General features: G+C 44.4%; 51 protein-coding genes, 1 tRNA gene, 1 pseudogene and 1 riboswitch. Of the genes and pseudogenes, 19 read left to right on the top strand and 34 right to left on the bottom strand.

Annotated features, from left to right (window positions below):
• Window positions 1-608 (bottom strand): hypothetical protein (locus tag A3IK_RS0104720; RefSeq protein WP_020558830.1); only part of this gene is annotated, 608 nt, incomplete at its 3' end.
• Window positions 609-803: 195 nt separating this feature from the next.
• Window positions 804-1,379 (bottom strand): hypothetical protein, encoded by a 576-nt coding sequence (locus A3IK_RS0104715; protein ID WP_245539454.1) that lies wholly within the window; start codon window positions 1,377-1,379, stop codon window positions 804-806.
• A 674-nt stretch (window positions 1,380-2,053) separates the two neighbouring features.
• On the opposite strand from A3IK_RS0104715, the gene A3IK_RS0104705 reads away from it, so the two are divergent.
• Window positions 2,054-3,244, top strand: a complete 1,191-nt coding sequence (locus A3IK_RS0104705) for a S1 family peptidase (RefSeq protein WP_020558827.1) — start codon at window positions 2,054-2,056, stop codon at window positions 3,242-3,244.
• Window positions 3,245-3,310: 66 nt separating this feature from the next.
• Here A3IK_RS0104705 and A3IK_RS0104700 read toward each other — a convergent pair whose 3' ends face one another.
• From A3IK_RS0104700 to rpsB, 17 genes are all read right to left on the bottom strand, one after another.
• A complete protein-coding gene (locus tag A3IK_RS0104700) occupies window positions 3,311-4,102 on the bottom strand; it encodes a hypothetical protein (RefSeq protein WP_020558826.1) in 792 nt (263 codons plus the stop codon).
• A gap of 124 nt (window positions 4,103-4,226) precedes the next feature.
• Window positions 4,227-4,793, bottom strand: a complete 567-nt coding sequence (gene rnhB / locus A3IK_RS0104695; RefSeq protein ID WP_020558825.1) for a ribonuclease HII — start codon at window positions 4,791-4,793, stop codon at window positions 4,227-4,229.
• Entirely contained in the window at window positions 4,784-5,335 is a 552-nt protein-coding gene (locus A3IK_RS0104690) for a hypothetical protein (protein WP_020558824.1), read from the bottom strand. The genes rnhB and A3IK_RS0104690 overlap by 10 nt, the downstream gene beginning before the upstream one ends.
• Window positions 5,336-5,350: 15 nt before the next feature.
• The gene (gene lpxB / locus A3IK_RS0104685; RefSeq protein ID WP_020558823.1) at window positions 5,351-6,502 is read right to left on the bottom strand and encodes a lipid-A-disaccharide synthase; all 1,152 of its coding nucleotides are present in this window, start codon (window positions 6,500-6,502) and stop codon (window positions 5,351-5,353) included.
• Between the two features lie 15 nt (window positions 6,503-6,517).
• Window positions 6,518-7,294, bottom strand: coding sequence for an acyl-ACP--UDP-N-acetylglucosamine O-acyltransferase (gene lpxA, locus A3IK_RS0104680; protein ID WP_020558822.1), 777 nt, complete (start codon window positions 7,292-7,294; stop codon window positions 6,518-6,520).
• Entirely contained in the window at window positions 7,291-7,740 is a 450-nt protein-coding gene (gene fabZ, locus A3IK_RS0104675) for a 3-hydroxyacyl-ACP dehydratase FabZ (protein ID WP_020558821.1), read from the bottom strand. The genes lpxA and fabZ overlap by 4 nt, the downstream gene beginning before the upstream one ends.
• A gap of 4 nt (window positions 7,741-7,744) precedes the next feature.
• A complete protein-coding gene (lpxD, locus tag A3IK_RS0104670; protein ID WP_020558820.1) occupies window positions 7,745-8,806 on the bottom strand; it encodes a UDP-3-O-(3-hydroxymyristoyl)glucosamine N-acyltransferase in 1,062 nt (353 codons plus the stop codon).
• Window positions 8,807-8,809: 3 nt separating this feature from the next.
• Window positions 8,810-9,451 carry an OmpH/Skp family outer membrane protein gene (locus A3IK_RS0104665; RefSeq protein WP_020558819.1) on the bottom strand — a complete coding sequence of 214 codons (642 nt, stop codon included), beginning with the start codon at window positions 9,449-9,451 and terminating at the stop codon, window positions 8,810-8,812.
• A gap of 99 nt (window positions 9,452-9,550) precedes the next feature.
• Window positions 9,551-11,833, bottom strand: coding sequence for an outer membrane protein assembly factor BamA (gene bamA, locus A3IK_RS0104660; RefSeq protein WP_020558818.1), 2,283 nt, complete (start codon window positions 11,831-11,833; stop codon window positions 9,551-9,553).
• Window positions 11,834-11,835: 2 nt separating this feature from the next.
• Entirely contained in the window at window positions 11,836-13,203 is a 1,368-nt protein-coding gene (gene rseP / locus A3IK_RS0104655; RefSeq protein ID WP_020558817.1) for an RIP metalloprotease RseP, read from the bottom strand.
• Window positions 13,204-13,210: 7 nt separating this feature from the next.
• Window positions 13,211-14,380, bottom strand: a complete 1,170-nt coding sequence (ispC, locus tag A3IK_RS0104650) for a 1-deoxy-D-xylulose-5-phosphate reductoisomerase (protein WP_020558816.1) — start codon at window positions 14,378-14,380, stop codon at window positions 13,211-13,213.
• Entirely contained in the window at window positions 14,377-15,189 is an 813-nt protein-coding gene (locus A3IK_RS0104645) for a phosphatidate cytidylyltransferase (RefSeq protein WP_020558815.1), read from the bottom strand. Before A3IK_RS0104645 ends, ispC begins: the two co-directional genes overlap by 4 nt.
• Complete coding sequence (gene uppS, locus A3IK_RS0104640) at window positions 15,182-15,922, bottom strand: polyprenyl diphosphate synthase (protein WP_020558814.1); 741 nt, start codon at window positions 15,920-15,922, stop codon at window positions 15,182-15,184. Before uppS ends, A3IK_RS0104645 begins: the two co-directional genes overlap by 8 nt.
• Window positions 15,922-16,479, bottom strand: coding sequence for a ribosome recycling factor (frr, locus tag A3IK_RS0104635; protein WP_020558813.1), 558 nt, complete (start codon window positions 16,477-16,479; stop codon window positions 15,922-15,924). The genes uppS and frr overlap by 1 nt, the downstream gene beginning before the upstream one ends.
• Window positions 16,480-16,483: 4 nt before the next feature.
• The gene (pyrH, locus tag A3IK_RS0104630; protein WP_020558812.1) at window positions 16,484-17,203 is read right to left on the bottom strand and encodes a UMP kinase; all 720 of its coding nucleotides are present in this window, start codon (window positions 17,201-17,203) and stop codon (window positions 16,484-16,486) included.
• Between the two features lie 111 nt (window positions 17,204-17,314).
• Window positions 17,315-18,202: a translation elongation factor Ts gene (gene tsf / locus A3IK_RS0104625; RefSeq protein ID WP_020558811.1), complete on the bottom strand. Its 888-nt coding sequence runs from the start codon at window positions 18,200-18,202 to the stop codon at window positions 17,315-17,317.
• Between the two features lie 68 nt (window positions 18,203-18,270).
• A complete protein-coding gene (gene rpsB, locus A3IK_RS0104620) occupies window positions 18,271-19,059 on the bottom strand; it encodes a 30S ribosomal protein S2 (protein ID WP_020558810.1) in 789 nt (262 codons plus the stop codon).
• A 193-nt stretch (window positions 19,060-19,252) separates the two neighbouring features.
• Here rpsB and map point away from each other — a divergent pair, with 193 nt between their 5' ends.
• Window positions 19,253-20,050: a type I methionyl aminopeptidase gene (gene map, locus A3IK_RS0104615; protein WP_020558809.1), complete on the top strand. Its 798-nt coding sequence runs from the start codon at window positions 19,253-19,255 to the stop codon at window positions 20,048-20,050.
• The gene (glnD, locus tag A3IK_RS0104610) at window positions 20,047-22,686 is read left to right on the top strand and encodes a [protein-PII] uridylyltransferase (RefSeq protein WP_020558808.1); all 2,640 of its coding nucleotides are present in this window, start codon (window positions 20,047-20,049) and stop codon (window positions 22,684-22,686) included. Before map ends, glnD begins: the two co-directional genes overlap by 4 nt.
• A 55-nt stretch (window positions 22,687-22,741) precedes the next feature.
• Here the strand turns inward: glnD and A3IK_RS0104605 are convergent, their stop codons facing one another.
• The 3 genes from A3IK_RS0104605 to pckA all read right to left on the bottom strand — a co-directional run bounded on the left by A3IK_RS0104605 (window position 22,742) and on the right by pckA (window position 33,393).
• The gene (locus A3IK_RS0104605; RefSeq protein ID WP_020558807.1) at window positions 22,742-26,533 is read right to left on the bottom strand and encodes a cadherin domain-containing protein; all 3,792 of its coding nucleotides are present in this window, start codon (window positions 26,531-26,533) and stop codon (window positions 22,742-22,744) included.
• 766 nt (window positions 26,534-27,299) lie between these two features.
• On the bottom strand, window positions 27,300-31,094 hold the full coding sequence (locus A3IK_RS0104600; protein WP_020558806.1) for a cadherin domain-containing protein: 3,795 nt from the start codon (window positions 31,092-31,094) through the stop codon (window positions 27,300-27,302).
• A gap of 688 nt (window positions 31,095-31,782) precedes the next feature.
• Entirely contained in the window at window positions 31,783-33,393 is a 1,611-nt protein-coding gene (gene pckA, locus A3IK_RS0104595) for a phosphoenolpyruvate carboxykinase (ATP) (protein ID WP_040848692.1), read from the bottom strand.
• 242 nt (window positions 33,394-33,635) lie between these two features.
• Here pckA and A3IK_RS0104590 point away from each other — a divergent pair, with 242 nt between their 5' ends.
• The 3 genes from A3IK_RS0104590 (at window position 33,636) to A3IK_RS0104580 (ending at window position 36,221) form a co-directional block, all read left to right on the top strand.
• On the top strand, window positions 33,636-34,790 hold the full coding sequence (locus A3IK_RS0104590) for a pyridoxal phosphate-dependent aminotransferase (protein WP_020558804.1): 1,155 nt from the start codon (window positions 33,636-33,638) through the stop codon (window positions 34,788-34,790).
• An 11-nt stretch (window positions 34,791-34,801) separates the two neighbouring features.
• The gene (locus A3IK_RS0104585; RefSeq protein ID WP_020558803.1) at window positions 34,802-35,578 is read left to right on the top strand and encodes an amidohydrolase; all 777 of its coding nucleotides are present in this window, start codon (window positions 34,802-34,804) and stop codon (window positions 35,576-35,578) included.
• A gap of 64 nt (window positions 35,579-35,642) precedes the next feature.
• Complete coding sequence (locus A3IK_RS0104580; RefSeq protein ID WP_020558802.1) at window positions 35,643-36,221, top strand: Uma2 family endonuclease; 579 nt, start codon at window positions 35,643-35,645, stop codon at window positions 36,219-36,221.
• Window positions 36,222-36,239: 18 nt separating this feature from the next.
• Here the strand turns inward: A3IK_RS0104580 and A3IK_RS0104575 are convergent, their stop codons facing one another.
• Window positions 36,240-37,736, bottom strand: a complete 1,497-nt coding sequence (locus A3IK_RS0104575; RefSeq protein ID WP_020558801.1) for a B12-binding domain-containing radical SAM protein — start codon at window positions 37,734-37,736, stop codon at window positions 36,240-36,242.
• A gap of 259 nt (window positions 37,737-37,995) precedes the next feature.
• Entirely contained in the window at window positions 37,996-39,411 is a 1,416-nt protein-coding gene (xdhA, locus tag A3IK_RS0104570) for a xanthine dehydrogenase small subunit (protein ID WP_020558800.1), read from the bottom strand.
• 163 nt (window positions 39,412-39,574) lie between these two features.
• Between xdhA and A3IK_RS0104565 the strand changes: the two genes are divergently transcribed.
• The 6 genes from A3IK_RS0104565 (at window position 39,575) to A3IK_RS0104540 (ending at window position 45,811) form a co-directional block, all read left to right on the top strand.
• Window positions 39,575-40,144: a Uma2 family endonuclease gene (locus A3IK_RS0104565; protein WP_020558799.1), complete on the top strand. Its 570-nt coding sequence runs from the start codon at window positions 39,575-39,577 to the stop codon at window positions 40,142-40,144.
• Between the two features lie 55 nt (window positions 40,145-40,199).
• Window positions 40,200-40,454 (top strand): UPF0175 family protein, encoded by a 255-nt coding sequence (locus tag A3IK_RS0104560; protein WP_020558798.1) that lies wholly within the window; start codon window positions 40,200-40,202, stop codon window positions 40,452-40,454.
• Window positions 40,455-40,633: 179 nt separating this feature from the next.
• A complete protein-coding gene (locus tag A3IK_RS0104555) occupies window positions 40,634-42,145 on the top strand; it encodes a PcfJ domain-containing protein (protein WP_020558797.1) in 1,512 nt (503 codons plus the stop codon).
• Between the two features lie 125 nt (window positions 42,146-42,270).
• A complete protein-coding gene (locus A3IK_RS0104550) occupies window positions 42,271-43,800 on the top strand; it encodes an ABC transporter ATP-binding protein (RefSeq protein ID WP_020558796.1) in 1,530 nt (509 codons plus the stop codon).
• Window positions 43,797-44,879, top strand: a complete 1,083-nt coding sequence (locus A3IK_RS0104545; protein ID WP_020558795.1) for an ABC transporter permease — start codon at window positions 43,797-43,799, stop codon at window positions 44,877-44,879. The genes A3IK_RS0104550 and A3IK_RS0104545 overlap by 4 nt, the downstream gene beginning before the upstream one ends.
• The gene (locus tag A3IK_RS0104540) at window positions 44,879-45,811 is read left to right on the top strand and encodes an ABC transporter permease (protein ID WP_020558794.1); all 933 of its coding nucleotides are present in this window, start codon (window positions 44,879-44,881) and stop codon (window positions 45,809-45,811) included. Before A3IK_RS0104545 ends, A3IK_RS0104540 begins: the two co-directional genes overlap by 1 nt.
• Window positions 45,812-45,894: 83 nt before the next feature.
• Here A3IK_RS0104540 and A3IK_RS0104535 read toward each other — a convergent pair whose 3' ends face one another.
• From A3IK_RS0104535 to A3IK_RS0104520, 4 genes are all read right to left on the bottom strand, one after another.
• Window positions 45,895-50,361 (bottom strand): beta strand repeat-containing protein, encoded by a 4,467-nt coding sequence (locus tag A3IK_RS0104535; protein ID WP_020558793.1) that lies wholly within the window; start codon window positions 50,359-50,361, stop codon window positions 45,895-45,897.
• Between the two features lie 341 nt (window positions 50,362-50,702).
• Window positions 50,703-56,984: a cadherin domain-containing protein gene (locus A3IK_RS20155; protein ID WP_083915663.1), complete on the bottom strand. Its 6,282-nt coding sequence runs from the start codon at window positions 56,982-56,984 to the stop codon at window positions 50,703-50,705.
• Window positions 56,985-57,216: 232 nt separating this feature from the next.
• On the bottom strand, window positions 57,217-57,822 hold the full coding sequence (cobO, locus tag A3IK_RS0104525; protein WP_020558791.1) for a cob(I)yrinic acid a,c-diamide adenosyltransferase: 606 nt from the start codon (window positions 57,820-57,822) through the stop codon (window positions 57,217-57,219).
• A 27-nt stretch (window positions 57,823-57,849) separates the two neighbouring features.
• On the bottom strand, window positions 57,850-59,700 hold the full coding sequence (locus A3IK_RS0104520) for a TonB-dependent receptor domain-containing protein (protein WP_020558790.1): 1,851 nt from the start codon (window positions 59,698-59,700) through the stop codon (window positions 57,850-57,852).
• 64 nt (window positions 59,701-59,764) lie between these two features.
• Window positions 59,765-60,003: riboswitch (cobalamin riboswitch) on the bottom strand.
• A gap of 237 nt (window positions 60,004-60,240) precedes the next feature.
• Between A3IK_RS0104520 and A3IK_RS0104515 the strand changes: the two genes are divergently transcribed.
• Together A3IK_RS0104515 and A3IK_RS20150 are read left to right on the top strand one after the other, a co-directional pair.
• Window positions 60,241-61,932, top strand: a complete 1,692-nt coding sequence (locus A3IK_RS0104515; RefSeq protein WP_020558789.1) for a glycoside hydrolase family 26 protein — start codon at window positions 60,241-60,243, stop codon at window positions 61,930-61,932.
• A gap of 141 nt (window positions 61,933-62,073) precedes the next feature.
• On the top strand, window positions 62,074-63,477 hold the full coding sequence (locus tag A3IK_RS20150) for a glycosyltransferase (RefSeq protein WP_020558788.1): 1,404 nt from the start codon (window positions 62,074-62,076) through the stop codon (window positions 63,475-63,477).
• A 160-nt stretch (window positions 63,478-63,637) separates the two neighbouring features.
• Here A3IK_RS20150 and pnp read toward each other — a convergent pair whose 3' ends face one another.
• A complete protein-coding gene (gene pnp, locus A3IK_RS0104505) occupies window positions 63,638-65,719 on the bottom strand; it encodes a polyribonucleotide nucleotidyltransferase (RefSeq protein WP_020558787.1) in 2,082 nt (693 codons plus the stop codon).
• A 291-nt stretch (window positions 65,720-66,010) separates the two neighbouring features.
• The gene (rpsO, locus tag A3IK_RS0104500; protein ID WP_020558786.1) at window positions 66,011-66,280 is read right to left on the bottom strand and encodes a 30S ribosomal protein S15; all 270 of its coding nucleotides are present in this window, start codon (window positions 66,278-66,280) and stop codon (window positions 66,011-66,013) included.
• Between the two features lie 637 nt (window positions 66,281-66,917).
• Here rpsO and A3IK_RS21480 point away from each other — a divergent pair.
• The 3 genes from A3IK_RS21480 to A3IK_RS20145 all read left to right on the top strand — a co-directional run bounded on the left by A3IK_RS21480 (window position 66,918) and on the right by A3IK_RS20145 (window position 81,036).
• Entirely contained in the window at window positions 66,918-72,173 is a 5,256-nt protein-coding gene (locus tag A3IK_RS21480; RefSeq protein WP_211209409.1) for a beta strand repeat-containing protein, read from the top strand.
• 220 nt (window positions 72,174-72,393) lie between these two features.
• A complete protein-coding gene (locus A3IK_RS21660; protein WP_020558784.1) occupies window positions 72,394-78,105 on the top strand; it encodes a cadherin domain-containing protein in 5,712 nt (1,903 codons plus the stop codon).
• Window positions 78,106-78,192: 87 nt separating this feature from the next.
• The gene (locus A3IK_RS20145; RefSeq protein ID WP_020558783.1) at window positions 78,193-81,036 is read left to right on the top strand and encodes a GEVED domain-containing protein; all 2,844 of its coding nucleotides are present in this window, start codon (window positions 78,193-78,195) and stop codon (window positions 81,034-81,036) included.
• 70 nt (window positions 81,037-81,106) lie between these two features.
• Here A3IK_RS20145 and A3IK_RS0104480 read toward each other — a convergent pair whose 3' ends face one another.
• Both A3IK_RS0104480 and A3IK_RS0104475 read right to left on the bottom strand, forming a co-directional pair.
• Window positions 81,107-81,949 (bottom strand): ABC transporter six-transmembrane domain-containing protein, encoded by an 843-nt coding sequence (locus A3IK_RS0104480; RefSeq protein ID WP_051081543.1) that lies wholly within the window; start codon window positions 81,947-81,949, stop codon window positions 81,107-81,109.
• A gap of 32 nt (window positions 81,950-81,981) precedes the next feature.
• The gene (locus A3IK_RS0104475) at window positions 81,982-82,428 is read right to left on the bottom strand and encodes a MarR family winged helix-turn-helix transcriptional regulator (RefSeq protein ID WP_020558781.1); all 447 of its coding nucleotides are present in this window, start codon (window positions 82,426-82,428) and stop codon (window positions 81,982-81,984) included.
• A gap of 330 nt (window positions 82,429-82,758) precedes the next feature.
• Here A3IK_RS0104475 and A3IK_RS0104470 point away from each other — a divergent pair, with 330 nt between their 5' ends.
• Window positions 82,759-83,022 carry a type II toxin-antitoxin system Phd/YefM family antitoxin gene (locus tag A3IK_RS0104470; RefSeq protein ID WP_083915664.1) on the top strand — a complete coding sequence of 88 codons (264 nt, stop codon included), beginning with the start codon at window positions 82,759-82,761 and terminating at the stop codon, window positions 83,020-83,022.
• Complete coding sequence (locus tag A3IK_RS0104465; protein WP_020558779.1) at window positions 83,003-83,272, top strand: Txe/YoeB family addiction module toxin; 270 nt, start codon at window positions 83,003-83,005, stop codon at window positions 83,270-83,272. Before A3IK_RS0104470 ends, A3IK_RS0104465 begins: the two co-directional genes overlap by 20 nt.
• Window positions 83,273-83,486: 214 nt before the next feature.
• Here the strand turns inward: A3IK_RS0104465 and A3IK_RS0104460 are convergent.
• Window positions 83,487-83,562 (bottom strand) — tRNA-Thr (locus A3IK_RS0104460).
• Between the two features lie 68 nt (window positions 83,563-83,630).
• Window positions 83,631-83,903, bottom strand: a pseudogene (locus tag A3IK_RS18515) (hypothetical protein); the annotation flags it as partial.

Raw genomic sequence — 83,903 nt, 5'->3', positions numbered from 1 at the left:
CGCTCTAATTTATCCCCATTGCTACAGGTCGCAGTGTCTTTTAGACCTAGATCGATGCCGACTTCGCCCGTAGCAGTCAATTCAATATTGGGTACTTCTACGACAATATTGAAGTACCAACGGCCTCGTGCCTCTTGGGAGAAAGAGCCTGAACGAAACTCGTATTGAGCTAGGTTATAACTATCCCATACCTTAAAGAAGTGTCCCGCATAGCGTACTTGTCCATTTTTCCAAACCGCAGCACCTTTTTTAAACGGTATCCAACCTAAGGAGCGTTTAGAACCACTCGAGACTCTCCAACGCAGTTTGCTTTTCTTGAATTGCTTACGCGCTTTTTCGTGAACGGCTATCGTTTCTTGAATNGTCGAGGAGTGNANNATAAAGCCTCGTTCGGCTTTCATGCCTTTGAGTTGGCTTTGTAGATCATACGCACTGAGATAAAGTGAGTGAAAACCAAACTCTGGAATGAAAAAGTGAGAATAATAGGCGGTTTCTTCATTGGCAGCATTCCACACCTGATTCACCTCAAACGCCATACGTTCAAGAATAGGCTTGTGCTTATCCTTGATGCGAACTTTGAGGGTTTTGAGGTGAGTGGCTGATTTCATGATATTGATTATACTACAAAAGTTGCTAACTGCTATTACTGTAGTACTACCCTTCATCGGCTGTCGCCGATCGCCTTATATCCCCTAGCTAAAGCAAGGGGCTTTACGGCTGGTTCGGTAAAAATCTAGAATAAACCATGAGAAAGATTATGAATACTTCCTCATGGCATGTATTTTCTAAATCCTCTCTTTTGGTTAATGGAACTGAACAAGCGGCTCATTACCTACTACTACCTCTAAAGCCAGCTCACCTTCACGCAAACTCACTGGTTTACCACTAATTTCTTTATTAGCAAGCGAGTTATTAATAAGCTGGCGAACTTCTGCTTCTGTAGGAATAGCTGCACCCTCTCCGACTTGTAAAGTTACCTCAATAACATCTGAAGCAAATTTAGGCCCCGCTATAAGGTTTTTATAACCTGCATTTCCAAGAGCTTGTGCAACCAAGCTAGCACGCTCCCCATCTTCGTCCATTGAAAAACGCCCACTAGGCGCTCGACTGGTATCATAAAAGGGTAGGCTTATCATAAGCATTTCATCCGTTACAGGAGCGCTTATGATGACTGATGAATCACCAGTAGGTAACATCCTATCCGATATAGCCGTGTCAAATCGCCCTTGTTGAAAATTTAGCGTATCCCCCGCCGATAATCTCCCATCTCCATTAGTATCAACCACCTCTTTGAGCAGAATATGGCCTACCTCTTGAGAACGATTAGGATTATAAGTACGCCATGCTGCTGCTAATGCATCCTGTGTATCTTGACCCAAAGTCAGTCTTGATGCTGATGGAGTATTTGAAGATATAGGTTGATTAGACCCNTGCATCCCTTTGATCAGTTGAGTTAGTAGAGCAATGAGTTGATTCAGCAATTGCTTCGTTGACGAGCTGGATCTGTAGTTAATGAAAGGATTTGCGGTCTGGGCATATCCTTTATGATCTCTACTGATAGCACTGCTATTAGGTGCATAGGGGAAATAATTAGGAATAAACATAGCAAGCTCCATAGTGTATTAACCACTATAAAGCATAGAAAAGTAAAAATATCTTTACCGTTTCGACACCACTTTATCAGGCTAACGGTAGGTTTTCGTTAGATGAGATGTTTAGATCTACTCACGCCCCACATAACGTCCGCACTGGGGCAAAACTCTTACTCAAGCATAATGACTTACAGCATTGGGCTATTTTTTTACAAATAGTATTAATAATGCGTGTTTTTTAAGCATAATTACGTTAGCATTCAATTTCTATTAAGAGTTTCATGAAAATTACTCAAGAGGATATGCTATGTGTTATCAAAAAATTGCTTTTCTCGCGTTTTTTATTATCTCTTCTAATCTAGTGTTTGCAGCACAAGAACCACCTCCCACTCCCAGCCCTCAGCCCTCAGCCCTCAGCCCTCAGCCCTGATGGTTCTGTAAATATTGTTAATGATGAAGCCATGTCTAGGCAAACCGATGCTATGGTTATTGCTAGAGAATTGGGGATTGAAAAAAATATTGTACTGGATGCACTTGATTTCCAAGACAAGTTTTATAAGTTATTCACTACCATAGAAAAAAACTATCCCGAAACTATTGCTAGTGTTCGACTAGATCGGCTTCCGGCTAAAAAGGGTTATATCAGTTTTGTTGGTGAGAACATACCTTTAGAGATCGAGTCACTAATCGCGGCTATTGTTGGGCAAAGCGGTAAAGTCGCTGTTATCAGTGGGAAAAAATTCTCTAGAAAACAGAGAACAGATCGTGTGAAGCAAGTATCTAAATCCCTCTCAAAAACACATAAAAACATGATAGTTTCCATTGATCCTGAAACGGAAAAAATGATAATTAAGATTTTTCGCCCCAGTAAAGATAAATCCAAACCACCTACTGCTAGAGAGACTGCTTTAATCATCAATGAAAATGCACTAAATAAAAACAAAAATTTCAAGGTGAATGAAAGCGAGCTTCAGATTGAAACTATTGAAAAAGATGGACCTTTTATAGAGCTCCATGCAATACATAGAGGTGGCAGTAAAATTCAAAATAGCTTAGACGCCTACTGCACCTCTGGATTTACAGTTTATAAATCTTCTCCTTATATTTATGGTATGTTAACAGCAGGTCATTGCCTAGAGCCGTATGGTATGAATTGGTTTTATGATTACAGTATGGCGGTTTGGGGTTACTTAGGATATGGTCAAGCTGATGTGGGCACTTCTGGTGACGCAGGATTTCAATCTCTTGGCCTCAACTCTACAGGTTACTACGATTTTGCCACTCCATACTTCCACACAAGATACTATAACTACTATACTAACCAATATGTTAATGAGAGCAGACCTGTATACGGGTCTATGTGGCCAGTTGTAAATGCCTATGTCTGTCGATTTGGTCGGGTAACCAATATAGAAAGCTGTGGGTATATTACTCATATTGATCTGGATATAACTATAGAGAATATAGATTTTGGTAATATGGTACTTACTAGCAACGCTACCTCCCAGAAAGGGGATAGTGGTGGCCCTTGGTACTCCGGTAATTACGCATTGGGAACCAATACTGGCAATTATTATGGTTATGGGGTTTTTATGCCCATTCACGAGTCCCTCTCTCTTCTTAATGTCAATCTATCTACTACCAGCCCATAAATACTAACAATACATGATAGGAAAGAATGACTCTTTCCTATCATGTACACCAGATAAATAAGGTAATTAGCTAAGTTCCCCAAGCGGTTCATTACTGACTACCACTTCTAAATTCAGCTCACCCTCTTGTAACAGAACGGGCTTACCTCCAATTTCTTTATTAGCAAGAGAATTATTAATCAGCTGGCGAATGTCTGCTTCTGTAGGAATAGGCTCACCCTCACCTACCCGTAAAATTACTCTAATAATATCGGAAATAGGTTCTGGTCCTGCCATAAAATCCCTATAACCTAGCGCTCTAAGAGCTTGTGCAACCAAACTACCTCTATCCCCATCCTCATCCTGTGAAAAACGACCACTAGGCGCTCGACTAGTGTCATAAAAGGGTAGGCTTATCAAGAGCATTTCATCGGTGACAGGCGTGCTTATAATGACTGATGGGTCATCAGTTGGTAGCACTCTATCCACTCCAAGAGGAAGCTGACCCTGCTGAAAATTGAGTGTATCCCCCGCCGATAATCTCCCATCTCCATTAGTATCAACCACCTCTTTGAGCAGAATATGGCCTACCTCTTGAGAACGATTAGGATTATAAGTACGCCATGCTGCTGCTAATGCATCCTGTGTATCTTGACCCAAAGTCAGTCTTGATGCTGATGGAGTATTTGAAGATATAGGTTGATTAGACCCTTGCATCCCTTTGATCAGTTGAGTTAGTAGAGCAATGAGTTGATTCAGCAATTGCTTCGTTGACGAGCTGGAGTTAATAAAAGGATTTGCAGTCTGGACATACCCTTTATGCTCTCTACTGATAGCACTGCTATTAGGTGCATAGGGGGAATAATTAGGAATAAACATAGCAAGCTCCATAGTGTATTAACCACTATGGATAATAGGCTGGTTTAGTGCTCTTGACTGTTTAGATAAGGCTTTATCAGGCTAGCGGTAGGTTTTCGTTAGATGAGATGTTTAGACCTATTCACTAAAACCCCACATAACGTCGCACCGGAGCAAAACTCTTACGATGAATTGGCAAAATCCCATAGTGAGCCAATGCGGCAAGATGTGCTTTGGTTGGATAGCCTTTGTGCTGGGCAAAACCGTATTGAGGATACAGTTTATCCAACTCAATCAGCTCCGCATCACGCGTAACCTTAGCCAAAATCGAGGCGGCACTAATCGCAGGTTCCGTCGCATCACCCCCGATAATGGCTTGGGTGGGGCAATTAAAGGCCGGATATTGATTACCATCGACCAGTATTTCGGTCGGTTGAATGCTTAAACCTGCCACCGCCCGCTGCATGGCTAAAAAGGTGGCTTGTAGAATATTGAGCTGATCAATCTCTTCCACTTCAGCCCGCCCTAATGACCATGCTAAGGCTCGCTCACGAATTAAATCCGCCAACAGCAGGCGTTTTTTCTCGGAGAGCTTTTTAGAATCTGCTAACCCTTGAATCGGGCGTGAAGGGTCTAAAATAACAGCAGCAGTCACCACCGCCCCCGCTAATGGCCCACGCCCGACCTCATCAACTCCAGCGATTAAACGCATGTGCCCGGCTGACGCAGTGTGAAAATAGAGGCAGGCGGAATATTAAAAAATACCGTCGCACTACGCTCAATATGAAAGCCTTTCTTTCTGAGTTTTTGGAATAGCTCAATTTGACTCACTAAGGGGATATAGCTCATTTGAATAATAGTCGAGCCTTGCTCTAAAGCAGCCGCAAATTGTGTCACCAGGCGCTCAGAAAAAAACGGCCCTGTCACTGGCATACAAGACACAATCAAGCTATTGGCTAAACCATAACGGCTTTCATCCAGCGGGAGATCAAAAAAGTCGCCCCCTAAGATATCGGTTTTACGCCCAAAACGCTCTTTAAATAACGCCACAAAATCGGGGTGCTTTTCTACAAAACTAAAAGGGATATCGGCGTCAATAAAATATTGCGCCACCACCCCGCTACCTGTGCCAACAAATACACCTCGCGGATAAGCGCCAAAATGAGTGCCGGCAACCTCAAACATTTTGGCTCCAAATTGATCTGACGAACTAATAATCGAGCCAACATCCTTAAATTTGGTTATATAGGCCATACCCATCATCCTTTCTTATAGATTAAATTGTTGCACAATAGCTGCTGCAGCGGTTGCACTGGCTTGTTGCTTGAGTTGCTGTTGCAGGTTTTGAAATTGATTCAGATAATAATCGCGCTCTTCAGGTGTTAACGCCATGAGTTTTTCTATTTCACTCACACTATTTTCTATGGTGACTTGTTCTTGTAATAGCTCTGGAACCAAGCGCTCATTGGCTAGATTATTGGGTAAGGTGACATACTTAACCTTTAATAATTTAAACGTGCGTAATAACCACGCCGTGAGCGGCGCTACTTGATACGCCGCAACCATTAAACGCCCGCTTAACATGCCCTCTAATACCGCTGTACCCGAGGCTAGCAGTATATAATCCGCTGCCTGCATGACAGTACGTGACTGCCCTTCTATTACGATTAAATCCAATTCTGGAGTCTGTGCTAAGCATAATTGCTGAATTAATTGCTGAGCTTTAGGGTGAGCGGCTGGAATAATAAAAGAACATTCGGGGTGGCGTTGCTTCAGTTGTTGAGCGGCTTGTAAAAAGGTGGGCAGCAAGCGCTTTATCTCGCCTAGACGACTACCAGGTAAAAGGGCAATAACCTTACTGCCTGAAGTCGCTACACCTAATGTTTGGCGTGCAATGCTACGATCACCGTCCCACACTATTTCATCAGCTAAGGGGTGTCCGACAAAGACTGCTTTAATCTGATGGCGGCGATAAAACTCGACCTCAAAAGGGAATAAGGTCAGCATTAGATCAATCGCGCCCTGCATTTTTTTCACCCGCCCTTGTCGCCACGCCCAAACCGAGGGGCTAACATAGTGTACGGTTTTAATGCCTTGAGCGTGTAAACGCTTAGCGAGGGGTAGATTAAAATCGGGTGCATCTACACCAATAAATAAATCAGGGGGATTCTGTGTCCAACGCTTAATTAGCTCGCGCCGAATTTTGAGTAGCTCAGGTAAATGCTTGAGGACTTCCACCAAGCCCATAACTGACAGAGTTTCCATAGGATAAAGCGAACGACAGCCCGCTGCCTGCATTTCAGTGCCTGCAATACCTTCAAAAACTAAGTCTGGATTTTGAATCTGGAGTGCTTTAATCAACCTAGCGCCCAGCAGATCGCCCGAAGTCTCGCCCGCGACAATGGCTATACGCTTGATCATGCCTTATTTACACACTTACCGAATCAGGCCGCGCTCACTCTGGCGGCAGAAAGCCAATAATAGTTGAATTTCGGGGAATTGTCCCATTTCTGTTTCAATTTGGCTTAATGCTTCGTTTAGGGTTAGGTGTTGTCGATAAAGTAAACGGTGGGCATTTTTAATGCGTGAAATAGCCTCTGGCTCAAAACCACGGCGTTTCAAGCCTTCGGCATTAATACTACGCGGCTCGACGGGGCTACCATAGGCCATGGTATAAGGCGCAATATCCTTCCCGACCGCACTTCCCATACCCGTGAAAGCGTGCTCACCGATATGGCAAAATTGATGGACTAAGGTAAAACCACCTAAGATGACATAGTCATGAATGGTGACATGCCCCGCCAACGTCGCACTATTAGCAAAAATAGTGTTATTGCCCACGATACAATCATGTGCAATATGCACATAGGCCATGATCCAATTATCATTGCCTAGGATGGTTTTACCTTTATCCTGAGTCGTGCCGCGATTAAAGGTACAGCACTCTCGGATCACATTACGATCACCAATAATTAGCTCAGTCTGTTCACCTGCATATTTTTTATCCTGTGGCTCAGCACCCAGAGAGGCAAAGGGAAAAATACGATTCTCTTGCCCAATGGTTGTAGGCCCCTCAATCACAACATGAGAGGCAATCTGAGTCCCGCGCCCGATCTTTACTTTAGCCCCAATAACACTATAAGGACCAATTTCAACCTCGGTATCTAGCTCAGCACTAGGATGAATAACAGCAGTAGCATGGATTAAGCTCAAATAGCACCTTCTTTGGCAGCACACATGAGTTCAGCAGAAGCAACGACCTTGCCCTCAACCGTCGCTTTGGCATCGAAAACCCAAATAATACCTTTGCGATTCTTAAGCTCCACTGACAATACCAGTTGATCACCCGGAACGACCTGCTGTTTAAAGCGTGCCTTATCCACACCGACCAACATATAGAGCACACCTACACGCGGCTCTTCGCCCATGGTTCTAAAACCTAACAGCCCTGTGGCTTGGGCAAGGGCTTCAATAATTAACACACCCGGCATCACGGGCTGACTAGGAAAATGCCCATTAAAAAATGGCTCATTACAAGTCACATTTTTAATCGCTGTCAGACGTTCACCTTCTACACACTCCAACACCCGATCCACTAATAAAAACGGGTAACGATGGGGTAAATAGTTTTTGATTTCGTTGACATTCATCGTCGACATGCTGTTACAGTTCCTTATGATCCGGCTGCAAGGCAGCCATTTGCTTTTCTAATTCTGCTAAACGCCGTGCCATTTTATCTAACTGATGAAAGCGCACCGCATTTTTGCGCCATTGGCTATTTTCCTGAATAGTAGTACCCGCTGAATACACCCCAGCGTGGCGAATCGAGTGAGTCACCATACTCGTTGCGGTAATAATGACATGATCAGCAATCTCTAAATGACCACCAATCGCACACATCCCTGCAATTCGGCAAAAGCGCCCAATTTTGGCACTTCCTGCAATCGCTGTACAGGCTGCCACCGCAGTATGTGCACCAATTTCGGTATTGTGTCCCACCTGAATCAGGTTATCGAGCTTTACCCCATCCCCAATACGTGTCACACCTAATGCAGCACGATCAATGGTAGTATTCGCCCCAATCTCAACATCATTACCTAAGACAACTTTGCCCACTTGTGGAATTTTGTACCAAGTCCCATCACGCTGAGGCGCAAAACCAAAACCATCCGCCCCTAATACCGCACCAGAATGAATAATACAGCGCTCACCCACTTCTGTATCATCCGCCAAAGTAACATGAGGATGTAATAAAGTATCAGCACCAATGCGACACCCTGCACCTATTACCGTATGCGCTCCAATAATCGCATTTGCCGCAATTTCTGTACCCGCACCAATGACTACATAAGCACCAATATGCACCCCATCTGCAATACTCACGTGCTCGCCCATAACGGCGGTAGGATGTATAGCACTAGGAAAGGCTTTTGGGGGGTAAAATAAAGTCACTACTTGGGCATAGGCTAAGTAGGGATCTTTATGAATTAAACAATCACCCGAATACTCGGCTGCTAAATCGGGCGGTAGAATTAAAGCACCCGCTTTGGTACTGGTTAAAAACTGCCGATATTGCCCCCCGCGAATATAGCTCAACTCATGAGCCTGCGCTAAATCAACCGCCGCAACCCCTGAAATTAATTTATTTGGATCAGTGGCCTTTAATTCCGCCCCACAATAGGTAGCAATTGATTCTAACGTTTTAGCCAATGCAACAGTAGACATAAACTAGTGTTCCTTAGTAATAGGCGTATTAGTATTATTTGATTGGTTATTAAATTGTTGTTGTAGATACTCTAATACTTGATCAGTAATATCGACTTGGGGACTAGCCGCAATATAGTCATTCTCTTTTAATACAATATCGATCTTATTTTGTATGCGTATTGTATTAATGGCATCGACTACTTGTTTTTGTACTAAACCTAATTGCTCATCACGGGCGAGACGTAATTCCGCACGATAATCCTCTACGGCTCGCTCATAATTACGCTGCCGACTACGTAAATCACGGTCTTTTTGTAAGCGCCCCTCTTCTTCTAATTGAGACAATTGATCTTGTAGTTCTTGTATAGCCCGCTGCTCGCGCTCTATCTCCGCCTCAACTGGGGCATATTTTTGTTTTAGCTTTTCAGTTGCTGCTGCAGATTGTGGTGCTCGATTTAATAATACCCCCACATTCACCGTCGCAACGACGGTACGCGAAGGAATCACAGCTATTTTAGGTTTAGGCGGAATGGGTTTAGGCGCATTAGGCTGCGTATCAACGACTACAGGGGGGCGCGGGGATGGCTCAGGCTCGGCTTGTGCTCTAAAGACACCAATAAAGACGACAACCACCAACAGCAGACTAAGAATAAACCAACGCATAAGTACTCCCTGTCTTCATTACGGATCTTCAAGTACGCATTAACTCAATTCACGTCCTTGTGACTATGAGTTTTTCGCTTAAGAAAGGCTCTGATATTACTAGAAATTAGCCCCTAAACTAAACTGTAATACTTGTTTGTCATCGCCATCTTTGGCATTTAAAGGCCGAGCCACACTAATCTCTAAAGGACCAAAAGGTGAAACCCACACCGCACCTAAGCCAACAGATGCCCGCAGATCTTTAGCTTTAAAGGCACTGGTATCCTCAAACACATTACCCACATCCACGAAAGCACTCATCTTCAAGCCTTTCATATCCTTTGCGAAGGGTACTGGGAAATAAACTTCCGCAGTCGAGGCAAATAATACATCCCCCCCCATAGCATCACCATTACTATCCAAAGGGCCTAGGCTATTAGAGTCATAACCCCGTACCGTACCAATACCCCCCGCTGTATATTTCTCAAAGAAAGGTAAGTTATCTAAATCCTTACGTCCCTTACCTAGGCCGATTTTACCCTTTAAAGCAAAGGTAAAATCGCTATTAATTTCTTTATACAACGCCCCATCATAGCCTAATTTAGCATATTGCAGATCACTACCGGGAATAGCCGCTTGCACTGACACCCGATGACGTTGCCCACTAGTAGGGAATAGCGCACGATTACGCGTATCATGTACATAACTTAACGTCGCTGGTAATTGACGGTATTTAAGCCCATGCTTATCGGTAAACTCTTTAATATGCGTAGCAGGATCTGAGCCTAGGACAATTTCCCGTTTTTCAGCACCGAATTTAAAGTGAAAAGCATCATTTTCACCAATTGGAATAGCATAGCTTAGATCAGCACCTATCCGATTAGAGATATAACTCGAAATATCATCTTTCTCGGCATTGTATTTATTATAATAAATATTAAAGCCGCGACTGACCCCTTCATTGGTATAAAACGGATTATTATAACCAATTCGGAAGTTACGATTAGCTGAGCTATTATCAAAAGCGATTTCTAGCTCTTTTCCGGTACCCATGAAGTTATCTTGTTTTAACTCAGTATTAAACAAGATACCGCCCGATTGTGAATAACCTGCCCCAATACGAAACTGATTCGACGAGCGCTCGGTAATTTCGATTTTTAAGTCTACTTGATCGGAAGTGCCAGCAACGGGTTCTGGCGTAATATTAACATCCTCTACATAAGCTAAGCGCTGTAGACGGGTTTTAGAGCGTTCAATTAATTCTTTAGATAAAGGCGCACTTTCTAATTGGCGAATCTCACGGCGATAGACTTCATCTTTAGTGCGATTATTACCGCGAATATTAATCCGTCTGACATAAACCCGTTTGCCCGGATCAACGACTAGCTGCAAATTAACAATGCGATTGGCTTCATCAATTTGTGGCTCTAGCCCTATGCGAGTGAAAGCAAAGCCTTGCTTACCTAGTGCATCTTCAATATTTTTCCGCGTTAATTCTAAATTCTTTTGCGAAAAGACTTGCCCTGATTTCAGTGCCACCAGTTTATCTACTTGGGGCTGGGATAATTTAGAATTACCCCCCACACCGACACGACCGAGACGATATTGTGCGCCTTCTTTAATCGTGATTTTAATTTTAATGCCCTGTTTCGTGGTGCCGGGCAAGGTATCAACCGACACCACTTCAAATTTGATATAGCCTCGATCACGGTAAAAAGCCGCGAGCTTATCTAAGTCAGCCGCTAATTTTTCCCGCGAGTATTGATCACGAGTACTAAAGAATGAAATCCCTTTTTTAACCCCTGACTCAAATTGACCTAGTAATACGGCATCGGAGAAAGCCTGATTACCTACAATATCAAGGCTCTCAATACGAGTACCGCCCCCTTCATTGATTTTAATATCAACGGCATTGCGTCCCTGACCTAAAGAACGGCTGGAAATATTGACAGTGGCATTATAAAGCCCCTGCCCTTGATAAGCTTTCACCAACTCTTCTTCCGCTTTGGCGAGTGCTTGCTTATCTAAACCATTGCCTTTAGCAATATTAAGCTTTTTTAGAAACTCTAAAATATTAGCGGTGGGTAATTTTTTATTACCACTAATATTAATTTCTCCGATTGCTTGGCGCTCAATGACTTTTACAATCAAAATACTCCCGCGCCTAGCGAGCTTTACATCCTCAAACAAACCTGTTTGATAGATGACTTGTGATAATTCATTTGCCTGAGATTCATCAAAACGTTGCCCTGCTCGTACTGGAATGTATTGCATCACAGCTTGTGGTGTTAAGCGCTGTAACCCCTGTACTTCAATCCCTTTGATTACAAAACTAGCAGACCATGCAGGTTGGCTAACCACCAAGGCACTAGCAACGGAAAGACGAATTAGTTGTTTATTCATGATTATCTGATCAACCGCATTAAATCGTTATACAAGGCCAAAACCATCAAGCTACCAATAGCTGTCAAGCCGACACGCATGCCCAATTCCTCTACCCGTTGAGACACAGGCGAGCCTTTTATCATTTCTACTATGTAAAACAGCAAATGCCCGCCATCCAACATCGGAATAGGTAACAAATTTAAAATACCTAAACTTATACTAATAATGGCTAAAAAACCGATAAAGTAGGTTAATCCCGACTTTGCTGCTTCCCCTGAAAACTGCGCAATAGTTAAAGGCCCACTAATATTGGTCAGTGAAACCTCGCCCGTGAATATACGTCCCATTAATTGAACGGACATCACAGTAATGCGTTGGGTTTCCTCAAGACCACGCACTAGCGCATCGATCACGCCATAGCGTTGGGTAAATTGCAGCTTCTCTACCACCTCAGGCGGACTACGCTCAGTGAGACCCACGCCCATCGTAAAGATTTTTTGACCATTGACCTCTTGTAACTGGGGGGTAATATTGAGGTTAGTGACACCCGAAACACGCTCTACCTTGACCTCTAGCGTTTTGCCCTCACTCGCACGCACCAAACGGATCACATCTTCACTCATACCAATCGGTGTATGATTAATTTCTAGAATTTTATCATTGGCTTGAGCACCTGCTTGTTCTGCGGGACTATTGGGAAGAATACCGCTGGCATAAACCGCTAATTGAGGTGCCCAACTACGTAAACCTGCTTTTTGAAAATAATCGCGCTCATCCGCTAGCATGGGAATATCGGTTAAATCGAGAGAACGAGTTGTACGTTGCCCTTGTTGGGTTTCCACCTCAACACTGACTATAGGATCAGCTAGATATTGCTCTAAGAGCATTTGGCGTGCATCTTGAAAACTAGCAACCTCTTGTCCCGCCACAGCAACGATTTTATCGCCCACCTGAAAGCCAGCAGTAGCAGCAGGCGTATTCGGTAGAGCACTCACCAGAGCAGGATAAGCCGGTATACCGATGCTAAACATCAGCGTATATAAAAGACCTGCCAAGATAAAATTCGCAATCGGGCCTGCGGCGACAATAGCAAAACGCTTCCATACAGGTTGACGGTTAAAGGCACGATGTACTTCACTAGGATCGACCTCGCCCTCCCGTTCGTCTAACATCTGCACATAGCCCCCTATAGGAAAGGGTGCTAAAGCATATTCGACTTGATCGGCATCTTTACCACGTTTTGACCAAAAGGGCTTACCCATACCAATGGAAAAGCGCAGCACTTTTACGCCTAATTTACGCGCAACCCAATAATGTCCAAATTCGTGAACCGTTACTAAAATACCAATAGTAACCAAAAAGGCGGGGATAATAATTAGCAAGTCCATGGCATCACTACATTTTTTTATTTTTTATCCAAGATAGTGCCGCTTCACGGCTGTCCTTGTCCTGAATAAAAATAGTTTCCAAAGTCGTTGGGGTTCCAGAGCAAGCCTGAGCCAGTACTTGTTCAATCAATCGCGGTATATCCAAAAATCCAATCTGCTGATTTAAAAATGCTTGCACCGCTTCTTCATTCGCGGCATTCAGTGCAATCGTTGCATAGCCTCCCGCTTGATGCGCTTCAGCCGCGAGGCGCAAGCACGGAAAACGTACTAAATCGGGACGCTCGAAGTCTAGACGCGCCAACTGGAAGAAATCTAAGGGTTCAACCCCTGACGGAAGTCGCTCTGGATACCCTAACGCATAAGCAATCGGAGTACGCATATCGGGATTACCTAATTGTGCTAAGACCGAGCCATCACAATAAGTTACCATTGAATGAATCGTACTCTGGGGATGTACGACTACTTCAATCTGCTCCATTGGCATATTAAATAACCAACAGGCCTCAATGGTTTCTAACCCTTTATTCATGAGGGTGGCAGAATCCACCGATATCTTTTTTCCCATACTCCAATTAGGATGAGCCACCGCTTGAGCCGGCGTTATACTCGCTAAACGCTCTTGCTCCCACGTTCTAAAAGGCCCACCAGATGCCGTCAACAATAACTTCTGAACACCCTGTTGTCTATTTTGCGTCGGTAAACACTGAAATATCGCATTGTGCTCACTATCAATCGGCAATAATTCTGCCCCTGCGCTTTGCACTGCATCCATAAACAGTTGACCTGACATGACTAGCGCTTCTTTATTTGCCAGTAATACCCGCTTACCCGCTTGAGCAGCGGCAAGCGTTGGCCTTAAACCGGCTGCGCCAACAATAGCTGCCATCACATAGTCAGTATCAGGATGAGCTGCAATGAAGCTTAAAGCCTCCTCGCCTGCGAGCACTTCTGTCGGTATATCAACTTGTTTCAGTAGGGCTTGTAACTGCTCGGCTGCATTGACTTGAGTCAGTACCGCATAACGGGGTTTAAAGGCTTGGCATTGAGCAAACAAGCGCTCGATATTCTGGCTGGCGGATAAAGCAAATACTTTAAAACGCTCAGGATGTTGGGCTATCACATCTAGGGTGCTCACTCCAATACTGCCGGTTGCACCTAGAATCGTGACGCTTTTCATAGACCGCTCCTAATCCACCATAAGCCAAGAGAAAATACTGGTAATGCCGCTAATAAGCCATCAATGCGATCTAGAATCCCTCCATGCCCCGGTAAAAGCTGACCGCTATCTTTGACGCCTGCTTCACGCTTGACCATGCTTTCAAATAAATCGCCCGCAATGGAAAAAATAACGACTATTAATGACAACACCACAAAGGCAATACTTTGTCCGAGTGAAAAACCCAATACTAACGCCCCAGCAATAGCCCAAATAGTACCTAAAGCCAATGCTCCATAAGCCCCTTCACGGGTTTTACCCGGACTTAATTCCGGCGCTAATTTAACTTTGCCAAACCGTTTGCCCGTAAAGTACGCGCCCGTATCAGCGACCGCTACTAAGCCAATCACATAGAGGACATACCCCACCGATAAGGCATTTAGGTGGCTGAGTGCATACCAAGCAATGCTGAGCACTAAAATGCCCAACATAGGTAATAACCACAGATAATCACGATAAAAACGGGTGTGTTGGCGATAATGCCATAACAAACCTAAAATGCCTCCCCATACCATCACACCCACCACTACCACAGGCATGACCGGGGGCTGCATTAATAATAACAGCAGGGCTAATACGAGTGTGGGTAACATAGCGACTAAGCGCTGGGGCATAAAACGGTAACCCACCAGTGCCGCCCACTCCCAACTACCTAAGCCTACTATGACCACTAAAGACAGCACCGCAAATACCGTCGGCGGTAACAGCAATAAGGCTGCGAGTACAATGGCGACTAGAATAATACCTGTAATAACCCTTTGCTTAAGCATGGTCGGTTCCTTGCGTGATTTGCTCACCTGTCATACCAAAACGGCGCTGACGTTTGGCAAAATCAACAAAAGCAGCTTGTAAATCTTGCTCATTAAACTCAGGCCACAACTTATCAGTAAAATACAGTTCAGCATACGCCAATTGCCACAATAAGAAATTACTAATGCGACACTCTCCCCCCGTGCGAATAAACAAATCGGGTTCAGGTACATTTAGCTCTGCGGTACTAAGATAGGGGGCTATAGACTGCTCTGTTAAAGTCAGGGGATCGGCCTGAGGATGAGCCTTCAGATAGGCTTGCACAGCATGAATAATATCCCAACGCCCCCCATAATTAGCCGCTATTAAGAGGCGCATTCCCGTGCAGTGCGCGGTTTTGGCTTCGGTTTGGCTAATTTTGGCTTGTAGATTAGGGGAAAAAGCGTGGCGATCACCGATAAAATGGAGCCGAATATTGTGTCGGATCAGCCCCTCTGCTTCACGGTCAAGCACAGTCATAAAAAGCGACATTAAACCAGAAACCTCGTCCTCAGGACGCTTCCAGTTTTCGCTACTAAACGCAAACAGGGTGAGACACTCGACCCCTGCTTGGCTACAACCGCGAATCACTTTACGAGCCGCCTCAACGCCCCGCTGATGACCTAAGAGGCGCGGTAATAAACGTGCTTTCGCCCAGCGCCCATTACCATCCATCACAACCGCCACATGGCGGGGTCGTTGGGATTGAGTCATTACACCGCCATCAAGTCTTGTTCTTTACGCTCTAAAACAACATCCACTTCTTTGATATATTGGTCAGTGACCTTTTGCACCGCATCTTGTCCGCGACGCTCTTCGTCTTCGGAAATTTGCTTATCTTTTTGCAGTGCTTTCAATTTATCATTCGCATCACGGCGGATATTGCGAATCGCAACCCGTGCCCCTTCTGCCTCGCCACGGACGACTTTTACTAAGTCCTTACGGCGCTCTTCGGTTAAGGGGGGTAACGGTACACGAATGGTGGTTCCTGCACTATTAGGGTTTAGGCCTAAATCAGAATTCAAAATCGCCTTTTCAATCACGGCTACCATGGGTTTTTCCCACGGAGTCACCGTGAGTGTACGGGCATCTTCTGCCGATACATTCGCCACTTGGCTCAAAGGTACGGGGGAACCGTAATAATCAACAGTAATATGATCCAATAAACTCGGATGAGCACGTCCGGTACGAACTTTAACAAAAGCGGCTTTCAGTGCCTCAATACTTTTCTGCATACGCACATCGGCGTCTTTTTTAATCTCATCTAACATAAACTTAAACCTCTACCAGAGTACCTATCGCTGCTCCCTGCACAATAGCACTGAGAGCATTCGCTGCAAACATATCAAACACACATAGGGGGAGTCGATTATCCCGACACATTACCATGGCGGTTAAATCCATCACTCCTAACTGTTTAGCAATGGCTTCATCAAATTTTAGCTGGTCATAACGCACCGCATCCGCATGCTTAGCGGGGTCTTTGGTATAAATACCATCGACCTTAGTCGCTTTTAATAGCAAATCAGCTTCCAACTCTACCGCTCGCAAACTCGCTGCAGTATCGGTGGTAAAAAAAGGATTGCCTGTCCCTGCGGCACAAATCACCACAGCACCAGCTTGTAAACGGCGTCTAGCCTCATGAGCATTAAAACGTTCACTCATGCCTTCAATCGTCATGGCAGTCATAATGTCACAACGACCACCGAGTTGCTCGATACAATCTTGCATGGCAATTGCATTCATCACGGTTGCGAGCATGCCCATTTGGTCACCACGCACACGATCCATACCGGCTGCGGCTAAACCTGCTCCGCGAAACAAGTTACCACCACCAATGACTAAAGCAACCTCAACGCCTTGCGCTTGTACCTCTAAAACTTCACGTCCGACCCGATTCAAAATAACCGGATCGATACCCGTATCTTGATTACCCATTAGCGCTTCGCCACTGAGTTTTAATAAAATACGTTTAGGTTGAATGCGTTGAGCCATATTAAATTCCTTACAACAGCCAGTAAGTGTAAAACAATCTAAGAGAATCTGGATACGGGTGATAGAAAAAAGGGGCAATGACTGCCCCTTTTTTGTGCTTAACTCAATTCATTATTGAGCCGCTTGTGCTGCTTGTGCTTTCACTTCATCAGCAAAATTTTCTTGCTTCTTCTCAATCCCTTCGCCCGCCTCAAAACGTACAAAGGTCGTTACCTTAGCGCCTTTAGACTTTAAGAGTTGTGCGACAGTTTGATTCGCATCCTTCACAAAGGGTTGGCCTAATAAGGTTAATTCAGCCAAGAATTTACGCATTTTGCCTTCAAGCATTTTTTCTGCGATTTCACGGCTTTTACCGCTTTGCATTACGATGTCTAACTGTACATCACGCTCACGCGCTACGATATCAGCCGGTACACCAGACTCATCGAGGCAAACTGGGCGGCTTGCAGCAATGTGCATCGCTAAATCTTTACCTAGCTCTTCCTCACCCGTCACACTCACTGCCACACCAATTTTATTATTGCTGTGTAAGTAAGTAGCAATCGCGCCTTCAGATGCTTCGACGATTTGGAAACGACGAACTTGGATATTTTCACCAATTTTAGCGACTAAGGCCGCACGTGCTTCCTCTACCGTTTGACCACTAGCCAATGGTAAAGCCGCTAGAGCTGCCATATCCGCTGGACGTTTGGCTAATACCGCATCGGCAACCGCTTCAGCAAACTCAACAAAGTTCGCATCTTTAGCCACGAAATCGGTTTCGCTATTCACTTCAACTAAAGCAGCTACTTTACGATCAGGTGTTGTTTTAATCACAACACGGCCTTCAGCAGCCACACGACCTGATTTTTTCTCTGCTTTCAAAGCACCTGACTTACGCATTAAATCAATAGCGGCTTCCATGTCACCATTGGTTTCAGTCAATGCTTTTTTACAATCCATCATGCCTGCGCCAGTACGCTCGCGCAGTTCTTGTACCATTTTAGCAGTAATGGCCATTTCTTTATCCTCACGTTAGGTACACATCGACATAAAATGCGATGTATACACAAATAATCATTTCCAGATTAGTCTTGATCAGCGTCGTCTGAATCAGCAGCGACCACGACATCGTCTTCAACTTCAACGTCGTCTTCTTCTGTAGGCTCTTCTAATGAACCACCACTATTAGTAATAGTAGCATGGGCTTCATTGATGGTATCTGCGATAGCAGTCACATACAGTTGAATGGCACGAATTGCGTCATCATTACCTGGAATAGGATAGTCAACATTAAGCAATGGGTTATTAGTATCTACTACCCCAATGACCGGAATACCTAATTTTTTCGCTTCTTGTAGAGCAATTTTCTCATAGCCCACGTCAATAACGAAAATAGCGTCAGGTAAGCCTTTCATTTCTTTAATGCCGCCTAAGCCACGCTCTAATTTTTCCAGCTCGCGCTGTTGCATCAAAATTTCTTTCTTATTAAGACGTTGCAGTGCGCCTTCTTCCATACCTTTTTCAAGATCTTTCAAACGACGAATCGATTGTTTAACGGTCTTGAAGTTGGTCAACATACCGCCTAACCAGCGGTGATTGATATAAGGCATTTTGCAAGAAAGAGCTGCATCTTGAATCGCTTCGCGGGCAGAACGCTTGGTACCAACGAATAAAATCTTGCCGTTTTTAGAGGCTAATTTGCCGATAAAATTCAGTGCATCATTAAACATGGGCAGGGTTTGCTCAAGATTGATGATGTGAATTTTATTACGCTCACCAAAGATGTACGGTGCCATCTTAGGATTCCAGTAACGGGTTTGGTGTCCGAAGTGAACACCGGCTTCCAGCATTTGACGCATGGTAACTTTAGGCATGATTAACTCCTGGGTTATGCCTCCATACACCCCTACCTTCAACCCTAGTAATTATCCGAGTATTGGAATCTAGAGCACCCTGAATGGCAGGTTTCAGATGTATGTGTGGATTTAAAATAACAATATATTTGCGAAAATCGCGGGCGCTTTATACCATGAATCCCTTTACAGTGCTACCGGAACCTACGGCTTCATGACTATTACGATTAAAACCCCTGAAGAAATTACAAAAATGCGCATTGCGGGACGCTTAGCGGCGGACGTATTGGAAATGATTGAACCGCATGTAAAACCGGGTGTGAGTACCGATGAGCTTAATACCCTGTGCCATGACTATATTGTTAATGTACAGCAAGCCATTCCCGCACCCTTAAACTACGGTCGCCCCCCCTTTCCTAAATCGATTTGTACGTCTATTAATCATCAGATTTGCCACGGTATCCCTAGTGATAAGCGCCTAAAGAAAGGTGATGAGATCAATATTGATATTACCGTGCTTAAAGATGGCTATCATGGTGATACCAGCAAAATGTTTTCCGTGGGCGAACCTACCATTGCAGGCAAACGCTTAGCACAGGTCACCCAACGCTGCCTCTATTTGGGTATTTTACAAGTGAAACCCGGCGCAAAACTCAGCGCCATTGGTAAAGTCATCCAAGCTTACGCTCATAGTCAGAACTATAGTGTGGTACAAGAATTTTGTGGGCATGGTATAGGGGCTAAGTTTCACGAAGATCCTCAAGTTTTGCACTATTACCATGCTGATAATGATAAAATCATTATGGAACCGGGGATGATTTTTACTATCGAACCGATGATTAATCAGGGCAAGCGAGATATTAAACTGCTCCCTGATCAATGGACCGTCGTGACTAAAGATCACAAGCTCTCCGCGCAATGGGAGCACACGGTACTAGTCACTGATACAGGCTTTGAGATTCTCACGCTCCGACCAGAAGAAGAAGGTTGGCAGGAACGCATGGTACAATGAGTGTATTTGAACAAACTGACGCATTTATTAAACAATATAGAACCTTTTTAAAAACCGAGCCTTCGCGCCCTGCCCACTATCGGCAGTATCTTAAACAAGCGCGAGAACTATTAAGCCAGCAATTCCATGCTGGCTTAGATATTCGCACCTTGCTCCATGCCCATACCCATGTTATTGATAATTTGCTCCAAGGTTTATGGGAGCAAATTCTACCGGAAGAAGCCAATCTTAATACCACGTTGATCGCCGTCGGGGGCTATGGGCGACGCGAACTCCATCCTCAATCGGATATTGATCTACTCATTCTGCTCAAAGCTACCCCCGACCCGCATTGTAGTGAACGTATTGGGCAGTTTATTACTATGCTGTGGGATATCGGTTTAGAAGTAGGCCACAGTGTGCGCACCCTACCCGAATGCGAAGCTGCCGCACGCCAAGACTTAACGATTATTACTAATCTAGTGGAGTCGCGCTATATTACCGGCAGCCATGATTTATTTGAGCTACTCAATAAAACCATAGCCCCTGACAATATGTGGTCTAGCCAAGATTTTTTTACCGCTAAACTAGAAGAACAAAAACAGCGCCATATTAAATTCGGCGATACCTCCTATCGCGTTGAGCCTAATCTAAAAGAAGGGCGCGGCGGTTTGCGCGATATTCAAATGATTACGTGGATTATTAAACGCGAATACGGGCAATTATCCCTACAAGAACTACACGAGCACCAACTACTCGAACCGGGCGAATATAGTACGCTACAACGCGGACGGGCTTTTTTATGGCGTATTCGCTTTTTACTACACGAAATCACTAAACGCAAAGAAGATCGTCTCTTATTTGATTATCAACATGCTCTTGCTCAAGCCTTTGGTTATAACGACCCTAATCGTAATAGTGCGGTTGAAGCTTTTATGCATCAATACTATCGCACCATTACCGAATTAGAACGTTTAACGGAAGTATTAATTGGGGTATTACGTGATAAGGTCTTAATGCCTACCTACCCTGCTCCGGTTATGTTAGGCGAGCATTATCAACGTTATGGCAGTTATTTAGCAGTTAGTTCACCCGATACTTTTGTATTATACCCGACTGCTTTGCTGGAAATTTTTCTGGTAATGCAGATTACGCCCCATATTACCGGCTTAACACCCGATACTATTCGGCTGATTCGGCGTAATGTTTATCGTATTGATAATAGCTTTAGACAACAATCACGGCATCGGCAAATATTCCGCCAAATTCTACAGCAAAATACTGGCATTACCTTTGTAATGCGCCTGATGAATCGTTTAGGTATTTTAGCAGCTTATATTCCCGCTTTTGCGAGTATTGTAGGGCGCATGCAATATGATTTATTTCATGTGTATACCGTTGATGAGCATACGCTTTGGGTATTACGTAATTTACGCCATTATAGTACTCCGAAAGGCGAGCAGGAAATGCCTTTTTGTAGCCAAGTATTTCGCAATTTGCAAAAACCAGAGCTACTGTATTTAGCAGGCTTATTTCATGATATTGCCAAAGGTCGTAATGGTGATCACTCCGAATTAGGGTCAAAAGATGCGTATGACTTTTGTCGTGAGCATAATATGGATTTACATGATTCGGGTTTAGTGAGCTGGCTAGTCCGCAATCATTTGATTATGAGTGTTACCGCCCAACGTAAAGATATTAGCGACCCTGAGGTTATTGCTGATTTTGCTGCTCAGGTAGTAGAGCAAAGCCGTCTAGACTATTTATTCTTACTTACCATTGCCGATATTCGTGGTACTAATCCTAAATTATGGAATGGATGGAAAGAATCGTTATTACATGAGCTTTATCATGCCACCCGTCGCCATTTACAAGCACGTACCCCGCATTCACAACAAAGTGATTCATTGATCAAGGAGAAGAAACGCTCTGCTTTAGAATGCTTAGTGAAATTAGGTTTTTCAGTGGATGAATGTGAGAGCCTTTGGGATCGTTTAGGTGAGGAGTATTTATTACAGCATTCGGTTGAATCTATTTGCTGGCATGCAGAATGTTTACTATCCACACGAGAACATCATTTACCCGTAGTGCAACTCAGTGAAACGGTTTCAGGCAATATTAATCTCGTCTTTATTTACGGGCATGATAAAGGAGATTTATTTTTCCGTGTTGCCGCTACGATGGAGCAATTAAATCTTAATATTGTACAAGCAAGACTAACGTCTATTGACGAGCATGACTTATATACCTTGCATGTATTAGGGCCTAATAATCAGCTCATTGGTAAAAATGATGAGGACTATGTAATTCAAACCTTAAAACATAATTTAACCTTACCCGAAATCATTCCACGTCAGCATCATCGCTCGCGTATTTTACGCAACTTTGATATTCCGACTCGTGTCCATTTCCGTCAAAACATTGAGCGGCAATTAACAGAAATGGAGCTTAGAACAGGCGATATGCCCGGACTCTTATCTCGTTTAGGCGCAGTATTTTATGAGCTAGATTTAACCGTGCGTAATGCCTTAATCACGACGCTAGGCGAACAAGCCGAGGATGTGTTTTATATTACTTGGCGCGATGGCTCACCGATTACCGAAACCTATGATCAAGAATATATTCGCTCGCGTATTACTGAGGCGCTAAAAATATAAAACCACAAGCCACTTCCTTTCTATCCTAATGAATAGAAAGGAAGTATGAGTCATGTTATTGGGCGTTTGGAATAGTACCTGGCACTACAAAGTTTGCTGAAAAGCTAGCATTGCCGGGGTGCATTAAAACATTACCTATGACAAGATTAGTATCATTACTAGGGCCTGCAAATAGCGTATAGCCATTCATATCGACGTCGGATATACGATACCCATTTAATTGATAGTTACTATTCAGTAATGTATTACCTTCATACACTAATATGGGTCCTAATAGACCATTGACATCATTATTAGGGCCATTTGCGATCACCTGATTGCTTTTATTCGCATCCCCTGCCCACATAACGGCTTTACTATCCACCACTAACCGTGCATTGTTGCCATAAACAGCGGTAGCGGATAAGGTAAAATCAACTAAGTTAGGCGCAGAACCTAAAGCTACAGCACTCGCGCTCATAACACCTAAGTGATTACGATGACGTAAGACCACATAGTAATTACCCGCCATCACACTCGCAAACGTCAGATTCACACTCCCGGTATCCGCCGTCACCACATCCCCATCACGCTGTAAGAGAGCCGCTTGTTGTGCCACTATGATAGAAGGGTTAGTCGCATTACGTAACTCGACTAGTATCCAGTCAGTTATAGCATCAACACCACTGACTGTTAGCAGAGTATTATTTAACGGCTCTGTGCCAGTATAGCCGAAGGGGGTTATCGTATAGGGTTGGCTATTAGGGATTATATTGAGAATACGTAATGAATCATGCATCAAATAAGTCTCAGCATTAAACGGCCCTTGTAAGAAACCCTTCACTTGTAATACAACACCTTCAGCCACATTAGTCACTGTGACTGCAATAGCCTGCATATCCGTGCCGCCTTTGCCATCAGAGACTGTCACTTGAACGTCGTAAACATTATTGCCTCCGCTATCGGTTGGCGCTTCATAGTCGGGAGCGGTGACAAATTGTAAAACTCCGGTACTACTATTGATGGTGAACTTAGCCGCATCCGCTCCACCTGTAATGCTATAAGTCAGGGTATCCCCGTCCGCATCAGTTGCCGTGACCGTTGTGACTGCAGTTTGATTCTCCGCCACACTGATTGCTGCGGTATCTCCACCACCATTGCTGGTAATCACAGGGGGAACATTTTCAACCACATTAGTCACTGTGACTGCAATGGCTTGCATATCTGTGCCGCCTTTGCCATCGGAGACCGTGACTTGAACATCATAAACATTATTAGCCCCATTATCGGTAGGCGTTTCAAAGTCTGGTGCTGTAACGAATTGTAAGACGCCCGTACTGCTATTGATGGTGAACTTAGCTGCATCAGTTCCACCTGTAATGCTATAGGTTAAGGTATCCCCATTCGCATCCGTCGCGGTGACGGTTGTAACTGCGGTTTGATTTTCTGGCACACTGATAGCGGCTGTATCACCACCACCATTACTGGTAATCACTGGGGGAGCATTTTCAGCCACCACATTAGTTATTGTCACCGCAATGGCCTGCATATCTGTGCCACCTTTGCCATCAGCGACTGTGACTTGAACATTATAAACATTATTGGCTCCAGAATCGGTAGGCGCTTCATAGTCGGGAGCTGTGACAAATTGTAAGACGCCAGTACTACTATTGATGGTGAACTTAGCCGCATCCGCTCCACCGGTAATACTAAAGGTCAAGATATCGTTATCAGCATCAGTGGCTGTTACTGTCGTTACCGCTGTTTTATTTTCTGCCATACTAATAGCGGCCGTTGCTCCACCACCATTACTGGTAATCACAGGTACTGCATTGAGCGGGCAGATATTAGCGATGGGGGTAACGAAATTAGTAATTTGTGTCGCATTAAGTAAAAAGTTAGTCGTGGTTTCAAAACGCCTTGGAGAGGTTTGAGACCCTTCTGGATCATTTGGATTAGTTTCTATACCACCTGTCCAAGACCCACCGACGGAGGCCACAGCAGCGGCAGCAGCATCACGCATCTCCACCGTTTCCCCCCCTACTGTTTCCGCTATCGAAAGCGCTGTAATTGAAAACTTAACACCTTGGGCTTTTAATAAATTATAGATAGTAAAGTTTGATCCATCATTAGGCTCATAGCCAAACCCCTCACCATCAATGATGGCTGAGGAGTCGGGATAGTACCGAGTCGCATCCGTGAAAATAACGATTTGTAAAGTGCGGGTTAAATCACGACTCAGCTCCTTAAGAGAGCCGACAATATAACTAGAGGTGGTACTGGCATTTCCATCAAGGGCATAACTCATTTGATAAATAGCCCCCGCCATATTATCTTCGGTCATATTAGGGGTAGAAGGAGGAGTAAATCGGCGTACTGGAGAGGCGACAGACGCCGTTGAAAAATTACGCTCAAAATAGACATTTTGACCAAAATCTGCTCCTCCAAGAGACCCGGCATAATGAGCTATTGCAATACGGGTGGCTGAATTAGCAGTACGCAGCGCATTACCCACTTTCACCACCGTGGAGGCAAAGTCCGTATATTCTGCCGGAACAATAGATCCTGAGTTATCCAAAAGAAAAAGTACATCTGTCCCCCCCGTCGCCGTACAAAGACCAGAACCTCCAATAGCCGGTACGGGATTATCAAACATATCCGTCACGGTCACTGCAATGGCCTGCATATCCGTGCCGCCTTTACCATCCGCTACAGTCACTTGAACATCATAAACATTATTGGCTCCATTATCGGTGGGCGCTTCGTAGTCAGGAACGGTGACAAATTGTAAGACGCCAGTACTGCTATCGATGGTGAACTTAGCCGCATCCGCTCCACCGGTAATGCTATAAGTGAGGGTATCTCCATTGGCATCCGTGGCGGTGACTGTTGTGACAGCGGTTCGGTTCTCTACCACACTAATAGCAGCGGTATCCCCGCCACCATCGCTGGTAATCACAGGAACTGCATTAGGAGGGCAGATATTAGCGATGGGGGTAACGAAATTACTAATTTGTGCAGCAGACAGTAAGAAGGTAGCGGAGGTTTCATAGCGTCTAGGGCTAGTCTGAGACCCCTCAGGATCAGCCGGATTACTTTCTATAATACCCGTCCAAGATCCACCGACCGAGGCAATCGCTGCAGCCGCTTTATCACGCTCATCTGTTGTGATTCCATTAGGTAGCGTAAGTGCGGCGACTGAAAACTTAACACCTTGCGCTTTTAATAGGTTATAGATAGTAAAGTTTGATCCATCATTAGGCTCGTAACCATATCCCACCCCATCAATCATAGCAGAACCAGAGATAGACCCGTCTCGATAGGCATCGGTGAAAATGACGATTTGTAAAGGACGAGTTAAGTCACGACTCAGCTCTTTGAGGGGGCTTAGAATAAAACTAGAGGTGGTGCTGGCATTTCCATCAAGCGCATAGCTCAATTGATTCACAGCGCCCGCTAGATTGTCCTCAGAATAATTATAAATGCTGGGAAATTGACGGACAGGGGAGGAAAGTGCAGCCGTTGAGAAGTCACGCTCCAGAGAGAGATACTGTCCATAATCGGCGAAGGGTACACCACTCAAGGGGCCTGCAAAATGAGCGACAGCAATCCGGGTGGCTGGATTAGCAGTACGCAGCGCATTACCGATACTCAACACCGTTGAGGCATAGTCAGCATACTCTCCAGCAAGGACAGAGCCTGAGTTATCCAATAGAAAAATGACATCGGTACCCCCGGTAGCCGTACAGCTCGTAGAACCTCCAGTAGCAGGTGCTGCGGCTAACGTGGGTACAGGAAAATAAAAAAGTAAGAGGAATAGACTGTATAGCCAATACAGTTTGATTTTGAAACTAGCTATTTTTAGCATGATTATACCCGCTTTACATTACTATAGTTTTTATATAAATAATCCAAAATAGATTAAAATAATTAAGTGGCTATATTAATAATTTAATATTTTATAGATTTTATTAAAAAAGAAATTGAAACAATCACAATAAGCAGCCCCATAAGCTATAACTCAAAAAAATTATAGTTAACCTAACGCTTAGATACTCAATTGATTTAATGCATAACAAGATCAAAAGTTCATGTTTTTAATATGAATTTAGTGTACAAAATCAAAATTTATTCTAGTTACTTAAAATTTTATCTAACCTATTGCGTAATAATTAAATCTTGAAATACTGATCAACAGCCGAAATCATTTCTTTAAAAAATGGCCTATTGTAATTTTCTCACCTCAATTAACCCTATTATTATGAAATTATTGCTTCGTAAGTCAAGAAAAAATTTTAACTATTATGACATACTCTTTATTTATCAAGGAATTATTTACCAAGGCGATAGGGTGTATGATCAGCTTCATAGACAGCGAAGTGATCTAGTGCTAGCAGCCTATTAGGCTAATCTGAATGAAAAAGGTAGGTAATAACCTGCTCGAAAGTAGAGTCGGTTAAGAATGAGGGGAAGGAAGAGAGTCACTCAGCAGTAATAGCGGCTCTGCCTTGTGTAGCTTCATGAAGTAATACTCACGAAGCTCACACGAGCAGAAGTCTGTTGTTAGAGAAAATCGAAGTGAGATCATTGACTTCCTTTCTATCCTAATGAATAGAAAGGAAGTATGAGTCGTATTATTGGACGTTTGGAATAGTACCTGGGATCACAAAATTGGCTGAAAGGCTAGTATTACTGGGGTGCATTAATACATTACCAATGACAATATTGGTGTCATTACTAGGGCCTGCAAACAGCGTATAGCCATTCATATCGATATCCGATATACGATACCCCGCTAATTGATAGTTACTATTTAGTAATGAATTGCTTTCATAAACTAATACAGGGCCTAATAGATCATTGACATCATTATTAGGGCCATTGGCGATCACTTGATTGCTTTTATTCGCATCCCCCGCCCACATAACCGCCTTGCTATCCACCTCTAACCGAGCATAGCTGCCATAAACAGCGGTAGCGGATAAGGTAAAATCAACCAGACTAGGGACAGGGCTTAAAGCTAAAGCACTCGCACTCATAACACCTAAGTGATTACGATGACGTAAGACCACATAGTAATTACCCGCCGCCACACTCGCAAAGGTCAGATCCACACTACCTGTATCCGCTGTAACCACATCACCATCTCGTTGTAGTAAGGCAGCTTTTTGTGCTACGAGGGTACTAGGGTTAGTCGCATTACGTAACTCGACTAATACCCAATCAACTATCGCATTTGAATCACTCACGGTTAACAAAGCAGCATTGAGTTGCTCAGTTCCTGAGTAATTAAAGGGCGCAGCGGTATAAGGTTGAGTACTAGGGATTAAGTTTTTAGTACGTAATGAATCATACATTAGCTGAGTTTCGCTACTAAACGGCCCTTGTAAAAAGCCTCTCACTTGTAAGACGACTCCCCCCTCAGCGACATCCGTAACAGTAACACTAATCGCTTGCATATCCGTACCACCCTTACCATCGGATACCGTCACTTGAACATCATAAACATTATCGGCTCCGGTATCGGTAGGATTTTCATAGTCAGGAGCTGTGACAAATTGTAAAACGCCGGTACTGTTATCAATAGTGAACTTAGCGGCATCCGCTCCACCTGTAATGCTATAAGTGAGGTTGTCCCCATCCACATCGGTAGCGGTAACTGTTGTAACGGCGGTTTGATTCTCTGCCACACTAATAGAGGCAGTATCACCGCCTCCATTGCTAGTAATCACGGGGGCCACATTTTCAGCTACATCCGTCACGGTAACACTAATCGCTTGCATATCCGTACCACCCTTACCATCCGATACAGTGACTTGAACATCATAAACATTATCAGCTCCGGTATCGGTGGGGGCTTCATAGTCGGGAGCTGTGACAAATTGTAAAACGCCGGTACTGTTATCAATAGTGAACAGAGCCGCATCCGCTCCACCTGTAATGCTATAGGTTAAGGTATCCCCGTCGGCATCGGTGGCTGTCACTGTTGTCACTGCAGTTTGGTTTTCTGCCACACTAATAGCGGCGGTATCACCACCCCCATTACTGGTAATCACGGGTGCCACATTTTCAGCTACATCCGTCACTGTGACTGCAATGTCTTGCATATCTGTACCACCATTACCGTCCGATACAGTGACTTGAACATCATAAACATTATTGCCTCCAGAATCGGTAGGCGTTTCAAAGTCGGGGGCTGTAGCAAACTGTAAGACCCCCGTACTGCTATCGATGGTGAACTTAGCGGCATCCGCTCCACCTGTAATGCTATAAGTGAGAGTATCCCCATCCGCATCGGTGGCTGTGACTGTTGTAACAGCCGTTTGATTTTCTGCCACACTAATAGCCGCTGTTGCACCACCACCATTACTGGTAATCACAGGTGCTACATTAGGACCGCAGATATTAGCGATTGATGTTACAAAGTTACTAATTTGTGCAGCAGACAGTGTGAAGGTAGAAGAGGTTTCATAACGTCTAGGGCTAGTCTGAGATCCCTCAGGATCCACCGGATTACTTTCTATAATACCCGTCCAAGATCCACCCACGGAGGCAATGGCAGCTGCCGCTTTATCACGCTCATCGGCTGTGATTCCATTAGGTAGCGTAAGCGCTGCGACTGAAAACTTAACACCTTGGGCTTTTAAGAGGTTATAGATGGTAAAGTTTGACCCATCATTCGGCTCATAACCATACCCCACCCCATCAATCATGGCAGAACCAGCGACAGACCCGTCTCGATAGGCATCGGTGAAAATGACGATTTGTAAGGGGCGAGTTAAATCACGGTTTAGCTCTTTGAGCGAGCTTAGAACAAAACTAGAGGTAGTACTGGCATTCCCATCCAGCGCATAGCTCAATTGAGTAACAGCACCGGCTAGATTGTCCTCACCATAGTTATAAATGCTGGGAAATTGACGTACAGGCGAGGAGAGCGCAGCGGTTGAGAAGTCACGCTCTAGAGAGAGATACTGGCCATAATCGGAGAAGGGTATACCACTCAAGGGGCCTGCAAAATGAGCGACAGCAATACGAGTGGCTGGATTAGCAGTACGCAGCGCATTACCGATACTCACCACCGTTGAGGCATATTCAGTATATTCTGCCGCAAGGACAGATCCTGAGTTATCCAATAGAAACACAACATCGGTACCCCCCGTAGCCGTACAAGTACCAGAACCTCCAATAACAGGTATGCTTTCAGCGACATCCGTCACTGTCACGGCAATGGTTTGCAGATCCGTACCACCTCTGCCATCCGATACCGTCACTTGAACGTCATAAACATTATTAGCTCCACTATCGGTAGGCGCTTCATAGTCAGGGGCTGTGGCAAATTGTAAGACACCCGTACTACTATTGATGGTGAACTTAGCCGCATCCGCTCCACCCGTAATGCTATAAGTCAGGGTATCCCCGTCGGCATCGGTGGCGGTCACTGTTGTCACTGCGGTTTGATTCTCCGCCACACTAATAGCGGCCGTATCGCCACCCCCATTACTGCTAATCACAGGCGCTGCATTAACATTATAGGGGCACATATTAGCAATGGGGGTAACAAAATTCGTAATTTGTGTGGCAGAGAGTGTGAAAGTAGTAGCGGAGGTTTCAAAACGTCTAGGGAGAGTCTTAGATCCTTCAGGATCCACCGGATTATCTTCTATAGCACCTGTCCACGATCCACCCACCGAGGCAATGGCGGCGGCGGCGGGGTTAGTCACCGCTGGTGCAGGTGAACTAAGAAGTGCTACTGAAAACTTAACCCCTTGGTTTTTTAATATATTGAAGATGGTAAAGTTAGAGGCATCATTGGGTTCATAGTCATACCCCGGAATATCAATCATAGCACTGGCTTCGCCAGGGAGTACGGCGGTGCCGTATGACTCCGCTCGCATTGCATCGGTAAAATCCACAATTTGCAAAGGACGGTTTAAATCACGACTAAGTTCTTTGAGAGGGCTTACAATATAACTAGAGGTGGTAGCAGCATCTCCATCCAGCGCATAGCTCACTTGATAAACAGAGCCTGCCAAATGATCAGTATACAGCAAAGTTTGGGCAAAATGACGTACAGGAGAGGAGAGTGCAGCGGTCGAAAAATCACGCTCAAGAAAGATCTGTTGACCAATCTCAGGGCCAGTATCAGGCCCTGCATAATGAGCCACAGCCAGACGGGTGGCTGGATTAGCAGCCAGCAGTGTATTACCGATATTCACTATGGTTGCAGCAAACTCAGTATATTCTGCGTCAGTGACCGATCCTGAGTCATCCACTAGAAAAAGTACATCGGTACCCCCGGTAGCCGTACAAGTACTAGAACCCCCAATAGCCGGTACTGCCGCTAACGCGGGTACAGGAAAATAAAAAAGTAAGAGAAATAGACTGTATAGCCAATACAGTTTGACTTTAAAACTAGCTATTTTTAGCATGATTATACCCGCCCTATATTGCTATAGTTGTTATATAAATAATTCAAAATAGATTAAGCTAATTAAGTAGCTATCTTAATAACTTAAGATTTTATAGACTTTATTAAAAAAATTAAGACAATCACAATAACCCACCCACCTAAACTATAAAATTCAAAAAATTATAGCTAACCTATGTTTATCTGATTTAATGTGTAATGAGATCATAAGCTTCTATTTTTAATATGAACGTAGTGTACAAAATCAAAATTTATTCTAGTCACTTAAAATTTATCTAAAATATTGTGTAATAATTAAATCTTGGAATACTGATCCATAACTAAGATCATTTCTTTAAAAAATGGCCTATTATAATTTTTTTACCTCAATTAACCTTATTATTATGAAATAATCGTTTCATATGTCAAGATAAAATCATTATTATGAAACAATTGTTTCATAAGTCAAGAAATTTTTAACTGTTATGACATACTATTTGTTTATCAAGGAATTATTTACCAAAGCGACAGGGTGTATAATCAGCTTTATAGGCGACAAAGTTGTCTGTGGAATCGGTTAAGAATGTGGGGAGCTATTCAAGAGTAATGGCACTTCTGCCTCGTGTAATTTCATGAGGTGATCCTCACAAAATCTACACGAGCAGAAGTCTGATGCTAGAGAAAACTTGTTAGAAAAAACATAAACGAGACTATTCGCGTCCGGCTACTGGCCCTGCATTACGGATGGCCTCACTGGTACCTTCGGCGTACTTTTTAAAGTTTTCATGGAAGGCATGGGCTAATTGCGTCGCTTTTTCTTTATAAAGCGCTTTATCTTCCCAAGTCGAGGAAGGATCTAATACATCAGTAGGTACACCCGGACATTTGACCGGCACTTGTAAACCAAAAATGGGATCTACTTGCATCGGGGTATTATCCAAGAAACCATCTAAAGCAGCATTGAGCATAGCGCGGGTATGGCTAATCTTCATACGCTTACCGACACCATACGCGCCCCCACTCCAGCCGGTATTCAATAACCAGCACGATACCCCATGCTCATTGATTTTCTTACCCAATAGATCCGCATAAACCGAGGGGTGTAGAGCCATGAATGGAGCACCGAAACAGGTACTAAAGGTTGCGGTAGGTTCTGTTACACCTTTTTCAGTCCCCGCTACTTTAGCAGTATAGCCTGACATAAAATGATACATCGCTTGCTCAGTCGTGAGTTTAGCAATCGGAGGGAGCACCCCAAACGCATCACAGGTCAACATAATAATATGCTTAGGATGCCCTGCTTTGCCGGGGTACAGCGCATTCGGCACTTGAGTGACTGGATAGCTAGAGCGGGTATTTTCGGTGATACTGCCATCAAATAAATCGAGCTTACGCGTCGCTTCATCCATCACCACATTTTCGAGTACTGTACCGAAAGTATGGGTGGTTTTATAAATCATCGGCTCTTGCTCTTGTGATAGATTAATCACTTTGGCATAGCAACCGCCTTCAATATTAAAGACGCCCTGATCACTCCAACCGTGTTCATCATCCCCAATCAATTGACGCTTAGGATCAGCTGATAATGTGGTTTTGCCCGTACCTGACAGACCAAATAATACGGCCACATCACCCTCTTCCCCTACATTGGCAGAAGAGTGCATGGACATAATCCCCTGACGTGGCAGGATATAATTCATCACCGAGAAAATAGATTTCTTAATTTCACCCGCATAATGCGTACCACCAATTAGTACTAGGCGCTGTTTGAAATTAATAATGACAAAGGTGCCGGAATGGGTGCCATGAATCGCGGGATTAGCCTGCATATCGGGGACATGTAATACGGTAAAACGTGGCTCATCAACCCCTAATTCACGCCCTAACTCACTAGGACGAATAAACATATTCTGGGCAAATAAAGCATGCCATGCTTTTTGGGTAATCACCCGAATCGGTAACTCTGAACTAGGATCAGCGCCCGCTAATAAATCTTGCACATAGACACTTTTGCCTTTTAAAAAGGCTTGGGCATCGGCTAGTAGGCGCTCAAAATGGGCTTCTTTCATGCCCTTATTCACATCGCCCCACCAGATATACTCACGACTGGTGTCTTCTTCTACCGTAAATTTTTCCTTAGGTGCACGACCCGTGAATACCCCCGTATAAGCCACGATTGAACCGCCCTCAGCCACTTGGACCTCTGCATGGCGCACGGCAGCTTCATACAACACTGGCGCGGTTTGATTCCAGTGAATAGTAGCTAACTCTTTTAAACCCCAGGTATCTGCTAGATAAGTAGCGATTGTGTTCATTGTCATACATCTAATCCCATGGTCACCTACTTTCAGCATAGGTGTCGACATAATAAAAATCAACGTTAATAAAGTAGCTAGTATAGACGCTCTATCAGTAGATTTAAACGTGTTTTGATCCAATAGTGAAATATTGCCCTGCAGCATTGTCGACACTTACCCATCCAAGCAAACAAATCCCGTCGCCTAGTTCGCTTATTAATGACTCATGTTAGACTAGCCCTCTCATTGACTAAACGTGCTCGACTATGAACTATCCCGCTTCTAAATTACCGCATATTAGTACAACGATTTTTACCGTCATGTCGCAATTAGCGGCTGATTTTAAAGCGGTGAACCTGTCCCAAGGCTTTCCTGACTTTGATGGCCCCTCGCTCTTACTAGAAGGTGTGGGCAAATATATCGCCCAAGGTTTAAATCAATACGCACCGATGGCAGGCATTCCCGCGCTACGTGAGCAAATCGCCCTGAAAGTGCAGCATTTATACGCTAATCCCGTCTCCCCTGATGAAGTCACCATCACCTCAGGCGCTACCGAAGCCCTGTTTAATGCCATTAGTGCCGTAGTGCGACAGGGGGATGAAGTGATTATCTTTGATCCCGCCTATGATAGTTATGAGCCTGCGATTACCTTAAATGGGGGTAAAGCGGTGCGCTTAAACTTATTACCGCCCACCTTTAAAATCGATTGGCAGCAACTCAAAGACTCCATTAATGCTAAAACGCGTTTAATTATTATTAATACCCCGCATAATCCTACCGGCACCGTTTTAGATAAGCATGATTTAAATCAATTAGCCGAATTAGTGCGCGATACGAATATTCTCATCGTGTCGGATGAAGTCTATGAGCATATTATTTTTGATGGTTTAGCGCATGCGAGTATTCATCGCCACCCCGAATTATACGCTCGTAGTTTTGTGATTTCTTCCTTTGGTAAAACCTACCATACCACGGGCTGGAAGATAGGCTATTGCGTAGCGCCCCCTGCTTTAACCCAAGAATTCCGTAAAATTCATCAATATGTGACGTTTACTACTAGCACACCTATGCAATATGCCTTAGTCGATGTGATGCGAGATAACCCTCAGCATGTGGAGCAATTACCCGCTTTTTATCAAACTAAACGTGATGAGTTTAGCCAGTTAATGCAAGAGACACGCTTTAAACTCTTACCTAGCAGTGGAACCTATTTTCAATTAGCCGATTATACCGGCCTTAGCCAACTAAACGATGTGGCCTTTTGCCGCTGGTTAACCACGGATATTGGCGTTGCCGCGATTCCCGTTTCGGTATTTTATGAAAACCCGCCTGCTGATATGAAACTTATCCGCTTTTGTTTTGCTAAAAATAGTATGACGTTAAAACATGGCACTGCACGTTTACGCAGTTTGAATATTTAAAGGGGATTAATATGAATGAGCTACGTATTACCTTAATTCAAGCTAATCTAATTTGGCAAAATCCCGCCGCGAATCGTGACTACTTTAGCAGTACCTTTGCTACCCTTCAGGGTAAAACGGATTTAGTCATATTGCCTGAAATGTTTACCACTGGATTTAGTATGCAGCCCGAATTGCATGCCGAATCCTTTGAGGGTGAAACCATACAGTGGTTAAAACAACAGGCTAGTCTTTTAAAGGCAGCTATTTGTGGTTCGCTTGCCACTCAAATTGAAACCGGTTTTGTAAATCGTTTTACTTTTGTTACCCCAGAGGGCGAGGTGCTGTATTATGATAAACATCACCTCTTTCGGATGAGTCCAGAACCCGAACACTACCAAGCTGGACAAGAGCGTAAAATCTTTACCTATCAAGGTTGGCGTATTCTGCCTCAAGTGTGTTATGACCTACGCTTTCCGGTCTTTATGCGTAATCGTAATGACTATGATTTTGCCATTGTGGTAGCTAACTGGCCTGAACCTCGGCGTATGGCTTGGCGTACCTTGCTGCAAGCCCGCGCGATTGAAAACTTGAGTTATGTTGTGGGGGTTAATCGAGTCGGGCAAGATGGCTCAGGGTTGAACTATACAGGTGATTCATTAGTGGTGAATTTTAAAGGTGAATTACTCCTTGATCAGGCACCGAGTACTCCCTTTGTAGAGACACGCACCTTAAGCCTAGAGGCCTTAAATCAATTTAAGACCCAATTTCCCGCTTGGCGTGATGCGAATGAGTTTGAGCTAAAATAAGGGTGAACACTGTAGCCCATGTTACACTAAGATCCTGTTTTACCTACTTCAAGGTAGTCCCATTATGCCAGTTGCCATACAATCTTATTTAACACCTAGCGCCTATTTAATGCTGGAGCGCCAAAGTACTGAGCGAGCAGAGTTTATTAATGGGCAGATTTACGCTATGGCAGGGGCTAGTCGTGAGCATAATCAATTGGTATTTAATCTAACGGGTTTGCTACATGCGCAATTACGTCAAAAACCTTGCTCCGCCTTTGTAGCCGATATGCGTGTGCGTACCCGCCCGAATGAGGCCTATTTTTATCCTGATCTCACTGTTGCTTGTGGTGAGCTACAATTTGAAGATGAAAAATCAGATACACTTATCAATCCAACGTTGATTATCGAAGTGCTATCACCCTCTACTGAGGGTTATGATCGTGGTGCCAAGTTTGCACATTATCGACGTCTAGCCTCGTTACAGGAATATATATTAGTCGCCCAAGACCGTTTAAGTATTGAGCGCTATGTCAAAACTGAACAAAACCAATGGCTCTTATTTGAGGCCACGGAATGGAATGATGTCATTCCATTAGCCGCTATCGGCTGCACTTTAAGCGTTGTAGAGGTTTACGAAAAAGTCTTCCAAGCCCCCACTTAAAGTTTATTAGCTTGAGACTCACATTAAACCATCAAATTGACGCGCTCCATCGCGTAGCGGTTTACTATTAATCTGGTGAATCAGGGCTAATACTTGTGCTTTAACACGCCGATAGGCCAGAGGCGAGGTTGCGGTATTGTGATAATTAGCACGTGCTAAACGATAATCCCATTGCTGCACTTCCACACCTTTAAAACGCTGCGGACGATGTGTATATAGCCGCTCAAAACGGGTTCCGGGAATCGCTTTAAAACGTGCTGGGCGAACTCGATCTAGTTGGGCATGATGAGCTGCTAAAAAATCACGTGTAGCCTCAATATCTTCTAAGGTTTCGCCGGGATAACCTAGCATCATAGAGCAGCGTACACTCAAACCGGCGGCGTGAGCATCTTGAATAAATTGGGCATTACGTTCCACCGTAGTCCCCTTCCCCATACGCTTTAATACTCGCTGACTACCGCTTTCTAAACCAAAACTAATTCGGGTTAAACCTGCCGCTTTGGCTTGTGTTAGCATTGCCCGGTCTAAACCATGCTCACCTTTACCATCGACATGTACCGTCGCAATCCAACGTCCTCCGGGAACAACAGTTTGAAAGTGCTCAATTAAACCCCGCCATATCACTAAGTCTGAATTGAGTTTTAAATCCAAAAAAATAAAATCTTTAGCTTGATACTGTAAGGCTTGGGTTTTTAATTCCTGTAAAATAGCCATTAAGGGGCGTGAACGAAAGGTGCGCCCATTAGCAGTAATTACATCGCTACAAAAAGTACAAATATTCCAACTACAGCCTCGTCCTGCCATAACAGGCACAATGCGATGGGGATAATACTCCCAAGGAAAATCATTAAAATCTGGGAGTGGTAATTGCTCTAACTGAGTTAAAGGCCTAGCAACTGTATTAACATTCGATAGCGTAGAAAGCCCCTCGCCTTTCCATTCTTGTGCTGGCTTTCCAGTACAGAGATGCTGCACTAAATCCGCCACGACAAAATCTGCCTCACCGGCAAAAACAGCACTAATCCCTTTTAACTGTGACCATTTTTTAATAGTTTCAGCATGCGTAAAAGCAGGTCCTCCTAATAAAACAGGTATGTTAAATAAAGCGGCTTGCTCACCAATCCACTGTACGGTCGGATAATGCTCTAAATACGCAGACAATAAAATAATATCTGGCGGATTTGTTTGTAGGCGCTCACTTAATAAAGATAATGTGGGTTGGTGGGGTTTAAAACTACGCTTAGCATAAAAAGCTCGCAAAGGCTCATGCAATGATTGCATCAAGGGATGGGTAGAAAAATAAACTCTTCGCTTAATATGCTCCCACTTCGTTTCGGCTACTTCATGGGTCATAGCCGGAGCACCTTGTGCAAGCGGTGATAATACTTCTACTTTAAAACCAGCCTGACGCAAAGGTGCTACTAAATAACCAATCGCTAGCGTTGGGTAACGAGCAAAATTATTTAAATCTACTAATAAAACCGAGCTAGATGATGAATTAAGTGTGTCGTTCATAATCGTCCTAATAAAACTTACACTAATTCTTTATAGCACAAAATAAATTTATTTAAATAAGAGTTAACCCATTTATATTAAAAATATACAGCTTAATAGTTAAGCAAAAAGCCTGATAATTACTTGAGACAAAGTAATCGAGTATTTCTTCCGCAGCCGCTATGAATACATCCCTGTACGCTACAAGGCGGCATCCTTGCCGCCAAGACTGCTCCAAAAATACCCGATTACTTTGCTATAACTACTTAGCGCTATTAAACTAAGCAGGTTGATGGACTGAAAGACTCATACGCTCCAATAAATTCTGGGCTACCATCATGCGATACCAACTGCTAGCTCTGACATCACTCATTGGCTTAAAATCGTGAGCGAGTGCTTGCTGGGCAGCTTGGATCGTGGTGTGATCTAAGGGCTTACCGATTAAAGCCTGCTCAGCATTTAAAGCTCTGGCTGGTGTGGCTGCCATACCGCCATAGCCGCTTCTCGCGCACTCAATGACATTATTATTGAGCGTCAAAACCCATGCTGCACATACGGCTGAAATATCATCATCAAAACGCTTAGATACCTTATCCACCATCAACACTTGCTGTGCTTGCAAGCGCGGAATATGCACGGCTGCAATAAACTCACCTTTCTCTAATACGGTTTTGCGGTAGCCGGTAAAGTAATCATTGAGATTCACCAAGCGAATATGCTCCCCCTTTTGTAACTCCACCTCAGCGTTGAGTGCTAATAATACTGGCAAGGTATCACCAATCGGGGAAGCTGTACCAATATTGCCCCCAAAGGTGCCTTGATTACGGATTTGTGTTGAGCCTAAACGCTGCATCATGGCTGCAAAAGCGGGGTAATAGGTGTGTATCACCTCCATACAATCGCTATAGGGTCGCGCAGCACCAATAATGATTTTCTCGGCGAGCACGTCTAGTTGCTGCATATCCTGTACTTGATTCACGCCGATCAAACACGGTAATTCTTTCAGGTTTTGAGTAATCTCTAAGGCTAAATCCGTACTACCCGCGACGAGTCGAGCATCAGGATAGTGCAGGCATAACTCAGCTAGCTCCGCGCGAGTATGAGGTAAAAAGTACTGTTGCTGTTGATAGGATAGGGCTAAGTGTGAGGCGGGCTGAAGCGCTTTTAAGGCTTGACGTGTCGTCTGCGCATTCGCACTAAAGGTATCATCAGTTGCATACTCGCCTAGGGCTTGCGCGGCTTTAATAATCGGCTGATACCCGGTGCAACGACATAAATTGCCCCCAAGAGCTAGATCAATATGCTCATGGCTGGGTTTTGGCTGCTGTTTCCACATAGCAAACAATGACATGACAAAGCCTGGCGTACAAAAGCCACATTGCGAGCCGTGACAATCGACCATCGTTTGCTGGACAGGATGCAGCCTTTCACCCGCGAGACACTCCACGGTGATTAATTGCTTGCCTTGTAGCGCCCCCAATAAGGTAATGCAGCTATTGATCGCTCGATACTGTAATCCAGTTTGTGCCTCATTCAATTCACCCAACACCACGGTACAGGCACCACAATCACCCGAAGCACAGCCTTCTTTAGTGCCGGTCTGCTGCCGATGGAGACGTAAATAATCCAATACGGTGGTATTCGTATCGATCTGCTCTAAGGTTATCAATTGGTCATTGAGTAAAAACTGGATCACAACCTACTCCTTCAATGCTGTCTAGCTGCTTCATGAATAATGACGCAGATACAACCGTTGTGCCAATTAGATTTTGTGCCTTGAACCTCTATACTATTCACTTGAACCCGTTACCTATGACATTCAGTATACTGTTCTTACATCAATCTGAGGGGAATAACCAATGGAAGCCCGTCAATTAGTAACTGTCGCTGACTTTTTACTCGCCACATTGAAGGATGAGCGCATTGAGCTAATTAATGGTGAAATCGTCAAGCGCCCCATGGCACGATTTAACCATGCCTTGGCACAGTCAGGGTTATCGGATGAAATGGCTACCTTTAAACGACGCAAAGATGGTGGCGGGTGGTGGATTGTGACGGAAATTAGTGTGCGATATAACCAACATCACTGCCCCACTCATGATTTAGCCGGTTGGCGTAAAGAGCGTGTTCCGACTCCTCCTGCGGGTGTTATGGAGACTTTACCCGATTGGGTCTGTGAAATTACGTCTCCGGGGCATGAGCATAAGGATTTAGTAACGCACTTAATACGCTTACAAACCTATCAAGTCCCTTATTATTGGATTATTTCCCCAGAAAATAAGACCCTGATTGCTTATGAGCTAGCGGGAGAACATTACCGCGTCGTTTTTTCCAAAGAATGTGAGAATAGCGAAGATTGCCAACGGGTATTTATTCCACCCTTTCAGGAGCAAGGCATTGATTTAGGTTATATTTTTGGGATGAGTTGATTTTCACTGCCAGATATTCAGTCATGCTAAAATAAAGAACTCAAGGAAATCTATTATGCAACTTACACTAAATATTCCCGAAAAATACTTAATCTATCAATCTCCTACCGAGCTAATACACTTACTTAAGCTTAATACTGCCATTGATCTTTATCATCATGGTCGACTCTCTACTGGTGCGGCATTGGAATTTATCGGCGGCAATATGGATCGTTATGAGTTTTTATATGAATGCTGCAAATGGGGAGTTGAACTGCAAACTTATGAGAGTACAGAAGAGTTACAAGCAGAAATTGACTGGCGGCTGTAAACGGAACTTTGTAATGGAAACTCATTTCAGATAGAAATCTATTTTTTATGATAGGATTTTATCATTGTTATATTTTTAAAATTAAAAATACTCAATAAAAACAATAAACTAAAATATACAAGAATATGGCACGTATGTTGCTTTCATACCTATGTTAGTATAAAGCAAAGGGTAAGGCTGTGAAATATCATAAAAACAGTAAAATTATGCACAATAGCCATATAGGACTAAGGTTAAATGATTTTAAAAACGGCTATTTGCGCTGCGTTGATCTAGATCCTCTTTATTACTCGTCTAACAATTATACCCAGCAAGTTAAGCACGATAATGAATGTTTTTATGAAACAATATATGACGATCTCTATGAAAACTGGGACCATCGATCTCCTTATTATTATGATCGGTATTATGATTATGATAATACTGGGTATGAATTGACTCATCAAGTCGATACTAAGTTTGTAAAACCGATACTAAGTGATTTATTAAAAACCCTAAATCCTAGCTTTAAAGACTATACTCATGATGATGAAGATAGTGATTTTATTCAACGCAATGCATACCGATTAGAAATAGAGTTATTTAATCATTGGCAACAAATTGAACAAGAATTTAATCTAGTCTTGGATCTTATTAATGAGAATATTATTGACCCCCATAAGTACCATGCTATTGCTCTATTACTCAATACCAATGTAGTTATAAATTTGCTTTTATTTAGGGATTTTTGGATAAGATCCCCTAATACTTGGCAAGGGAATACATTAGAAAGCTTATTAGATCATGTCTTTGGTCGCTATCCTATACCTGCTTGCTTATATTCTATCTGGTCTAGCGCTTATGACAAAGATATAAATTTTTATTTTTATTGGTTTATTTTATTAGCTCAAGGTGGAAGCTTAACACGCTCAGCTCAATCGTTTAAATGGGCCTTACCCAAACAACTACAGCTTCATTTATTTAAAACACCCTCTAATATTGCCATTGACTCTGTACTATACTATACAAAAATTAAATCATTAGGCGGAAATAATAAAATATTTAGAGCAACGCTGGAATGCTTCCAGTCTGATAATAAAAACTGCATAGTAAATAATGCCTATCTCCACTCCACCTATAATACTGATATTTATGGAAATTTTTGGTGTGAAACAATTAATTGGTTAACACACCATCATTCTAGGCTAACCTATCGTGAAATAGAGCTTATTTTAGACTGGGCGATGCATTTAAACTCAGAAGCTCGTAGATGCAATGCTGATCCCTTTAGTTGGAAAGGGCGTAGCTTAGCCGCCTGTTTAGAGAGAGCTAATAATTATTATGACTCTATCTATAATAGATATACATATAACATTAATTTAAATTGGAAAAAACATAGCTGGGATTGGGAATACTCCACTAATCATAACCAATGGTCTTTTAAGGAGTTGAATAATTCAAACGCGTTACGAGAAGAAGGAGCTGCCCAACGCCATTGTGTAGGAGGCTACGCCTATTCGTGTAAAAACAACTCCTCCGCCATTTTTTCACTACAGAAGAACAATAAACGTCTGATAACAATTGAGGTGCACCCCTATCATAAAAAAATTACTCAAGCTCGAGGATATGCCAATCGCTCTACTACTCCAGAAGAACAAGCGATTATTCGAGCATGGTGCAAAAAATTTCGTTTAGATTGGCTGATCCATTGACTTAGCCCACGTTTATAATACACCTTAACTTCATTCCCCCTTTGGAACCAATCTTGCACATACCCTGATTAGGTTGAGTCTGCTACCATTTGCGCTCTACCCCCTTCATTTATCTGGGAGTCCGCATGACCGCCACCACTGCACGTTTAGAGCTACAGGGTATTCGCAAACAATACCCCGGCACACTCGCTAATGACGATATTCATCTGTCCATCTTACCGGGCGAAATTCATGCACTTTTGGGCGAAAATGGTGCAGGAAAAAGCACCTTGATGAAAATTATCTACGGCGTAGTCAAACCCGACACCGGAGCCATGATTTGGGAAGGCAACCCCATTCAAATACGTGACCCTGCCCAGGCCCGCAGCCTTGGGATTGGCATGGTATTTCAACATTTTTCCTTGTTTGAAACGCTGACCGTGAGTGAAAACATTGCGCTGGCTTTAGGCGATCAGGCCGGTGATATCAAAACCCTACCCGAACGAATTAGCACCATTTCAAAACGCTATGGTATGGCCTTAGAGCCACATCGTCCGGTGCATTCGCTCTCGATTGGCGAACGCCAACGGGTTGAGATTGTGCGCTGCTTAGTCCAAGACATTAAACTGCTGATTCTGGATGAGCCGACCTCGGTACTCACCCCACAAGAAGTCAAAACGCTATTTGTCACCCTGCGCCAATTGGCAAGCGAAGGCTGCAGCATTTTATTCATCAGCCACAAACTCTATGAAGTAAAAGAACTATGCCATAAAGCCACGATCCTACGTGGGGGACGCGTTTCGGGTGAATGTACCCCTGCCGATGAAAGCACCTTAAGCATGGCAAAAATGATGGTGGGTGATGAAACGCCGGTCTCTAATACCTATGAGAAAAAACAAGGCGGTGAGGTCTTTTTAACCCTGCACCAGCTCAATCAAATTTCACATGATCCCTTTGGCACTTCACTAAAAAATATCTCCTTACAGGTGCGCAGTGGCGAGATTGTAGGGATTGCAGGGGTTGCCGGTAATGGGCAAGAAGAGCTATTAGCCGCCTTAAGTGGTGAGACACTCACTCCAACGGCAGACAGTATCCGCTTTCCCACAGGTGCAGTCGGTTCACTCAACCCCACCGAGCGCCGTCAATTAGGCATGGCCTTTGTCCCCGAAGACCGTCTGGGGCGCGGTGCAGTACCCGATATGACTTTGACTGAAAATGGCTTACTCACGGGCTTTCTGCATGGTTTAGTTAAAGGCGGTATGGTGCTCTCTGGTAAAACCAAACACTTTGCCGAACAGATTATTCAAGACTACAAAGTCAAAACCCCGAATGCCCAAGCGCACGCGGCGAGCCTATCAGGGGGTAATCTGCAAAAATTTATTATTGGGCGTGAAATTCTGCAAAACCCTCAGCTATTAGTGGCCTCCCATCCCACTTGGGGCGTGGATATTGGGGCTGCCACTGCGATACACCAAGCCTTGATTCAGTTACGCGATCAAGGGGCTGCGATTTTAGTGATTTCTGAAGATACCGATGAATTATTTCAAATCTCCGATCGCATCGGAGCCATCTTTGATGGACAACTATCCCCTTTTAAACCCACCGCACAAGCGACTATTGATGAAGTAGGACAATGGATGGCAGGAGTCTTTAATACTGAGGAGGCTGCGGCATGATTAAACTACAACCACGCCGTGAGCCATCCGCGCTCATGGTCTATTTATCGCCTGTACTAGCAGGCTTATTGACCTTAATCACTGGGGCGATTCTATTTACCGCTCTTGGCTATAACCCCTTAACCGCCTTGCACACTTTTTTAATAGCCCCACTACAAGACAGCCAAGGGGTCTCTGAATGGTTAGTCAAAGCCTCGCCGATTCTACTGTGCGCCATTGGGCTAGCGGTGGCCTATCGCGCTAATATTTGGAATATCGGTGCCGAGGGGCAACTCCTCATGGGCGCATTAGTAGGCAGTGCGGTTGCATTACAATTCCCAGACAGTGAATCAAAAGCGGTACTGGTATTAGTGCTTATCTGCGGGATATTAGCGGGGATGTTTTGGGCAGGCATTGCGGCCTATCTCAAAACACAATTTAATACCAATGAAATCCTCACCACCATTATGCTCAACTATATTGCCCTGAATTTATTGCAATATGCCGTGCATGGCCCGCTTAAAGACCCAGAAGGTTATAGCTTTCCCGAATCAGCCGCCTTTTCAGCCGGTGCTACCTTACCCACACTCATGGAAGACGGACGCGTCCATATTGGTTTTGGCTTAGCATTAATAGCTGTTTTATTAGTTTGGTTTTTGGTGAGTAAAAGCTTCCTAGGGTTTCAAATGAAAGTTATGGGTATGGAAGCCAAAGCCGCTAAATTTGCTGGATACCCAGAGAAAAGATTGACGTGGTTAGTCTTAATGATCAGTGGTGGTTTGGCAGGCTTGGCGGGAGTCTGTGAAGTGACAGGCCCCATTGGTCAACTGATTCCGAATGTCTCACCCGGCTATGGGTATGCTGCTATTATTGTGGCGTTTTTAGGGCGCTTACACCCCATTGGCATTTTAGCTGCTAGTCTATTAATGGCGCTGATTTATATGGGCGGAGAATTAGCACAAATTAAGCTCAGCACTCCTGCTGCCCTCACCTCCTTATTCCAAGGCATGTTGTTATTTTACTTATTAGCCTGTGATGTCTTGATTCGCTATCGATTCATTAAAACCAAACCCACCACTCTTTCTCAAGGAGCAAACTAATGGACTTTGATCTCAATATGCTGAGTAATTTGCTCTATGCCATGGTACGCACCGGAACCCCTTTATTATTAGTCGCTCTAGGTGAAATGGTCTGTGAAAAAAGTGGCGTACTAAACTTAGGGCAAGAAGGCATGATGCTCATGGGAGCGGTGGCAGGCTTTATTACGGCCTATGCTACGGGTAATTTATTCATTGGTGTTTTACTCGCTATGCTAATGGGTATTTTAATGTCGCTGCTCTTTGGGTTTATCGCCATTACCTTAAATGCCAATCAGGTTGCTACAGGCTTAGCACTAACTATTTTTGGTATTGGCTTATCCGCTTTCATTGGGGCTAGTTATGTAGGCCAGCCCATTAAGGGTTTTGAACCGATTAATGTAGCGGGACTAAGTGATACACCTATTATTGGTAAAATGCTCTTTGGGCAGGATTTATTAGTTTATTTATCCTTTATTATTTTTCTCGGCGTTTATTGGTTCTTTCGTTGGTCACGCCCAGGTCTGATAGTCAAAGCTGTCGGAGAAAATCCTCATGCGGCTGAAGCTGTCGGTTTACCCGTGATTAGAACCCGTTATTTAGCCGTGATGTTTGGCGGGGCGATGGCAGGGTTAGCGGGGGCTTATTTATCACTCGCGTATACCCCGATGTGGGCTGAGAATATGAGTGCTGGGCGGGGTTGGATTGCTTTGGCTTTAGTCGTATTTGCTAGTTGGCAAACCGGACGAATATTATTAGGTGCCTATTTATTTGGTTTAATGAGCATTCTACATTTAGTGGTGCAAGGTTTAGGATTTAATGTTTCACCTAATTTACTAGGCAGTATGCCCTATATTGCTACTATAGTAGTATTAGTATTCTTATCCATGAACCAAAAGCGTATTAAGCTTTACGCGCCGATTTCATTAGGAAAACCCTTCCATCGTTCACGTTAAATAGAACATAACCGAACAAAGTCCCATAAAAAAGCCACCTCAAATTAGAGATGGCTTTTTCTTGTATTATTAATACAAGTGCTTTATTGAGGAATGCCTCCTTGCACTACAAAGTTAGCCGAATAGGTGCTATTGAGTGGGTGCATTAATACATTACCCATCACCAAGTTAGTATCATTACCAGGGCCGGCAAATAGCGTTGAGCCATCCATATCTAAATCGGTGACGCGATAGCCTTCTAGTCTAAAGTTACTATTGAGTAAGGTATTATCTACACTCATTAATACTGACCCCAAAATATCGCTGGTATCATTATTCGGGCCACTCGAAATAACCTGATTAGACTTATTCGCATCCCCTGCCCACATGAGGGCAATACTCCCCACCTGTAATCGAGCCTCCATACCGAATACCATAGTACTAGTTTGAGTAAAATCGACCATGGTTGGAGTAGGACTTAAGGGAAGCGCCGTTGCACTCATCACACCTAGATGGTTACGATGACGGAGCGACACGTAATAGTTACCTGCACTCATACCTGCGAAGGTCAAATCAATACTCCCTGTATCAGGTTTCACGACATCGCCATCTCGTTGTAATAGTGCGGCTTGTTGCGCCAGAATAACCGTAGGATCAGTTGCATCGCGCAATTCCACTAAGACCCAATCCACAACCGCATCGTTACCACTAACCGCCATCAGGGTATTATCAGCTAGCTCCATTCCGCCATAAGCGAAGGGTGCATTAGTATAGGGTTGTGTAGCTGGAATAAGGCTGAGAGTACGTAGGGTATCCTCCATTAATCCAGTCGTGCTATTAAACGGCCCTTGTAGGAATCCGCGTACTTGAATCACGACATCCTCAGCAATATCTGTCACCGTAATGGTTATATCCTGAACATCTGTCCCACCATTACCATCACTTACAGTCACTTGTACTAGATAAGTATTATTAGTATCTGCATCGGTCGGATTTTCAAAGTCAGGTGCAGCATTAAAGGTTAATATCCCAGTAGATGCATCAATACTAAACAATGCGGCATCCGCGCCCCCACTAATGGAGTAAGTTAAAGTATCACCATTTGCATCCGTAGCGGTTACGGTTGTTACACTGGTAGTGTTTTCAGGAATACTCACGCTTGTGGTTGCTCCGCCTCCATCACTGGTAATCACTGGAGCAATATTTTCAGCAGCATCCGTCACAGTAATCGTTATATCCTGAACATCGGTTTCACCATTACCATCATCCACAGTCACTTGCACCTCATATACATTATTACTATCGGCATCGGTCGGTAACTCAAAGTCAGGTGCTGCAATAAAGGTTAACACCCCCGTACTTGCATCGATACTAAATAAGGCCGCATCTGCTCCTCCGGTAATGGAGTAAGTTAAGGTATCACCATTCGCATCAGTGGCTGTAACAGTGGTCGCTACGGTTTGATTCTCAGGCACTGATAGAGCCGCAGTAGCGCCGCCTCCATCACTAGTAATATCAGGAGCTACATTACCTAAACTAGTCACAGTGATATTAGAAAACTCAGAAGTACCTGAAGCGGCAATGGTTGAGGTCGCGGTGATTTTATCCCCTAATACGATATTGCTAGGGGCAGGTATCGTCCATTGGAACACACTCATTCCGGTAGCATTATTGGCATCACTATCGGTCAAGGTGGCACAGTCAATGGCTGTAGTCGGCACTTCCTCGCCTACCCCCTCGACAAAGGTAGCGAGATAACGTTCCCCCTCACCATAATCTAGCGTACGGCCTATTTGATTAGAACCTGCCGCGACACCAGAGCTTGAAGTGGGTGATACATCCGCCTCAAATAGCTCAATGGTAGCTCCCGCAGGCGCACAACCATTTATGGTTAAATTACCACCTAACAAAGCCACCTGTTTAAATTGCGGGAAATTCAGTCCCTCATTGGCTCCGGTACTAAGCGCACTGCCATCATTGAGGGTGACATTATTTTTATCTAAATCAATCCCTAGATTACTATTCGCAAAGATCATATTGCGACTAATAATGTTCATTTTATTATTGGTGCCACTCAGCGACACGCCATCGCCCGTGTTATGGGCAATAATATTCGCATCGGTTGCGCCACTGCCGCCCACGGTGACACTGTTAGTACCCTCTAACCATACCCCAGACATTCCATTACCAAATGCTGTTACTCCATCACCTGCCACACCGATCTTATTATTTATAATTCGACTATTGGTAGCCGTACCTGAAAGCACATGAATACCGGCCTTGGTATTGCCCGAAACAATATTGTTCTCGATCAATAAATTACTGGCGGCGATATCAATATCAATACCATGCTCAAGATTTGGACGAGCCGCCGTACCCGCCGCATTTAAACCCACGATATTATTGGTAATCGTGGTATTGGCACTATTCACAGGATGAATTCCACGGGTTTTATTCGCAGAAATGACGTTATTGTGAATCACATTGCCGGTTAGTGTCCCCACAGACCACGCGCTTTCAATCCCTGATTGAGTATTACCGGCTGCGGTATCCCCATCGGGTAATAGGCCAATATAGTTACCTTCGATGCGGGCAGTAGTGGTCGCGGTAGACGAGCTGTTTTGCAGGAAGATACCAATCGTTTTATTACCAGAGACCACATTACGTGCCCCTACCGTACTCCCCCCAATGGTTACATCGATGGAGTTTTGTACATAAATACCGTGTAAGGTATTCCCCAGTGCTGCTGTACCCGAAGCATCTACCCCAATATAGTTACCCGCGATCGTGGTAATGGTAGAAGCACTATTGCGAATACCGCTGATTTTATTGCCAGTAATAATATTGCGCCCTGAAGGATCCGCATTACCAATATTGGTGGTTTGGGTATCGGCTAAGAAAATACCATTATCGGTATTACCCAATGCAACCGCTCCGGTAATGTCCACCCCGATATAGTTACCATAGATATTGACCCGTTTGGTACCAAAACGAGTATTAATACCATCTCTACCATTCCCCGAAATAATATTGCGCTCGGCTACGGTGAGTCCCCCGATAGTGATATCGGTGGCATTTTGAATATAAATACCATAACCACTATTCGCTAAAGCGGCTGTACCACTAGGATTAGTACCGATCAAGTTACCGGTCACGGTAATATTATTACTTAAATTCTCTAAACGAATACCGCTGGTAACATTAATCCCTACAATAATACTCCCCCCTGAAATCAGGTTATTACGGATCATAATATTGGTGGCGGCTACGGTTGAGGTGGCAACCCCACCATATGTTGCGGCTCCCTCCTGATTATTAGAACGAGCCGACAAGCCATCCGCACTGGTACCAATATAGTTATGATCAATAATGGCATTAGAAGCCCCTTCTAAAAAGGCTCCATTGCGTCCATTACCAGAGATAATATTGCGGTCATCTACCGAGCTACCGCCGAGGATTAAACCACTTAGACCACTCTTAGCATGGATACCGTGTAAGGTATTAGTTAGGAGTGTAGTCCCATCGGCAGCTAACCCTAAATTGCTACAGGTCACGACTAAGCCATCGGCATTCGCTGTCCCTGTAATACCCGACTCCGTAAACTTACCAATCGCAATACCACGCACATGGACATTAGCTGCATCAATGTTTAAACCACTGACCAGACTTCCTGCACTGGTTCCATCTAAGGTCACGGTTAAAGTACGAGTAGCCGCGCTACAGCTCACCCCGTCTTGGGTACTGGCATCGATAGCGGTAGCCGCTCCGGTAATAGTAGGTAAAATACTACTAAGGCTAATGGTATGGGCACCGCTCCCCGGAATCATAAAGATGGAGGTTTCTACCCCCGCCGCTGGATCCGGTGCGCCATCACTGGGATTATCTACTTGATCGAGGCCAGTATTGGCTAAGAGATTGCTATTAAGAATAAATTGCCGTAACGAACCTTGCCCCGCATTATTGGTATTGACGATGGTGCTGAAGTTAAAACCAAAGTCCACGCCGCTAATCGGTGTGGCTCCAACCGTAATGGGTTGTACTGCTTGGGCTTGTCCCCCACCCGATAAAACAAACGTTGTCGTGTTGAGGGTTTCTGTACCACTATTGGCGGCACTATCGGCTACAGCGGGATTGCGCCCCCCCACTTCACTAGTGACATCTGTAGTACCATCAGTGCGGAAGGTCATCACCCCTAGCTCGGCACCCGTTGAACCACTGCGGCTGGCGTTTACTGAATCACTCACAACCCGCACATAGTAATCACCCGGATCTACCGTCGCAAAGTTATAAGCGCCCCCACCGGCGCTGGTTACCGTAGTCACTAGCGTACCAGTAGCATCGTATAACTCAATGGTGGCACCACTGACCCCTAATCCACTGGAAGTGGCTAAGCTGCGTCCGGCTCCCCCACCATAATTGGGATCATCAAAGACCGTTCCACTCAAGGTCGTGGCAGCATAGGCATTGCTGAGGAAAAAGGTAAGCAGCAGTAAGATAAGAAAGGAGGGTTTGAGAGAAAAATGACCCCCACCACCTCTGAAAAAGGGATAGAGAGTATATTTTATAGACATGATATTTTTTACCCAGAGTTATAATTTTAAATTATTTTCATCAGGCTATTTATTTTGATTCTGATATATTTTTAATATAAATATATTAAAACCAAGTGACACTTCTATATTAAATTGCCATATTTAAAACTTATAAGCAAGCTTGTTTTTAATACAGAAAAAAGACTGCTATTAAGCATTAAAATTGCCAGATAAACACTCAAACAAATTAACTTCGGTATTGGTTATATTATTATCAATAAAAATAATATCTCTTACTGTTGATTAGCTAATTATCCAATAAAAAAAGCCACCTCTAATTCAGAGGTGGCTTTTTAGTTTCTCAGAACAGTAACTATTTATTAATTTTGTGGAATACCTCCCTGTATCACGAAATTAGCTGAGTAGGTACTATTCCCTGGGTGCACTAACACATTACCAATCACCAAGTTAGTATCGTTACTAGGGCCGGCAAATAAAGTGGAACCATTCAGATCTAAGTCCGTTACTTGATAGCCATCGAGTCTAAAGTTGCTGTTGAGCAGGGTATTATTCACCGCCATCAACACCACACCTAAGATATCGCTAGTGTCATTATTCGGACCACTTGCAATAACCTGACTCGTCCGATTGGCATCCCCAGCCCACATCAGTGCTAGACCTGCCGCCTGCATGCGCGGATTAGTCCCCATGACTGCTGTACTGAGTTGGATGAAGTCGACCATAGTCGGAGTAGAACTCAACGGCAAGGCACTAGCACTTATAACACCAAGATGATTGCGATGGCGTAAAGATACATAGTAATTCCCTGCACTTATACTAGAGAAGGTTAGGTCTACACTGCCAGTATCTGGCCTTACCACATCGCCATCCCGTTGTAAAAGTGCTGCCTGTTGCGCCAAGATAGTCGTTGGGCTAGCTGCATCGCGCAACTCTACCAATACCCAATCCACTATTGCATCATTACCACTGACCGCCAGCAAAGTATTATCCGCTGACTCTGTTCCGGTATAAGCAAAGGGTGCCATCGTATAAGGCTGTGCACTAGGGATAAGATTGAGTGTGCGTAAACTATCCTCCATTAAGCTAGTAGAACCATTAAACGGCCCTTGCAAGAAACCACGTACTTGCACGACTACCCCAGCAGGTGTACTAGTGATCGTTACACTAATATCTTGCACCGCCGTATTAGCACTACTATCGGTTACGGTGACTTGCACCTCATACACATTATTAGTATCCGCATCCGTTGGAGTAGCAAAGCTTGGTGCTGTAACAAAGCTTAATACACCAGTAGTCGCATCAATCGCAAACTTCGCCGCATCTGCCCCACCACTAATAGAGTAGGTTAAGGTATCAGTCGTATTGGCATCGGTTGCGGTTACGGTAGTCACTGCAGTTTGGTTTTCAACCATTGAGAGTGCCGCTGTAGCACCTCCACCATCGCTGTTAATAACCGGAGGAACATTATTCACACAATCAACTGGGCTACCATAATTAGCGAGGTAATTATTATCAGTAGGTGAACCCCAGCCGGTATTGGTAAATTGATTCCCTGGCACTGAACCGACGGAGTTAGGTTGCGCATTAAACGGATCAGCATCCTCCATTACTGCCACAACCCCCACGCAGGCATTCGGATTAGTAAAGTTAAATACCTCCAACTCTACGCCCGCTTGCCAGTTAAATAGATTCGTACCATTCGGAGTGAAGTTAAAGGATAGGTAATCCGTGCCACTGCTTTCGGTAGGCGCATTTGCCCGTGAATTCATTGCCCATGTCACACCCGGTACAGCCGTTTGCAAATCATTCACCATAAATTGATTAGCACCTACGCCCGTTGGAACGGTGAGCGTAATCTGTCCAGTAAAGCTTAGATTAGGGCCTAATACCGGATCTATAGTCGGACGCATATAGACATGATAACGCCCATCCACAGCACGACGCACGGTATACTCTAGTACCTGTACCGAGACATCCGTCACCGTCACAGTCAAATCCTGCACCGCCGTAGCCTGACCATCCGAAACGCTCACTTGCACCTCGTAAACATTATTGCTATCCGCATCAGTCGGGGTTGTGAAATTAGGAATAGTATTAAAGATTAATACCCCCGTACTTGCGTCAATACCAAACAATGCCGCATCGACGCCCCCACTAATAGAGTAAGTCAAGGTATCAGTAGGATTTGCATCTGTTGCTACTACAGTAGTCACCGTTGCTGTACCCTCAGGAACACTGAGTGCTGCCGTCGCACCGCCTCCATCACTGGTAATTACCGGAGCAATGTTTTCCGCAACATCCGTTACCGTCACAGTGATATCTTGGATATCTGTGCCACCATTGTTATCAGATACAGTCACTTGTACTTCATACGCATTATTGGTATCAGCATCGGTTGGATTTTCAAAGTCCGGTGCGGTAATGAAGGTCAGTACCCCCGTATTTGTATCAATCGCAAACTTAGCCGCATCGGTTCCACCACTAATGGAGTAAGTTAGAGTATCGGTCGGATTCGCATCGGTTGCCGTAACCGTAGTAACTGCCGTTTGATTTTCAGCTACAGATAGAGCAGCGGTAGCAGTTCCGCCATCACTAGTGATATCAGGTGCCACATTTTCCGCAACATCTGTAACAGTGACGGTTATATCCTGAACATCAGTCCCACCATTACCATCAGATACAGTCACTTGTACCAAATAGGTATTATTAGTATCAGCATCGGTCGGATTTTCAAAGTCAGGTGCGGTAGTGAAGGTCAGTACCCCCGTATTTGTATCAATCGCAAACTTAGCCGCATCGGTTCCACCACTAATGGAGTAAGTTAAGGTATCACCATTTGCATCCGTTGCGGCGACAGTAGTCACTGCGGTTTGATTTTCAGCTACAGATAGAGCAGCGGTAGCAGTTCCGCCATCACTAGTGATATCAGGTGCCACATTTTCCGCAACATCGGTTACGGTCACAGTGATATCTTGGATATCTGTACCGCCATTACCATCAGATACAGTCACTTGAACCAGATAGGTATTATTAGTATCAGCATCGGTCGGATTTTCAAAGTCAGGTGCGGTAGTGAAGGTCAGTACCCCCGTATTTGTATCAATCGCAAACTTAGCTGAATCGGCTCCACCAGTAATGGAGTAAGTTAGAGTATCGGTAGGGTTCGCATCGGTTGCGGTTACTGTGGTAACAGCGGTTTGATTTTCAGCAACTGACAAGGCAGCCGTTGCAGTTCCGCCATCACTACTAATCACAGGTGCTACATTTTCGGCAGCATCCGTTACAGTGATAGTGAGGTCTTGAATGGTTGTCCCGCCATTGCCATCGTCTACCGTCACTTGTACTAGATAGGTATTATTCGTATCGGCATCGGTCGGATTTTCAAAGTCTGGAGCAGTAACAAAAGTCAATACGCCAGTAGATGCATTAATAGCAAACTTAGCCGCATCCGCTCCTCCGTTAACAGAGTAAGTCAAAGTATCAGTAGGGTTCGCATCGGTAGCGGTTACTGTAGTCACTGCGGTTTGATTTTCAGCTACAGATAGAGCAGCAGTAGCTCCCCCACCATCACTGGTAATCACCGGAGCGACATTACCTAAAACTACTGATGAAACACTGGAAAACTCTGAAGTCCCAGAGGCCGCAATCGTTGAAGTTGCGGTTAGCTTATCCCCTAATACAACATTGCTAGGAACTGGTATCGTCCATTGGAACACACTCATTCCGGTAGCATTATTCGCATCTGTATCGGTCAATGTTGCGCAGTCAATGGTAGTAGTCGGTGTTTCCTCACCCACACCCTCGACAAAGGTCGCTAAATAACGCTCACCCTCACCATAATCTAGCGTACGCCCTATTTGATTCGAGCCTGCTGCCACGCCAGAGCCAGAAGTCGGTGATACATCGGCCTCAAATAGCTCAATAGTAGCCCCCGCAGGCGCACAACCATTTACGGTTAAATTGCCACCTAATAAGGTAACTTGTTTGAATTGTGGGAAGTTCAAGCCCTCATTGGCTCCGGTGCTGAGCGCACTACCATCATTAAGGGTGACATTATTATCATCTAAATCGATACCTAGGTTTGTATTCGCAAACATGATATTGCGACTAATAATATTCGCCTTGCTACCCGTACCAGTGAGAGATACGGCATCGCCTGTATTATAAGCAATAATATTGGAATCGGTTGCCCCACTGCCGCCCACCGTAATACCCGTAGCGCCGTCGATCAAAATCCCTGAAATACTATTGCCAAAAGCGGTAACACCATCAACACCCACACCAATCCGATTATTAATAATCCGCCCGTTCGTAGCCGTACCCGTGAACACCCGAATACCCGATTTAGTATTCCCTGAAATAACATTGTTCTCGATCAATAAATCACTGGCAGCGATATCAATATCAATCCCATGCTCTATGTTTGGACGGGCAGCCGTACCTGCCGCATTTAAACCGATAATATTATTAGTAATAGTAGTACTGGCACTATTCACAGGGTGAATCCCGCGCGTCTTATTGCCTGAAATAACATTGTTATGAATCACATTGCCGGTTAATGTACCTGCAGACCACGAGCTTTCAATCCCTGACTGAGTATTACCGGCTGCAGTATCCCCATCGGGTAATAGACCAATATAGTTGCCTTCGATGCGGGTAGTAGTAGTAGTGGCAGCGTTAATATTTTGCATGAAAATACCAATCACTTTATTACCAGAGACCACATTGCGTGCCCCTACCGTGCTACCCCCGATGGTCACATCACTGGAATTTTGTACGAAAATACCATGTAAGGTATTACCTGGCGCTGCTGTGCCTGTGGCATCCACCCCGATATAGTTACCCGCGATCGAGGTAATGGTGGAAGCACTATTGCGAATACCGCTGATTTTATTGCCGGTAATAATATTGCGCCCTGAAGGATCAGCATTACCAATATTGGTGGTTTGGGTATCGGCTAAGAAAATACCATTATCCGTATTACCTAGAGCCACTGTGCCGGTAATATCGACACCAATGTAGTTACCATAAATATTCAGGCGTTTGGTGCCAAAACGGGTATTAATACCGTCTTTACCATTCCCCGAAATAATATTGCGTTCCGCCGCCGTGAGTCCCCCGATAGTGATATCGGTGACATTTTGAATATAAATACCATAGCCGGTATTGGCTAAAGCGGCGGTACCGCTAGGATTCGTACCAATTAAATTGCCCGTAATGGTAATATTATTACTTAAATTCTCTAGACGAATACCACTAGTGACATTAACCGGCCCTGTTCCGGTAATAATATCACCACCAGAAATCAGATTATTGCGAATCATGATATTGGTCGCTGCCGCTGCTGATGTGACAATCCCCGCATAAGCAACTCCCTCGCGATTATTAGAACGAGCAGATAACCCATCCGCACTGGTACCAATATAGTTATGATCAATAATGGCATTAGAAGCCCCCTCTAAAAAGGCTCCATTACGGGCATTGCCAGAGATAATATTGCGGTCATCTACCGAGCTACCGCCGAGGATTAAACCACTTAGACCACTCTTCGCATGGATACCGTGTAAGGTATTGGTGAGGAGTGTAGTACCATCCGCCGCTAGACCTAAATTGCTACAGGTCACGACTAAGCCATCACCATTCGCTGTCCCTGTAATGCCCGACTCCGTAAACTTACCAATGGCAATACCACGTACATGGACATTAGCCGCATCAATATTTAAACCACTGACCAGACTTCCTGCACTGGTTCCATCTAAGGTCACGGTTAAAGTACGAGTAGCCGCGCTACAGCTCACTCCATCTTGGGTACTGGCATCGATAGCGGTAGCGGCTCCGGTAATAGTAGGTAAAATACTACTAAGGCTAATGGTATGGGCACCGCTCCCCGGAATCATAAAGATGGAGGTTTCTACCCCCGCTGCTGGATCCGGTGCGCCATCACTAGGATTGTCTACTTGATCTAATCCCGTATTGGCTAAAAGATTACTATTAAGAATAAATTGCCGTAACGAGCCTTGCCCCGCATTATTGGTATTGACGATGGTGCTGAAGTTAAAACCAAAGTCCACGCCGCTAATCGGTGTAGCTCCAACGGTAATGGGTTGTACTGCTTGGGCTTGTCCCCCACCCGATAAAACAAACGTTGTCGTGTTGAGGGTTTCTGTACCACTATTGGCGGCACTATCGGCTACTGCTGGATTACGTCCCCCGACTTCACTGGTAACATCCGTTGTACCATCCGTGCGGAAGGTCATGACTCCTAGCTCTGCCCCCGTTGAACCACTGCGGCTGGAGTTCACGCTATCACTCACAACCCGCACATAGTAATCACCCGGATCTACCGTCGCAAAGTTATAAGCACCTCCGCCAGCGCTGGTTACCGTGGTCACTAACGTACCAGTAGCATCGTATAACTCAATGGTGGCACCACTGACCCCTACTCCACTGGAGGTGGTTAAGCTGCGCCCAGCGCCCCCACCATAATTGGGATCATCAAAGACCGTTCCACTCAGGGTCGTAGCAGCATAGGCATTGCTGAGGGAAAAAGTAAGAAATAGTAACATTATCAGGAAGGGTTTTAGCAACAAACGCCCCCCTCCACCTCTAGATAAGGAATAGAGAGTATACTTTATAGACATAATATTTTTTACCCAGAGTTATAATTTTAAATTATTTTCATTAGGCTATTTATTTTGATTTTCGATATGTTTTTAATATTAATTAATTATTTTGCATTCAAGCTGCACTTTTACTATTAAATTGCCATATTTAAAACTTATAAGCAAGCTTGTTTTTAATGCAGAAAAATCTATCTGGTTCATAAACAAATAAAAAAGCAGAACCGTTGCCACAACAGCCTGTACACTTAGACTACAGATCAATCCCTAACTGAGCCTGTATGCCATCTCGATAAGCATGTTTAATATCCTGTATCTCAGACACCGTATCAGCTAATGCACATAACGCCTCACTTGCCGCTCGTCCGGTCACGATCACATGCTGCATAGGCGGACGGTTAATAAGGTTATTCAACACTACATCACTGTCTAAATACTGATAATTCAGTAGATAAGTCAGCTCATCTAACACCACTACGTGATACGAAGCATCTGTTAGCATCTGCTGTGCTACCCGCCAACCACGCTCAGCCGTAGCAATATCTTGGTTGCGATCCTGTGTATCCCAAGTAAAGCCATCACCCAACACCTGCCAATCGACCTGAGGTTGCCGACTAAAAAACGCCTCCTCCCCTGTATCGGTACGCGCTTTAATAAACTGCGCCACCCCCACCTTCATCCCATGCCCTAAGGCACGGGCGACCATGCCAAAAGCAGAACTCGACTTACCTTTACCATTACCTGTTAATACTATGAGCAAACCTTTTTGCTTAGTAGCACTCGCAATACTGGCATCGATTAAAGCCTTTTTCTTCGCCATACGTTCTTTATGACGATTGTTCAACTCCGTCTCGGACATGATCACCCCTTACCTTAAATGCTAAAATTATTTAGGTGTATAGTTTAAGGTCACTAAGCCATTTCGACCTAGTTGATTATACCCTCGCGCTGTCTCGTAGTGTTTATCCAATACATTACCTATTTTAACGCCTACAGTAACTGCTTTACCAATGGGGTACTGGGCGCGTAAATCCACTGTGGCATACCCACCCAATTTTTGCGTATTCGCAGTATCCTCATAACGCTTGCCAAACGCTTGCAGACTAGCACCGACGGAGCCACGCCCCACACTGCGGTCAAGATCCAATTTCAATTGAGTTTGCGGACGGCGTACAAGCCACTTTCCATCCGTTGAACCGGACGCACTCTTAGGCTGCTGATAAGTCGCACTAATATTACTTTGCCAAGCTCCACGAGATTGATTAAAACCTAACTCTATGCCTTTTATTTTCGCCTTATCCACATTATTCATTGTGCCTAAGCCCGTATTACTATCATATTCATAGTTAATTAGGTCTTTAATATTATTGTGAAAAGCCTGAGCATACCAATTACCATGGGCAAGATTACCTTGTAAGCCTAACTCAATATTACGTGCCTTTTCGGGGTTTAAATTAGGATTGCCACTAAAGCCAAAACTATTAGGAAAATAAAGGTCATTAAAAGTGGGGGCTTTAAAGGCCGTCCCATAGGTTAAAGTCGCTCGTGTATTCGCCGTTAATGCGCGGCCTACTCCGATACTTCCTGTTTTAGCACTGCCAAATTGCTCATTATCATCGTAACGTAATGCTGTATCGAGCTGAGTCTTCCCTAATTTCTTTTGATAGCCTAAAAAATACCCCTGATTATTCCGTTTCGTAACGGTGAAAGCCGTTGTGCTATCAACCTTATCAGTTTGATCGTCTAAACCTAAGGTCAGTTGATCGCGCTCGGTAAGCTGGGAATTAAGCTGCACCGTCGCATTGTTGCGTTGGGTATCAAACCGATTACTAAATACCACTCCTTGAAAGCTATCGCGCTCATCACGAGTTTGGCTTAATTGCAAGGCTAGTTGGGTACGTAAACTGAGGGGCACATTGCCCTTAGCACTCAATACTTGTTGGACAAACTCCTCGCGATCACTCACTGTACCATCAAATTGATTCTCACCTTGCGCTCGTAATGCGCTCATTTCTACGGTAGCACCATTATTAAAGCGATGCCCCGTACGCAGCGACAGATTTTGGCTCTCAAAACCGTCTTTATCAGTTTCAGTATTTGGCGTGCCATCCCAATTTAAGGCCAAGGCATTAATACCATCAGTCTTTTCATAGCCTGCATTAGCATTAAACCAACTACGACCATTGCCGCCTGCCAGATTGACATTCACCTGACGGGTATTGTCTGTACCCACCGCCATACTGGCACTCGGTTTAAATCCCCGCGCACTATCGCGACGGGTAAAAATCTGAATCACCCCCCCAATGGCCTCTGAACCATATAGGCTTGAACGCGGCCCACGCACTACTTCAATACGTTCAATCTGATCTAAGGGTAAAAATTCAAAGGCGGTTAATCCCGTTGTAGCAGAACCCACTTTTGCTCCGTCGACTAACACTAAGACCTGATTCGCATTGCTACCGCGTAGATTAATAGTGGTTAATTTGCCCGCCCCCCCTTGATTGACTACGTTTAAACTTGGTACACGCCGCAGTACATCCACTACATCAGTAACTTGCCAACGTTTAATATCCTCACGGGTAATCACTGTAACAGGCGCTAAGGTGTCTTTAATAGGCTGGGATTTACGCCCAGCGGTAATGACAATCTCTAAGGGCTGATCAGCGGCAAAACTGGGTAAAGTCAGGGGAAATAAAATAATAAAACCGCTCACAGCGGCACTTAAAGGGGTTTTCATAAGGCTATCCAACTACCGCGCCCACCGCGCAGTAACAAGGTAAAAAAAGAACAAGCTCAATAACAGAACTCAAGAATCTTAGGCCGGTATCCGGGCTTATGAGTGGAATAGCTAAATTCCCTATTGCGTCTTCCCATGACTACTCACAGTGACATTGATGCAATAGCGTACTCATTTACCGTTGCGGGGGCAGCGTTGGCTTAATAATAGTGGACTATTACGCACCAACTTCCCGTTTATCGTCTTTCGTGTAAGGATAGGAATGTATCCTCCACTAGACGCACCTAGGAGGCGAGAAAGCTACGTGATTAAAACCAGTGTGTCAATATTGCAACATTAGCCACCACCCTAGCGCTAATATCACACTCATCCCACTCTTCTAATACAAATCTAGTTAAATAGTATTTAACAAAATCCATCCATTTATCTTATTTTTAATAGCCTTAGCTATAAAAGAGTTATCATTTAACGACAAACAGCTATAACGCAAAAATTATAACCAGCTCAGGCTAATTACCTCATTAACAGGAGTTAACCGCGGTGAAACTCTTATCACTTATTTCTCTGCTATGTATTTCTTTACTCACGACACCGATAGCAATGGCTAGAGAAGTGAGTCTCGGTCTCTCTGCTACCCAAGGCGTAGACCGCTATGAACAAGAATCCGAAGTATTAGGCAATATGGATCATGCTGCCGTTTATTGGACTTTAGGCTCCTTTGCAACGCATCCTTATGACCGCTTTCGGGGTAATTACGATATTCTGCTTATTTTAAAAATCCCTAAAGTAGAGGGCAGTTTATTAGCAGCTATTTTAGAGGGGCATTATGACGATGACTTAAGAAAATTGGGTCAACTGATTAAACAAGATGGTCGGCCTATTACGATTCGTCCACTTTATGAAGGTAATGGTGATTGGTATGCTTGGCACGCCTATAAAAAACCTAATAGACCTGAAGACTTCGCCCCTGCTTTTAGACATATTGTGACCCTAATTCGTGAGCAAGCTGATGGATTAGTGCGCTTTGATCAAAATTACAATCGCAAAAGTGCTAATGGTAAAACCAACGATTTCGCCCAGCTATATGCGGGAGATGATTATGTAGATCAAGTGACGATTTCAAGTTATAACCGCTGCGGTACCTCACCTAGTCACACTAAAGCTAAATCCTTTGCCGAAGAATTTCGTCCCGCCTATGAAAAACTAACGACCATTACTAGCAAACCGATTGGCGTTGCCGAAACGGCTACTACTGATAAATGTGGTGTTAATCGTATTGAATGGTATCGCGATATGCTAAATGCCATTCAAGATGAATTTACTCGTGTGGAACACGTTACTTTCTTCTTTGAATCTATAGCACCAGGTTTAGCCTCTAATACCAAGCAGATTAACTGGCAATTATATAAAGAAGAAAAACCTGAATTTAGAGCGCTTATTGATGATTTTAGAGCCGCCGGTTTTGCTAAAAGCCATACGACTAGCCATGCTATAAAGAAAAAACGAAAATCATCGCCGGGGAAACATAAAATAGAGTCTCAAGGCCAAGAGCATTCCAATGCTGCTACTAACACAAGAGTCACTAAAACACAGGCTGTGCAAGCTCATAATAATCGAGTTGAATTAGCAGCAGGAGAGGAAATAGTAGATGAACTGATTACGGTTGATGTCGCAGATGAGACACCTACTACTTTAAATAGAACTAAAGCGATTAAAACCACTCGTACAGGTACTTGTCCGCCGCCTAAGAAAATGAAAAAAATTAAAAGAACCGTACAAGAGCCGACCTGTGGTCAGCCCTCCACACCTTGGTCGGTTTATATGCGGGCGGAACATTTCATGACTGAAACAGAAAACCCTGCACTCAATACCGTAACGGGTGATCAATTTGGTTATATAGGCTCGCGTATTCGTGCTAATGCTAATCAAGCGGTTATCTGGGATTTAGGTAATGGTAAAAGCTTTGGCCCACAATTCACCGTAGGTGGTGTTGTCTCCTCCAATAATAATCAATGGTGGAATAATCAAGTGAGTGCCAAAGCCGATGTACGTTTTTGCCAAGAAAGTGCCGAGCAATGGGGTAAAACGTGCGTATTTACGGGCGTTGGACGTATCGAATATTTAGGTAAAACCCCTGAAATTTATGATCGCAATACACTGATTGGTCGCAGCGCTGAAAACCAAGTATACATAGGTGTCGAAAGTAGTTTTGGTGGTAATTGGTCTCAGTAACTATAATAAGATCTAATTAATATAAAGTATTAAAACACGCCCCTATTAAAGATAAAATTTAGCACTTGGACAATAAGCTACTCATAAATAGCTTATTAGGAATAACTGTGTCAATTAACTAATAAACATAAGACTATCATTATGCTTGAGCTTATCTACCTCTTTAATATTACATGGCATACTAATCAATGGTTTTTATTTGAATTCTATGTAATTTTTGTGTGGGTAGCTATGCTACCTCGAATGTTATTAGCCGGAGTTTTTTACCAGCTAAAGAAAAGGAAGCTTATTCAGAACTACCCACTGACTAAAAAAAATGCCACAGTAGTTTTGACCATCTATAAAGAAGATCCTATTATACTAGAGCAATGTATTGCTAAAACTCGCCATGCTTTAGAGGTAGGCTGTGAGAAATTTGCGATTATCGCCATTATTGATGGCTGGCAAAATGATGATTTTGACTCAGAACAATATAAGATTGCTCATCAATATGCGGATGTCGTATTAGGTACAGATGCTCGTAATAAGCGTAAAAATCTACGTGCTTTATTAAAAGAAGCTCGTAAGCGTGACATTCTTTATGATATTACCATCTTTTTAGATTCTGATACCATTCCTAAAGATGATCAAGTGGTTTTAAACTTACTCTCTCCTTTTTCTGATCCCATGATAGGAGGCGTTACCACTGCACAACTCGTACATAATCCACGCACTTTAAGCGAACGCATTAGTTTTTGGCTGGAAGATGCTCGCCTTAACTCCTCTATGGCAGCAGCTAGTTTATTTGGTCAAATAGCCTGTTTACCCGGTAGAATGTATGCTGCAAAAACCTCATTAATTGAACATCGTATGGATGAATTAGTGAATGATACCTTTAGTTATTTTGGTTTTATGCGCCGTAGTTGTATTGCCGGTGATGACCGGGTTATTACTAATTTTATTCTCGAAGCCGGTTATAAAACTGTATTAGTCCCTGAAGCGGTTATTACGACTTCCGCCCCCGCCACTTTTAAAAAGACTTTTAAAATGTGGGTGCGGTGGGGACGCACTAGTCAGGGGTATACCTTACGCTCACGTTGGTTACATCGTTATCCGTTTGCATTTTTTGTTTATTGGACGGATATTCTAATTGCGCTATTTACCGTCGGTATGATCGCTATTTATTGGCCTTATCATATTTTATCAGGTGATTCACATCGACCAGTTATACAAGCGCTTGTAATAGCTCTAGTCGGTATGATGTTAACCATAGCAATACGCCAATACCCTCATTTACATAAATATAAACGCGACTGGCGTATATTACCTGCTTTTGCCTTAGTCGTTACCTATGCTCAGTTTATTCGGGTCTGGGCTTTAATGACTCAGCATAAAGTAGGCGTTTGGGGTTCTCGCCAAGGGGCTGATCATGGCAAAAAAGATGATTTTATCAGGATTTTAGCCGTTAAACCTACTCTCATTGCACCCATTATTCCCTCTATTCCTAATATTACTTCAACTCAAAAGGTATCAAAACCTGTAGCACCTGAACTAGAAGAGATTTAACTTTAACTGTAATGGGGTAACTCGACGAATAATTCTGTATGAACGGTCATAATTAACCTAACCTTTAATCGTTCCATTTGAACCTACAGCATTATCCTCCTCAAAAACAAAAAGACCCACTAGGGGTCTTTTTGTTGCAAATTATAAGCAATATGAGTGCTTACATAGCTTCTTTCATGCTTAAACGCATACGGCCTTGCTTATCAATTTCAATGACTTTAACTTTAACCACATCACCGACATTAACAAAATCCGTTACATTATTCACACGCTCTTGGCTAATTTGTGAAATATGTAATAAGCCATCTTTACCCGGTAGAATGGTAACAAAGGCACCAAAATCCATAATGCGAGCAACTTTACCGGTATAAACTTTATTCAACTCCACTTCAGCAGTAATGGCCTCAATTCGACTACGAGCTTCATAGGCAGCTTTTGCATCGACAGCGGCAATTTTAATAAAGCCATCGTCACTAATATCAATTGTAGTGCCAGTTTCTTCGGTAATGGAACGAATCGTTTCGCCACCTTTACCAATGACCTCACGGATTTTTTCCGGATTAATTTTCATGGTGACATAGCGTGGCGCATATTCGGATAATTCATCACGCGGTGCAGAAATAACTTTTTCCATTTCACCTAAGATAAATAAACGTCCACCTTTGGCTTGCTCTAGTGCTTTCGCCATAATTTCACGGGTAATACCTTGGATTTTAATATCCATTTGTAAGGCGGTAATACCATTACGTGAACCAGCGACTTTAAAATCCATATCACCTAGATGATCTTCATCACCTAGAATATCGCTTAATACGGCGTAGTCATTACCTTCTTTAATCAAACCCATCGCAATACCTGCCACGGGTTGAGAGACTGGTACACCAGCATCCATCAGTGCAAGGGAGCTACCACACACACTCGCCATCGAGCTTGAACCATTCGATTCAGTAATTTCAGATACGCAACGAATCACATAGGGGAAATCTTGCATCACTGGAATGGTCGCTTTCACCCCACGTTTGGCTAAACGTCCGTGACCAATTTCACGACGCTTCGGTGAACCAATTTGTCCGGTTTCGCCCACGCTATAGGGGGGGAAGTTGTAGTGGAACATGAAAGGATCACGGTATTCGCCGGTAATCGCATCGATGATTTGCGAGTCTTTTTCCGTACCTAAAGTGGTCACTACTAACGCTTGAGTTTCGCCACGGGTAAACAGTGCCGAACCATGCGCACGTGGTAATACCCCTACCCGAACCGTGATAGGACGCACAGTGACTAAATCACGTCCGTCAATACGTGGATTACCGGACAGGATACTGCCACGCACGACTTTCTTTTCTAAGTTTTTAAACTCACCACGCAGATCTTCTTCAGAGACGGTACTGCCCTCTGGAGTCACTAACGCCGCAACGGCTTTCGCATAAGACTCTTCGACTCGTGCATGACGTTCCATTTTATCTGCCACACGGAAAGCGGCGACCAATTCATCTTCACAGGTTTCAGACAGACGACGAATTAACTCTTCATTTGGTGCCGGTGCCACCCAATCCCATACAGGATTCGCCACTTCAGCCGCCAGTTCATTAATGGCCTGAATAACGACTTGCATCTGCTCATGACCATAAATAACGGCACCGAGCATGATTTCTTCAGATAATAATTTAGCCTCTGATTCCACCATCAACACGGCATCTTGTGTGCCTGCTACGACTAAATCGAGATCCGAAGTTTCTAATTGTTTAGGCGTAGGATTCAGTACATATTGACCATTGATATAACCTACCCGTGCCGCACCAATCGGGCCTTGGAACGGTACGCCTGCTACTTTTAGTGCTGCTGAAGCACCAATCATCGCGGCGATATCGGCACTTGCTTCAGGATTTAATGACACCACCGTCGCGACGACTTGAATCTCGTTCACAAACCCTTCGGGGAAAAGTGGACGAATCGGGCGGTCAATTAAACGAGCTACTAAGGTTTCTTCTTCAGTAGGACGGGCTTCACGCTTGAAGAATCCGCCCGGAATGCGACCTGTTGCATAGAATTTTTCTTGATAATTAACCGTAAGGGGGAAGAAATCACGCCCTGGGTCTGCGTCTTTTTTCGCAACTACAGCGACCATGACAATGGTGTCATCCATATTCACCATAATGGTACTAGTCGCTTGACGCGCGATCTCACCCGTTTCTAAGGTTACTGTATGATTGCCGTATTGAAAGGTTTTGGTAACTTTTGCCATCTGTATGTTTATTTCCTAAGGTTTATTAAAACCAAGTACAGATCGCCACGGGCAGGCTGTTGAGAAGCACTGAAGGCTTATAGTAGTGATAGACAAGAGAAGCAAATGAAAACAAAGAGTTAGCAGGCTTTGCGCGGTTGCATTCCGACTATCAGAGTAGCCTTATATCTATTAATGCTCAGCGCTTTTCAACAACCTTCCTGCATGAACGATAGTCTGTTACTTGTGTCATCGTGGGAACATTTAACTATAAAACAAAACACCGCACAAGGCGGTGTTTTGGGTATCGGTTTAGCGACGCAGACCGAGACGCTCAATCAGCGTTTGATAACGTGCATTATCTTTACGTTTGAGGTAGTCCAACAATTTACGACGTTGGTTAACCATTTTTAACATACCACGACGTGAATGATGGTCATGGGTATGAATTTTAAAGTGCTCGGTAAGGTGCTTAATGCTCGCTGTTAATAGCGCAACCTGCACCTCCGGCGACCCGGTATCAGTATCTGACTGGCGATAATCGGTGACGATTGCCGCTTTTTCTTCTGCACTCAGAGACATGTATCCAAAGCTCCAGATTATAGGTTGATAAGAGGGTGCAGATCATAGCAGCTCTTTAGGGGGAATTATAGCGTTTAATTAAAGATAATTTAGGAGAGGGTATCTTGATAGTCCGATAAAATATTAACCACACTTTTATTATTAAAACTAAATATCCTTACAAACTCTACTGACTTTATTGTCAAGACTGTCAAAATTTGCTCTTAGCTATTGATACTTTTAGTAAAAAGCTAAAAGAACCTTGTTTTCAGATTGACTTTTCTTATTCCCTATGATAATTATTAATTAAGGTTTTTGGGTCTTATACATCATCTAAAATAAACTATTATCCAGCTCGCTAGTATATAGTTAAATGACTAATATGAAGACTGTAGCCTATTATAAATAAGAGGTTTACTGGGGCTTAATCTTTATATAAATAAAAATACCTTAATTCAGTTGTCATTTTTAATTAATAAACCTAACAACCTAATAATAGCACCCAGACTAATTTCCCTAATAATAAAAAAGCTTAAACCAAGAAAGCTCTATTTTTTAAACTTTGGTAATAGGGTCTCTTTCATCTCGTTGCAGAGCATGAAGAATAAGATGGATATATTACTTTTAATAACTATATAAAAATATCATGCCATATATTATGAACATTATTCACTTATTAATTGCCCTATTTTTACCAAAGATACCCCCTCTGCCCTCGTGCTTATTTCATTCAGGGGCTAACATTCGACGAAGTCTAGGGGTGATCTGTTTATTTTTAGGCACCGCCTTAGCCGCACCTGTTTACGCTGCAGATGACTTATCAGATGCCCCAGCCAGCTATGGTGCTCCTAGCCATACTATTGCGGGCACTTTAAAGCTAGGTGCCAACGCCCCCGATGGTGATACCACACTCTCCCCACTCGATGGTTCTGGAGATGATGTGACGGGAACAGATGACGAGGATGGTATTAGCTCTTTCCCTACCCTTTATACGGGTGTAACGGCCTATAGCATCCCTCTGAATCGAATTTCAGCAACTGGTACGGGCACATTACATGCGTGGATTGACTTTAATAAGGATGGTGTTTTTTCAGCCTCCGAATATAAATCGGTTGCAGTCAGCGCAGGTGTACTAGCCGACTCATTAAATTGGAATAGTATTACTGCTGGTAGTGTGGGAACGACCTATGCACGGTTCCGTTTCACCTCCACCGCTTTGACCGACAATGCCGCTACTACCACAGTGGATGAGCGCTCTACCATGGCAGCCGCTAATGGCGAGGTGGAAGATTATGCTATCGCGATTGAAGCGATTCCTCCTCTGCCTGCTTTTTGTGCTACAGAAACGCTAATAGACAATGGCAATTTTTCAAGTGGTACTTTAGCTAGCACTACTTGGACAGTTCCCAATAATTCTGGCTGGATCTATGCTAATGCCCCGTATGATATACCGATTCTCGCGGCTTATAGCTATACCTCCATTCACTACAACTCCGATCAATCCGGCGGACTTTATGATGCGTTTAATCCTAGTGGTAACCCCAGCACCGGGATGTACAACATTCTGCAAGAAAGCGATGGGCCTTCTACAGCGGTTGCTTATCATTTCCCGCGTGCGTTAAAACCTGGGGTTTATCCTTTCTCATTTGATCTAACGAGTCGCTTTAACCATACCGTTTTCCAAGATCAATATAAGGTATCTCTATACAACGCTGATACCGACACCATTACTGCGGTGCTCGCACAAGACTTTGTGGATACCCTACCTACAGCGGCGGTGGAAACACCTCAATGGAAAACTATCAGTGGCTCAGTATCCGTACCCATCTATGGCAATTATTATTTACTATTTCAAGTTGACCAAAATCTAGCGGGTCAAAACTCTGATTATATGATTGACAGAGTGATATTTGCGGGAGCCGTTTGTCCAACCCTAGACCGAGCTGATGCGCCTTCAAGTTATGGCACGCCGGTACATTTTTTACCTAGCACGCTACATTTAGGGGTAAATGTGGATAGTGATGATGATACCTTCTCAGTCCTTGATGGTAGTGGGGATGGTGCAGATGATGATGGTGTTACCACTTTTCCTTGGTTAATTGCAGGTACGACCTCTTACACTATTCCGGCGGCCAGTATTTCTGCTACCGGTACGGGTACTCTCTATGCATGGGTTGATTTTAATAAGGATGGTCTATTTGCTGCTAACGAAGAGCGCTCAGTAGCGGTAACTAATGGCGTGCTAGCAGGCCCACTTTCATGGACAGGCATTGCGGTAGGGAGTGTGGGAACAACCTATGCTCGCTTACGCTTTACCTCGGCCGCTCTAACCGATAATGCGACCACTACGACTGTGGATGAACGATCCACTATGTCGGCTTTGGATGGGGAAATTGAAGATTATGCCTTGGCGATTGAAACACTCCTTGATAGATCCGATGCGCCTGCTAGCTACGGTGCTCCTACGCACGCCATTGCAGGCACCCTAAAGTTAGGGGCTAATGCACCCGATAGTGAAGGCACCTTAACCCCTCTTAATGGTTCGGGTGATGATGTTACAGGAACCGATGATGAAGATGGTGTGTCAGCTTTCCCAACCCTATTAGTAGGCGCAACCTCTTATACCCTACCAATTGCTAATATCTCTGCTACAGGTACGGGTACTCTTCATGCTTGGATCGATTTTGATAAAAATGGCGCGTTTACCAGTAGTGAGTATCGTTCGGTAGCAGTCACGACAGGTACGCTAGCTGGTGCTTTAACCTGGTCAAGTATTAGCGCTGGATCTGCTGGAACCACTTATGCACGGTTTCGCTTTACCTCTACCGTATTGACCGATAATGCAGCCACCACTACTGTAGATGAGCGTGCTACCATGGCTGCCGCAAATGGCGAGGTGGAAGATTATGCCTTTCCCATTACTGAACCACCGACCGACTACTCCGATGCTCCAGCAAGCTATGGCACAGCGACTCATACCATTGTCGCAGGTACACAGCTAGGCGCTACGATTACAGCCGATACTAGTGCGTTACAAGATGCCGATAATGCCTCCGATGATGGTGTATTACTCGCGCCACTCACCTCAGGGGCTAGTAGCTATACACTAAATGCCGCCAGCATCACTGCAACAGGGAGTGGCAATCTCTATGTGTGGATTGATTTTAATGGCAATGGCGTCTTTGAAACGACTGAATTTGCCTCAACCACTGTTGCAACTAATGTGGTGGCAGGCAATTTAACCTTCACTGGATTTGGTAGCATTACAGCCAGCGGTAGTACCTATGCACGGGTACGCTTCACCTCTAACACACTCACTAGTGCTGATGCATCTACTGCCACCACTAATGGTGAGGTGGAGGATTATGCGGTATCAGTGGCGGCTCCTTTGGCCTATCCCACTGACCCAAATACGGCAACCTGTCCGATGGATAGCTCCTCTACCTTTACCGCTACCACGGAGATCAGTTGGAATCATGGCATTGCTACAGACCGCTTAGCTCCTAACATACTCAGTGCAGAAATCGCCTCTGCTACTAACATAACAGCCGGTAGTGGTATTATTTATACGACCTCTACTGCAACGGGTCGAATCATCGGTGCTGATCATTCAGGATACCTCGCAGCCTATCAAGCCGGTGATTATGCTCAATATGAGTTCACTACTGCCAGCAGCCTAAATGCGGGACGTTTTCTCAAGCAAATACGTTATGGTGTAACCCCCTCTTCAGACCCTAACCTCCCCTATCAAGTATCGATCTTATTTTCCACTGATCCTAGCTTTGCGAATGCTACTTTGATCGTGGACAGCCAAACAGTGGTTACTCCTGCAGTCTATACGCAAACGGTCGTTCCCACTCTTGAGCCGGTCTATATCCAGCCCTCCACGACCTATTACATGCGGGTGATTTTCCATGATGTCACCAGTAGCACTGGGGATATCCATTGGGATGACTTTGTTACCTTCTTTTCTGACTGCCGTGACTATGGTGATGCACCTACGAGTGCCACCAGTTATGGTGCGCCCTATCATGCAATCACCGAGGGTGGTAGTACCCTGCGTCTTGGCGCAAGCGTAGAAGCAGAAGGTGCGGCATGGTCGAGTACTGATGCCGATGGTGATAATACTCACGGCCTCAATGATGAGGACGGGGTAAGTGCCTTTGTGCCACTCAACGGTAGCACTAGCAGTTATACCCTACCGGCTGCCAATATTACGGCTCAGGGTAGTGGTACGCTCTATGCTTGGGTTGACTTTAATGCGAATGGTACTTTTGAGAGCACAGAATTTGCCTCTACAACGGTGACAAGTAATGTGTTAGCAGGGGATCTTGTCTTCTCTGGATTTGGAGCTATTGCAGCCAGTGGCACCACGTATGCACGGTTACGCCTCACTACCGATACCCTGACCAATGCTGATGCAACGCTTGCAGCTAACAATGGTGAGGTCGAGGACTATGCGCTAGCCATTACTCCAAACACAGCCCCTGTTATTACGAGTGATGGTGGTGGAGCAACCGCTGCTTTAGCCGTGGATGAAAATCAAACTGCAGTTACGACCGTAACAGCGACTGATGCGGATAGTGATGTACTCACCTATAGCATTACTGGGGGAGCCGATGCAGCACTCTTTACTATTGATGCCACTACTGGGGTATTAACCTTTATTACTGCACCCGACTTTGAGTCTCCGACCGATGCGGATAGCAATAATGTTTACGAGGTACAAGTCACCGTAGACGATAGTAGAGGCGGAACGACTGTCCAAGATTTAGCTATTACCGTAACCGATGTTGCTGAAAATGTAGCGCCCGTGATTAACAGCGATGGTGGGGGAGCTACGGCTGCTTTATCAGTAGATGAAAACCAAACGGCTGTAACCACGGTGACCGCTACGGATGCTAACCCTACCGATACCCTGACCTACACCATTAGTGGGGGTGCGGATGCAGCGCTATTTGCGATTGATGCGAGTACAGGGGTATTAACCTTCATTACCGCGCCTGACTTTGAATCACCTACTGATGCGGATATGAATAATACCTATCTCGTGCAAGTTACTGTAGATGATGGCAATGGTGGGACAGATATCCAAGACCTTACCATTACGGTGGCTAATGTAGATGAAGATCTAAAACTCACCGTAATGGGTTGGTTACAAGGCCCTTATGATGCTAATAGTGGTTTAATGGTGGATTCCTTGCGTTCTCGTGATTTGTTACCCAGTACTCAACCCTATGGTCAGTACCCCGCCTTTAACTATACGGGTACAGAAATGGTCAGCGCTGCTCGACTTGCCATTACGGGTACAAACGCGGTCGTCGATTGGGTACTGGTTGAATTACGGGATGCACTAGACCCTACCATTATTATCACTCGTAAGGCGGCGCTACTGACTCGCGAGGGAAATGTACTCAATGCGGACACCGATAGCCCTCAGCTCACCTTTAGTCTCAGCGCTGGCTCATACTATGTGGTCTTGCGCCACCGTAATCATCTAGCAGTCATGACTCAAACCCCTATTCCATTGTCGGCTGCTAGTGCGGCGGTCGTCGATTTCCGTCTAACAGCAACGCTCACCTATGGAACACAAGCCCGCATGGAAAGTGGCGCTCAAGCACTCTTATGGGCGGGTAATAGTAATCTAGATCAAAACGTGATTGCTTATGGGGCTAATAATGATATTAACCCCATCTTAGGCTCTGTCCTAATGGCGGTAGATAATACCCTTCTCAACTCCAATTATATTTTACCTGGTTACGCCAATGCCGATGTCAATTTAAGTGGCGATGTCATTTATGCCGGCGTCAATAATGATGTCAATATCCTAGTAGGCAACGTATTACTACATCCGAATAATACTACCTACTCCGCTAACTTCGTGGTGACAGGGACTGTACCTGCATCTCCATAATAACCCACAGGATGAGGGCTTGCTCTCATCTTCAATACACTCCTAGGTTCATTAGTTAGCCTAGGAAGAAGGTTGGCGATATATGAATAAACTACTAATAGCATACGAATATTTTAACAAAAACCTAACAAAGTCTTATATTATGAACCTTATTCATTTGTTAACTGCCCGTTTTTTACCACACAAAATAGCCCTGCCCTCGTGCTTATCCCAGTCATGGATGACAGCTCGACGAAGTCTTGGGTTAATCTGTTTACTTTTAGGTACGGCATTCGCTGCACCTGCTTATGCGGCGGATGACTATTCGGATGCTCCTGCAAGCTATGGTGTAGCCACCCATACCATCGTTGCGGGTACACAACTCGGTGCTACGATTACGTCGGAGACCAGTGCCGTACAGGATGCCGACAATGCCTCCGATGATGGGGCATTAATTCCTCCTCTCGACGCAGGGGCTACAAGCTATGTATTACACGCGGCTGATTTCGCAGTAACAGGTACTACCGGCAATCTGTATGTATGGATTGATTTTAATGGTAATGGCACCTTTGAGACGACTGAGTTCGCCTCCACCACTGTGAATGCCAATGTAGTCGCTAGTGATTTAACCTTTTCCGGTTTTGGTACAGTCACGGCGAGTGGTAGTACTTATGCACGGGTACGCTTCACCTCCAGTGTGCTGACGAGTGCCAATGCCACAGGTGCGGCTGCCAATGGTGAGGTAGAGGATTATGTCGTCGGTGTGGCAGTCCCTCAGACTTTTCCCGCTGACCCCAATCTCGCGACTTGCCCAATGGACAGTTCCTCTACCTTTCCCACAACTACTGTCATTAGTTGGCCTCATAGTGCTCCAAACTACTTTGCTCCTAATATAATAGCCCCCGCAGAGATTGCCTCTGCAGCTAATGCTGTGGCAGGTAGTGGTATTCTTTATACCAACTCTAATCAAACAGGTAGATTGGTAGGAGCTGATCATTCAGGGTATCTTGCGGCCTATCAAGCCGGTGATTATGCTCAGTATTCTTTCACTACTAGCAGCAGCCTAAGTGCAGGGCGTTTTATCAGACAGCTACGCTATGGAGTCACCATTCCTGCCTCAACACCCAACCTCCCCTATAAAGTTTCAGTATTATTCTCTACCGACCCTAGCTTTACTAATGCTACCTTGATTGTGGATAGCCATACGGCGGTAGCCCAAGCGAGTCCTACCTATCTAACAACATTCATTCCCATTATCAAACCTGTTTATATAGCCCCATCGACTACTTATTACATGCGGGTGATTTTCCATGATGTGACTAGTAGTACAGCCGATGTACACTGGGATGATTTTGCCACCTTATTTTCCAACTGCCGCGACTATGGGGATGCTCCTGCGAGCTATGGTACTCCGCCTCATGCAGTGATGAATGGTGGCACTACCCTCCATCTAGGAGCCAGTGTGGAATCCGAAGGTGCCGCATGGACTAGTACGGGTGCTGATGGTGATAATACTAACGGTATCAATGATGAGGATGGGGTAAGTGCGTTTCTAACTCTTAAGGGCGGTAGTAGTGCTACTTATACCTTACCGGCTGCCAATATTACGGCTCTAGGCACAGGGACTCTCTATGCTTGGGTGGACTTTAATAATAATGGCACCTTTGATAGTAATGAGTTTGCCACCACTACTGTTACTGCTAATGCTCTCGCTGGCGACTTAACTTTCTCTGGATTTGGAGCTGTTGCAGCCAGTGGAACAACTTATGCCCGTTTACGTCTCACTACCGATACCCTAACCAGTGCTAATGCGACGCTTGCAGCTAACAATGGTGAAGTGGAGGACTATGCTTTAACCATTACTCCAGATATTGCTCCCGTGATTACCAGTAATGGTGGTGGAGCTACCGCTGTACTGTCAGTCGCTGAAAACCAAACCGCCGCCACTACGGTTATTGCGACCGATGTGGATGCTGATACGCTTACCTATAGTATTAGTGGCGGAGTAGATGCGGCACTCTTTAGCATTGATCCGAGTACTGGTGTCCTAACCTTTAATGCAGCTCCTGACTTTGAGTCACCTACTGATGCAGATGCGAATAATACTTACATTGTACAAGTCACGGTATCAGATGGTCGAGGTGGCACTGCTGTCCAAGACCTCACAATTACAGTAACCGATGTTGTTGAAAGTAATGTACCTGCTATTGGAGGTTCTGGTACTTGTACGGCTACAGGGGGCACCGATGTCATCTTTCTATTGGATAACTCAGGCTCTGTCCTTGCTGGAGAATATACTGACTATGCTTCAACGGTGGTGAGTATCGGTAATACGCTACTGACTGCTAATCCATCCACCCGTATTGCTGTCGCTCACTATGCAGGCCCTGTCGCTGGTGGTAGTGTATCCCTAGCCGATTTTGGTCAGTATCTCTCTCTGGAACGTGATTTCTCAACCGCTGCACTCTCCTCTCCTGTCCGTCAATTTCCCAACATTTATAATTATGGTGAGGACAATCTAGCGGGCGCTGTGAATCAGTTGAGCTATGCGCTTGACGGAAATGCCATTACTACCTCTAGTTTTATTCTAAGCCCGCTCAAAGAGCTGAGCCGTGACTTAACTCGTCCCTTACAAATCGTCATTTTCACCGATGCCTATCGAGACGGATCTGTCGCGGGTTCTGCCATGATTGATGGCGTGGGGTATGGCTACGAGCCTAATGATGGGTCAAACTTTACCATCTATAACCTCTTAAAAGCGCAAGGTGTTAAGTTTTCAGTCGCAGCACTTACGCTACCTAATGGGATCACAGCAGATGAGCGTGATGGCGCGGCTGCAGCTATTGCCTCTGTCGGTGGGTCTTGGAGCGGTATTATAGAAAGTAATCCGATGGATCCTGAAGGATCTCAGACTAGCCCTAGACGCTATGAAACCTCTTCTACCTTCCTACTTTCTGCTGCACAAATTACTAACTTTGTTACTCCTATTGCCAATATCTGCCCTACTGCAGCGCCTAATACAGCGCCTGTGATTAGCAGCGATGGCAGTGGTGCAACGGCTGCTTTGTCAGTGGCTGAAAATCAAACGGCAGTGACTACAGTGACTGCAACGGATGCTGATCCTGCTGATACTTTGACCTACTCCATTAGTGGTGGAGCGGATGCAACATTGTTTAGTATTGATCCTAGTACTGGCGTACTAACCTTTATTGCTGCCCCTGATTTTGAATCACCCACTGATGCGGATAGCAATAACACCTATATCGTGCAAGTCACAGTAGATGACGGTAATGGTGGGACAGATGTGCAGGATATAACCGTCACTGTCACTGATGTCGTTGAAACGACTAATCCTGCCTTCCCGAATGGAGCTGGATTAGCCAATAGTGTGTGTAGTGTACAAACAGCTACTAGTACAAGTACCGATGCGGGCATTTACTGGTCACATAATGCTAGTGGGGGAACCTCGCTTGCTGCTCAAATTGCACGGACAGATTTGATCGCTATTGCAGGTGATGAATCCTCAACTGGATTAGCCAGCCAAGTTCAATCCGGCACAACTCAAGTGAATATGACCACTGTGCCTACTCAGTATGATCCTAATTACTATATTCAATACACCTTCACCACTGCCAATCTTGCGGGTAAGGTCGCCGAATTAACAGGCTTAAGTTTATCGGTCTATAACAAGGGAGATGTTGCTGATACCTTTGCTACGGGTGCGTATCATTTTGCGATTCAAGTGGATGATGATCCTGCTTTTGGTTCTCCTACTACCTTAATCAGTGATGTCAGTCTTAATAATGGAGATACCTCTACTGCAACCGTGGCTGCAACTCCTGTTGATTTAGGTCAAGGCATACAAACTCAATTACGCTTTGATGCTAATGGCACAACAGTACCCTTAGTATCTAATACGGCTTACACCATTCGCGTATTTGTTTATGGTGCATCAGCAGCGGGTTCTACAGGTTCTCAGGCTTATCCAACTATTGTGTTATGGGATGATATTATGTTTAAGCTGGTGAGTTGCGGTTATGACCGTGGGGATGCGCCTGCTGTTTATGGTGATCCTACTCACAAAATCCTCGGCACTATCAAAATGGGCTCTGGTGACCCTGACCCAGAATTAGCGGCCTTGTCCAGTATGAATGCTGATGGTGACGATACAGATGCGACGGATGATGAAAATGGCGTGACTTTACCCCTATTGACTCAAGGTAATACCGCCGTCGTGCCTGTAGTCGTTAGTGGTGCGGGCTATTTACAAGCGTGGATTGACTGGAATGGCAATAATGCATGGGATGCGAGTGAACAGATTGCGACCGATTTACAAGATGGTGGTGCAAACGATACGAATCCTACTGCAGGTGCGATTAGTTTTAATGTTGCCGTACCGAGTGATGCCGTTTTAACACAAACCTATGCCCGTTTCCGTTGGTCGAGTGTAGCGGGTTTAGATAGTACGGCAGCCGCTATTGATGGTGAGGTTGAGGATTATGCAGTCCTGATTAATGCGGCTCCCACTATTACCAGTGATAGTGGTGGTGCTACCGCTGCTCTGTCAGTGGCTGAAAATCAAACCGCAGTGACTACGGTGACTGCAACCGATGCGAATCCTACCGATACCCTGACCTACTCTATTAGTGGTGGCGCAGATTCAGGCTTATTTAGTATCGATCCGAGTACTGGCATCCTAACCTTTACAGCGGCTCCTGACTTTGAGTCACCTACCGATGCTGATGGTAATAATGCTTACGAGGTACAAGTCTCTGTATCGGATGGTAATGGCGGAACCGATGTTCAAGACCTCACGATTACAGTGACCGATGTTGCTGAAAATGTAGCACCCGATATCACTAGTGATGGCGGAGCAGCAACGGCAGCAGTGTCCGTAGCCGAAAACCAAACCGCAGTGACTACAGTGACTGCAACCGATGCCGATCCTACGGATACTCTGACTTACTCCATTAGTGGTGGCGCAGATGCAGCATTATTTAGTATTGATCCGAGTACTGGTGTATTGACCTTTACAGCGGCTCCTGATTTTGAATCACCCGCCGATGCGGATATGAATAATGCTTATCTGGTTCAAGTGACCGTATCAGATGGTAATGGTGGGACAGATATCCAAGACCTCACTATCACTGTGACTGATGTGAATGAGGCGATCAAACTCACTGTGATGGGTTGGTTACAAGGGCCTTATGATTCCAATACTAGCCTGATGCAAGATGCCTTACGCTCTCGCAGCTTCTTACCTGCTACTCAGCCTTATGGGCAATATCCAAGCTTTAACTATACCGGCACAGAAACCGTCTCTGGTGCTCGTCTGGCTATTACTGGAGCTAATGCGGTGGTGGATTGGGTACTGGTTGAGTTACGTGATCCACTAGACCCTACGGTGATTATCACCCGTAAGGCGGCTCTACTCACTCGTGAAGGTAATGTATTAGAGGCCGATACTGATAGCCCAGAACTGAGCTTTAGTGTCAGTGCTGGATCCTACTACGTGGTATTGCGTCACCGTAATCATCTTGCGGTCATGACTCAAGCCCCTGTTGCACTGTCAGTTGCCAGCGCTACGGTGGTGGACTTCCGTGTGAATACCACCCTCACCTATGGTACACAAGCCCAAATAGAAAATGGTACACAAACATTCATGTGGGCGGGTAATAGTAATGCAGATCAGAATGTGATTGCGTATGGAGCCGAGAATGATATTAACCCGATCTTAGGCGGGGTACTCATGGCACCAGCGAATACGTTATTGAACTCTAATTACATCGTACCGGGTTACTTCAATGCGGATATTAACTTAAGCGGCGATGTGATCTATGCCGGTGTGAATAACGATGTGAACGTCTTGGTGGGGAACGTATTATTACACCCTGATAATACTACTTACTCAGCTAACTTTGTGGTAATGGGGAGGGTACCGGTATCCCCCTAGTATCAATAGCTCCTTTAGGATGAGCTATTACACTCCAAAACATACTTCTAGGCTAATGGCGTAGCCTAGGAGTAAGGTTGATGATGTATGAATAAACGACTAACGCTATATAACGCGTCTAATAATTATCTAATAAAACCCCTTATGAATATTATTCATTTATTCACCCTACTCTTAGCACCCCTGCACGCTATAAAGATACGACCCAGCTTAAGCCTTTGGTTATTAGGTCTTGCTATGACAGCCTTTGCTGCTCCACTTTATGCAGCGGATGACTATTCGGATGCTCCTGCAAGCTATGGAGTCGCGACTCACACCTTTGTGGCGGGTACACGACTTGGTGCTACGATTACCACGGAGGCGAGTGCTATCCTTGATGCCGATAATGCCTCTGATGATGGTGTTATACTCGCACCGCTGACCACAGGGGCTACGAGCTATACCATACCCGCCTCCACGATTACAGTCACAGGGACTGGCAATCTTTATGCGTGGGTGGATTTCAATGGTAATGGTACGTTTGAGGCCACTGAATTTGCCTCAACTACCGTAACCGCCAATGTGGTGGCGGGTAATTTAACCTTTTCTGGCTTTGGTATGGTGACCGCCAGTGGTAGTACCTATGTACGGTTACGCTTTACCTCGAATACCCTCACTAGTGCGAATGCTATAGGTGCTGCGACCGATGGCGAGGTGGAGGACTATGCGGTATCGGTAGCAACCCTATCGAGCTATCCCCCAGATCCTAATCTAGCGACTTGTCCCATGGATAGCTCCTCAACCTATAACGTTGCCTATCAAGTGGGCTGGAATCATGGGGGAGCTAATCCTTATGCGGCAACCGCCGCCGTAGCAACCGATATTGCTGCGGCTCCCCCCTTAGTCAGTGGGAATGGTGTTGATTATATTGCCACGGTTACGTCTGGTTTCGCCCGTATTTTGGGGGCTGACCACACCGGATATATGGCAGCCTATCAAGCCGGCGATTATGCGCAATATCAATTTACCACCTCCAACAGCATGAGCACGGGGCGTTTTCTTAAACAATTACGCTATGGGGTCACGGCCTCGACTGCTACCCCGCATTTGCCTTATAAAATCTCGATGTTATTTTCGAACGATCCTACTTTTGCGACCGCCTCTTTAGCCATCGATAGTCATACCGTGGTAGCTCCCGTTTCAGGTTATGTACAAACCGTGGTTCCTTTGAGTCAAGCGCTCTATCTCTCGCCCTCTACGACCTACTATATTCGTATTATTTTCCATGATGTCACCAGTAGTACCACTGAAATACGTTGGGATGATCTCATCTTTGGTTTTGCCGACTGCCGCGATTATGGGGATGCACCCGCAGGCTATGGCACTCCAACTCATGCGGTGTTGAATGGCGGTACTACCCTTCATTTAGGTACTAGTGTTGAATCCGAGGGAGCCGCATGGACCAGCACGGGTGCTGATGGTGATAATACTAACGGCCTCAATGATGAGGATGGGGTAAGTGCTTTCCTAACCCTTAAAGGTGGTAGTAGTGCTACATATACCTTACCCGCTGCGAATATTACCGCGCTAGGAACAGGTAAGCTCTATGCCTGGGTGGACTTTAATAATAATGGCACTTTTGATAGTAATGAATTTGCTACCACCACCGTCACCGCTAATGCTCTCGCTGGCGATTTAGTCTTTTCGGGCTTTGGAACTATTGCAGCCAGTGGAAATACCTATGCCCGTCTACGACTCACCACGGATACCCTCACAAGTGCCGATGCTGCACTCGCCGCGAATAATGGTGAGGTAGAGGACTATGCTTTAACCATTAGTCCTAATAACGCACCCGTTATTAATAGCGATGGTGGTGGCGCTATGGCTACGGTCTCTGTATCTGAAAATCAAACTACCGCTACCACCGTCATCGCTACCGATGTAGATAGTGATATATTGACCTATAGCATTACAGGGGGAGCCGATGCTGCATTGTTTACTATTGATGCCAGTACGGGCGTATTAACCTTTAACTCAGCACCTGATTTTGAATCACCTACCGATGCAGACACCAATAATGCCTATGAGGTACAAGTCACTGTGGTGGATGGTAGAGGTGGCATCACTACTCAAGACCTGACCCTTACCGTAACCGATGTGATGGAAAGCCTAAAACTCACTGTGATGGGTTGGTTACAAGGTGCTTATGATGCTAATAGTGGTTTGATGTTAGATAACTTACGTTCGCGTGGTTTCATACCTAGCACTCAGCCCTATGGTCAATATCCGGCCTTTAACTATAACGGCACAGAAACCGTCTCCGCTGCCCGACTAACAACCACCGGAACCAATGCAGTGGTGGACTGGGTCTTAGTCGAATTGCGCAATGCCAGCGATCCTACTGTAATCGTTGCTCAAACGGCAGCCCTACTCACTAGTGATGGCACTATACTCGCCGCTGATACCGATAGTTCAGAACTACTCTTTAATCTCACCCCTGGCTCCTACTATGTAGTGTTACGTCACCGTAATCACTTAGCTGTGATGACACAAGCACCTGTGGCTCTATCCACCTCCAGTACCACCATGGTGGACTTCCGCCTGACTGCCACTCCGGTTTATGGCGCAAATGCTCGTCTAGAAAACGCTGCTCAAGCATTACTCTGGGCGGGGAATAGTAACCTAGATCAGAATGTGATTGCTTATGGGGTAGATAATGACAGTGATCTAATCTTAGGTTCTGTGCTCATGGCAGTAGGTAATACCCCTATGAACTCCAATTATATTCTACCCGGCTATTGGAATGCGGATCTCAATTTAAGTGGTGATGTGATCTTTGCAGGTGTGAATAATGACGTGAATATCTTGGCAGGCAATGTCTTATTACACCCTAATAATTCAACCTTCTCAGCGAACTTTGTGGTGTCGGGGACTGTACCCGTTACACCATAGTACCTCTTTAGTTTGAGGACAATTACTCCTCCTACCGACCCCTAGACTAAGGACTTAGTCTAGGGGATTTTTATTTAACCTCAACCCTCTTCCCAATATCTTTTAGCTTAGAAAATTCTTCTATTAAGCGTGGTGCATCATCTAGACTAAAAGCAAAAGTCCAAAGATAAGTGATAACCGCATAAATATGCCCTGCTGTGACACCTTCTTTAAAGGTCAAAATAGTCAAGGTTATTCCAAATAGAACACTCATAACCAAACCAACACAGAAAAAGCTAAGTGCTTCTCGGTTAGAAATAAGAATCCGTAATTTTTCTACTAAATGATAATGTTTTGTAAGCTCACTCTTTTTAGCTCGCTCCACACAATTTACTTCTTTCTCTAGACGATTATTTAGCTTGAAATATAAACGGTCGTTACCTTTAACATAGCCAGGCAACAGTAGCCCAGCAATAATAACTATCAATAATGCAACTACACCAGACCAAAACTCAATAAACAATAGCATCACTACTGCCCCGATAATGGAAAATGCTGCTGTTATTAAGGTAGGCAAGTGATGTTCAAAAAAATTAACGAACTCACGAGAGAGTGTGACTCTTGCTGTTGCCGTAGAGACATCTACACCTTTAGTTTTTTGCCCTAATATCACAGGCACGACTAGCTCTGAGTAAATACGTGTGAAGGCTCTAGTGTCAACCGCTCTTCTAGCCGAGCCGACTGACCAAATAACAAATACCATTAACGCATAAACTAAAGCGGATAATAATTTACCATTCAATATGGCATTTACGGCAAAACTCCCAATTAATGGGTAAGTTAATAACAATAAGTTCTCTGCCGCCACTAAACTAAATGTTGCAAATAAACGTCTTTTATGTTGAACCGCAAGTATTTTAAGTGTTCGAGACATGGTTGGCTCGAAAGTGACTGTGTTTAATTCCATTACTTGTTACCAATATTTGTTTCATTAATTTGTTCACGACAAATTAAGCAAAATTCTTCTAATAATCTGAAAAGTTGAACTGTCTTCTTTTCACCAAAATGATTAAACGTTTTCTTACTCATTATAGTAGTGGCTTGTAAAATCACTTCAGCCTGCGAAATACCTTCTTCTGTTAAATTCAAAATTCGCTCACGCTTATCGATAGCGCTTTCACTAAAAACAATCCACCCAATCTCTTTGTATTCCTTGCAAACATTAAATACCGTTTGTTTGGGTAACAACCACTCTTCGCAAATATGTTTTTGTGTGCATTGCTTGTTGGGTGATGAAGCTAAAGAGTAAAGCACTGCGAATTGACTATAATTCAAGCCTAATTTTTTTATCCAGGCATTCATGACGTCATCGACTTCACTAATGCTTCTACCTAACTGTTCAAAGTCACTCATAATAGTCCCAAAATTTACTATATTTCGTATAGTAGTATAGAAAGATTGAAAGCGCAAGTAGTCCCAAAATTTACTATATAGCGAATACGAGCAATAAATGGCTTCATAGCTTCGCCTAGATGTGCCATCGCTCAAATCAGACAAGAACGCGCTAAATCAGCCGCTCTTAAGGCCGACTGGATTAGAGAGCAATACCCCTTTCGGAAAATAGCGCCATATCTACCCGCTTTAACCCGCTAATCATCCGATTCTATTGGTATCGTCCTGCTCAACTCTGCTAACATTGTACCGATATGTTGTACAACTAATAGAGTGATAATAATGGAAGCCATGACCTATTCTCATTTTCGAGAAAACCTAGCCAAAGTGTTAGATAAGGTTCACCAAGATAGCACCGTGGTGAAAGTCACCCGCCAAAACGGGCAAGCTGCTATTGTCATGAGCCTAGAGGATTGGGAGCAAGAGCAAGAAACGCTTTACGTTCTTAATAATAAGGCTCTCATGCAGCAACTAGCCGACTCTCTTAATACGCATAAAGCCAAACAAGGACGCATAGCAGATCAAGGGATGTTGGATGAAATCTTTAGTATTTGAGGGGCGTACTTGGGAAGCTTACGAGCAATTAAGAGCAGATAATCGAGTGTTACATAAGAAACTATGTGAAATTCTAAAAGAAATGCTGAGAAATGACCCCTCTCAAGGTATCGGCAAGCCTGAACCGCTACGCCATAACTTATCTGATTTATGGTCAAGGCGACTCTCTAAAAGTGATCGGGTGATTTATCGCTTTGATGAAGATAGCGTGTACATTTTTGCCATTGGTGGACACTATGACGATAAGTAGCCTTGTTTGATTGCTAGTACTGCCTAGGTGAGTGCAACAATCTGCGGGGTAATCACTGGCTACCCTTAGCACCTCGAAAGAATAATTTTGAGGGAGTCAAAATGCCAAAAGTACACCGCAAAGTACACCATAAAACGGTTTTAGCTGCTTTTTAAATCTTATCCTCACAAAGCAAAAAGCCCTGTAAGCTATTCACTTACAAGGCTTTTTAATATGGTGCCGGCAACCGGAATCGAACTGGTGACCTACTGATTACAAGTCAGTTGCTCTACCTGCTGAGCTATACCGGCAATGGAGGCGTATGATATAGATGGATCCTCTAAGCGTCAAGTATTTTCTTAACCCAAGTTGCGTCCAATCATGAGAGTAATAATTTTAGGCTCAAGGCCAACAGAAAGCCCATTAGCTTAATCTGAAATCCGTCAGCGGTGACGGTATGAATGTGTTTAGGCATAAGCTGTTCGAGCAAGCTTCCAGTGGTCTCCACCACCTTACGTTTGAGCTGTCGCCAATAGGTGACATAGGCCGGAATCGGCCGCTTCGAGTTACTTTTTCTCAAAGGAGATAAGGTGATCTTGGCCTCCGCTAACCAGTCCTCAAAAGCGTAGTCGTTGTAGGCTTTATCTCCCAG

Source organism: Thiofilum flexile DSM 14609 (genome assembly GCF_000380185.1).
Lineage (GTDB): Bacteria > Pseudomonadota > Gammaproteobacteria > Thiotrichales > Thiotrichaceae > Thiofilum > Thiofilum flexile.
Note: the sequence above shows the minus strand (reverse complement) of the source record. Positions and strands in the feature narration are given on the sequence as shown.

Coding starts and splice junctions, on each gene's coding strand:
- A3IK_RS0104470 (WP_083915664.1), top strand. CDS start 82,759: ATGACCTATTCTCATTTTCGAGAAAACCTAGCCAAAGTGTTAGATAAG.
- A3IK_RS0104540 (WP_020558794.1), top strand. CDS start 44,879: ATGGACTTTGATCTCAATATGCTGAGTAATTTGCTCTATGCCATGGTA.
- lpxB (WP_020558823.1), bottom strand. CDS start 6,502: ATGATCAAGCGTATAGCCATTGTCGCGGGCGAGACTTCGGGCGATCTG.
- A3IK_RS20155 (WP_083915663.1), bottom strand. CDS start 56,984: ATGTCTATAAAGTATACTCTCTATTCCTTATCTAGAGGTGGAGGGGGG.
- rnhB (WP_020558825.1), bottom strand. CDS start 4,793: ATGCGTTTAATCGCTGGAGTTGATGAGGTCGGGCGTGGGCCATTAGCG.
- A3IK_RS0104520 (WP_020558790.1), bottom strand. CDS start 59,700: ATGAAAACCCCTTTAAGTGCCGCTGTGAGCGGTTTTATTATTTTATTT.
- A3IK_RS21660 (WP_020558784.1), top strand. CDS start 72,394: ATGACAGCTCGACGAAGTCTTGGGTTAATCTGTTTACTTTTAGGTACG.
- A3IK_RS0104550 (WP_020558796.1), top strand. CDS start 42,271: ATGACCGCCACCACTGCACGTTTAGAGCTACAGGGTATTCGCAAACAA.
- A3IK_RS0104480 (WP_051081543.1), bottom strand. CDS start 81,949: ATGTCTCGAACACTTAAAATACTTGCGGTTCAACATAAAAGACGTTTA.
- A3IK_RS20150 (WP_020558788.1), top strand. CDS start 62,074: ATGCTTGAGCTTATCTACCTCTTTAATATTACATGGCATACTAATCAA.
- frr (WP_020558813.1), bottom strand. CDS start 16,479: ATGTTAGATGAGATTAAAAAAGACGCCGATGTGCGTATGCAGAAAAGT.
- A3IK_RS0104645 (WP_020558815.1), bottom strand. CDS start 15,189: ATGCTTAAGCAAAGGGTTATTACAGGTATTATTCTAGTCGCCATTGTA.
- glnD (WP_020558808.1), top strand. CDS start 20,047: ATGAGTGTATTTGAACAAACTGACGCATTTATTAAACAATATAGAACC.
- A3IK_RS0104700 (WP_020558826.1), bottom strand. CDS start 4,102: ATGTTTATTCCTAATTATTCCCCCTATGCACCTAATAGCAGTGCTATC.
- pckA (WP_040848692.1), bottom strand. CDS start 33,393: ATGACAATGAACACAATCGCTACTTATCTAGCAGATACCTGGGGTTTA.
- cobO (WP_020558791.1), bottom strand. CDS start 57,822: ATGTCCGAGACGGAGTTGAACAATCGTCATAAAGAACGTATGGCGAAG.
- A3IK_RS0104535 (WP_020558793.1), bottom strand. CDS start 50,361: ATGTCTATAAAATATACTCTCTATCCCTTTTTCAGAGGTGGTGGGGGT.
- fabZ (WP_020558821.1), bottom strand. CDS start 7,740: ATGTCGACGATGAATGTCAACGAAATCAAAAACTATTTACCCCATCGT.
- rpsB (WP_020558810.1), bottom strand. CDS start 19,059: ATGCCTAAAGTTACCATGCGTCAAATGCTGGAAGCCGGTGTTCACTTC.
- A3IK_RS0104560 (WP_020558798.1), top strand. CDS start 40,200: ATGCAACTTACACTAAATATTCCCGAAAAATACTTAATCTATCAATCT.
- rpsO (WP_020558786.1), bottom strand. CDS start 66,280: ATGTCTCTGAGTGCAGAAGAAAAAGCGGCAATCGTCACCGATTATCGC.
- A3IK_RS0104705 (WP_020558827.1), top strand. CDS start 2,054: ATGTCTAGGCAAACCGATGCTATGGTTATTGCTAGAGAATTGGGGATT.
- A3IK_RS21480 (WP_211209409.1), top strand. CDS start 66,918: ATGAACATTATTCACTTATTAATTGCCCTATTTTTACCAAAGATACCC.
- A3IK_RS0104590 (WP_020558804.1), top strand. CDS start 33,636: ATGAACTATCCCGCTTCTAAATTACCGCATATTAGTACAACGATTTTT.
- map (WP_020558809.1), top strand. CDS start 19,253: ATGACTATTACGATTAAAACCCCTGAAGAAATTACAAAAATGCGCATT.
- A3IK_RS0104600 (WP_020558806.1), bottom strand. CDS start 31,094: ATGCTAAAAATAGCTAGTTTTAAAGTCAAACTGTATTGGCTATACAGT.
- A3IK_RS0104575 (WP_020558801.1), bottom strand. CDS start 37,736: ATGAACGACACACTTAATTCATCATCTAGCTCGGTTTTATTAGTAGAT.
- rseP (WP_020558817.1), bottom strand. CDS start 13,203: ATGGACTTGCTAATTATTATCCCCGCCTTTTTGGTTACTATTGGTATT.
- A3IK_RS0104690 (WP_020558824.1), bottom strand. CDS start 5,335: ATGGCCTATATAACCAAATTTAAGGATGTTGGCTCGATTATTAGTTCG.
- A3IK_RS0104565 (WP_020558799.1), top strand. CDS start 39,575: ATGGAAGCCCGTCAATTAGTAACTGTCGCTGACTTTTTACTCGCCACA.
- A3IK_RS20145 (WP_020558783.1), top strand. CDS start 78,193: ATGAATAAACGACTAACGCTATATAACGCGTCTAATAATTATCTAATA.
- uppS (WP_020558814.1), bottom strand. CDS start 15,922: ATGACTCAATCCCAACGACCCCGCCATGTGGCGGTTGTGATGGATGGT.
- ispC (WP_020558816.1), bottom strand. CDS start 14,380: ATGAAAAGCGTCACGATTCTAGGTGCAACCGGCAGTATTGGAGTGAGC.
- A3IK_RS0104545 (WP_020558795.1), top strand. CDS start 43,797: ATGATTAAACTACAACCACGCCGTGAGCCATCCGCGCTCATGGTCTAT.
- A3IK_RS0104580 (WP_020558802.1), top strand. CDS start 35,643: ATGCCAGTTGCCATACAATCTTATTTAACACCTAGCGCCTATTTAATG.
- lpxD (WP_020558820.1), bottom strand. CDS start 8,806: ATGTCTACTGTTGCATTGGCTAAAACGTTAGAATCAATTGCTACCTAT.
- tsf (WP_020558811.1), bottom strand. CDS start 18,202: ATGGCCATTACTGCTAAAATGGTACAAGAACTGCGCGAGCGTACTGGC.
- A3IK_RS0104475 (WP_020558781.1), bottom strand. CDS start 82,428: ATGAGTGACTTTGAACAGTTAGGTAGAAGCATTAGTGAAGTCGATGAC.
- bamA (WP_020558818.1), bottom strand. CDS start 11,833: ATGAATAAACAACTAATTCGTCTTTCCGTTGCTAGTGCCTTGGTGGTT.
- A3IK_RS0104665 (WP_020558819.1), bottom strand. CDS start 9,451: ATGCGTTGGTTTATTCTTAGTCTGCTGTTGGTGGTTGTCGTCTTTATT.
- pyrH (WP_020558812.1), bottom strand. CDS start 17,203: ATGGCTCAACGCATTCAACCTAAACGTATTTTATTAAAACTCAGTGGC.
- A3IK_RS0104605 (WP_020558807.1), bottom strand. CDS start 26,533: ATGCTAAAAATAGCTAGTTTCAAAATCAAACTGTATTGGCTATACAGT.
- pnp (WP_020558787.1), bottom strand. CDS start 65,719: ATGGCAAAAGTTACCAAAACCTTTCAATACGGCAATCATACAGTAACC.
- A3IK_RS0104585 (WP_020558803.1), top strand. CDS start 34,802: ATGAATGAGCTACGTATTACCTTAATTCAAGCTAATCTAATTTGGCAA.
- A3IK_RS0104465 (WP_020558779.1), top strand. CDS start 83,003: ATGAAATCTTTAGTATTTGAGGGGCGTACTTGGGAAGCTTACGAGCAA.